This window comes from Stutzerimonas stutzeri (assembly GCF_024448895.1).
GTDB lineage: Bacteria > Pseudomonadota > Gammaproteobacteria > Pseudomonadales > Pseudomonadaceae > Stutzerimonas > Stutzerimonas stutzeri_Q.
Genome location: NZ_JAMOIC010000006.1, coordinates 115,344 through 230,686 on the forward strand (window position 1 = coordinate 115,344; position 115,343 = coordinate 230,686).

Annotated in this window: 100 protein-coding genes (2 of these 100 cut by a window edge); 54 read left to right on the plus strand and 46 right to left on the minus strand. The window is 58.7% G+C overall.

The annotated features are described in order from the left end of the window. On the plus strand, positions 1–329 hold the 3' end of the coding sequence (gene lpxH, locus NA619_RS09350) for a UDP-2,3-diacylglucosamine diphosphatase (RefSeq protein WP_255961583.1). The gene continues 394 nt to the left of window position 1, outside the view; the window shows 329 of its 723 coding nt (coding positions 395–723); its start codon lies beyond the left edge, outside the window; it ends in the stop codon at positions 327–329. A gap of 4 nt (positions 330–333) precedes the next feature. Here the strand turns inward: lpxH and NA619_RS09355 are convergent, their stop codons facing one another. Beyond that, positions 334–939 (minus strand): tRNA-(ms[2]io[6]A)-hydroxylase, encoded by a 606-nt coding sequence (locus NA619_RS09355; RefSeq protein WP_255961584.1) that lies wholly within the window; start codon positions 937–939, stop codon positions 334–336. A gap of 174 nt (positions 940–1,113) precedes the next feature. Here NA619_RS09355 and NA619_RS09360 point away from each other — a divergent pair, with 174 nt between their 5' ends. After that, the gene (locus tag NA619_RS09360) at positions 1,114–1,977 is read left to right on the plus strand and encodes a universal stress protein (RefSeq protein ID WP_255961585.1); all 864 of its coding nucleotides are present in this window, start codon (positions 1,114–1,116) and stop codon (positions 1,975–1,977) included. A 37-nt stretch (positions 1,978–2,014) separates the two neighbouring features. Here NA619_RS09360 and NA619_RS09365 read toward each other — a convergent pair whose 3' ends face one another. Next, positions 2,015–2,482 carry a DUF1289 domain-containing protein gene (locus tag NA619_RS09365; protein WP_255961586.1) on the minus strand — a complete coding sequence of 156 codons (468 nt, stop codon included), beginning with the start codon at positions 2,480–2,482 and terminating at the stop codon, positions 2,015–2,017. A 400-nt stretch (positions 2,483–2,882) separates the two neighbouring features. On the opposite strand from NA619_RS09365, the gene acnB reads away from it, so the two are divergent. Then, positions 2,883–5,492, plus strand: a complete 2,610-nt coding sequence (gene acnB, locus NA619_RS09370) for a bifunctional aconitate hydratase 2/2-methylisocitrate dehydratase (protein WP_255961587.1) — start codon at positions 2,883–2,885, stop codon at positions 5,490–5,492. 313 nt (positions 5,493–5,805) lie between these two features. Then, positions 5,806–7,392 carry an ABC-F family ATPase gene (locus tag NA619_RS09375; RefSeq protein WP_255961588.1) on the plus strand — a complete coding sequence of 529 codons (1,587 nt, stop codon included), beginning with the start codon at positions 5,806–5,808 and terminating at the stop codon, positions 7,390–7,392. 71 nt (positions 7,393–7,463) lie between these two features. On the opposite strand, the gene NA619_RS09380 is transcribed toward NA619_RS09375, so the two are convergent. From NA619_RS09380 to NA619_RS09390, 3 genes are read right to left on the minus strand one after another with little or no spacing between them, the layout of a single operon-like run. After that, positions 7,464–8,165 (minus strand): DUF1294 domain-containing protein, encoded by a 702-nt coding sequence (locus tag NA619_RS09380; RefSeq protein ID WP_255961759.1) that lies wholly within the window; start codon positions 8,163–8,165, stop codon positions 7,464–7,466. A gap of 42 nt (positions 8,166–8,207) precedes the next feature. Next, a complete protein-coding gene (locus NA619_RS09385) occupies positions 8,208–9,215 on the minus strand; it encodes an alpha/beta fold hydrolase (protein ID WP_255961589.1) in 1,008 nt (335 codons plus the stop codon). A 32-nt stretch (positions 9,216–9,247) separates the two neighbouring features. Further along, positions 9,248–10,078 carry an undecaprenyl-diphosphate phosphatase gene (locus NA619_RS09390; RefSeq protein ID WP_255961590.1) on the minus strand — a complete coding sequence of 277 codons (831 nt, stop codon included), beginning with the start codon at positions 10,076–10,078 and terminating at the stop codon, positions 9,248–9,250. A gap of 278 nt (positions 10,079–10,356) precedes the next feature. On the opposite strand from NA619_RS09390, the gene NA619_RS09395 reads away from it, so the two are divergent. From NA619_RS09395 to NA619_RS09425, 7 genes are all read left to right on the plus strand, one after another. Beyond that, a complete protein-coding gene (locus NA619_RS09395; protein ID WP_255961591.1) occupies positions 10,357–11,991 on the plus strand; it encodes a methyl-accepting chemotaxis protein in 1,635 nt (544 codons plus the stop codon). Between the two features lie 365 nt (positions 11,992–12,356). Beyond that, positions 12,357–12,626: a hypothetical protein gene (locus NA619_RS09400; RefSeq protein WP_122167460.1), complete on the plus strand. Its 270-nt coding sequence runs from the start codon at positions 12,357–12,359 to the stop codon at positions 12,624–12,626. A 272-nt stretch (positions 12,627–12,898) separates the two neighbouring features. Continuing rightward, a complete protein-coding gene (locus NA619_RS09405) occupies positions 12,899–13,180 on the plus strand; it encodes a hypothetical protein (RefSeq protein ID WP_255961592.1) in 282 nt (93 codons plus the stop codon). Between the two features lie 40 nt (positions 13,181–13,220). Further along, complete coding sequence (locus NA619_RS09410) at positions 13,221–13,505, plus strand: DUF1652 domain-containing protein (protein WP_255961593.1); 285 nt, start codon at positions 13,221–13,223, stop codon at positions 13,503–13,505. 20 nt (positions 13,506–13,525) lie between these two features. Beyond that, positions 13,526–14,218: a DUF421 domain-containing protein gene (locus NA619_RS09415; RefSeq protein WP_255961594.1), complete on the plus strand. Its 693-nt coding sequence runs from the start codon at positions 13,526–13,528 to the stop codon at positions 14,216–14,218. Positions 14,219–14,314: 96 nt separating this feature from the next. After that, a complete protein-coding gene (locus NA619_RS09420; RefSeq protein ID WP_255961595.1) occupies positions 14,315–14,479 on the plus strand; it encodes a hypothetical protein in 165 nt (54 codons plus the stop codon). Between the two features lie 64 nt (positions 14,480–14,543). Then, positions 14,544–15,659 (plus strand): DNA topoisomerase IB, encoded by a 1,116-nt coding sequence (locus tag NA619_RS09425; protein ID WP_255961596.1) that lies wholly within the window; start codon positions 14,544–14,546, stop codon positions 15,657–15,659. On the opposite strand, the gene NA619_RS09430 is transcribed toward NA619_RS09425, so the two are convergent. From NA619_RS09430 to nfuA, 3 genes are all read right to left on the minus strand, one after another. Then, positions 15,656–16,609: a sensor domain-containing diguanylate cyclase gene (locus NA619_RS09430; protein WP_255961597.1), complete on the minus strand. Its 954-nt coding sequence runs from the start codon at positions 16,607–16,609 to the stop codon at positions 15,656–15,658. The genes NA619_RS09425 and NA619_RS09430 overlap by 4 nt on opposite strands. A 2-nt stretch (positions 16,610–16,611) precedes the next feature. Beyond that, a complete protein-coding gene (locus NA619_RS09435) occupies positions 16,612–17,595 on the minus strand; it encodes a response regulator (RefSeq protein WP_255961598.1) in 984 nt (327 codons plus the stop codon). A gap of 139 nt (positions 17,596–17,734) precedes the next feature. Beyond that, positions 17,735–18,319 (minus strand): Fe-S biogenesis protein NfuA, encoded by a 585-nt coding sequence (gene nfuA, locus NA619_RS09440; protein ID WP_122167472.1) that lies wholly within the window; start codon positions 18,317–18,319, stop codon positions 17,735–17,737. Positions 18,320–18,613: 294 nt separating this feature from the next. On the opposite strand from nfuA, the gene metH reads away from it, so the two are divergent. Further along, positions 18,614–22,306 (plus strand): methionine synthase, encoded by a 3,693-nt coding sequence (gene metH / locus NA619_RS09445; protein WP_255961599.1) that lies wholly within the window; start codon positions 18,614–18,616, stop codon positions 22,304–22,306. Positions 22,307–22,438: 132 nt separating this feature from the next. Here the strand turns inward: metH and NA619_RS09450 are convergent, their stop codons facing one another. Then, positions 22,439–24,187 carry a sensor domain-containing phosphodiesterase gene (locus tag NA619_RS09450; protein WP_255961600.1) on the minus strand — a complete coding sequence of 583 codons (1,749 nt, stop codon included), beginning with the start codon at positions 24,185–24,187 and terminating at the stop codon, positions 22,439–22,441. Between the two features lie 332 nt (positions 24,188–24,519). Here NA619_RS09450 and NA619_RS09455 point away from each other — a divergent pair, with 332 nt between their 5' ends. Continuing rightward, positions 24,520–24,846 (plus strand): DUF5629 family protein, encoded by a 327-nt coding sequence (locus NA619_RS09455; RefSeq protein ID WP_255961601.1) that lies wholly within the window; start codon positions 24,520–24,522, stop codon positions 24,844–24,846. A gap of 40 nt (positions 24,847–24,886) precedes the next feature. On the opposite strand, the gene NA619_RS09460 is transcribed toward NA619_RS09455, so the two are convergent. The 5 genes from NA619_RS09460 to NA619_RS09480 all read right to left on the minus strand — a co-directional run bounded on the left by NA619_RS09460 (position 24,887) and on the right by NA619_RS09480 (position 28,036). Further along, complete coding sequence (locus NA619_RS09460) at positions 24,887–25,606, minus strand: acyltransferase family protein (protein WP_336605454.1); 720 nt, start codon at positions 25,604–25,606, stop codon at positions 24,887–24,889. 187 nt (positions 25,607–25,793) lie between these two features. After that, positions 25,794–26,051 (minus strand): hypothetical protein, encoded by a 258-nt coding sequence (locus NA619_RS09465; RefSeq protein WP_255961603.1) that lies wholly within the window; start codon positions 26,049–26,051, stop codon positions 25,794–25,796. Between the two features lie 150 nt (positions 26,052–26,201). Continuing rightward, positions 26,202–27,113, minus strand: a complete 912-nt coding sequence (locus NA619_RS09470) for a DMT family transporter (RefSeq protein WP_255961604.1) — start codon at positions 27,111–27,113, stop codon at positions 26,202–26,204. Further along, positions 27,106–27,621 (minus strand): MarR family winged helix-turn-helix transcriptional regulator, encoded by a 516-nt coding sequence (locus NA619_RS09475; protein WP_255961605.1) that lies wholly within the window; start codon positions 27,619–27,621, stop codon positions 27,106–27,108. The genes NA619_RS09470 and NA619_RS09475 overlap by 8 nt, the downstream gene beginning before the upstream one ends. A gap of 112 nt (positions 27,622–27,733) precedes the next feature. After that, positions 27,734–28,036 (minus strand): DUF1883 domain-containing protein, encoded by a 303-nt coding sequence (locus NA619_RS09480; RefSeq protein WP_255961606.1) that lies wholly within the window; start codon positions 28,034–28,036, stop codon positions 27,734–27,736. A gap of 186 nt (positions 28,037–28,222) precedes the next feature. On the opposite strand from NA619_RS09480, the gene NA619_RS09485 reads away from it, so the two are divergent. The 7 genes from NA619_RS09485 (at position 28,223) to NA619_RS09515 (ending at position 35,420) form a co-directional block, all read left to right on the plus strand. Next, entirely contained in the window at positions 28,223–29,371 is a 1,149-nt protein-coding gene (locus NA619_RS09485; protein ID WP_255961607.1) for an MFS transporter, read from the plus strand. Positions 29,372–29,423: 52 nt separating this feature from the next. Next, positions 29,424–30,482 (plus strand): RNA methyltransferase, encoded by a 1,059-nt coding sequence (locus NA619_RS09490; RefSeq protein WP_255961608.1) that lies wholly within the window; start codon positions 29,424–29,426, stop codon positions 30,480–30,482. A 118-nt stretch (positions 30,483–30,600) separates the two neighbouring features. Then, positions 30,601–31,926 carry a leucine-rich repeat-containing protein kinase family protein gene (locus NA619_RS09495; RefSeq protein ID WP_255961609.1) on the plus strand — a complete coding sequence of 442 codons (1,326 nt, stop codon included), beginning with the start codon at positions 30,601–30,603 and terminating at the stop codon, positions 31,924–31,926. Positions 31,927–31,992: 66 nt separating this feature from the next. Beyond that, a complete protein-coding gene (locus tag NA619_RS09500) occupies positions 31,993–32,445 on the plus strand; it encodes a 3-phosphoshikimate 1-carboxyvinyltransferase (protein WP_423836817.1) in 453 nt (150 codons plus the stop codon). A 245-nt stretch (positions 32,446–32,690) separates the two neighbouring features. Continuing rightward, the gene (locus NA619_RS09505) at positions 32,691–32,909 is read left to right on the plus strand and encodes a DUF2970 domain-containing protein (RefSeq protein WP_255961610.1); all 219 of its coding nucleotides are present in this window, start codon (positions 32,691–32,693) and stop codon (positions 32,907–32,909) included. 368 nt (positions 32,910–33,277) lie between these two features. Further along, positions 33,278–34,936 carry a nitrite/sulfite reductase gene (locus NA619_RS09510; RefSeq protein WP_255961611.1) on the plus strand — a complete coding sequence of 553 codons (1,659 nt, stop codon included), beginning with the start codon at positions 33,278–33,280 and terminating at the stop codon, positions 34,934–34,936. Further along, positions 34,920–35,420, plus strand: coding sequence for a DUF934 domain-containing protein (locus NA619_RS09515; protein WP_255961612.1), 501 nt, complete (start codon positions 34,920–34,922; stop codon positions 35,418–35,420). Before NA619_RS09510 ends, NA619_RS09515 begins: the two co-directional genes overlap by 17 nt. A gap of 258 nt (positions 35,421–35,678) precedes the next feature. Here NA619_RS09515 and NA619_RS09520 read toward each other — a convergent pair whose 3' ends face one another. Both NA619_RS09520 and sohB read right to left on the minus strand, forming a co-directional pair. Further along, positions 35,679–36,671 (minus strand): YhdH/YhfP family quinone oxidoreductase, encoded by a 993-nt coding sequence (locus tag NA619_RS09520; protein WP_255961613.1) that lies wholly within the window; start codon positions 36,669–36,671, stop codon positions 35,679–35,681. A gap of 11 nt (positions 36,672–36,682) precedes the next feature. Further along, complete coding sequence (sohB, locus tag NA619_RS09525; protein WP_255961614.1) at positions 36,683–37,708, minus strand: protease SohB; 1,026 nt, start codon at positions 37,706–37,708, stop codon at positions 36,683–36,685. A 181-nt stretch (positions 37,709–37,889) separates the two neighbouring features. Between sohB and NA619_RS09530 the strand changes: the two genes are divergently transcribed. The 4 genes from NA619_RS09530 (at position 37,890) to NA619_RS09545 (ending at position 41,085) form a co-directional block, all read left to right on the plus strand. Beyond that, positions 37,890–38,603: a histidine phosphatase family protein gene (locus tag NA619_RS09530; RefSeq protein ID WP_255961615.1), complete on the plus strand. Its 714-nt coding sequence runs from the start codon at positions 37,890–37,892 to the stop codon at positions 38,601–38,603. A gap of 64 nt (positions 38,604–38,667) precedes the next feature. Further along, on the plus strand, positions 38,668–38,982 hold the full coding sequence (locus NA619_RS09535; RefSeq protein WP_045427587.1) for an SCP2 sterol-binding domain-containing protein: 315 nt from the start codon (positions 38,668–38,670) through the stop codon (positions 38,980–38,982). A 241-nt stretch (positions 38,983–39,223) separates the two neighbouring features. Further along, positions 39,224–40,291: a phosphotransferase family protein gene (locus NA619_RS09540; protein ID WP_255961616.1), complete on the plus strand. Its 1,068-nt coding sequence runs from the start codon at positions 39,224–39,226 to the stop codon at positions 40,289–40,291. A 26-nt stretch (positions 40,292–40,317) separates the two neighbouring features. Further along, complete coding sequence (locus NA619_RS09545) at positions 40,318–41,085, plus strand: SDR family oxidoreductase (RefSeq protein WP_255961617.1); 768 nt, start codon at positions 40,318–40,320, stop codon at positions 41,083–41,085. A gap of 78 nt (positions 41,086–41,163) precedes the next feature. Here the strand turns inward: NA619_RS09545 and NA619_RS09550 are convergent, their stop codons facing one another. Next, entirely contained in the window at positions 41,164–41,811 is a 648-nt protein-coding gene (locus NA619_RS09550; RefSeq protein WP_255961618.1) for a hypothetical protein, read from the minus strand. A gap of 212 nt (positions 41,812–42,023) precedes the next feature. On the opposite strand from NA619_RS09550, the gene NA619_RS09555 reads away from it, so the two are divergent. Next, a complete protein-coding gene (locus NA619_RS09555) occupies positions 42,024–42,806 on the plus strand; it encodes a TSUP family transporter (RefSeq protein ID WP_255961619.1) in 783 nt (260 codons plus the stop codon). Here NA619_RS09555 and nudC read toward each other — a convergent pair. From nudC to NA619_RS09590, 7 genes are all read right to left on the minus strand, one after another. Further along, positions 42,774–43,607, minus strand: coding sequence for an NAD(+) diphosphatase (nudC, locus tag NA619_RS09560; RefSeq protein WP_255961620.1), 834 nt, complete (start codon positions 43,605–43,607; stop codon positions 42,774–42,776). The genes NA619_RS09555 and nudC overlap by 33 nt on opposite strands. Next, on the minus strand, positions 43,607–45,289 hold the full coding sequence (locus NA619_RS09565; RefSeq protein ID WP_255961621.1) for a ferrous iron transporter B: 1,683 nt from the start codon (positions 45,287–45,289) through the stop codon (positions 43,607–43,609). The genes nudC and NA619_RS09565 overlap by 1 nt, the downstream gene beginning before the upstream one ends. A gap of 37 nt (positions 45,290–45,326) precedes the next feature. After that, on the minus strand, positions 45,327–46,139 hold the full coding sequence (locus tag NA619_RS09570) for a crotonase/enoyl-CoA hydratase family protein (RefSeq protein ID WP_255961622.1): 813 nt from the start codon (positions 46,137–46,139) through the stop codon (positions 45,327–45,329). 194 nt (positions 46,140–46,333) lie between these two features. Next, entirely contained in the window at positions 46,334–48,586 is a 2,253-nt protein-coding gene (locus NA619_RS09575; RefSeq protein WP_255961623.1) for an Orn/Lys/Arg decarboxylase N-terminal domain-containing protein, read from the minus strand. Between the two features lie 113 nt (positions 48,587–48,699). After that, positions 48,700–49,461, minus strand: a complete 762-nt coding sequence (gene dnaQ, locus NA619_RS09580; protein ID WP_255961624.1) for a DNA polymerase III subunit epsilon — start codon at positions 49,459–49,461, stop codon at positions 48,700–48,702. A 12-nt stretch (positions 49,462–49,473) separates the two neighbouring features. Continuing rightward, a complete protein-coding gene (gene rnhA, locus NA619_RS09585; RefSeq protein WP_255961625.1) occupies positions 49,474–49,926 on the minus strand; it encodes a ribonuclease HI in 453 nt (150 codons plus the stop codon). Between the two features lie 14 nt (positions 49,927–49,940). After that, the gene (locus NA619_RS09590) at positions 49,941–50,699 is read right to left on the minus strand and encodes a class I SAM-dependent methyltransferase (RefSeq protein WP_255961626.1); all 759 of its coding nucleotides are present in this window, start codon (positions 50,697–50,699) and stop codon (positions 49,941–49,943) included. Positions 50,700–50,811: 112 nt separating this feature from the next. Here NA619_RS09590 and gloB point away from each other — a divergent pair, with 112 nt between their 5' ends. Next, positions 50,812–51,591 (plus strand): hydroxyacylglutathione hydrolase, encoded by a 780-nt coding sequence (gene gloB / locus NA619_RS09595; protein ID WP_255961627.1) that lies wholly within the window; start codon positions 50,812–50,814, stop codon positions 51,589–51,591. A 100-nt stretch (positions 51,592–51,691) separates the two neighbouring features. Continuing rightward, positions 51,692–53,242 carry a LysM peptidoglycan-binding domain-containing protein gene (locus tag NA619_RS09600; RefSeq protein ID WP_255961628.1) on the plus strand — a complete coding sequence of 517 codons (1,551 nt, stop codon included), beginning with the start codon at positions 51,692–51,694 and terminating at the stop codon, positions 53,240–53,242. A 24-nt stretch (positions 53,243–53,266) separates the two neighbouring features. Here NA619_RS09600 and NA619_RS09605 read toward each other — a convergent pair whose 3' ends face one another. Continuing rightward, positions 53,267–54,712, minus strand: coding sequence for an HDOD domain-containing protein (locus NA619_RS09605; RefSeq protein WP_423836818.1), 1,446 nt, complete (start codon positions 54,710–54,712; stop codon positions 53,267–53,269). 143 nt (positions 54,713–54,855) lie between these two features. Here NA619_RS09605 and NA619_RS09610 point away from each other — a divergent pair, with 143 nt between their 5' ends. Genes NA619_RS09610 through fabI form a run of 6 tightly spaced genes read left to right on the plus strand, consistent with a single transcriptional unit; the run spans position 54,856 to position 63,085 of the window. After that, a complete protein-coding gene (locus tag NA619_RS09610; RefSeq protein ID WP_255961762.1) occupies positions 54,856–56,685 on the plus strand; it encodes an extracellular solute-binding protein in 1,830 nt (609 codons plus the stop codon). Then, positions 56,682–58,562, plus strand: coding sequence for an extracellular solute-binding protein (locus tag NA619_RS09615; RefSeq protein WP_255961629.1), 1,881 nt, complete (start codon positions 56,682–56,684; stop codon positions 58,560–58,562). The genes NA619_RS09610 and NA619_RS09615 overlap by 4 nt, the downstream gene beginning before the upstream one ends. Positions 58,563–58,564: 2 nt before the next feature. Continuing rightward, positions 58,565–59,638 carry a microcin C ABC transporter permease YejB gene (locus tag NA619_RS09620; RefSeq protein ID WP_255961630.1) on the plus strand — a complete coding sequence of 358 codons (1,074 nt, stop codon included), beginning with the start codon at positions 58,565–58,567 and terminating at the stop codon, positions 59,636–59,638. Position 59,639: 1 nt separating this feature from the next. After that, positions 59,640–60,659 (plus strand): ABC transporter permease, encoded by a 1,020-nt coding sequence (locus NA619_RS09625; RefSeq protein WP_255961631.1) that lies wholly within the window; start codon positions 59,640–59,642, stop codon positions 60,657–60,659. 1 nt (position 60,660) lies between these two features. After that, complete coding sequence (locus NA619_RS09630) at positions 60,661–62,310, plus strand: ABC transporter ATP-binding protein (RefSeq protein ID WP_255961632.1); 1,650 nt, start codon at positions 60,661–60,663, stop codon at positions 62,308–62,310. Continuing rightward, positions 62,291–63,085 (plus strand): enoyl-ACP reductase FabI, encoded by a 795-nt coding sequence (gene fabI / locus NA619_RS09635; protein WP_255961633.1) that lies wholly within the window; start codon positions 62,291–62,293, stop codon positions 63,083–63,085. The genes NA619_RS09630 and fabI overlap by 20 nt, the downstream gene beginning before the upstream one ends. Before the next feature lie 64 nt (positions 63,086–63,149). Here the strand turns inward: fabI and NA619_RS09640 are convergent, their stop codons facing one another. The 6 genes from NA619_RS09640 to tig form a co-directional block, all read right to left on the minus strand. Then, positions 63,150–65,003, minus strand: coding sequence for a SurA N-terminal domain-containing protein (locus tag NA619_RS09640; protein WP_255961634.1), 1,854 nt, complete (start codon positions 65,001–65,003; stop codon positions 63,150–63,152). Between the two features lie 207 nt (positions 65,004–65,210). Continuing rightward, a complete protein-coding gene (gene hupB / locus NA619_RS09645; RefSeq protein ID WP_019339231.1) occupies positions 65,211–65,483 on the minus strand; it encodes a nucleoid-associated protein HU-beta in 273 nt (90 codons plus the stop codon). A gap of 132 nt (positions 65,484–65,615) precedes the next feature. Beyond that, positions 65,616–68,012, minus strand: a complete 2,397-nt coding sequence (lon, locus tag NA619_RS09650) for an endopeptidase La (RefSeq protein WP_255961635.1) — start codon at positions 68,010–68,012, stop codon at positions 65,616–65,618. Positions 68,013–68,141: 129 nt separating this feature from the next. Further along, positions 68,142–69,422, minus strand: coding sequence for an ATP-dependent Clp protease ATP-binding subunit ClpX (clpX, locus tag NA619_RS09655; RefSeq protein ID WP_122167538.1), 1,281 nt, complete (start codon positions 69,420–69,422; stop codon positions 68,142–68,144). 119 nt (positions 69,423–69,541) lie between these two features. Continuing rightward, the gene (gene clpP, locus NA619_RS09660; protein ID WP_255961636.1) at positions 69,542–70,180 is read right to left on the minus strand and encodes an ATP-dependent Clp endopeptidase proteolytic subunit ClpP; all 639 of its coding nucleotides are present in this window, start codon (positions 70,178–70,180) and stop codon (positions 69,542–69,544) included. A gap of 87 nt (positions 70,181–70,267) precedes the next feature. After that, positions 70,268–71,578 (minus strand): trigger factor, encoded by a 1,311-nt coding sequence (gene tig, locus NA619_RS09665; RefSeq protein ID WP_255961637.1) that lies wholly within the window; start codon positions 71,576–71,578, stop codon positions 70,268–70,270. A gap of 235 nt (positions 71,579–71,813) precedes the next feature. Between tig and NA619_RS09670 the strand changes: the two genes are divergently transcribed. From NA619_RS09670 to NA619_RS09685, 4 genes are all read left to right on the plus strand, one after another. After that, positions 71,814–72,215: a hypothetical protein gene (locus tag NA619_RS09670; protein ID WP_255961638.1), complete on the plus strand. Its 402-nt coding sequence runs from the start codon at positions 71,814–71,816 to the stop codon at positions 72,213–72,215. A 283-nt stretch (positions 72,216–72,498) separates the two neighbouring features. Then, positions 72,499–73,494, plus strand: a complete 996-nt coding sequence (locus tag NA619_RS09675; RefSeq protein ID WP_255961639.1) for a DctP family TRAP transporter solute-binding subunit — start codon at positions 72,499–72,501, stop codon at positions 73,492–73,494. Between the two features lie 44 nt (positions 73,495–73,538). Beyond that, positions 73,539–74,015: a TRAP transporter small permease gene (locus NA619_RS09680; RefSeq protein WP_255961640.1), complete on the plus strand. Its 477-nt coding sequence runs from the start codon at positions 73,539–73,541 to the stop codon at positions 74,013–74,015. Beyond that, a complete protein-coding gene (locus NA619_RS09685; protein ID WP_255961641.1) occupies positions 74,005–75,300 on the plus strand; it encodes a TRAP transporter large permease in 1,296 nt (431 codons plus the stop codon). Before NA619_RS09680 ends, NA619_RS09685 begins: the two co-directional genes overlap by 11 nt. Before the next feature lie 124 nt (positions 75,301–75,424). Here NA619_RS09685 and NA619_RS09690 read toward each other — a convergent pair whose 3' ends face one another. The 6 genes from NA619_RS09690 to NA619_RS09715 form a co-directional block, all read right to left on the minus strand. After that, positions 75,425–76,600, minus strand: a complete 1,176-nt coding sequence (locus tag NA619_RS09690; protein ID WP_255961763.1) for an NAD(P)-dependent oxidoreductase — start codon at positions 76,598–76,600, stop codon at positions 75,425–75,427. 311 nt (positions 76,601–76,911) lie between these two features. After that, positions 76,912–77,412 carry a thiol peroxidase gene (gene tpx, locus NA619_RS09695; RefSeq protein ID WP_255961642.1) on the minus strand — a complete coding sequence of 167 codons (501 nt, stop codon included), beginning with the start codon at positions 77,410–77,412 and terminating at the stop codon, positions 76,912–76,914. Between the two features lie 51 nt (positions 77,413–77,463). After that, a complete protein-coding gene (locus tag NA619_RS09700) occupies positions 77,464–78,816 on the minus strand; it encodes an alanine/glycine:cation symporter family protein (protein WP_255961643.1) in 1,353 nt (450 codons plus the stop codon). Between the two features lie 423 nt (positions 78,817–79,239). Further along, positions 79,240–82,863: a translocation/assembly module TamB domain-containing protein gene (locus NA619_RS09705; protein ID WP_255961764.1), complete on the minus strand. Its 3,624-nt coding sequence runs from the start codon at positions 82,861–82,863 to the stop codon at positions 79,240–79,242. A 59-nt stretch (positions 82,864–82,922) separates the two neighbouring features. Continuing rightward, positions 82,923–84,650 carry an autotransporter assembly complex protein TamA gene (locus NA619_RS09710; protein ID WP_255961644.1) on the minus strand — a complete coding sequence of 576 codons (1,728 nt, stop codon included), beginning with the start codon at positions 84,648–84,650 and terminating at the stop codon, positions 82,923–82,925. 144 nt (positions 84,651–84,794) lie between these two features. Further along, positions 84,795–85,433 (minus strand): GNAT family N-acetyltransferase, encoded by a 639-nt coding sequence (locus NA619_RS09715; RefSeq protein WP_255961645.1) that lies wholly within the window; start codon positions 85,431–85,433, stop codon positions 84,795–84,797. A gap of 141 nt (positions 85,434–85,574) precedes the next feature. Between NA619_RS09715 and xthA the strand changes: the two genes are divergently transcribed. The 10 genes from xthA (at position 85,575) to xylB (ending at position 97,685) form a co-directional block, all read left to right on the plus strand. Further along, positions 85,575–86,387 (plus strand): exodeoxyribonuclease III, encoded by an 813-nt coding sequence (gene xthA, locus NA619_RS09720; protein ID WP_255961646.1) that lies wholly within the window; start codon positions 85,575–85,577, stop codon positions 86,385–86,387. A gap of 232 nt (positions 86,388–86,619) precedes the next feature. Beyond that, positions 86,620–87,930 (plus strand): substrate-binding domain-containing protein, encoded by a 1,311-nt coding sequence (locus NA619_RS09725; protein ID WP_255961647.1) that lies wholly within the window; start codon positions 86,620–86,622, stop codon positions 87,928–87,930. A gap of 99 nt (positions 87,931–88,029) precedes the next feature. Further along, entirely contained in the window at positions 88,030–88,965 is a 936-nt protein-coding gene (locus NA619_RS09730) for a carbohydrate kinase family protein (protein WP_255961648.1), read from the plus strand. A 66-nt stretch (positions 88,966–89,031) separates the two neighbouring features. Beyond that, positions 89,032–89,937, plus strand: a complete 906-nt coding sequence (locus tag NA619_RS09735) for an AraC family transcriptional regulator (protein ID WP_255961649.1) — start codon at positions 89,032–89,034, stop codon at positions 89,935–89,937. Positions 89,938–90,246: 309 nt separating this feature from the next. Next, positions 90,247–91,554, plus strand: a complete 1,308-nt coding sequence (locus NA619_RS09740) for an ABC transporter substrate-binding protein (RefSeq protein ID WP_255961650.1) — start codon at positions 90,247–90,249, stop codon at positions 91,552–91,554. Positions 91,555–91,634: 80 nt separating this feature from the next. Then, on the plus strand, positions 91,635–92,579 hold the full coding sequence (locus NA619_RS09745; protein WP_255961651.1) for a carbohydrate ABC transporter permease: 945 nt from the start codon (positions 91,635–91,637) through the stop codon (positions 92,577–92,579). Positions 92,580–92,589: 10 nt separating this feature from the next. Then, positions 92,590–93,423, plus strand: a complete 834-nt coding sequence (locus tag NA619_RS09750; RefSeq protein ID WP_255961652.1) for a carbohydrate ABC transporter permease — start codon at positions 92,590–92,592, stop codon at positions 93,421–93,423. A gap of 38 nt (positions 93,424–93,461) precedes the next feature. After that, on the plus strand, positions 93,462–94,565 hold the full coding sequence (locus NA619_RS09755) for an ABC transporter ATP-binding protein (RefSeq protein ID WP_255961653.1): 1,104 nt from the start codon (positions 93,462–93,464) through the stop codon (positions 94,563–94,565). 106 nt (positions 94,566–94,671) lie between these two features. Next, positions 94,672–96,150 carry a mannitol dehydrogenase family protein gene (locus NA619_RS09760; protein WP_255961654.1) on the plus strand — a complete coding sequence of 493 codons (1,479 nt, stop codon included), beginning with the start codon at positions 94,672–94,674 and terminating at the stop codon, positions 96,148–96,150. An 11-nt stretch (positions 96,151–96,161) separates the two neighbouring features. After that, positions 96,162–97,685, plus strand: a complete 1,524-nt coding sequence (xylB, locus tag NA619_RS09765; RefSeq protein ID WP_255961655.1) for a xylulokinase — start codon at positions 96,162–96,164, stop codon at positions 97,683–97,685. A 302-nt stretch (positions 97,686–97,987) separates the two neighbouring features. Here the strand turns inward: xylB and NA619_RS09770 are convergent, their stop codons facing one another. Next, positions 97,988–99,214, minus strand: a complete 1,227-nt coding sequence (locus NA619_RS09770) for an acyl-CoA dehydrogenase (RefSeq protein WP_255961656.1) — start codon at positions 99,212–99,214, stop codon at positions 97,988–97,990. Between the two features lie 146 nt (positions 99,215–99,360). Between NA619_RS09770 and NA619_RS09775 the strand changes: the two genes are divergently transcribed. Then, positions 99,361–100,275: a LysR family transcriptional regulator gene (locus NA619_RS09775; protein WP_255961657.1), complete on the plus strand. Its 915-nt coding sequence runs from the start codon at positions 99,361–99,363 to the stop codon at positions 100,273–100,275. Between the two features lie 54 nt (positions 100,276–100,329). Here NA619_RS09775 and NA619_RS09780 read toward each other — a convergent pair whose 3' ends face one another. The 4 genes from NA619_RS09780 to NA619_RS09795 form a co-directional block, all read right to left on the minus strand. Continuing rightward, complete coding sequence (locus tag NA619_RS09780; RefSeq protein WP_255961658.1) at positions 100,330–101,349, minus strand: LacI family DNA-binding transcriptional regulator; 1,020 nt, start codon at positions 101,347–101,349, stop codon at positions 100,330–100,332. Between the two features lie 69 nt (positions 101,350–101,418). Beyond that, positions 101,419–102,435: a TRAP transporter substrate-binding protein gene (locus tag NA619_RS09785; protein WP_255961659.1), complete on the minus strand. Its 1,017-nt coding sequence runs from the start codon at positions 102,433–102,435 to the stop codon at positions 101,419–101,421. A gap of 94 nt (positions 102,436–102,529) precedes the next feature. Then, positions 102,530–103,807, minus strand: coding sequence for a TRAP transporter large permease (locus NA619_RS09790; RefSeq protein WP_255961660.1), 1,278 nt, complete (start codon positions 103,805–103,807; stop codon positions 102,530–102,532). A 40-nt stretch (positions 103,808–103,847) separates the two neighbouring features. Continuing rightward, positions 103,848–104,936, minus strand: a complete 1,089-nt coding sequence (locus NA619_RS09795) for a gluconokinase, GntK/IdnK-type (RefSeq protein WP_255961765.1) — start codon at positions 104,934–104,936, stop codon at positions 103,848–103,850. Positions 104,937–105,177: 241 nt separating this feature from the next. Here NA619_RS09795 and NA619_RS09800 point away from each other — a divergent pair, with 241 nt between their 5' ends. Continuing rightward, positions 105,178–105,456, plus strand: coding sequence for a peptidylprolyl isomerase (locus NA619_RS09800; RefSeq protein WP_255961661.1), 279 nt, complete (start codon positions 105,178–105,180; stop codon positions 105,454–105,456). 33 nt (positions 105,457–105,489) lie between these two features. Here the strand turns inward: NA619_RS09800 and zapE are convergent, their stop codons facing one another. Together zapE and NA619_RS09810 are read right to left on the minus strand one after the other, a co-directional pair. Continuing rightward, positions 105,490–106,623 carry a cell division protein ZapE gene (gene zapE / locus NA619_RS09805; RefSeq protein ID WP_255961662.1) on the minus strand — a complete coding sequence of 378 codons (1,134 nt, stop codon included), beginning with the start codon at positions 106,621–106,623 and terminating at the stop codon, positions 105,490–105,492. Between the two features lie 81 nt (positions 106,624–106,704). Continuing rightward, the gene (locus NA619_RS09810) at positions 106,705–107,610 is read right to left on the minus strand and encodes a LysR family transcriptional regulator (RefSeq protein ID WP_255961663.1); all 906 of its coding nucleotides are present in this window, start codon (positions 107,608–107,610) and stop codon (positions 106,705–106,707) included. On the opposite strand from NA619_RS09810, the gene NA619_RS09815 reads away from it, so the two are divergent. From NA619_RS09815 to NA619_RS09830, 4 genes are all read left to right on the plus strand, one after another. After that, positions 107,596–108,981 carry a D-amino acid dehydrogenase gene (locus tag NA619_RS09815; RefSeq protein ID WP_336605452.1) on the plus strand — a complete coding sequence of 462 codons (1,386 nt, stop codon included), beginning with the start codon at positions 107,596–107,598 and terminating at the stop codon, positions 108,979–108,981. The two genes, NA619_RS09810 and NA619_RS09815, sit on opposite strands and share 15 nt — an antisense overlap. 24 nt (positions 108,982–109,005) lie before the next feature. After that, entirely contained in the window at positions 109,006–109,359 is a 354-nt protein-coding gene (locus tag NA619_RS09820; RefSeq protein ID WP_255961665.1) for a RidA family protein, read from the plus strand. A gap of 66 nt (positions 109,360–109,425) precedes the next feature. After that, positions 109,426–110,397 (plus strand): TAXI family TRAP transporter solute-binding subunit, encoded by a 972-nt coding sequence (locus tag NA619_RS09825; RefSeq protein ID WP_255961666.1) that lies wholly within the window; start codon positions 109,426–109,428, stop codon positions 110,395–110,397. 196 nt (positions 110,398–110,593) lie between these two features. Then, positions 110,594–112,558, plus strand: a complete 1,965-nt coding sequence (locus NA619_RS09830; protein WP_272891725.1) for a PhoX family protein — start codon at positions 110,594–110,596, stop codon at positions 112,556–112,558. A 31-nt stretch (positions 112,559–112,589) separates the two neighbouring features. On the opposite strand, the gene NA619_RS09835 is transcribed toward NA619_RS09830, so the two are convergent. Both NA619_RS09835 and NA619_RS09840 read right to left on the minus strand, forming a co-directional pair. Continuing rightward, positions 112,590–113,702, minus strand: a complete 1,113-nt coding sequence (locus tag NA619_RS09835) for an AI-2E family transporter (protein WP_255961766.1) — start codon at positions 113,700–113,702, stop codon at positions 112,590–112,592. 143 nt (positions 113,703–113,845) lie between these two features. Further along, entirely contained in the window at positions 113,846–115,162 is a 1,317-nt protein-coding gene (locus NA619_RS09840) for a Na+/H+ antiporter family protein (RefSeq protein ID WP_255961668.1), read from the minus strand. A 179-nt stretch (positions 115,163–115,341) separates the two neighbouring features. Between NA619_RS09840 and queD the strand changes: the two genes are divergently transcribed. Continuing rightward, on the plus strand, positions 115,342–115,343 hold a 2-nt sliver of the coding sequence (queD, locus tag NA619_RS09845) for a 6-carboxytetrahydropterin synthase QueD (RefSeq protein ID WP_255961669.1). It continues 355 nt past the right edge of the window; a 2-nt sliver of its 357-nt coding sequence is all that appears in the window; the start codon is cut by the window's right edge — 2 of its three bases fall inside, at positions 115,342–115,343; its stop codon lies beyond the right edge, outside the window.

The window sequence follows — 115,343 nt, forward strand, 5'->3', positions numbered from 1 at the left end:
GCAATCCGGTCAGCCTGTTCATCCTGCACAACTTGTCATTGGCCAAGCGTCAAAAACTCGCGCAGAAGCTCAGATCCAGCAGCAAGGAAGAAACCCGCATGAAGGCCAGCGACATCGTCGACGTCACGCCTGACGAAGTCGTCCGAGTCATGCGGCGCCACAAAGTGGCGACCCTGATCCACGGCCACACCCACCGACCCGCCACACACGCGCTGGATATCGATGGACAGGCCGCGCGGCGAATGGTGCTGGGCGACTGGGACAGGCAGGGATGGGCACTGCAAATCGATCACTCAGGCTTTCATCAGGCACCGTTCGAACTGACCTGATGCCTCAGACAGCGCTCGGTACGCCACTGTGGAAACGGAACTCGCGGTCCGGGCTTTCGATCAGTTCGCGCTCGCGTTCTCGCACGCGAATGATGGTCGCATCGATGTCCGCAGCGTCCCCGTAAAGATAGGCAAGCTTCAGATAATCCTGGAAATGCCTCGCTTCGGATTTCAGCAGTCCGTGATAGAACTTGCCTAGTTCATCGTCCAGATGCGGGACCAGCATGGCAAAGCGCTCGCAGGATCGGGCCTCGATAAAAGCCCCGATCACCAGGGTGTCAGTGAGCCGATAAGGCTCGTGGTTTCGAACCAGTTCGCGCAATCCCGCGGCATAGCGGGAAGATCCAATGTTACGCAGGCTGATCTCACGTTTGCGGATGATCGAAAGCACCTGCTCGAAGTGCCGCAACTCCTCACGGGCCAGACGCGACATCTTGTTCTGAAGGTCGGGTTTGTCGACATACCTGAACATCAGCTGGAAGGCGGCTCCGGCAGCCTTTTTTTCACAGTTGCCGTGATCGATAAGCATCACGTCCTGATTTTGCAGTGCAGCGTCGACCCATGCCGGGGGCGTCGTGCAGCCAAGGAAGTCATTCAGTTCGGGAAGCATGAGGTCCGGACATTCGTAAAGGTGATTTGGCTAGCGATGCGCTCGATGACGAGCGACGGGCATGCATTATACGAGTGCTTTCTGGCACAGCCAGCGTTGCTTGATATAGATCAGTGGCCCCTGCGGCGCCCTTGTCTATAGTCAGTCCATCCGATCATCGAAACGGAGCCGATCATGCAAGCGATACGCTGTATTCTCGTGATAATTGACCCGAAGCTTTCAGAAAATCTCGCACTCAAACGTGCACGTCTGATTTCCAGCGTCAGCCAATCCAGACTTCATTTGCTGATCTGTGAGGCCAAACAGGATCACCACGATTATCTCGATGGCTTGCGATCTGAACTGGAAAATCAGGGCCACGTCGTGACCGCTCAGCAGGCATGGCATGACAACCTGCATCAGACCATCATCGCGGTCCAGCAAGCCGAAGGATGCGGCCTGGTCATCAAACAGCATGTCGCCGACAACCCTCTCAAGCGCGCCTTGCTGACGCCTGATGACTGGAAGCTGTTGCGCTATTGTCCTTGCCCGGTGCTGATGGTTAAAACCGAAGCACCCTGGACAGGGGGCAACATCTTGGCCGCGGTGGATGTGGGTAATGCCGATATCGAGCACCGCACGCTCCACGCCAGCATCGTCAATCATGGCTATGAAATCGCCTCTCTTGCCGAAGGCACACTTCATGTAATCAGCGCGCATCCGTCGGCGATGCTCTCGGCCGCCGATCCGGCATTCCAGTTGAAGGAAACGATCGAGGCACGCTACCGCACCGCCTGCCGAAGATTTCAGGATGAGTACGATATTCCCGACGGCCAGCTGCACATCGAAGAAGGTCCTGCAGACGCCTTGATTCCGCGTGTCTGCCATCAGCTTCAGGCGGTCGTCACGGTGATCGGTACCGTGGCGCGAACCGGGTTCTCTGGCGTATTGATGGGCAACACCGCGGAAGTGGTGCTCGACGCGCTGGAAAGTGACGTGCTGGTACTGAAACCCGATGACATCATCGACCATCTGGAGGAGTTGGTCGCACAGCGCTGAGGGCTTGGCCGCGGGAGCGACCGCCCTCACCTTCCGGTTATGGCGCCGTATCGTCAAGAAACCGCGGCGCTATGTAGCGATGGTAGTGGGCTTCGGAAAGGAGAAAGAACTCCCGGTCGATGGCGTCACGAAGCTCCGGCAAGGACCAGTCGCGAAACTCCGGCATGAGAACCACGCCATAGGCGTCAAGCTGCTGAATGACCCGCGCGCCGCGCGCGATGAGGTGATAAGCCCAACAGTAGGGAGACTGATCGGCGACGAAGCGAATTTGCCTGCTCTCCAGCTGACTGCGCAGCAACATCGGATCGAATACCTCAAGCTTGGCGGCCATTACCTGCGCCAGCAAAACTTCAAGGCGGTGCCATACCGAGCGCTTGCCTTCCTCGCTGTAGCCGTTCCAGTTCACCACTTCGTGGTGAAAACGCTTGCAACCTCGGCAGACGAGATCGCCATAAACGGTCGAGCAAAGACCTACGCAGGGAGTTTTGATTCGCTGATTTGACATGGCAGACGATGGATCCGAGGACAGCGGCGCATCTTAGACTTTTGTCCTAGCCGGGTCACTGAACAATGACAGCCACGCCCGCCAAAAACGCGGCAAACCCCGCGGATAGTGGCGCTCAGCACCTCACTGCATCCGGCCCGGAGCAAGGCCGCAAATAGAGGCCACTGGGCTTTCGCTTAACTTTGTGGGCCCGTTCCAGTAGAATCGGCCCGCCGTTTTAGGCGACACAATCCGTAAGAAGCTGTTTTCAAAGCGTCACGAGCACAGTTAACCGGCCATCGTCGGATGCGCAGATCCCTCTCTCCTGCGCATCCGCTCTCCGCCGGCGTAAAACTTTGAAAACAGCTTCCGGATGCGCGTCCCGAAACACCCAAGGGACCAATGATGAGGGTATATAACTGTGCTTGAAGCCTATCGCAAACACGTAGAAGAGCGTGCCGCCCAGGGCGTCGTGCCCCAGCCGCTCAACGCCGAACAGACCGCTGGCCTGGTCGACCTCCTGAAGAACCCGCCAGCCGGCGAAGAACAATTCCTCCTCGATCTGATCACCAACCGCGTTCCCGCTGGCGTGGACGAGGCTGCCTATGTCAAGGCCGGCTTCCTCGCCGCCGTCGCCAAGGGCGAAGCCACTTCGCCGCTGATCAGCAAGCAGCACGCTGTAGAATTGCTGGGCACCATGCAGGGCGGTTACAACATCGTCACGCTGGTTGACCTTCTGGACGACGCGGAGCTCTCTGATACCACCGCCAAGCAACTGAAGCACACCCTGCTGATGTTCGATGCGTTTCACGACGTCGCGGAAAAAGCCAAGGCGGGCAATGCCAACGCCAAAGCCGTTCTGCAGTCCTGGGCCGAAGGCGAGTGGTTCAAGAATCGCGCACCGGTTGCTGAAAAAGTCACCCTGACCGTATTCAAGGTCACTGGCGAAACCAACACCGACGACCTGTCCCCGGCACCTGACGCCTGGTCGCGCCCGGACATCCCGCTGCACGCCCTGGCCATGCTCAAGATGGCTCGCGACGGTATCACCCCTGACGCCCCTGGCTCAGTCGGCCCGCTCAAGCAGATGGAAGAACTGGCCACCAAAGGCTTCCCGGTCGCCTATGTCGGTGACGTGGTCGGTACCGGTTCCTCGCGCAAGTCCGCTACCAACTCGGTGCTGTGGTTCTTTGGTGATGACATCCCCAATGTGCCGAACAAGCGTGCCGGCGGTTTCTGCTTTGGCACCAAGATTGCCCCGATCTTCTACAACACCATGGAAGACGCCGGCGCACTGCCAATCGAGTTCGATTGCTCCGATCTGGCTATGGGCGACATCATCGACGTCTACCCGTACAAGGGCGAAGTCCGCCGTCACGGCAGCGATGAACTGGTCACTACATTCCAGCTCAAGACCGACGTCCTGCTCGACGAAGTTCGCGCTGGCGGCCGTATCCCGCTGATCATCGGCCGCGGCCTGACCGAGAAAGCACGTGCCGAACTGGGCATGGGCCCAACTGACCTGTTCAAGAAGCCCGAAGCCCCTGCCGAGAGCAACAAGGGCTTTACCCTCGCACAGAAGATGGTCGGTCGCGCCTGCGGCCTGCCAGAAGGCAAAGGCGTCCGTCCGGGCACCTACTGCGAACCAAAGATGACCACCGTCGGCTCCCAGGACACTACCGGCCCAATGACCCGCGACGAGCTGAAGGACCTGGCTTGCCTGGGCTTCTCGGCTGATCTGGTCATGCAGTCCTTTTGCCATACCGCGGCTTATCCGAAGCCGATCGACGTCACTACTCACCACACCCTGCCCGACTTCATCATGACTCGCGGTGGTGTGTCCCTGCGTCCGGGTGACGGCATCATCCACAGCTGGCTGAACCGCATGCTGCTGCCGGACACCGTCGGTACCGGTGGCGACTCGCACACCCGCTTCCCGATGGGCATTTCCTTCCCGGCTGGTTCTGGCCTGGTGGCCTTCGCAGCTGCCACAGGCGTCATGCCGCTGGACATGCCAGAGTCGGTACTGGTTCGCTTCAAGGGCAAGATGCAGCCCGGCATCACCTTGCGCGACCTGGTTCATGCGATCCCCTACTACGCCATCCAGAAAGGTCTGCTGACTGTCGAGAAGAAGGGCAAGAAGAACATCTTCTCTGGCCGTATTCTCGAGATAGAAGGCCTGAACGACCTAACCGTAGAGCAAGCGTTCGAGCTGTCTGATGCCTCTGCTGAGCGCTCTGCTGCAGGTTGCACTATCAAGCTGCCGGAAGATGCAATCGCTGAGTACCTGAAGTCGAACATCACCCTGCTGCGCTGGATGATCAGTGAAGGCTACGGCGATGCTCGCACCCTGGAGCGTCGCGCGCAGGCCATGGAGGCCTGGTTGGCCAACCCAGAACTGCTGGCTGCCGATGCCGACGCCGAATACGCAGAGATCATCGAGATCGACCTGTCCGAAGTCAACGAGCCTGTGCTCTGTGCACCGAACGACCCGGACGACGCTCGCCTGCTCTCGACTGTTCAGGGCGAGAAGATCGACGAAGTGTTCATTGGCTCGTGCATGACCAACATTGGTCACTTCCGCGCTGCCGGCAAGCTGCTGGACAAGGTTGAAGGTGCTCTGCCGACTCGCCTGTGGCTTTCTCCGCCGACGAAGATGGACCAGCATCAGCTGACTGAAGAAGGCTACTACGGTATCTACGGCCGCGCTGGTGCGCGCTTGGAAATGCCAGGCTGCTCGCTGTGCATGGGCAACCAGGCGCGGGTTGAGACCGGCTCGACGGTCGTCTCTACGTCGACTCGTAACTTCCCGAACCGCCTTGGCGACGCAACCAACGTGTACCTCGCTTCTGCCGAGCTGGCAGCAGTCGCGTCGATCCTGGGGCGCCTGCCGACAGTCGAGGAGTACATGGTTTATGCCGCTCAGATCGACACCATGGCGGCTGACGTCTACCGCTACCTGAGCTTCGATCAGATCGCCGAGTTCCGCGAGTCTGCGGCCAAGGCCAAGATCGACGTGGTAGCTGTTTAAGGCTGAAGCGTCAGTGAACATGTCGGCGTCGCCAGTTACTTGAAAACGACTGGACGACGTATCGACAGATGAAACAAACGCCCCGACTGGTTCGGGGCGTTTGCTTTCATGGTCCGTCATACAACTGCAGACACAGCTATGCGACAATACCGGCCAATGTCTGGCATGAACCCCCGCATTTTCCCCAACAGCTCGCCCTAGCGCGTTATTGCTGCGCCAACTTCTGCCTGCGGACCAGTTCCTCCCCGAAGGAATCCGAATCCGTATGCCATTTGGCCTCCAGCAAGCCCTAAGTTATTGATAGGTAAACCCTTTGATTTCAACCGCCAATATCACGATGCAGTTCGGTGCCAAGCCGCTGTTCGAAAACGTTTCCGTCAAATTCGGCAACGGCAACCGCTACGGTCTTATCGGTGCCAACGGCTGCGGCAAGTCGACGTTCATGAAGATCCTCGGTGGCGATCTTGAACCTTCGGCTGGCCAGGTGATGCTTGAGCCCAATGTGCGGCTGGGCAAGCTCCGCCAGGACCAGTTCGCTTACGAAGATTTCAACGTCATCGATACGGTGATCATGGGCCACGAGGAACTCTGGAAGGTCAAGGCTGAGCGCGAGCGCATCTATTCCTTGCCGGAAATGAGCGAAGAAGATGGCATGGCGGTAGCCGAGCTGGAAACCGAGTTTGCCGAGATGGACGGCTACACGGCCGAATCTCGCGCCGGTGAGCTGCTGCTTGGCCTGGGCATACCACTTGATCAGCACTTTGGCCCCATGAGCGAGGTCGCGCCGGGTTGGAAGCTCCGCGTGCTGCTGGCTCAGGCACTGTTTTCCGATCCGGAAGTATTGCTACTCGACGAGCCAACCAACCACCTGGACATCAACACGATCCGCTGGCTGGAAAATATTCTGACGGTGCGCAACAGCACCATGATCATCATTTCCCACGACCGTCACTTCCTCAACAGTGTCTGCACGCACATGGCGGACCTGGATTACGGTGAGCTCCGCCTGTTCCCTGGCAACTACGACGAATACATGACTGCGGCAACCCAGTCGCGTGAGCAACTTCTGTCCGATAACGCGAAGAAGAAGGCGCAGATTGCCGAACTGCAAACCTTCGTTAGCCGCTTCTCGGCCAACGCTTCGAAGGCCAAGCAGGCCACGTCTCGTGCGAAGCAGATCGACAAGATCCAGCTGGCCGAGGTCAAACCCTCCAGCCGCGTCAGCCCATTCATCCGCTTCGAGCAGACCAAGAAGCTGCATCGCCAGGCTGTGACCGTCGAGCACATGGCCAAAGGGTTCGACGGCAAGACTCTATTCAAAAACTTCAGCTTCACCGTCGAAGCCGGCGAACGTGTCGCCATCATCGGCCCCAACGGTATCGGCAAGACTACTTTGCTGCGTACCCTGGTTGGCGAGCTTCAGCCAGATGCCGGTTCGGTGAAATGGACCGAAAGCGCCGAACTTGGCTATTACGCACAAGACCATGCTGATGATTTCGAAGACGACGTTACGCTGTTCGACTGGATGGGCCAGTGGACGCAAGGCGGCGAACAGGTCGTTCGTGGCACCCTTGGTCGCATGCTGTTCTCCAACGACGAGATCCTCAAATCCGTTCGCGTGATTTCAGGCGGTGAACAGGGCCGCATGCTGTTCGGCAAGCTGATCCTGAAAAAGCCTAACGTGCTGGTAATGGACGAACCCACCAACCACCTGGACATGGAATCGATCGAAGCGCTCAACCTAGCGCTGGAGAACTATCCAGGCACACTGATCTTCGTCAGCCATGACCGTGAATTCGTCGGCTCGCTGGCGACACGGATCATCGAACTGTCCGACACGGGTGTCACTGATTTCAGCGGCACTTACGACGATTACCTGCGCAGCCTCGGCGTAATCTGAAGACAGTCGCCTCATCGAACGCCCCGCCTATGCGGGGCGTTTTTGATTGCGGCTTAGGGAAATCACCGCGCTCAAAGCTGTAATAGAAACCGCTGAAGCCGTTGGAGATAGAGGTAGTCGAGCCACACCACTTGATGAGCAACGACGATCAGCCAGAAAAGCACTTGAAAAGACAACTTCCGGGTCTTGTGCCGCAATAGCTGCTGCGCCACGTAAGCGCCAGGCCAACCTCCAAGCGCCTCGATCAAATGCAGTCGCGCCTCTGGCGTTCGCCAGCCGCTTCGCAACGCGCTTCGCAACGCGCTTCGCTTGTCATGCAGATAAAACGCGAACGCGACCAGGCTTCCAAGCCCGTAGGTAAGCAGCGGCCAGTGGATGCCCTGCCCTGCCAACCGGGTACTGCCGAGGGCCGGAAGGAGACAGAGCAGGAGAAACCACAGCGACTTCAAAAGCGGCTGTCGGATCACCTGGCTGCGACGCTCACGGGCGACGGGCCGAACAGGTTCGCCGCTCCGCCCCGTTGCTTTGAGCGGCTTGCGCCTGATAGCAGGTTCGTCGATCGAAAGCCCTGCATCCAGGCGAATGTGAGTAGCGCGCAGACGGCCATCCTTGGCTCGCTCGCACAGATACAGAACTCGGTCACCCTGCACGGGGCGTCGCGCACCGCGCATTGCCGAGATATGGGCGAAGACTTCTTCGCGATCCTGCTCCGGCCTTATGAAGCCAAAACCTTTCTGGTCATTCCAGCTCTTCAGTTGGCCGCGTAGCTCCATGAGCACAGGTGATCCGGTAACGAAATCGAAAATACTACCGCTTCACTGCATTGCCGGCGAGCTGTCGGAAGCGCTTAGCTTGGTGTCCGTATAGCGCCGCTTCAGGAAACCAAGTAACAGGCTGCTGACCTGCTCAGGCTGTTCACTCTGCACCCAGTGGCCGCAATGCTCGAGCATGTGCTGCTCGAGGTCAGGTACCCATTTAGGCATCTTCTTTAGTGTGTGGGCTTCGAGCGTACCGACTGGGTCTTTGTCACCGAGCAGAAATAATGCAGGCTGCATGATCTTGCGGCCAGCCAGAGGTGCCGTCCGTTCCCAGGTGCGCTCGAAATTCCGGTACCAGTTGAGCGCGCCACCAAAACCACGCCCCTCGAACGTGCGAACGTAAACGGCGAACGCATCCTGATCACACCAGTCAGGGGGTGAACCCGGGTCCTGCATGCCTTCGTGTAGCAGGCTGCCGGCTGGCTTCTCCTGCAGAAAAAAGTCCTTTGGTACTGCGGCCGATGTGTTGTGCATCATCATTCGCAACGTCCGTGGGATGTCCTGATTCAGCTCGGCTTCGGCAACCCCCGGCTGCTGAAAATAGAGGATGTAGTTGAAGCGATCCGCAAACTGGCTGCGGATCATTTCGATGGCGGGCTTTTTCGGGCGCCCGCCGTAGGGGACGGCCATGGCACCAACGACTTGTACCCGCTCCGGCTCCAGCAGCGCCAGATGCCATGCAACCGGTGCGCCCCAGTCGTGCCCTACCACCGCTACCCTGTGCTGCCCGAGCAGGTCCATCGCCGCCTGGATATCGCTACAAACCGTAATGAGGTCATACGCGGCGATGTCATCCGGCGCGCTGGTTTGCCCATAGCCGCGCATCTCCGGCACCAAGACCCGAAAGCCTGCTTCTACCAGCGCCTGAATCTGGTGACGCCACGAAAACCAGCTTTCTGGAAAACCGTGCAGCAACCAGACGACGGGTCCATCTGCAGGGCCGGCGCTATAAAGGCTGAGTGTGATGTCGTTGACCGGCAAAAGCTGATGTTCGTATGTCTGCACGGGCGCTCCTTGAGCAATCTTCTGCGGGCGCATCAGCCTGCCGCGGTACTCCAGTCGATCAGGCTGAACTGCCAGGTGGCCAGGATGATGATGCCGAAGATGATTCGATACCAGGCAAATGCCGCGTAGCTATGGTTACCTATAAATTTCAGCAACGCTCGTACCGCCAGCATCGCGAATATGAACGAGGTAACGAAGCCAATCGCAAATACCGGAAAATCCCCCGGCGTAAACAGTTCGCGGTATTTGTAGCCCGAATAGACCGCTGCACCGACCATGGTGGGCATTGCCAGAAAGAAAGAAAACTCAGTTGCGGCCTTGCGCGATAACCCGAACAGCAGCCCACCAATGATGGTCGCGCCCGAGCGAGACGTGCCCGGAATGAGTGCCAGGCACTGAGCAAACCCGACCTTCAGGGCGTGGGTCCAGTGCATATCGTCAACAGTCTCGGCCTGTACTTCATGTTGACGCTTTTCGGCCCATAGCATCACCACCCCGCCCACTACCAACGCGGCGGCAACCGTGATCGGGTTGAACAGGTATTCGTGAATCAGGTCAGCAAAAGTCACTCCCAGAACGACCGCCGGAAAGAACGCAACGAGCAGGTTCGCTGTGAACTTCTGCGCCTGTTTCTCTTTAGGCAGCCCGATCACTACATCAACGATCTTGCGACGGTACTCCCAAACGACTGCCAGGATCGCACCAAGCTGGATGATGATGTTGAAGGCCAACGCGCGCTCCCCACCAAAGCCGATGAGGTCGGCGACGATGATCTGATGCCCGGTGCTGGAAATGGGCAAAAACTCCGTAATGCCCTCTACCACGCCTAGAAGCAATGCCTGAAAGGCAATCCAAAGATCCATCTACTCCTCGATAACGGTGCCAATCACCGCGCATGAATATGCAACTAAGGTATATGTCAGATAGCCATCTGAGCGCTGTTCTGACTCGCTTGGAGCACGTAAATTCAGTGCCTCATCGTTGCAACCCTCATCTTTTCCCTCCAACTGCCGAAACACTATTCGATGGGCCATATCAAATTGCCGCTTCCGTAGCCGGTGTTGCGAAGCAGACCGTTCCGCCGCGCTCATAACTATTCGAATAATAAAGACGATCTGCTTTAACAGGAGCTTACAAACCAATGAATATCCTACGAAATTTTCCGATCAGCAGGCGTCTGTGGCTCATACCTCTGGTAGCTGTCGCCATGTTATTCATTCTTGGTTTGTTGATGATTCAACAGGTGCGTGTCGATCTCTACAAAGGCAAGGAGGTCATGACGCAGAACATCGTCGAGACCGCGCGCGGCGTGCTCGACTATTACCAGAAGCTCGAAGCCAGTGGCAGCATGAGCACTGCCGATGCGCAGAAGGCGGCGAAGGACCAGATCCGGATGATCCGTTATGGTCATAACGACTACTTCTGGATCAATGACATGCAGCCGGTCATGGTGATGCATCCGATCAAACCAGAGCTCGAGGGTCAGGACCTTTCCAAAACCAAGGACCCGACCGGTAAAGCGCTCTTCAATGAAATGGTCAAGGTCGCGCAACTCCAGGGTGCTGGACTGGTGGACTACCAATGGGCAAAGCCAGGTGAGAAGGACCCGGTCCCGAAGATCTCCTATGTCGAGCTGTTCAAGCCTTGGGGCTGGATCATCGGGTCTGGCATCTATGTGGATGACGTAGAGGCAGAGTTCCGTAACTATCTCGTGCGCTTCTCGCTCATAGGTCTGGCTATCGCAGCGCTGATGGCCGTTCTCGTCGCAATCCTGATTCGCAGCATTACCCAACCATTGCGCCATTCGATGCAGGCCATGGCCAACATCGCCAGTGGCGAGGCTGACCTCACTCGTAACCTCGATGTCTCCGGTAATGACGAGCTGACCACGTTGAGCCGCGACTTCAACACCTTTACCCAGAAGCTGCGCACGGTAGTCGCTCAGCTGTTCGAGACTTCAAGTTCCCTGGAGCTGTCGTCCAGCGCCCTAGGCGGACTGGCGGGACAGGCACATCAACAGAGCCAGCAGCAATCCCAACAGATGGAACTCGTCGCGACCGCAGTGAACGAAGTGACCTACGCCGTTCAGGAAGTTGCCAAGAACGCCGAGCACGCTTCAAGTGAAGTGGGCGAGGCGGAGAAGCAAGCCGGTCAGGGCCAGCGGAACATCGAGGCCAGCCTCCTGCAGATTGATCAGCTTTCAACCACCATCAATGAGGCGGTTGGTGTGATCCAGTCGCTGGCGGATGAAACTACTCAGATCGGCTCGGTGCTTGAAGTGATCGGGTCCATTGCGGACCAGACCAACCTCCTCGCCCTGAACGCGGCAATCGAGGCCGCACGCGCCGGTGAGCAGGGTCGGGGCTTCGCTGTCGTGGCTGACGAGGTTCGCCTGCTGGCTCAGCGCACTCAGACCTCGACCGCCGAGATCCATACCATGATCGAGCGGCTGCAGAAGAACTCCAGCGCAGCTGTCACCGTCATCACGAAAAGCAGCCGCGCCTCCCAGGCAACGGTTGAACAAGCCAGTCAGGCTGGCGAGAGCCTAGGACAGATCGCTCAAGCCCTGCGCAACCTGTCGGGATTGAACGCCTCAATTGCGAGCGCAACGCTGCAGCAGACCCACGTAGTGGAGGACATCAACCAGAACGTTACTCAAGCAGCCGGATTGGCGCAGCAAAGTACTCTTGCTGCTGAGCAATCCAGCGCAGCCGGCAAGCAGCTTGGAGAGTTGGCCGAGCGCCTGAACCGCCTGCTCAGGCAATTCAAGGTCTGATCGCCTGAGACCCGCTAGCTACGTAAAGGCCAGGTTTGAAACTCAAACCTGGCCTTTTTTATTCGGATAGTTGCGTCATTTCGCCACATATTTCCCAAGGCGCATGCGCGCGAATTCGACCTGTATTAGCGATGCGGCTGTTATAGCACCAATAAAATCAGATGCTTACAGTGTTTCAAACGCAGGTTTTTCAACTTTCGTCCAACTTATACTTTTGGCTAATTGCAATGAACCTCAAAAATTACGAAACCACTGTGTGACTTATCAGTCCTCTGTGAACATCAATGGATATGTAAAGCCAACGCCGGCAGCCTGGCGGCAGGCTCAAATCCGTATTTTGGTTATCACACAGAGAGACATGCCCGATGAACAGCCCGCTTCGTTTCAACGACGCCCTTCTCATTACTGATCGCGCTTTCAAGCCGTTCCAGTGCGTCGCCTGGACGCTGCTCGAAGGCAACGGCGAACTCAGCATCACGGTCCTGGATGGCAGCGAATCTCGCGCCGTCGGCCACTGCAAACTCTCCAGCAGCGTTTATTCTGATCCGGTCAAACTCGGCGAGTCGCTAAAGCAGGCCCGTGCAGACCTGAGCCGTCAGGGCGTAACCCTCGCCCCTTGGCAAATGCCAGCCTGAGACCGGTCGACGTACGCCGTGGTCTGCCGTGCCGTCCACCATTTCTTCGCGCACTGCGACCTCAGCGCGTCGAGCTGATGTAGGGCGCTGCTCAGTCAGGCCAGTCAGTACGTTCAGCTTTTAGATGCCGTTCATCACAACGAGGCCCGTCAGCGCAAGCGCCGGGCCTTGTCTGTATCCGCCGCCCGCCCTCCGCGCCCCAGCTTCGCCTCTCACTGACCCATTCGCTTGTTTCACGGTCCCAGAAGTATGTGAATCAACTGGAGAACGTCATGAAAGGTGCACAGGCTTACGTCAACGATCAATTGCATAGCAGTGGGCTGGCCCATCTGCCCGAAGGGCCCGAAGGCCATTGCGTGACGTTGAAGTACGTCATTCCGCGAGACACTCAAACCACAGGCCTGATCACCCATATTCGGGATGTCGCGCAGCAGAAACTCAGCGAGTTCTACAAGGGTCGTGAGGTTTCACCAAGGCCCGTGGAGGGTTCAGTCGTGGGTGACGGCAGCGGCGACGGGATCGAGCTCGTATTCGATGTACAGCCAGCTGACTGATTGCCGCCCATAAATTCCTGACAAGCGGAGCAGGCAAGCCATGCACACTCATCTATCGCTTGAGGAAGCCGTCAGCATAAGTCAGATGGCTTTTCTGCCTTGTCGGGCTACAGCCCACGTTGATCAGGGCGATGCCAGCTTTTCGCTGCGCGTGCATGGCTCGAGTGGTGACGAAATTCTGTCCATCGCCCACATCGCACGAACCCAGTATGCGTCCCCGGCTCATCTAGCGGCGTTGCTGGAAAACGCGAGATTGGAGTTAAGCAAGGACGGTATCACGCTGAGCGCTTGGTCATTGCCGGCGCAACCGGGCAACCCTACCTGAAGTTTTCTGCCGAGAATGGGATGACGCCTTTCGATTTGCAGCGAATGCTGCTGGATGACTTTCCTGCGCTGTTCATTGGCGAAGTCGCGCTACGTGCAACCTTCGCCTTCGTCGCAGTATTTCTGTTCCTGAAAATCAGTGGCCGACGGGGCATACGGCAGCTTTCACTGTTCGAGCTCGTTGTGATCCTCACGCTCGGTTCTGCAGCGGGTGACGTGTCGTTTTATGAGGACGTGCCTCTTCTGCCGATCTTCACCGTATTCATCACACTGCTCCTCCTATATCGGCTGACGCTCTGGTTCATGGCCCGCAACGAGCGCTTCTCAAGCTGGATGGAAGGCAAGCCCGTGACCATCATCAAGGATGGGCTGTACGACCTGCACAGCTTGGAGCAGCTGAATATTTCCTCCGACGAGTTCTTCATGGAGCTGCGTCAGCAAGGGGTCGAGCACCTCGGCCAGGTTCGTCTGGGCATCCTGGAGACTGATGGCGACGTCAGCCTGTTCTTCAATGACGAAGATTCCGTGCTGCCGGGTCTGTCAGTGCTCCCGCCAGAGCACAGGCCCACCTTCCAACGCGCACCGGCAAGCGGTCTTTATGCGTGCACTCGCTGCGGCTATCCGCAGATCGTTGAAGAGCATCAGGGTGCAGTCTGCCCCCGCTGCGAGAACACGCAATGGGCAGTGGCACTGAAAACTCCGCGCTCGCGCTGATGCACGGCGCGAACCCCCAGGCCTGGACTCGGTCATTTATTAGGGGCAAGCGCCACGCTGCGCAGCCTCTGAACTCACCAATCCGGGAGCGTAATTATGATCGGCGACTATTCCTCAATAAATGACCATCTCGAAACCGCACGTAAGCTTGCCGACACTGCGGAGACCAAAGCTGACCCTGCTATCTACCGTGAAGCGATCGATGAGTTGGTCGCTGCCATACGCCTATTGATGCGTAATTCCCAGGAAAGCGAAAACTGATCCAAAGCTGCGTCACCTGCTGACGGTGACTCACAGCGATATCGGGTAATAGATTGGGTTTCTTATGCTGACTGATCAGGGTACAGAGTCATCGCTGCTGCTGGCCGAAGGCATCCGCCCCGTGCCGGCGGATGAATATCCGGACACCGGGACGGCTTTGTGCCCAGATCTGCCCGAGGACCTTCATTACGTAGACGACAGCGGACCGGGCATCAGCCGCAGGAAGCTCCGCGGCAAGTTTGCCTACTTCCTTCCATCGGGCGAGCGGATCAAAGACCAGGCGGATATATCACGCATCAACAAGCTGGCCATTCCGCCCGCCTACTCTGATGTGTGGATTTGCCCCGATCCGCAGGGCCATATGCAGGCAACGGGGCGAGACGCACGCGGCCGCAAGCAATACCGGTATCACCCACGATGGCGAGAAATCCGCGACTGCAACAAATATGATCGGGTCATCGCATTCGGCGCTGCGCTGCCGAAAATGCGTGAGGGACTCGAACAGCATCTGGCGGTGCGAGGGATGCCGCGAGATAAGGTAATGGCTTTATTGGTCCAGTTGCTCGAATCGACGTTGATACGCGTCGGCAACTCGCGCTATGCGAAGCAGAACCGCTCTTACGGCCTGACCACCCTGCGCACGCGGCATGTCGATGTACGAGGCTCAGCAATCCGTTTCCATTTTCGTGGCAAAAGTGGCGTGGAGCATCGCGTGACGCTTAAGAACCAGCGCCTTGCCCGCATGGTGCGCCGCTGTATGGATATTCCCGGCCAGCACCTGTTCCAGTACCTCGACGAGGACGGCACGCGCCACCCGGTGAGCTCCAGTGACGTCAATCAGTTCATCCAGGAAACCACGGGCGGAGACTTCACTGCCAAGGACTATCGCACTTGGGCTGGCAGTGCATTGGCACTCGATTATCTGCGCAAGCGCGAATGGCAGCCGGAAAGCGTGGGCCGGCGCAATCTGGTCGAAACGGTGAAGGAAGTGTCCCAGCAACTGGGCAACACCCCGGCAGTCTGCCGTCAGTGCTATATCCACCCAGAGGTGCTCGAGGCCTTCGTCTCTGGCGACCTGGCGCGACTGCCAAAGGCACGTAAACGTAAATGGATGAGCAGCGAGGAAGTCACGTTGCTGAACTTCCTCAAGGCCCGGTGCACGACCAACAGCGATGGCTAGCCGTAGACGGTGAGGCGGTTGCGCCCTGCCGACTTCGATCCATACAAGGCATTGTCAGCGCGCTCGATCAGCTGCGCATAGCCACTGGTAGGCTGGCTTAGATCGGTGATCCCTAGGCTGACAGTGAATCGGATGCTATGGCCTTCGTAAACCACCTCATGCGCCTCTATCGACTGGCGAAGCCGCTCGGCAAAGGTTACTGCGCCCTCACAGTCAGTATCAGGCAACAGCACCACGAACTCTTCACCGCCATAGCGCCCGGAAATGTCGGCGTCCCGGGTGCACTGACGTATGAGCTCGGCTGTCTGCTGGATCACCGCGTCACCCGCCTGATGACCATAGGTATCGTTGATCTTTTTAAAATGATCGATATCGAACATCACTAATGCAGCGTTGCGCTCATAGCGGCAGTGCCGCGCGTAATCCTGCCGCAGCATCTCTTCCCAATGGCCCCGGTTGAACAAACCTGTCAGGCGATCCGTGCTGGACAGGCGTTGCAGCTCCTGGTTGGCTGCCTGCAGCTGACGACGGTTGGTCGCCACATCGGTCACATCGTAGATGATCAGACAGATCTGCTCGATTCGACCGCTAAGCCCCTTCAGCGGCATGAGAGTTGTGTTCTGATACATGAAATCTTCCAGCCCGGTGATCGGCTGGTAATTTTTGAATCGCAGCAGGTAGGGGCGCTGCTCCCAGATGGTGAACGATGGGGTACCGAGCGTAGCGACGTTCTCAACCTTGCGCCTAAACCACTGTTCATCAACCTCGGGAAACAACTCGAAGAACGACTTCTTCCGCGCCTCTTCGGGGAGTCTGCCGGAGCGGTTTTCCATGAAGGTGTTCCAGACATCTATACGGTACTCGCGGTCCAGCACCACAACGCCCACATCAATGCTCTGCACGATAGCCAGCAACCAGTGAAGCCCGCTCAGATCGTTGGAATTGGACATGGTTAATTCATCAGGTAGGCGAGTTTGCGGTTCAACAGCTCAACCGAATCTTCGGTGAACAGCAACAATAGATCGAAATGGATATCGTGGCCTTCCAGGCTATAGCTGATTTCTACCGCAAGCGTGTTTTTCCAGCGCTGGCGGTTGACCAGAATCAGCTCATCGATCGAAGCATGCTGCCCCAATACCTGGGGATGCCCCTGAGAGAACACCACATCGATCTGGTCAGCGATGCCGCTCAGGCAGGCGCTTATCAGCAAGCTCGAAAGATCGAGCAGCATTTCCAGCTCAAGGTATTCATCGGCCCGCATCAGGCGAGCCATGTCGGCGATTTCCGAGTCGTGGAAGATCAGCAACGCCTCGCCAGCGATGCCACCGCCGATATAGCCCTGGCACACGGCGGAAAGCTTGTCGCCCTGAGCCGCATCGGCAAGCGCCATGTGCAGCTCACCGACTTCAAGGATGTTCACATTGGGAATGGGAAGCTGGACGAAGACGCCAAGAACTTTCGCAAGCAGCGCCGCGGCGCGCCCCATTGCGACGTTTACCACTTCTCGAAAAGCGTCACGGAACGCGATGGGCCCGGTGCCCCGCTCGCCCAGCACCGGCACTTCGCCGCCCGCAATACCGAGTCCAGCGAGCGCCTGCTGCAGATATGCCGGATCGGCGGGTTTGCGAATGAAGGCCAAGGCGCCCAGCTCGAGAACGCGGCGTACCGCCTCGTCCTGCACGTCAGCCGATATCACGACAACCTGACAGCCAAGCTTCTCTGCACGAAGCGCAGCAAGCACCTCGTATCCATCCATATCCGGCATCGTAAGATCGAGCAGCAACACATCTATGTTGCCTTCGCGAATTTTCTCCAGCGCCTCGCGACCACTGGTCGCCTGGCTGATCTCCAGTGGCCACGCGGCCGGCAGCGCACGCAACAATTGCTTGCGCGCAAGGTTTGAATCATCACAGATCAACAGGGAAACGGCAGACATTCAGCGCTCGCTCAGGTAGCCAGGACTCTGGAACCGGGACAGCTTATCTCAGCAAACAAGCGCCGTGGAGGCGACGCTAACCAATAGTGGCATTTTGCCAAGAAGTGGCCGAATCAGCCACCGTTTGGGCTGTTACAGCTTAGTAGTACGCATTGTCCCGATTGGTATGGTCGGTCACATCGCGCACACCCTTAAGCTCAGGGATCCTTTCCAGCAGCGTTTTTTCGATGCCTTCCTTGAGGGTCACATCTGCCTGGCCGCAGCCTTGGCATCCGCCACCGAATTGCAGAACCGCAACGCCTTCGTCCACAACGTCGATCAAGGTGACCTGACCGCCATGGCTGGCAAGCCCCGGATTGATCTCGGTCTGCAGGTAATAGTTGATGCGTTCGTTCAGCGGGCTGTCCTCGTTGACCATCGGAACCTTGGCATTCGGCGCCTTGATAGTCAGCTGGCCGCCCATGCGGTCGGTGGCATAGTCAACCAGTGCATCTTCCAGAAATGGCTCGCTGACGCTGTCGATCCAGGCGGTAAAGCGTTGCAGGGCGATGGCCACGTCGTCTGGCTTTTCCTCACCCGGCTTGCAGTAAGCGATGCAGGTTTCAGCGTAGGGGGTTCCGGGCTGAGTGATGAAGACCCGGATACCGATTCCTGTCGTGTTCTGCTTCTCGAGCAGATCGGCCAGGTAGTCGTGTGCAGCTTCGGTGATGGTAATGGCGCTCATGGGAACTCCTCTCAGACATGCCCGGGAGTGTACGCCAACCGCTGCGGAGGATAAAGTCCTAGTGTTTTAGTAGGAGATATCCATTCACCCGTTTGGCTTGTCAATTGCAGCACCGTGAGCCTGCGGGTGCACTACATATCAATCAGTGTCATCTACGACTGGGCAAGGAAGCTGATCAGGCACTAAAAGCACTAGCCGGCAACATGAGCGACTTTCATGCAAAGTCTCAAGTGATCAAAAAGCGTGCAGCTTTGCTATTATGCGCGGCTCTTGCCACCGTTTCAGGTAGTCCCCATGCTCGACCGTAACGCCCGTCTCCAGGCACTCCAGCAGGCCCTCAAGGATCGCATCCTTATCCTCGACGGCGGCATGGGCACGATGATCCAGAGCTACAAGCTGGACGAGGCTGACTACCGTGGCGACCGATTCGCCGACTGGCCGCAGGATTTGAAAGGCAATAACGACTTGCTGATCCTCACTCGACCGGATGCCATCAGCGCCATCGAGAAAGCCTACTTCGACGCCGGCGCGGACATCGTTGAGACCAACACCTTCAACGCCACTCGTGTTTCTCAGGCCGACTACGGCATGGAAGAACTGGTGTACGAGCTCAACGTCGAAGGTGCCCGCCTCGCCCGTCAGGCGGCAGATGCCAAGACGGCCGAAACGCCGGACCGTCCGCGCTTCGTCGCTGGTGTACTCGGCCCGACCAGCCGTACCTGCTCGTTGTCACCGGACGTGAACAACCCTGGCTATCGCAATGTCACGTTCGATGAGCTGGTTGAAAACTACACCGAAGCGACTCGTGGCTTGATCGAAGGTGGCTCGGACCTGATTCTGATCGAGACTATCTTCGATACGCTCAATGCCAAGGCGGCGATCTTCGCCGTGCAGGAAGTATTCGAGGAGATCGGATTCGAGCTGCCGATCATGATCTCCGGCACCATTACCGACGCCTCCGGGCGAACCCTGTCCGGCCAGACGACCGAAGCTTTCTGGAACTCAGTGCGCCACGCCAATCCGATCTCGGTCGGGCTCAATTGCGCGCTGGGTGCCAAGGAACTGCGGCCGTACCTGGAAGAATTGTCGAACAAAGCCGAAACCCACGTCTCCGCTCACCCCAACGCTGGATTGCCGAATGCGTTCGGTGAGTACGATGAGAGCCCCGCGGAAATGGCGCGGGTGGTCGAGGAGTTCGCTTCCAGCGGCTTTCTCAACATTGTCGGAGGTTGCTGCGGCACGACACCGGCGCATATCGAGGCCATTGCCAACGCCGTTGCGAAGTACTCGCCGCGCGCCATTCCCGATATTCCGAAAGCCTGCCGCCTGTCAGGCCTGGAGCCTTTCACAATTGATCGCAGCTCGCTGTTCGTAAACGTCGGAGAGCGGACCAATATCACCGGTTCGGCCCGCTTTGCACGGCTGATTCGCGAAGACAACTACACCGAGGCCCTGGAAGTCGCCCTGCAGCAGGTAGAAGCCGGCGCGCAGGTGATCGACATCAACATGGACGAGGGCATGCTGGATTCAGAGAAGGCCATGGTGACCTTCCTCAATCTGATCGCTGGCGAGCCAGACATCTCCCGCGTCCCGATCATGATCGACTCCTCCAAGTGGGAAGTGATCGAGGCTGGCCTCAAGTGCATCCAGGGCAAGGGCATCGTCAACTCGATCTCCATGAAGGAAGGCGTCGACGCGTTCAAACACCATGCCCGCCTGTGCAAACGCTACGGTGCCGCCGTGGTAGTCATGGCGTTCGACGAAGCTGGTCAGGCGGACACGGCCGACCGCAAGCGCGAGATCTGCAAACGTTCATACGACATTCTTGTAAATGAAGTGGGCTTCCCGCCGGAAGACATCATCTTCGACCCAAATATCTTCGCGGTCGCCACCGGCATCGAAGAGCACAACAACTATGCTGTGGACTTCATCGAAGCCTGTGCCTACATCCGTGAAAACCTCCCCTATGCGCTAACCTCGGGCGGTGTGTCGAACGTGTCCTTCTCGTTCCGCGGCAACAACCCGGTGCGCGAGGCCATTCATTCGGTCTTCCTGTACTACGCCATCCAGAACGGCCTGACGATGGGCATCGTCAACGCTGGCCAGCTGGAAATCTACGACGAGATCCCCAAGAAGCTGCGTGACGCCGTCGAGGACGTGGTGCTCAACCGCACGCCCAACGGCACCGAAGCGCTGCTTGCCATCGCCGACGAGTTCAAAGGCGACGGCAGCGTCAAGGAGGCGGAAACCGAAGAGTGGCGCGGCTACACCGTTCAGAAGCGGCTGGAGCATGCGCTGGTCAAGGGCATCACGACCCACATCGTTCAGGACACCGAGGAGTTCCGCCAGCAGTGCGCGCGCCCGATTGAGGTCATTGAAGGCCCGCTGATGTCCGGCATGAACGTGGTGGGCGACCTGTTCGGCTCGGGCAAGATGTTCCTGCCGCAGGTGGTCAAGTCGGCGCGGGTGATGAAGCAGGCGGTGGCACACCTGATCCCCTTCATCGAAGCCGAGAAAGGCGATAAGCCCGAAGCCAAGGGCAAGATTCTGATGGCGACGGTCAAGGGCGACGTGCATGACATCGGCAAGAACATCGTCGGCGTGGTGCTCGGCTGCAACGGTTACGACGTGGTGGACATGGGTGTCATGGTCCCTGCCGAGAAGATCCTGCAAACCGCGATTGCCGAGAAGTGCGACATCATCGGCTTGTCCGGCCTGATCACCCCGTCGCTGGACGAAATGGTCCACGTGGCCCGTGAGATGCAGCGACAGGACTTCCACTTGCCGTTGATGATTGGCGGGGCCACCACTTCCAAGGCCCACACCGCGGTGAAGATCGATCCGCATTACAAGAACGATGCGGTGGTCTACGTGACCGACGCCTCACGCGCGGTCGGCGTGGCAACTACATTGCTGTCGAAAGAGCTCAAGCCGGTGTTTGTGCAGAAGACCCGTGAAGAGTACGCGATGATCCGAGAGCGCACAGCCAACCGCAGCGCTCGCACCGAACGACTGAGCTACGCCGAAGCCATTGCCGTCAAACCGAAATTCGACTGGACTGAGTATTCGCCCGTACAGCCGACCTTCACCGGTCGCAAGGTGCTGGAAGACATCGACCTACGCACCCTGGTCGATTACATCGACTGGACGCCTTTCTTCATCTCCTGGGACTTGGCAGGCAAGTACCCGCGCATTCTCGAAGACGAGATCGTCGGCGAAGCAGCTACCTCGCTGTTCAACGACGCGCAGGCAATGCTTAACAAGCTGGTCGACGAGAAGTTGATAAAAGCCCGCGCCGTCTTTGGCTTCTGGCCCGCCAATCAGGTCGACGAAGACGACATTCAGGTATACGGCGACAACGGCGAATCATTGGCCACCCTGCATCATCTGCGTCAGCAGACGATCAAGACCGATGGCAAGCCGAACTTCTCGCTCGCCGACTTCGTCGCACCGAAGGCCAGCGGCGTGACTGACTACGTGGGCGGCTTCATCACCACCGCCGGAATCGGCGCCGAGGAAGTGGCCAAGGCCTATCAGGACGCCGGGGACGACTACAACTCGATCATGGTCAAAGCGCTCGCCGACCGCCTGGCTGAAGCCTGCGCTGAATGGTTGCACCAGCAGGTTCGGAAGAACTGGTGGGGTTACGAGCCGGAGGAGCAGTTGAGCAATGACGAGCTGATCAAGGAGCAGTACAAGGGCATCCGCCCTGCCCCGGGCTACCCTGCCTGCCCTGATCACACCGAGAAAGCCACGCTGTTCCAGCTTCTCGATGCCGACGGGATCAGCCAGGTAACCCTTACCGAACACTTCGCCATGTACCCGACAGCTGCAGTCAGCGGCTGGTATTTCGCCCATCCCCAAGCTCAGTACTTTGCCGTTGGCAAGATCGACAAGGACCAGGCCGAGCGCTACAGCACACGCAAAGGCCAGGGCATGGCAGTCACCGAGCGCTGGTTGATGCCGAACCTTGGCTACGACGCCTGATGTCGGGCACAGCGCCGCCCCGGCTGGCGCACGGCCATAACGGTAACGGCCTGAGGTTTCATCGGCCCGTCAGATCGGTCACACTTGCCGTTGGAGCGACTGAGTCTTCAGCCGAAGCCGCGGGCTAGGCGTCTAGCGATCAGCGAGCCAATGCTCGAAAGCTTCGACGCGCAGGGGTTTCGAGAGCAGATATCCCTGAGCCTCATCACAGCCGAGAGCCTTCAGCAATTCATAGACTTCAGGCTCCTCGATACCCTCGGCCACCACGCTGTAACCGAGATCATGCGCCATATTCACCATTGATTTGACCAGCGTCTGACTGCGCACGCGATGGTCGAGCGCTGTGATGAAAGAGCGGTCGATCTTCACCACCTGGGCCGAAATCTTCTGCAGATAGGACAGGCTGCTGTAACCGGTTCCGAAGTCATCGATGGCGATACTGATGCCCGCCTGCTGCAATGCCGACAACTGGCTGGACGCCGCTGGACTGTTGCTGATCAGGGCGCTTTCCGTCAGTTCCAGCTCGATAGCTGACGGGGCCAGGTCATGTTCGAGCAGCGCAGCAATCAACGTGTCTGCGAAATCCGTTTCCTCAAGGTTCAAAGCGGTGACGTTAATCGAGATGCAGAGTTGCAAGCCCATGCGCTGCCATTGCGCAGCTTGATCGACTGCGGTGGCGACCACCCATGCCGTCAGCGGACGCGCCAGACGCGTCTGCTCGACCAGCGGGATGAATTCCACAGGTGAGATGTTGCCCAGCAACGGATGCTCCCACCGAATCAGTGCTTCGGCGCCTACACATGCGCCGGTCTTCATATCGACACGCGGCTGATAGTCGAGCCGCAGCTGGCCAGCGTGGGTCAATGCGGTACGGAAATCTGCAAGCAGCAGGAAGCGACGCTGATGACGCGCATCGATTTCGCTGGAGTAGAGCCCGACGCCCATCTCCTCCTGCCGGGCATCCTGACAGGCGCAGTGAGCGATGCGCAGCGCATCCTCGGCAAGGCGCTCACCCAACCGGAACGGTGCAACACCTATGGCAGGACGCATCATCATTGAAGCGGAATCATCCGGCGCCAGGGCCGCGAGTTCAGCGTGCAAGGCGGCTGCCAAGCGAACCGCTTCCCCATCGCCACTGGCCTCGACCACATGCACGAATTGGCAAGGGCTCACGCTGTAAAGACGGACGCCTTCGGGCAATAAGCGCTGTAAATGCGACGCGGCAGACCTGACGAGCTTGTCAAGGAACGCAGGGCCCATGACTCGCTGGATGGATATCATCTGCGACATGTCCACCAGGTCAGTGAAGAATGCATAAAGCGTCTTGCCCGGCTGGTCGCGACCAAGATCATCGAGGTCCTCGAGAAACTGGCTGCGGTTGGCCAGGCCGGTCAGCGGATCAACGCGGCCATAGGCATGCTGCATCTCGATCTGGCCCATGACCATGGAGGCCAGGTCACGCAGGACCGCTTGCTCCTGCTCGGAGATGCAGCGAGGCTCAGTCCCCAGCACGCACATGGCGCCCAGGGTGTAGCCGTCGCGCGTCACCAGTGGAGCACCTCCGTAGAAGCGAATCCCTGAATGCGCGAGCGTGCTGTCGCTGTAATACGGCGACGCGAGCAGATCATTGATCACGAGCATCCCGGACGTATCAGCGACTTCGCCGCAGCACGCCTTGAATCGGGGGATTTCGCTATGCTCCACCCCGACGCGTGACTTGAACCATTGACGGTCGCTGTCGGTGAGGGAGACCGCTGCAATCGGCAAGTCAAATAGCTGGCTAGCCATTCGCGTGATTCGGTCGAAGCTCTCGCTGGGCGGGGTATCCAAGAGATTCAACTGCCTTAGGGCGAACAGCCGCTCTTGCTCGTACGATGTCATGGACAGCATCAACTCCGAACTACATTTTTCTGGAAAGCGCAGCAGCAAGGTCACGGCAGATCACCTTTAGTAGTGCAGCAACCATGGCCAGGGCCTGTGTCTCAGCCGAAGCGACTCTGTTGCGATTGGCTGGGATTGCGATGCGTTTTCGGTATGCGATCTGTATAACGGCCGCTGCCCGCTTCTCCTTTACGACCACTGGTCGACGCCCGCCCGTGGCCGAGGCACGTCACGGCGCAGCGATACTGGCTCGTGTCACTGGCACAGGGTTAAATAGCGACTCAGCCAATCGATCGGGTAAGCCGGTCGCATTTCCAAATGGACGAAAATCAATGCACACCGAGACGCCGTATCTGCTGGATCAACTGGAAGCCGCCGACATGCTGGAGATCGACGCCCTCCACGCCTGGCAGTTCGAACTCGATGAGGCCCTGCTCGACGAAGCCGACGCAGCGGCCGAGGCGGAACTGCCATTCGCCAGCGAGCAAATCGTGTTGACCATCGAGGGCGTTGACGGGCGCGAGCGACGCGTCTGGCGTTTCAGCTATAACCAGGTGATGGAGGCCGAGCACCTGGTTGATGATGACGTCTGGTTACTCGACGGCGGCAAGCATCGCCTGCGCTGTCTGGGTGCAATCTCGGTCGATGACGAGGCCTGACGCCCGGCAACTGGTAATTGAAAGCTGCGGACCGGCCATATCAGCGCTGGTAAGCCATCTCAGATTGCGGCTGTTCAGCTTCCGGCTTGGCTGCGTTCGTCATCAGCGGTTTCTCGATATGCCTGAAGCTGAGAAACGCCGCGATCAGGGACAGCGTCACACACGTCGTCAATCGCGGCAGGATGGGGATACCCGCGAGCCAGTGCATGGTAAACAGCCAGACCGGGATGTGGCACAGATATAAAGAGAACGACAGGCTGCCGATTGCTTCGATAGGCCGCGAGAGCACACCAAATACGACGTCGCTGGAAAAGGCGTTGAGCACGAAGCAAACGCCAAGCACCAGGGTTGCGGCAGTCCAGCGAAATGAGGCCAGATCTGCCAGCGCACCGGCGATCAGCGCCGCGCACACCACGGCACCGATTGAAACCGCGGCCTTGATGCCAGACCTCAGCTGGTTGATTTCATGCTCTACCAGCTTGAATGGTTCAAGCGTGGAAAGCTTCCAGACCAGCAGCCCGGCGAACAGCGCATTGGCGCGGTACAACCATTCGGGGCTGAATGGGCTGGCGAAGCTCAACCAGAGCAGAATGCCTATCACCGCCCACCAGAAGTACTGACGAAGCAGCAAGAGCAGCGGAAAGAACAGGTAAAACTGAACTTCGAGAGCGATCGACCAGAAATAGCCGAAGTCGGTTTCGTGAATAGAGTTGTAGACATTGGCCAGAAAGAATGCCGCGCTGCTCGTAATGCCAAGAATCGGCTACAGCTCGTAAACAGGCTGATCGCGTTGCATGTCCAGCAAACCAGCACAACGACCACCGATGCCCAGAACCAGGTCGGTATGAGTACCCGCTTGATCCGCTTTTTATAGAAGGAATAAACAGCAGCAAGCTCGAAAGTCCGTTGCTTGCGCAGAAAGGTTGCGCCCATCAGTTAGCCGGAAATCAGGAAAACAAATCGACGCCCGCGCCTGGGAGAATCTTCAGCAGCACACCATCCCAGTAGGCCGCCTCCTCCCCGACCAACATCACCGATGCGTGCGCAAATAGCACCATTGTGACCGCAAGCCCCCGTAAAAACTGAATGTTGCGATTATTGCCCTGCTGACTGCCTACCTCACCCATAAAACAACCAAATCCTTCTTTTGCCCGCCTGCCGCCCGTGCTGCTACCGAAATCAATCCTTGAGGGTGGTCGGCTCATCGATTCCGTCCGGCCGCCTCGTTCGCGCCGCACGGTGCAGACTCACCCTCACTATCCTGAGACTGCTGACAGACCGCAGTCGCGGTCGCGGTCGTTCGGTCAGGTGTCATGGACCAAGATGCGAATCGGCGCTCCGACGCTGCTCGGCATTCAGCGTTCCGCGCTGCTGCGGCGCAATAGCAAGCCGATCGCCAACAGCACCAGCACGCTGCCTGGCAGCCAGTGCCAGCCCATCCGCTGCGGCTGGTAAGCGAGCAACAGCAGCATCGATACGAACGGCACCAGATAGCTGTAAGCCGTGACGGCACCAGGCGTGAGCACCGAGGTGGCTCGCTGCTGCAGGAAAAAGGTCATGCCACTGGAAAACACGCCGAGATAGGCCACCAGCGCCACATCCGAAAGCGTCATTCCCAGCAGGGCTCCTGCATCCTCGCTGAACAGGCCAAGGGTGCCGATCAGTAAGGCGCCGACCAGCAGGCTCCAGAACGTGCGTAATCCCGCCTGAGGCGCTAGCCAGCCGCGCTGCAAACCCCACTTGCTCAAGACCGGATACAGAGCAGATGCCACACAACCGAAAAAGAATCCCAGCTCGCCGAACCCCAGTTGTAGACCGTTGAAATCGCCACCGTTCTCCGCCCATGCCAGCCCCAAGGCGCCAATCGCGCCCAATGCGAGGATCGCCAGGAGCCGCCCGGCGGGCTGCTCCACCCCCAGCCCCCGCCCGATGCAGTAGGCCAGCAGCGGCACACTGACGAACAAGGTCGCCATCGATAATGCACTCACGCGATGGGCCGCCCAGAACATGGTGCCGAAGAACCCGGCCAGGCTCAGGCCCATCAGCGCATAAAGCACCAGCCCCAGACGGCTCGGCCAGCGTTCAGCATGCCGAAACAGCAACGGCGATAGCGCCAGCGCGGCGATGCTGAACCGCATCGCGGTTAATAAAAGCGGCGGCAGTCCTTCACTCATCAAACCCACGGCGGGAAATGAGAGCCCGACGAACAGCGCCCAGAGCAACATGCCAAGGTGCGCGCGGCTGGTACGGCGTTTCGAATCAGACATCGTCGTGCTCCTCCAGCGGCGCCAACAAGGTCCGCAATGCCTGGGCCAGCTGCAGGCGCTGATCCTCATCCAGAGGCGCCTGTAGCTGGTGCAGCGCCGCCAGATATTCGTCCAGGCAGCCAAGCAGCAAGGTCTGCCCTTTATCGCTAAGACGGATAAGTAGGCTGCGTCGGTCGTGCGGGTTGGCCACGCGCTGGATCAGCCCGGCAGACTCCAGACGATCCAACCGATTGGTCATGGCGCCTGAGCTGAGAACCGCAGCCCGACGGAGGGCATTGGGTGTCAGCCCCTCGGCTTGGCCGCTGCGATAGAGGGTGGCGAGTAGATCGAATTCACCGTCATGCAATCCATGCCGACGAAACACGGCAGCGACCCGACGATTCAAGTATTTGGACAGCCGATAGAGACGGGTGAACACCGCCATCGGAGACACGTCTCGATTCGGCGTAACGCTGTGCCATTGTTCGAGAACCAAGTCGACATGATCTGGGTGGCTGGGCGTGCCCATATTTAGCTCCAGCAAAAGAATCTTTACGTGAAGCTAAATGTCGGAGATCAATCTAGCAAGGCTGGACGATGAGAATGCCGGGCAGTCTGACGGATGGCAGCTGCTGGATGACTTACTTCAGCTCGGAAGGAGAATTGCGAACGATCTTGATCTTGTGAGTCAGCGTCGGCTTGCGCGTGACGCTGATGGCTTTACGGGTGATGGTATCGATAGTGATGTTCCAGAAGCCGGTGCCGGGCACCTTGATCTTCGCCGGAAACTCATCGAATGCGCCGCCGTGATAGGCGTGTCGGCCACCATTACGGAAGCTGCGAAAATTCTTGTCGTTCATCAATCGGATGTTGCAGGGTTGCGAGCACTCGATGATCACGAAGTCGTCTTCGTTGAGGTGTTCGCGCTGGTGAATGAACTTCATGTACCGCTCCGGGCCGCAGTGTCTGTCAAGGCGCGCAGATTAACATGGCCGGCCCGGACGGCGTTCGCTGCGCGTCAATCAGCCATCCAGTGCGGGCTGATCAGCGTCCGGCCTGATTGTTTGCGACAATGCACAGCGACGCCGGCGCACCGGCGTCTCCTTTCATTCCTGCTCCGGAAACCGCTCATGTTCGCGGCGAATCACCCTGTCGATGCTGCATCCCCCATCGCCATACGCGCCACCCGGGTAGGGTTCTTCATGGCCGGCTTCGGCCTCTCCATCTGGGCGCCACTGGTACCCTACGTTCGAGCCCGCATCGAGATGAGTGATGCCCTGTTCGGCACCCTATTGCTGTGCATCGGTATTGGTTCGCTGACCTGGATGCCACTGTCCGGCTTGCTCGTGGCCCGTCGCGGTATCCGCCCCGTCATCCTGTTCAGCATAGCCTTGCTCGCCTTGGCGTTGGCCGGTATGGCGCTGACGGAATCGCTGTGGCTTCTCGCACTTGCCCTCTTCTGTTTTGGCGGCAGCCTCGGCGTGATCGATGTGGTCTTCAATATCCAGGGTGTGATGATTGAGCGCGATACCGGCAAGCGTCATATGTCCAACTTCCACGGCATGTTCAGCCTCGGATCGATATGCGGAGCGCTGGCTTTGACCGCCGCGCTCACGCTGGGCCTGCCCCCGGCAATCGGCACCCTGCTAATGATCGGGCTGATCGTGCTCGCCAATTTGGCAGTTTCGTCTGGATTTCTACGCGAGCGAGCGCCGACCGGCGGGGTCGCGTTCGTCCGTCCGAGCGCAGCGGTCATGCTGGTCGGCGGGCTGTGTTTCGTCGTCTATCTGGCCGAAGGCGCGGTGCTGGACTGGAGTGCGCTCTATCTCACCGAAAAAAAGGCACTGGAAACCGCCAAAGGCGGCCTCGGCTACGCGAGCTTTGCGCTGATGGTGACGGTGGGACGTTTCGCCGGCGCACCGGTGGTCAACGCACTCGGTACCGCACGGACGATCGCGTGCGGAGGGATGCTTGCGGCCGTCGGGATTGCACTGACCCTGATCACAAACCACTGGGGATTGGCATTACTGGGTTACGGGTTGTGCGGCCTGGGTTGCGCCAATGTCTCCCCCGTACTGATTTCTTCGCTCAGCAGACAGCAGGACATGCCGGTGAATCAGGCAATCACCGCGGCTACGACCATCGGGTTTGCGGGCGTACTGGCCGGCCCGGCGCTGATCGGTGTGATCGCTCACTACGCATCGCTAACCCTGGCGTTCGCCCTGCTGGCGTTGCTCCTTCTAGGGTTGGTACTGGGCAGCCGCCGTTTCAGCGAATGACCGCCATGCTGCTACAGACCGCAACCTGGCGTTTGGCTAGAATGCGCGCCCTATGCGTATCCATGACATCCATCAACAGCTCACCGAACTCGGTGCCAAGCCTGTCCATATCGGGCGGGTGACCCGTGCCTGGCTGCAAGGCAAGCCGCTGGACGCAGGCACTCGCCATCAACCCACCGAGGATTTCCTGCCGCTATCGGTACGCAACGGCCTGTCGCGCGTCAGCGACACGATTGCCGGCCTGGTGCGCTTGCGTTCCGAGCACCCGGGTACGGATGGCTCGGCGAGGCTGCTCGTCGAGCTTGGCGATGGGCAGATGGTCGAGAGCGTGTTGTTGCCACGCGATGGTCTATGCGTGTCGAGCCAGGTGGGCTGCGCGGTGGGCTGCGTATTCTGCATGACGGGGAAGAGTGGCCTGCTACGCCAGCTCGGAAGTGCCGAGATCGTTGCGCAGGTTGCCCTGGCGCGACGCTTCCGGCCGGTGAGGAAGGTTGTCTTCATGGGCATGGGCGAGCCTGCGCACAATCTGGACAACGTGCTGGAGGCCATTGACCTGTTGGGAACCGACGGCGGTATCGGCCACAAGAATCTAGTGTTCTCCACTGTAGGAGATCCGCGAGTATTCGAGCGGCTGCCGCATCAAGCCGTGAAGCCCGCCCTGGCACTCTCGCTTCACACCACCGACGCAGAGCTGCGCAGGGTCCTGTTGCCACGAGCGCCCGCCTTTGATCCCGCCGAACTGGTGGAGTTGGGCGAGCGTTACGCGCGGCTGGTGGGTTATCCGATCCAGTACCAATGGACATTATTGAAGGGCATCAACGACAGCCAAGATGAGATGGACGGCATCATCCGGCTGCTGCGTGGCAAGTTCGCGATCATGAATGTGATCCCCTATAACAGCCTCGACGACGATGAATTCCAGCGCCCTGATGCCGAGCGTATTCACCAGATCATGCGCTACCTCCACGATAACGGCGTTCTGACCAAGGTGCGCAACTCAGCAGGTCAGGACATCGACGGCGGCTGTGGTCAGCTACGTGCCCGTGCCGAGCGGGTGGTTCGTGAACGACGGCAGCCTGCTCCAGACGCCGTGATAGCGCCGTTGCGCTGAACAAGCGCTGCCCTCCACTGTCCTAGCGCACGCATCCAATCCGAACACCGTCGAGCGTAGCCGTCTTCATCAGAGGGCGGATGACGCGAACACAGCGACCCGGCCAGACGAGAACAGCATGCACACACTGGAACAACTCAAAAGCGGCGAACTGGCCGGCGCAACGCGCCTTGATCTGTCCGAGAATCTGCAGCACTTTCCCCGCGAGATCTTCGATCTGGCCGACTCCCTTGAAGTGCTTAACCTCTCCGGTAATCAGCTCTCCAGCTTGCCGGACGACCTGCCGCGCCTGCATCGGCTGCGCATACTGTTCTGCTCGGACAATGCGTTCACTGAGGTACCGGCCGTGGTTGGCCGATGTGACAGCTTGGAGATGGTCGGCTTCAAGGCCAATCGCATCCGCACGGTAGCGGCCGAAGCGCTGCCGCCCCTGCTGCGATGGCTGATCCTCACCGACAACCAGCTCGAAAAGCTGCCAGCCGAAATCGGGCAATGCACGCGCCTGCAGAAGCTGATGCTCGCCGGTAACAAGCTGCAGGCTCTGCCGGAGACGCTAGCCAACTGCCGTCGTCTCGAATTGCTGCGAATCGCCGCAAATCAGCTGCCCGCCCTGCCCGCCTGGCTGCTCGATATGCCACGGTTGAGCTGGCTGGCTTTTGCCGGCAATCCGTTCAGCGATGCAATGGAGGCCGAGATACTGGCGCAGCATCCCTTGCCGCCGGTGGATCGCGCTCAGATCGCCTTGGGCGAGGTGCTGGGCCAAGGCGCATCCGGCGTCATCCATCGTGCTGAGTGGAATCAGCCGGGCCAATCTGCCAAGCCCATGGCGGCCAAACTGTTCAAAGGCAGCCTGACCAGTGACGGGCTGCCCCATAGCGAGATGGCCGCCTGTATTGCGGCCGGTGCTCACGCCAACCTTATCCCGGTCACCGGTCCCCTGGCTGAATGCGCCGATACCCTGCCTGGCCTGCTCATGGCGCTGATCGATCCGTCCTACCAGACCCTCGCGGGCCCACCGTCGCTCGCCAGCTGCACGCGCGACTGTTACACGGAGGAACGCCGCTTCAGCGCTGATGAGGCGCTGCGCATAGCAAGCAATGTGGCGTCCGTAACGGCCCACCTCCATGAGCGCGGGATTCTGCACGGCGATCTTTACGCCCATAACCTGCTGGTGAATCCGCAAGGCCATGCGCTGCTTAGCGATTTTGGTGCCGCTTCGTTCTTCGACTCGACTACCGATCAGGGCAGGGCCCTCCAGCGCATCGAGGCCCGCGCGTTTGGTTGTTTGCTCGAAGAGGTGCTGCAGCGTAGCGATCACAGGGACACCAATCCTCGCCTTTTGAACATGGCGGAGCTGATGCGGCAATGCATGGATGAAAACACGCAGGCGCGTCCGGACTTTGTTGCACTGGCCCAGCGATTCGAACAAATAACGGTCAGCTGAGCTGATCCGGCGAGCTAGTTGCATACAGGAGTCGTCTTCCACCAGTTCTGACGGCTTCCTGACACCATGGCTCTTTCCGAAACAAGCGATACCGTCCCCTCCGCGCCCTATCCAGCTGCCGGCGACATGGCATTGGATCGCGACCCTTTCATCATCGGACTGAAGCAGCGGCTTCCTGAGGATCTTCGCGAAAGCTTTACCGATCAACAGCTGGAAGGCTTGCGTAGCGCTTTTGCAACGCGCTCATGGGGTCGGCATCAGGTTGACTGGCGCGGCACCTTCAGCCTATGGAGCAATCAGTACTATTTCGTGCTTGTAGGGGGGCGCAACAAACGCAACCTGTCGCGGGCCCAGCGCAACCTCTCGCTTGCGGCAAAGGCAGGAGCCATCACCCTGTTCCTGTTCTTCTCCGTTCTGGTCGGTCTCGTGGCGCTTTATCTGCTCAAGTCGGCCCTCGGCATCAACCTATTCCCTAATTTTTCGCTGGGCCTTTGGGACTGGTTCAAAGGCGGGCGCTAAGCCCTGGATTGCGGATCGCCCCGTATTGATTGCCAGCTCCGCGCAGGGTGATCAACACGGCCCCGCACTTGCAGGCGTTTGGCTCGCGGCGGCCCAGCAGATCGGAAAAAATAGCGACGGTCGCCGGTCAGAGGCTACCGACTGCCGTCATGGCTATAGTGGTGGTCGTGGCCGCCGACCACCAACACCAGCTCCATCTCGATTGCCGTCTAGACTTCACCACAATCGAACTCGTGGAGACAGGCATGGATGACGATCAACAACCCAAGTCACTTACGTTCCGGCAGATGCTGCAGAGCGTTCTCGCCGGTGCCTTAGGCGTTCAGAGCGGGAAGAATAGAGAGCGGGACTTCAGTCATGGCAAACCCAGCCACTTCATCTTCTTAGGGGTTGGGTTTACCGTGATCTTCGTATTGGTGATTCTGGGCGTGGTGAAGCTGGTGCTCTACCTTGTCGGGCTTTGACCTAATCAGGCGAGTCTTTATTGATGGCTGACCCAGAATACAGCGGTCGCTACCACCAGCATGATGATCAGAAAGATTGCGGTGGCGTCTGCGCGACTATCGCTTCCACGAGGGTTCGAATGTTCGGACATTGGCTGTCTCCTTGTTATTAACGGGATTACAGGCCCGGTTGTTAGGCAGTTAAGACCACAGCGGCATTCGCCTCAAGGTGCGCTCGGTAAATGCCCAAAATCGGCAGTTTCGTTCTAAACATATTCCCAAACATCACTTTTACGCATAACTGCTAGCTGGTATCTTGCCCGCCTCCCTGAACGGGTGCGCGGCCGTGCGCGCAAAAAGCTGTAAACAGCCTGCAAACAGGACATTTCATGTACGTATACGACCAGTATGACCAACACATCATCGAGGATCGCGTGCGTCAGTTCCGTGACCAGATTCGCCGCTATCTGGCTGGCGAACTGACTGACGCTGAACTGCTGCCCCTTCGCCTGCAAAACGGTCTGTATATCCAGCGCTACGCGCCCATGCTGCGCATTGCCGTGCCCTACGGGCTGATGTCTTCCACTCAGATTCGTAAACTTGCGGATATCACCCGCAAGTACGACAAGGGCTATGCCCACATCAGCACCCGAACCAATGTGCAGCTCAACTGGCCCGAACTTGAGGATGTACCTGACATCCTTGCTGAACTGGCGACGGTGCAGATGCATGCCATCCAGACCAGCGGCAACTGTATTCGCAACACCACCACCGATCAGTTCGCAGGTGTAGCCAAAGACGAGCTCGTCGACCCCCGTCCCTGGTGCGAAATCATTCGCCAGTGGTCGACCTTCCATCCCGAATTCGCATTCCTGCCGCGCAAGTTCAAGATTGCGGTAAACGGCGCCGTTAGCGACCGTGCAGCAATCGAGGTTCATGACATTGGCCTTGAGGCAGTAAAAAATGATGCAGGTGAGCTAGGCTTCCGTGTTTCCGTTGGTGGCGGCCTCGGGCGCACGCCGATCGTGGGGAGCTTCATTAACGAGTTTCTGCCCTGGCAGCACCTGCTGACCTACCTTGACGCCATCTTGCGTGTGTACAACCGCTACGGGCGTCGCGACAACAAGTTCAAGGCGCGCATCAAGATCCTGGTCAAGGCACTTACGCCGGAAGTCTTCGCTGAACGTGTTGAAGCCGAATGGTCCTACCTGAAGGACGGCCTCAATACCCTGACTGAAGATGAAGTCGAGCGTGTGAGCAAGTTCTTCATCGATCCGGCCTATAAGGCTCTGGATGATCAGGACGCCGTACTTGCTCAGCTGGACGCTGAACACCCCGGATTTGCGCGCTGGCGCCAACGCAACGTGGTTGCACACAAGAAGCCCGGCTACGCGGCCGTGACCCTGTCTTTGAAGAGCACCGGCGTGGCTCCCGGCGATGTGACCGACAGGCAGCTCGATACCATCGCCGAGCTGGCTGATCGTTACAGTTTTGGCGAAGTGCGTAACTCGCACGAGCAGAACATGATCCTGGCGGACGTAGAGCAGTCGCGACTGTTCGAACTGTGGCACGAATTGCGCGACCTCGGCGTTGCCACGCCCAACATCGGATTGCTGACCGACATCATCTGCTGCCCTGGCGGTGATTTCTGCTCGCTCGCCAATGCCAAGTCGATCCCGATTGCCGAAGCCATCCAACGCCGCTTCGACGACATGGACTACCTGTTCGACATCGGTGACATCGACCTGAACATTTCGGGATGCATGAACGCATGTGGCCACCACCATGTGGGCCACATCGGCATCCTCGGCGTCGACAAGAAAGGCGCAGAGTTCTATCAGGTATCACTCGGCGGCAGCTCCGGCCGCAAAGCAACCCTTGGCCAGATACTCGGCCCGTCCTTTGCGCAGGACGTGATGCCCGATGTGATTGAAAAGGTCATCGGCGTCTATGTGGAGCACCGTACTGAAGATGAACAGTTTCTCGACACTTTCCGCCGAATTGGCATCGACCCCTTCAAGGAGCGCGTCTATGCAGCGAATCATTAAGGACGGCCAGGTCATCGACGAGACCTGGCATTTGCTGCCAAAGGACGTAACGCTTGACGGCCTTTCCAATTGTGACGACCTGATCGTGCCATTTCAGTTGTGGCTTGATCATGCCCATGCCTTGAAAGCGCGCGATGGCGGCCTGGGTATCTGGTTGGACTCTGACGAAGCCGTTGAGGAAATCGCCGATGACCTGGAGCATTTCCAGGTCGTCGCCTTGAACTTCCCCGCCTTCACAGATGGCCGCCATTACTCCAGCGCACGCCTGCTGCGAGACCGCTACGGTTATAAAGGCGAAGTCCGTGCTATCGGTGATGTGCTTCGTGATCAGCTGTTCTATATGCGCCGTTGCGGCTTCGATGCTTTTGCCGTGCGACCGGATCGGGATCCATACGATGCGCTGGAAGGCCTGAAGGATTTTTCCGTCACTTACCAGCCAGCCGCGGACGAACCGCTCCCACTCTTCCGTCGTAGACAGGGCTGACTTGATCCGATGACAAAAAAACCCGCCTTTCGGCGGGTTTCTTTTATCTCAGCAATACATCCAGAAGTTCGGATGATCGGTTTGGACGTCGTCCACTGGTAGTTTTTTGCCGAGAGTTTCTTTGATTTTCTCTGCCAAAGCTTTCATGAGGTTTCTCTGCTGCGTTTGAGTGACGTTAGCTTCACTCAATCGATCGCAAACCCAAATCGCTTTTAGCTATCTTTGTAATAGGTGACAAAGCTGCACCAGTTAAACCTGTTAATCGAGTCGGACCAGCATCCGTCCGGTTTGCTGGCCAGCCAGGATTCGCTCGATCGCAACGGGGAGCTCCTCTAGCGGAATCTCTTGCACCAGGTCATTGAGATTCGGCAGCTTCCATTGCACTGAAAGCTTGTCCCACATCGATGCCTTCACGACTAATGGAATCTCCACTGAGTCGACACCCAGGAGGTTCACGCCGCGCAGGATGAACGGAAGCACGCTGCCTTGAAAGCCAGTACCGGCAGTCAACCCGCAACACGACACACTCGCGCCGCGCCGCAAGGACTTCACCACATTGAAGAGAATATCACCGCCTACCGTATCGACAGCTCCTGCCCACTGCTCTTTCAACAATGGCTTCTCGGTACCGGCCTGAAGCGCACTTCGCTCAACGATCTGCTTCGCGCCCAGCCGGGTTAGAAATTCTGCCTGATCTGCTTTGCCCGTCACGGCCGCCACGTTGTAGCCGAGCTGAGATAAAAGCGCGACTGCGACGCTGCCGACTCCACCAGTCGCCCCGGTAACCAGTATCTCGCCTTCGCCTGGCTCCAGGCCGGCCTGTTCAAGCTTGTCGATGCAGAGGGCTGCCGTCAGCCCGGCAGTACCGAGCGCCATCGCTTCGCGCAACGAAAGACCCGCGGGACGCTTGATGACCCATGCAGCCGGCACCCTGATGTATTGGCCAAAACCTCCAGCGGTGTTCATACCGAGGTCATACCCGGTGACGATGACCTCATCTCCATTGCCAAATTCGGCAACGCTTGATTCGGCCACTGTGCCTGCCGCATCAATGCCAGGCGTATGAGGGAAGTTGCGAGTCACTCCACGATTGCCGCTCGCTGAAAGCGCGTCCTTGTAGTTGAGCGATGAATAGCTGACGCGAATCAGTACCTCGCCAGCCGGCAGATCGTTGATGTCTCGCTCGATGATCCGCGTCTCGAAACGCCCTTCTTCTTTTTCACTGGTCTGCAGGGCCTTGAAGCTAGTCATCAGTAATCCTCTTATTGCCAGAATCGTTGTTCGTTTAGCCGCGTCCAGCCTTTCAGAACCGTGCTCTCCAGTGCGGTGCTCGCGGCCATGCCGAAGCGCTCGGGAAGGCTTTTCTTCTCCGCAAAATGCAGCTGAAAAAGATCTGCTTCACGAGCGCGGGCAGCCAGGTATTCGTCACTGGTCATCAATTCGTCGACCAGCTGTTTACCAAGTGCTGCTATACCAAGCCAGACTTCTCCGGTGGCGACATCATCAATGGACAGCTGCTGGCGGTAACGTGCAACGAAGTTCTTGAACAGTTCGTGAGTGGTTTCGAGATCGTCCTGGAATTTCTCCCGCCCCTTTTCAGTGTTTTCTCCGAAAATGGTCAGGGTCCGCTTGTACTCGCCCGCGGTCAGCACCTCGACATCGACATCGTGTTTTTTGAGCAGACGGTGCACGTTAGGGAGCTGCGCAACGACGCCAATGGAACCAAGAATCGCAAAAGGCGCGCTCAGTATCTTCTGCCCAATGCAGGCCATCATATAACCGCCACTGGCAGCCACTTTGTCGACACATACCGTCAGGGGCACGCCTGCATCCCGGATACGGACCAATTGCGAAGCTGCAAGCCCGTATCCGTGGACCATGCCGCCGCCACTTTCCAGGCGCAGCACAACCTCGTCCTGCGGTGTCGCCAGCGTAAGCAGCGCAGTGATTTCATGACGCAGGTTCTCTACCGCCGAAGCCTTGATGTCACCATCGAAATCCAGTACGAAAACACGTGGACGGTTTTCGGGACTTTTCTTCGCCAGCTTGGCCGCCTTGGCTTCCCGCTTGCGCTGCAGCTTGAGCTGGTCTTTTTCGATCAGTGACTGCTCGAGACGCTCACGCATGGATTTATAGAAGTCGTTCAGCTTGTGGACTTCCAGATGGCCGCCACCTTGCTTGCCTCGTCCACGTCTCAGAGAAGCAATTGCGATGAGTACTATCAGTACCGCTGCTACCAGCGTAACGGTCTTGGCCAAAAAGCTTGCATAGTCAGCAAGAAATTCCACGGATCCCCCTTGGGTTAACTACTGCGCCAGCGGAACAGTTCGCATTGGCTCGATTGGGCAAGCATACCGATTGCATGACCGACTGAGCCAGCGATGGCAATTCAAACGAACGTATGATTTATCGTTGACACTCCGTGGTGATCCCCCTACCCTCGCGAAAACTGGGGTCCCGGAGCAGAACATGGGCAGTATCTACCTGATCAGACACGGTCAGGCCTCATTTGGCGCCGAAAATTATGACGTTCTGTCACCGCTCGGTTTTCGGCAGGCCGCCGCTCTAGGTGATCATCTCGACCAGCTGGGCATACGTTTCGACCGCTGTTTCAGCGGAGAGTTGAACCGTCAACAGGACACCGCGCGGGCGACACTCGAGCGAATGGCTTCGACTGACCACAGCCTGCAGCCAAACCTGGAAATCGACTCGGCATTCAACGAATTTCATGCTGATGAAGTTATTCGCGCTCACATCGAGGATCTGTTGGCGGTCGAGCCTGACGCCATGCAGATATTTCGCAACGCTGCCAGCCACAGAGCAGAATTTCAGCGACTGTTCCGATACATCATCCAGCGTTGGGTTTCGGGTGACCACGAAAAGGAAGGCCTTGAAAGTTGGCAAAGCTTTCTTGATCGCGTGCAAGCCGGCCTGAAGCGCTTGATCGACCAGGCGGAGAAGAAGGATCAAATCGCTGTGTTCACCTCAGGCGGAACCATCACTGCTCTGCTGCAACTGATCGTCGGTGTGCCCGCCATAAACGCATTCGAACTCAACTGGCAGATCGTGAACACATCGGTCAGCCGCCTGAAGTTTCGTGATCAGGAGGTGACGTTGGCTTCATTCAACAGTCACACCCATCTCGAGCTGCTGAAAAATCCGGAGCTGGTCACGTACCGATGAGCTCCAGCCAAACGCGGCCAAGGGCTGCATGTTTTTCCACGACAACAAACAAAGGGACAATCCGATGAGCAACGTCGACGAAACCATCCAGGGTATGAAGGCCAAGTTCAATCCAAGTGCTGCGGCCGGCCTGGACCTGGTTTTCCAGTTCAACATCACCGATGCCGAAAATTACTATCTGGTCGTTAAGGACGGCACCTGCGATTTCCATAAAGGCGAGTCCGCCGATGCCAACGTTACACTGATCATGGACAGCGAAACCATGCAAGGCGTCATCAGCGGCGAGACTGACGGTATGCAGGCATTCATGGCCGGAAAGCTGCGCGCTGAAGGTGACATGATGCTCGCGTTGAAATTGAGCGAACTGTTTCCAGCCTGATTGTCAGGTGCTAAAGAAAGACCGAAGTCCTGCGACTTCGGTTTTTTTATGCGCTTTTTTAATGATTTTCGAGCATCAAGCAGCTTGATCACCCGGCAACACCCTGACCAATAACAGCCAAGTTTGCTTGGTCTGTCGTGGGCACACGATTAGATTTACCAGCGCCGTATGGTTCGTCGGCGCTTCGCGCGATAACAGCGACACCGGCTAACCAAAGCACCGATTATAAGAAGGGATAAGCATGGCGCTAACAGATCAGACCAGCCACGTACGGGCCGGTGAAGAGCTGCCTACCGAGGTCATCGACCAGTATTTGAAAGCCCATATCTCAAGGCTAAGCGGCAGTCCGAATATTTCTCAGTTCCCGGGTGGCGCATCGAATCTGACCTATTTGCTGGAGTACCCGAGCCAGGAGCTGGTACTTCGGCGGCCTCCTTTTGGCCACAAAGCAAAATCCGCCCATGATATGGGCCGCGAATATCGAATTCTCAATCAGCTAAATGCAGGCTTCCCGTATTGCCCGAAGGCCTACGTGCATTGCACCGACGAGGCGCTGATCGGAGCGGAGTTCTATGTCATGGAGCGCGTCAAGGGCATCATTCTTCGAGAAGACATGCCTGCAGAGCTTGGCTTCAGCGCCGGCCAGACCACCGCGCTATGCAAGAGCTTCATCGACAAGTTCGTGGAACTGCACAACGTTGACTACAAGGCCTGCGGTCTTGGCGATCTGGGCAAGCCCGAGGGCTACGTACAGCGCCAGATAGAAGGCTGGATAGATCGCTACGAGCGCGCAGCGACCTCCGATGCGCCCGGCTGGGCACCGGTCAAAGAGTGGCTACGGGACAAGATGCCCGAGGATCACCCCAAGCCCGGTATCGTCCATAACGACTACCGTCTCGACAACGTCATTCTCAACCCGGATAACCCGATGGAAATCATCGGCGTGCTGGATTGGGAGATGACTACGATCGGTGATCCCCTGATGGATCTCGGTAATACGCTCGCCTACTGGATCGAAGCGACTGATCCCGCCCCGATGCAACTGATCCGCAGGCAGCCCAGTAACGCGCCAGGCATGCTTACGCGTCAGCAGTTCGTCGAGTACTACGCCGAGCAGGCAGGTATCCGTATCGACAACTTCGACTACTACTACACCTATGGCCTGTTTCGGCTGGCGGCAATTGTTCAGCAGATCTATTACCGGTATTTCCACGGCCAGACCCAGGACAAACGATTCGCTAAATTCGTGCAAATGAATGCCCTGCTTGAGCAGGTAAGCCTGCACGTCATCAACAATTCGAAGCTGTAAGACAGCTCACCATAAGGAATCGCCCCATGAGCAAGACCAATCTATTCGATCTCGACGGCAAGATCGCCTTCGTCTCCGGAGCCAGCCGTGGTATTGGAGAAGCGATCGCCAAGCTTCTGGCCCAGCAAGGCGCGCACGTAATCGTCTCCAGCCGCAAAATCGATGGCTGTCAGGCTGTTGCGGATGCAATCGTCGCAGCGGGTGGAAAGGCCACTGCGGTGGCCTGTCATATTGGCGAGCTGGAGCAAATCCAGGCGGTCTTTGCCCAGATCCGTGAGCAGTTCGGCCGACTGGATATCCTGGTCAACAACGCAGCTACCAACCCACAGTTCTGCCATATCCTGGATACCGATGCTTCTGCATTTCAGAAGACTGTCGACGTGAACATCCGTGGCTACTTCTTCATGTCGGTCGAAGCGGGCAAGCTGATGCGTGAGCACGGCGGCGGCAGCATCATCAACGTTGCATCCATCAACGGTGTAACGCCGGGCAATTTCCAGGGTATCTATTCGGTCACCAAGGCAGCAGTCATCAACATGACTAAGGCGTTCGCCAAGGAATGCGCTGCTCAAGGCATTCGATGCAATGCGCTGTTACCGGGCTTGACGGATACCAAGTTCGCTTCGGCGCTGGTCAAGAACGACTCTATTCGCGAAGAAGCTCTGCGCCATATCCCACTGCACCGGGTCGCCGATCCAAGCGAAATGGCCGGAGCTGTGCTCTATCTCGCCAGCGACGCATCGAGCTACACCACTGGGTTGTCGCTCAATGTGGATGGCGGCTATCTCGCCTGAGTAGTCCATACGAAGAAAGGGAACCCTCGGGTTCCCTTTCTTGTTTCAGCGCTTCTTGTTTCAGCACCAAGGGCCATGTTACCAGTCCTTCAACGCTCGCTCGGCTGCAGCGTTTGCCGGCTTGGCCAGCAGTCCCGTCGGCGCCATCTCGACCTTGTATTCGGCACCATCGGCAATCGGCAGAAAACTGACGCGTCGCGGCTGCGCCTCGATCAGCAGTGGTGTGCACTGACAACTCTGCAACCAACGCCAGAAGTCGACTCCCGCTCGACTGTTCGCCAGTGCTACGTTGGGATGCCGCAGATGATCTTGTTGCTCGACAGCGAGGTAGCGACCAGAGAGTTTCTCCAACCGATAGCCGGGCTCGAGCCCTATCAAGGTTGCGATGCCTTTCCAATGCAGCGCGCGTAGATCGAGCTGCCACAGATCGCCTTCCAGCGTAACGAAGCGAACCTTCTGCCCCTCCTCCATCCTCACCTGATACCGCTGCTGCCCATCGGCTTTGAAGGACAGCGAGACCAGCGGCGTGCCGATCTTGAGAGGCTGGTAGGTTGTAAGGTCCCAGGCGATCAGCCCGACCAGAGCGGCTAACCCCAGGACCAGCATTCCAAAGGTGCCGCGCAACCAGCCGAGCAGCCAGTGCCCACCAGCCAGCATACGCACCGCGATCAACGCAGTGAGCAGCGCAACTAGCGCGACAACCACCGCAAGCCCCAGATATTGCATTGACCGCCTTCCCAATTAATACGACGGCCCATTATCGGTAGCGTATCGGAGCCCAGCCACAGCAAGTTCAGAACACTGGAGACGAGTCGACATTCTGCTTTCGCAACGTATGTCCGACGTTGATTGATGCAAATCACGCTACGGCGATTGGCTTGTGGGTGCGCCACCGGCATTATGCTTCGCTGTTCTGCCCTCTCGTCTTGAGTCGCTGTATGCCGATCTTTGAAGTTACCGCCGATCCGCTGGTTCTGATTGTGCTGATGCTCGTTGCCTTTCTGGCGGGCTTTATTGATGCAATTGCGGGTGGAGGCGGCCTCTTGACCCTGCCGGCATTGCTCACGGCTGGCCTGCCGCCTCACCTGGTCCTCGGCACAAACAAGCTGTGCGCAACCTTTGGTTCGGCCACGGCGAGTTTTACGTTCTACCGCAGAAAATTGTTCGATCCCAGGCAATGGCGATTCGCGTTGTTAGCTACGGCTATAGGTGCAGCGCTAGGCGCTGGACTTGCGCACTGGATCCCAGCTCACTGGCTTAATCAGATGCTGCCTCTGATCGTTTTCGGCTGTGGGCTTTATCTGCTGTTCAGTCGGACGCCGACCGCACCGAGAGGCGTAGGAGCGACGATTGGCCAGCGTCGGCAGTGGCCTCAGGGATTGGCGCTGGGTTTCTACGATGGCGTCGCGGGACCTGGCACTGGCGCGTTCTGGACGGTCAGCAACATGCTGCTTTATCCGGTGGATCTGCTTAGGGCCAGCGGCGTGGCGCGCAGTATGAACTTCGTCAGCAACGCCATGGCACTCACTGTATTCATCATCAGTGGGCAGGTTGCATGGGCATTGGGTATCGGAATGGGCCTCGCCTTGATGGCAGGCGCCTATCTTGGTGCGCGCACGGCGATACAGGGAGGCTCTAAGTTCATCCGGCCGATATTCATATCGGTGGTGTTGGTGCTTAGTTTGAGGCTAGCCTGGCAACACTGGTTCGGCACGGCCTAAACGCCTCGCCAGATACAGCTCGATCAGGTAGCGCGCGATGGATTTAGCAGCTGGCAATTGGGGTAGATCGTGAATCGAGAACCAGCCAGCGTCCTCAATCTCTTCAGGCTGCATGACGATTTCACCCGACGCATATTCGGCATGGAATCCAAGCATAAGGGAATGGGGAAATGGCCAACCCTGACTGCAGATATATTGCGGCTCATGGATCGACACTCCAACCTCTTCATTCACCTCACGGCGAACGCACTGTTCGACCGACTCTCCAGGCTCAACGAAGCCCGCCAACGTGCTGTAAACACCTGAGGCGAATCGAGGGGATCGAGCCAATAGCAACTCATCACCTCGGGTAACCAGAACGATCATGCTGGGTGATATACGGGGGTAATGATGAATGCCGCAACTGTCGCACTGCATCGCCCGCTCTGTTAGATGCTGCCGCATCCGATGCCCGCAGCTGCCGCAGAAACGATGGTGGTTGGCCCAGGTACCAATCTGAGCAGCAAACCCGAGCATTCGAAATCTGTCGGAATCCTCGTCCTGCATCATGAACTGCCGCAGACCTTGCCACGCTGCGCCAGGCACTTCGACTGGGTGCGCAAGCTCAAGCAGGAATATCTGGTCACCGTCGAAGTAACCCAGCCCTTGTTCGCTCAACAGCGGTAGTTCGAGACGCTTCAGCCATGCCCTTGGAAAGAGCACTCCGCTCTCGTCGAACAGAAAGCCTTGCTGGCAATGCACTACCGCCCACCCACCCTCACCGGCGGGATCAAGCAATGCAGGTTGCCAGCGAAGACTCATTAGGCCGCCACCGGAAGCCCCAGGGCTCGAACACTTTCAGTTGCGATGTCGAGGACGCTGATGCGCGAATCGTCGCGCCGCAATATCGCGCCGCCGTCTAGGTAGTACTCAAGACTGGTCAAGGCATCGGCCAGGGTTTCGAGCAATTGCTCCGGAGGCATCTGCACGCCTTCGAGCATCTGTTTCTGGATGAACTCCGCACAAGCGCCTATCAGTTCGGCAGCACGGTCTTGCTCAAGAAAACGGAGCCCGCCACGGACAGCCATCAGGCTGAAGGGGACGTTAGCCAGGTGCAGTTTTTCCCCATTGGATTCCAGATAAGCCGTGATAGCGCGCTTGGCGAGTGCGAGGCCGGCAGTCGCCTCACCGATAACCACGATGCAGGCTTCCGCAAGCTGATGGTTGGCAAAGGCTTCGGCTTCATGGCCGGGCTGTACAACCTGTGGCCGTGTTTCACGGCGCTCGCCGCGCTCCAGACTGGCCACCATGCTTTCGACGTAGAGGACAGCGTCAGCCAGCTTGAGCAGCGCCTGCGAGTCTGGGAGCTGCTCGAGACTCCAGCCTGAAACCACCGGGAGCTGCGCTTGCAAGTTGCTGGAAGCGGATGACAGTCCCACCATGCCCAGTGTCTTGGCAAGCTTGCCAAGAAGGCTATGCAGAGTCCCATACGACTCAGCCGGCGCCGTCTGACGCTCTATGAGATCAAGCAGATCCTTGAGGCTGGCCAGCTCTTCGCGGATGGCAGAGGACAGCGAACGCATGACGGCTTGGCCAGGACCGGCCAGACGCTGCGATTCGTCCTCGAGCAGATGGTCGGTGAAAGGTAGCGAACCAAGCGAGAAGGTTTCCCGAACCTGTGTAGCCAGAGGGCCATTGCTTTCTGCAAGCGCAACCAGATAAAGCAACTCTTTCAGCAGCACCCGCGGCGGTTCATAGGCGGTGTTGCTGTAAAGCTGACGCAGCTCGCGATCCAGTCTTGAGAACAACTGTTTGCGAGACTGGCGCGGCAACAGCTGTCCATCCAACTGGGCTTCCAACGCTGCACTGCCCAGCCAGCACAGTCGTCCACCAGGGGTATTGGCAAACAGCAGATCAAGACGACTGAGCGCTCTGCCCATGAGCTTGAGACTTGCCTGAGCGTTATCCTCCCGAATGAATCCCAGCAAGCCGACCTGATACATCTGACGCAACCGGCGCGCTTCACTTGCGCGCACAGAAGGTTCGCGCACCGCTGCGGCAATCGGCGGGCGCAAATGATCTAGCCTGACGCTGAAGAAAAAGCTTTCGGGCAATGCCGACTGAGCACTGACACGCCGCAGGGCATTGATTGGCGGCAAAAGCAGCTCGGGCATTTCCTGGCGACTGGCGTCAACACTTTCCAGGTAGCGCCCGAGCACATAAAGCGCATTGCTCAGCGCTGCCAGCTGGCTGTCTCGCTCTTCGCCTGCACCGACGGGGATATCTGTCGCCAGTTGTAAAATTTCCTGCGCGAGCAGTTCTGCACCAGTCAACTCTATGAGTCGCAAGGTGCCGCGAACCTGCTTGAGGTTTTCAACGGCCTGCTGCAACAGGCTGCCGTTGTTTCGGTCGATGATGAAATGCTCGAGACTCTGCTCGGCTTCCTCCATGGTTGCGAAAAGCTCATCGCGGACCAGGCTCAGTGAAGTAGCTCCAGTAACCATGCCTAGCGCGCCTCCCGCGCAACGTTCAAATAATGCATCAGTCAGCGAAGTCCGGTTTCTGTTTGCTCATATGGGCAGCCATGGCGACCTTGAGGTCTGCTGACTGAAGCATTGCCGCATTCCAGGTAGCGATGTACTCCAATCCATCGTCCACTCTGTGATCGCGCATGTAACGGATCATCTCCTTGGTACCGCGAATTGCCACGGGTGACTTCGCTGCGATGTCTGCGGCCAGCGCGGAAACAGCAGCCGTAAGCGCTGCCTGATCGGCATAGGCCCGGTTGACCAGCCCGATGGCCTGCGCTTCCTGCCCTTCGACGGTACGGCCGGTATAGGCCAGTTCACGCATCATTCCATCACCGATGATTCTCGGTAAGCGCTGCAGCGTTCCAACGTCCGCCGCCATGCCCATGTCGATTTCCTTGATGGAAAACTGAGCATCAAGGGTGCAGTAACGCATGTCGCATGCTGCGATCAAGTCGATCGCACCACCAATGCAATATCCCTGGATTGCAGCGATAACCGGCTTGCGACAGTTATCGACAGCATTGAACGAGGCTTGGAGCTTGAGAATCTGGCGGCGCAATCGTTCGGCGTTACGTCCGACGTCAGGTCCCATCTGGGTAGCAGCTTGAGCCAGCAACTGCAGGTCGATACCTGCGGAGAAATGCTTGCCCTCGCCGGTTAACAGCACGACCCGAATCTCATCGGTATCGTCGATCCATTGGAAGATCTCGACGATCTCGCTCCAGAACGCGGCGTTCATGGCATTGACCTTGTCGGGCCGATTGATCGCCACATGGGCGACCTTATCCTTCAGCTCCACTCGGAATGCTTGGTATTCAGTCACGCTATCATCCTCGACAGCCGAGGCACCAAAGTGCCAGAAACAAGATGGACAGGCCCCGCAAGGGGGACTGCTCTCAGCCGAGCAACTATAGCAACAGCCTGATGAAAGTCGATGCGGGACGTTGTGATGCAGCCCACGACCTCGCGCATCATCGGCTTTGACAACCGCATTAACGGCCCCCGCCAGTCGCTGGCTTAGCTTTCAAGGATGCAATCGACGGTATACCTGGCCCCGTCGGGGTGATCCTCATGCTGCAAACCATGAACATCGGCATCGAAACCCGGGAACTGCTCGGCGAAACGCTGTGCGAAGGCAAGGTAATCGAGGATGGACCGGGTCTCAGGCGTGAATCGTTCGCCGGGCATGATCAGTGGAATACCAGGCGGATACGGCACAAGCATGACCGCAGCAATACGGCCTTCGAGCGCCTCGATCGGGACCGCCTCCACTTCACCCCTGACCAATTTGTCGTATGCATCAGCCGGCTTCAAGGCCAGCGCCGGTAACGCTGTGTACATCCGACGCATGGCTTTTGCCGTCGCGTTCTCTCGATAGCAATCGTGTAAGGAATCACACAGATCTTTCAGTCCCATGCTGACGTATCGATTTCCTCCCGCCTGAACGACGGTAGGCAGTGCATCGCATAAGGGCACGTTACTGTCGTAATGCCTTTTGAATTCCAGCAACTCAGTGAGCAACGTGCTCCATTTTCCTTTGGTGATCCCCATGGAGAACAGCACCAGGATCGAGTACAGCCCTGTCTTTTCGACAACAAGCCCCCGCTCCCAGAGAAACTTGCTGACGACCGCGGCAGGGATGCCCCGCTCACCCAGTTTCCCCCCGGCAGTGAGCCCCGGCGTGACCAGCGTGACCTTGATCGGATCGAGCAGTACATAGTCGTCCGCGACGTCACCGAAACCATGCCAGTCCGCTTCCGGCTCTAGCAGCCAATCGTTCGTGATCAGTTCATCAGTACCTTCCGCCGCGGGCGGCTGCCAGATGCTAAACCACCAGTCATCCGGCGCCAGATGCTGCCGCAGGTTGGCCAGAGCACGGCGAAAGCTCAAGGCTTCATCGAACGTTTCCTGGATCAACGAGCGGCCTGCCGGCCCTTCCATCATGGCTGACGCAACGTCCAGCGAAGCCAGAATGCCGTACTGTGGTGAGGTCGAGATATGCATCATGAACGCCTCATTGAAGCGATCACGATCGAGCTGCCGCTGTTCACTGTCGAGCACATGGATCATGGAAGCCTGGCTGAAAGCGGCGAGAACCTTGTGCGTCGAATGGGTTGTGAAGACCAGCGGACCCTGCTCACGGGTATCCATCCCATAGCGCCCGTCGTAGAACTCGTGAAAGGCAGCGTAGGCATACCAGGCCTCATCGAAATGCAGCACATCGACACTGTTTCCAAGGGTCCGCTTGATCAGATTGGCGTTGTAGCAAAGGCCGTCATAAGTGGAATTGGTGACCACGGCGAGCCTGACCCGCGACGTCCTGCCCCGCGCCAGGGGATTAGCGTCGATCTTGGCCTGGATTGATTCCGGTGAGAATTCCTCAAGCGGAATTGGCCCGATGATTCCGAGCTCGTTACGCGACGGCGTCAGATATAGCGGGATCGCGCCGGTCATGATGATGGAGTGCAATATCGACTTGTGGCAGTTGCGGTCCACCAGTACCAAGTCGTCCCGCGCGACCATCGAATGCCAGACGATCTTGTTGGCCGTGGAGGTGCCATTGATCACGAAGAACGTATGGTCTGCACCAAAATTGCGAGCAGCGCGCGCTTCGGCCGCGGCCAGCGGGCCGGTGTGGTCGAGCAGTGAGCCAAGCTCCGGCACCGACACAGACAGATCCGAACGAAGGGTATTTTCGCCAAAGAACTGGTGGAAGGCTTGGCCAACCGGGCTTTTTCGAAAGGCCACGCCACCGCCGTGGCCGGGAGTGTGCCAGGAATAGTTCGAGTCGCCAGTGTGCTGCACCAGCGCACGAAAGAACGGCGGAAGCAGACCATCAAGATAGCTGCGCGCCGCCCTGGCTACCTGCCGCGCCAGGAAGGGCACGGTGTCTTCGAACAGATAAAGCAGCCCGCGCAGCTCGTTCAGATCAGCCATCGCCTCGGCAGGAGCATTCTCGATGGTGATCTGTTCGCCTAACGCGAAGATAGGCAGCTGAGGAGCGCGTCGACGTGCGACCCGGATCAGCCCTACGACGTCCTGCAACAACCGTTGATTTTCACCAGCGCCTTCGGCGGCAACCAGAATGCAAGCCAGCCCGTGATGGGTAGAAGCAACGATACGTCCTTCGGCGGCACTGCCAGTGGGGAGGATATGAAAGCCATCCCGCTCGAGCTCGGCAGCAATTTCACGCACTCGCTCACCGGCGACGGTGTCGGCCTTGATGTCGCGATGAACGATGAGGATGGGGAATTTGAGGTCTTTGTACATGGGCGCTTCCTGGAGGCGTTCCACCCCAGCGTAGAACCTCCGCCCTCAAGCTCCAAGCGCGAAATATGATTTGCGCCTTGCTGATGCGGGGCATGCAGCCCCGCAATGAGAATCTACGCGGGCAATGCTTCACCCTGAATCTCGGCGGGTTGCTCCAGCTGAACCCAGAGTGGCGCCGCTCCAGCCGCCTTTTCGATTGCCTGCATGCGCGCTGCATGAGCCGCTATTTCATCTGCACTGGCGCGGATCACCAAGGTGCCTGGCCGATCGGCCGGCAGACGTCGGATCGGGGTGGCCTGTTGGCGGCCGCCGTTTTCGGAATCCGCACCTTCGCCAGCAAGGGACAGATTGGTCTGCCCGCCAGTCATGGTCAGGTATACGTCTGCAAGAATCTCGGCATCCAGCAGAGCGCCGTGCAGGTCGCGTCCGGAATTGTCCACGCCGTATCGTTTGCACAACGCATCGAGACTGTTGCGCTGTCCCGGATGGCGTTCGCGGGCCATCAACAGGGTGTCCAGAATGCCGCAATGGTCGCTGAGCTCTGCGCGATCCTGCTGGCCGAGCAGCGCAAATTCGTTGTTGATGAAGCCCACGTCAAACGCGGCGTTATGAATGATCAGCTGCGCGCCCTTGATGAATTCAAAGAACTCATCAGCCACTTCCTTGAACCTTGGTTTGTCGGTTAGGAACTCGTTGGTGATGCCGTGGACGGCGATAGCGCCTTCGTCAACCTCACGATCCGGCTGCAGGTATACGTGGTAATGCCGGCCCGTCAGGCGTCGACCTATGACTTCGACACAACCGATCTCGATGATCCGGTGGCCATCAGTCACCGGCATGCCAGTGGTTTCGGTGTCCAGTACTACGCTACGCATATCTCAACTCACTCACGCTGTTTGTCGTTTGGCCTGCACCACGCCGCGGTTGGCGAGAACATCGGCGCGCTCATTACCAGGATGGCCGGTATGTCCGCGAACCCACTGCCAGCTCACCTGATGGCGATTGACCTGCTCATCCAGTTGCCGCCACAGATCGGCATTCTTGACCGGCTGCTTGGCAGCTGTTTTCCAGCCACGCTTCTTCCAATTGGGCATCCAGTCGTTGATGCCCTGCATGACATACTGAGAGTCGGTCACCAGTTTCACCTGGCAAGGTCTTTTCAGTTCTTCCAGCGCGCGGATCGCGGCCATCAACTCCATGCGGTTGTTGGTGGTGTCCGCTTCGCCGCCCCAGAGTTCGCGCTCGACTCCTTTGTAGACGAGCAGCGCACCCCAGCCACCCGGCCCGGGATTGCCTTTGCAGGCCCCGTCCGTGTACACCTCAACCGTTTCTTCACTCATGAATGATCATTTGCCTATTGCTGTTCGGCGTCGCGGCGGCTGACTTTGGCAACCGGCATCGGCAGCAGCTGGCCCATGCGCTCACGACGACTCTGTCGCAGCGGTCGTAGACCGACCATGAGCTTGCGCGCTACCAAAAGATAAAAGCCACCAGTCGGCATCTGCAACCGGTCGCCAGCGACCTCGAGGCCGGAAAGACGCGCCCGCCACTGAGCCGAAGAAAGCGGCGGACAATAGCACCCGTAACGGCGTTTCTCCAGCGCGAATCCGAGCAGATTCAGCCAGTCTCCGACCCGTGAAGGACGAATGCAGCGCGCATGGCGAAGGGCCTTGCGGGACAGCAGACGGCTCGCGCCCCAGGGGCTCCAAGGATTGACGCCGACTATCACCAGATGCCCGCCCGGCCTGACACTGCGAGCGGCTTCGCGCAACAACGCGTGTGGCGAAAGACTGAAATCCAGACCGTGCTGCACCACTACGACATCGGCAGCATGCTCGCCGATCGGCCAGGACTGCTCTTCGCAGACGATCTCGACACCGGCGAGCGGCGGCCCCAGACGTACGCTGCGCTTGATCTTCTGTGGCTCGATAGCGCTGTTGGCAAAGGGGCCGTAATGCACCAGATAACTACCAAAGCAGCGCGACAGTTCCTGACTGATTACGCGCTGCTCCTGCTCCAGTAGCTGCCGTCCCGCTGGGCTGTCGAACCACGCACTGGCATCATTCATCAGCGACAGCCAACGCTCATCCGACTTGCTACAAGACTCACTCATGGCTTGCCTCCGGTCATCGGTTCGGCCGTATCCACGGGCCTTCTCGGTCGGTTCAACTTTTGGATTCGGCTGTTAGGATGCGCCTTTGCTAATGACTTGGCGACCCGTACCTATGATGCAGATAGAAGCTCTCCCCGCCTTTACCGACAATTACATATGGATGCTCCTGGATGTCGAGCGCCGTCTCTGCGTAGCAGTCGATCCGGGCGATGCAGGCCCCGTTCAGGCATGGATGGATGAGCACCCAGACTGGCGCCTGACCGACATCCTGACCACCCACCATCATCACGATCATGTGGGTGGCGTCGAACAGCTCAAAGGCCGATATGGCGCGACGGTTTACGGCCCGGCATCCGAGCGCATCCCCGGTCGAGACAATGCGCTAGTGGACGGACAGAACATTCGCATATTGGACCACGAGCTGCAGGTGATCGAGGTCCCCGGCCATACCAGCGGGCACATCGCTTACTTCCATTGCAACGCTGACGAGCCCTGGTTACTGAGCGGCGACACGCTCTTTGCAGCGGGTTGCGGGCGGCTTTTCGAAGGTACGCCGGAACAGATGTTCACCTCATTGCAAAGGCTGGCAGCTTTACCACCTTCCACCAAGGTGTATTGCGCCCACGAGTACACCTTGAGCAATCTGCGCTTCGCCCGAGCGGTCGAGCCGGACAACCAGGCCATTGCAAAACGTTTCGAAGATGTCACCCAATTGCGTGCCGTGGGGCGCATCACACTGCCCTCAGATCTGCATACCGAAAGGGCTACTAATCCCTTCTTGCGAAGCGGAGAAGCCACCGTAGCCGCTGCGGCAACCAGACACACGAGCCGTCAGCTCGATACGCCACAGGCCGTTTTCACGGCGTTGCGTGCATGGAAGGACAGCTTTTAACGAAGTTCGACCAGTACCCAAAAACCCTGAAGTCGGGTTGACCCACCGGAACGGCATTCCTACACTCCCCCGAATTTGCGCCATGGGAGCCCACCAGCCAATGCCGTCTGACTCTTCGAACAGCCCACATCCGGACGCCTTGGCAGCCTCCGGCAGGGCCCTGGCGCTGGCCATCTGTCTTGTAATCACAGGCTGCCAAACGACCGGTTCTCAAACGCCGGCTCAAACCGCCGTGCCGAAGCGACCTGCGCCACAGGTGCAGGAAACGCTTTGGCTGACAGCCAGCGAACCGACCCCTGCTACACACACCAACATATGGGACAGGGTCAGACAGGGATTCAAGCTGCAGGACCACCTCGACAGCAATCCTCGCATCGAGCAGCAACGGCTGCTGTTTGCGGCCCGATCGAATTCGATCGAAATCGCAAGTGAGCGCGGCGGCCCTTACATTCATTACATCGTCGAGCAACTCGAAGAGCGCGACATGCCGCTCGAGCTGGCACTACTGCCAATCATCGAAAGCGCCTACAACCCCTTCGCCTACTCTCCAGCTCAAGCGGTCGGGCTCTGGCAATTCATTCCTTCGACGGGCCGGCACTTCAATCTGCAGCAGACCAGCTGGTACGACGGGCGCCGCGATATCACCGCATCCACTGCCGCCGCCTTGCGCTACCTGACCTACCTGCACGGCCTGTTCAACGACGATTGGCTGCTCGCGCTAGCTGCCTATAACTCAGGCGAAGGCACTGTCAGCCGTGCCATAGAGCGAAATCAGAAGCTCGGCCTGCCTACTGATTACTGGAACCTGCCACTTCCGCGAGAGACTCAGGACTACGTACCAAAGCTCCTCGCCCTGTCGCAGATGGTGCAGACGCCTGAAGCATACGGCTTGGACCTGACTCCGATTGCCAATGAACCCTACTTTGAGGTGGTCGCGCTAAAGCAGCGGATGGACCTCGCCAGAGTCGCCGAGATGGCGGAGCTCGATGAAGACGAGATCTACCAGCTGAACCCGGCTTTTACCCGTCGCATAACCCTTGATGGACCTCAGCATCTCCTGGTCCCGAGCGCCAAAGCCGAGATGTTCGCCGCGAACCTGGCCCTGATGAAGCCGCAGGATCTGGTTGACTGGCAGCAGTATAAGGTACGCCCCGGCGATACTCTTGGTGCGATCGCCAACAGGCACAACCTGTCAGTCAACATCATCCGGGATCTCAACCGCCTGCGCAGCGACAGCCTGCAGATAGGACAGGTCTTGAGCCTTCCACAACCAGCCGGCACGAAGCAGTCCGCCGAGCTTCTTCATGCCGTGGCAAGAAGCCAACCGGCGCCACGCAGCTATCGGGTCCGCAAGGGAGACAGCCTTTGGGACATTGCCAAGAGCCAGAAAGTCTCGGTGCATGATCTACAGCAATGGAACAACCTGTCCGGCAGCACCCTGAAGGTAGGCCAGGCGCTGTTTCTTCAGGCAGCCGGCAGCAATCAAAAGGCCAAACCTGCTCCAACCTATTACAAGGTGAAGAAAGGCGACTCGCTTTACGAGATAGCCAAGCGCTTCAACGTTCAGATCAACAACCTTAAAACATGGAATCCGAGAGACAGCCAGAAGCTCAAACCGGGCCAAACGCTTACGCTCTATATTCCGCGTTAATCCAACCCGAATTGGTTGAGGCGATCAGCTGCGTTTACTCAATGCTTCGAGGCAACGACCTGCCAGCTGCGTGAACCGCTGGAAGGCTATGAACTGCTCATGCTTCAACGCGCGATCGGAAATGCGGTTGTCCGCATAGAGCACACCGATTTCCCGCGTGCCGGCCATGAGCGGTGCAATGAAGAACATCCCCTTCCCCAGCTGCTGGCGAAGCGGCAAGGTTACGAGGTCATCGAGGTTGTAGCTTGCTGGCACCCCCATCCAGAGGGGCTGACGCTGTCTTAGCACGTAGCTGAAGATATGCGCCTGCCCCGACGAATCACCCGGCAGAACGAAGCTCTCGAGCCACGGTTGAGTTTGCTCACCAGCGACACGCTTGGCGCGAAACGCAGTTTGCTGCTCAGCGAGAACCGCGAGCATCACGCGTTCGAGCCCTGCCCCTTCATGCAGACCTTTGAGCAAAGCGTTCAGAATCAGTGCGACATCGCCTCGACTGGACGTCATCATCCCCAGATCCTGCATCGATTGCTGCATCAAAAGCAGGTTAGGCTGCAGAAGACTGGCCGCGCGCTGGGCCTGTTGCAGCTTGACCTGCTCCGGGTCTGTTGACGGAATCAGCTTCCCCAAGCGGCTCGCGCCGAATGTCGTTGCGACATTGACTGCCTCGTCTGCGCTGGCGAGGATCTGCTGCATTGCATCTTCTTCGGATATCCCGCTGAACTCCGCCAGCTCCTTTACCAACGCGTCCATCTCGGGACATCCCCAGCCGTTCAGCGCGGCTACGCCAATACGAGCACCAAGACTCACTGAGCGCACTGCGGGATCGCGCAGGTTCGCCGAGCTGTGAGCGAAGCTGGCCAGTTCTCCGATGTTCCAGCTCTTAATGAGCCCAAGATTCAACTGACGAAAACTCGTGCCGATGATCCTCTCGACAGCTTGATCGTGGTCCACTTCGCTTACGGTCAAGGCAGCTGCAAGCTCATCTGCCTGCGCACCGCCACAGCCCCAGAAGGCAAGCTCACCAACCTCGTGTAGCAAGGTCGCGATGAAAACCTCTTCTTCGTGCTTGGTCAGTACATAGCCCGCGATATTTCGGGCCTGAACAGCTGCGTGGAACGACCTGGCCAGCAGTTCCTGTAGCTGTTGACGTGGCGCTTGATCCAGAAGGCCATCGATCAGGCTGACTGAAAGGCTGATCAATCGAACATTGTCGAAGCCGATCATCACGATGGCGCGGGATATGGTCTTGATAGTTTCCTGCGACGGATTGTAATAGCTGCTATTCCCGACCCTAAGGACCTTGGACGTCAGCGACGCGTCGCGTAGCAGCACGTCCGCTAGTTGCTGAACGGAGGCATTCTCCTGCTGCGTTAGCCGCTGCAGATCCTGCACGACCGCCGCCAAGGCAGGCAGCTCGGACTGATTCAAGCGGTCTATCCATGACTGCAGCCCATAGGTAGTTTCACTCAAGATCTGCGACCTCACCCAGGCATTGGGCGGCTAAAAAAGGAAAGGCAGTTTGCCCAGATGGCTGGCCTTTTTCCAGCCGATACAAGCTGTTACTGTACTCGGCCGAAAAGACCGAAAGCGCCATGGATCGGATTCACCGTTTGATGCGACCCATCCTAATACTATTGAGCTGCCTGGGACTGAGCTTTCCGTCTTTCGCCACCATCAGCGAAAGCCACGGTTATGCGCAGTTCGGCACGCTTAAATATGCAGAAAACTTTGCCCATTTCGATTGGGTCAACCCCGACGCGCCAAAGGGCGGGATTGTCCGCTTGATGGCATCAGGCACCTTCGACACGCTCAATCCCTATACCTTCAAGGGCACCAGCCCGACCGCGACACCCGGTTTCTTTCAGTACGGCATCAGCGAGATGAACGAACCGCTGATGGTCGGCACCGGCGTTTATGACCCCTCGGGTGATGAGCCCGCTTCTGCTTACGGGTTGATCGCAGAAACCATCGAATACAGCGACAACCATAGCTGGGTGGTTTTCAATCTGCGCGAATCTGCGCGCTTCCATGACGGTCGCCCGATCACCGCCTACGACGTTGCCTTCTCCTACCGACTTCTGATCAAGGACGGTCATCCCCGTTTTCGCACCGATCTGCAAGGGGTCGAGCGAGTTGACATACTCAACCGGCACCGCATCCGCTTCGTGTTCGACAAGCCCGAACAGCCCCTGCTTATCATGAGGCTCGGTGAGCTGCCGGTCCTACCTCAGCATTACTGGAAAGACCGGGATTTTCGAGCCACCACGTTCGAGCCGCCGCTCGGAAGTGGTCCATATCGAATCAGCGAGGTACAGCCAGGCCGCAGGGTAGCGTTCGAACGGGTCCAGAACTGGTGGGGCGCCGATCTCCCAGCCAACCGAGGGAAGTACAACTTCAACCGGGTCGAAGTGGAGTTCTATCGCGACACAACCGTCGCTTTCGAAGCATTCAAAGTCGGTGAATTCGATTTCTACATCGAGCATCAGGCGAAGAACTGGGCCAACGGTTATCAATTCCCGGCCGTCCTGCGCGGCGATGTCATTCGTGCCGAAATCCCACACCAGATTCCGACCCAGACGCAGGCGCTGTTCTTGAATGGTCGGCGGCCCACCTTTGCGGATATCAGGGTTCGTCAGGCATTGGGCATGCTGTTCGACTTTGAATGGACGAATCGCGCGCTGTTCTATGGGGCCTACAAGCGGAGCGAAAGCTACTACCCGAACAGCGACTTCGCAGCGACCGGATTACCGGAAGGCGGAGAATGGCTGCTGCTGTCACCCTTCCGCGATCAGCTGCCAGCGCAGTTATTCACTGAGCCATTCGAACTGCCGGAAACGGACGGCCGCGGGATTCCGCGTGACACCTTACGCAAAGCTCTGGCCCTACTCCAGGAAGCCGGCTGGAAGCTGACCCCGGATGGCCTTCGCGACAAAGCTGGTCGCGCTTTTCGCTTCGAGATCCTGCTCGTCAACCCACGTCTCGAGCGCATCCTGCAACCCTATACGGAGAACCTGGCGCGAATCGGTATTCAGGCGAATCTGCGCAGCGTCGATGGAGCGCAGTACAAGCAACGCCTGGATCAGTACGACTACGACGTGATACTGACGACTCTGGGCCAGAGTCTGAGTCCAGGACTCGAGCAGTGGCTGTATTTCCATTCCAGCCAGGTCAGCGTCAAGGGCGGGCGAAACTACGCCGGCATTGCCAATCCGATAGTCGACGAGCTACTGACGAAGCTGCTTGCAGCCAAATCCCGGGACGAGCAGATCGCTGCGGCGCGCGCCATCGACCGTGTCTTGCTGTGGAATCACTACACCATTCCAAACTGGTACATCAGCTACCACCGACTGGCTTATCGCAACCGGTTCGCCCACGTCACCACCCCGCCTTATACACTCGGGGTACGTGCATGGTGGTTAAAGGACCTGGAGAAGGCTCAATGACAAGAAATGCACGACTGTCTTTCCTGCGAGCGGGCGCCCTGGCTCTCCTGTGTGTCAGCGGGATGCTCAAAGCCGCACCCCAACATGCGCTGACCCTGTACGGCGAAAAGCCCAAGTATCCAGCGGAATTTGCTCATTTCGATTACGCCAACCCGGACGCGCCGAAGGGCGGTCTGCTCCGCCAGGCGGGCTTCGGCAGTTTCGATACCCTGAACCCCTTCATTAACAAGGGCGTTTCAGCTGACGACATCGGTCTCGTTTACGACACGCTGACGACCAGCAGCCTGGACGAGCCTTTCACCGTTTACGGGCTGCTGGCAGAAAAGATCGAGAAAGGCCCGAACAACGAGTGGGTGCGCTTCTATCTGAGACCCGAAGCGCGCTTCCATGATGGCGAGCCCGTAGAAGCCGAGGACGTTGTTTTCAGCTTCGAGACCCTCGTCAGCAAAGGCGCTCCGCATTACCGTGGCTATTATGCAGACGTCGAAAAGGCCGTGGCTGAAGGCCCTCGGCGCGTTCGTTTCGATTTCAAACATGCTGGTAACCGAGAGCTGCCATTGATTCTTGGCCAGCTTCAGATCTTGCCGAAACACTGGTGGGCTGACCGAGACTTCACTTCAGGCAGCATGGAAATACCCCTCGGCAGCGGTCCTTATCGCGTCGAAAAGGTCGAGGCTGGTCGATCCGTTCGATATGCCCGGGTCGAAGACTATTGGGGTAAGGATCTGGCGGTAAATAGAGGTTTCTACAACTTCGACCACGTGCATTTCGATTACTACCGGGACAACACGGTTGCACTTCAAGCATTCAAAGCCGGCCATTTTGATTACTGGCTGGAAACCAGCGCGAAGAACTGGGCGACCGCCTATGACATCCCGGCCGTCAAGAACGGGCGAATAGTCAAAGAAGAAATCGAAAACCATAATCCGCAAGGTATGCAGGGTTTCATTTTCAATACTCGTCGCGCTCGGCTGCAGGACATCAAAGTACGAGAAGCCCTGGCTTTGCTTTTTGATTTTGAATGGACGAATCGTCAGCTGTTCAACGGCGCCTACACGCGCACCACCAGTTACTTCGACAACTCTGAACTCGCATCTTCGGGATTGCCGAGCGAGAAGGAACTGAGTGTGTTGGAGCCACTGCGTGGCAAAGTACCCGATGCTGTGTTCGACAAGGCTTTCGAACTGCCCCAGACCAAAGCCGACGGCATGATTCGCGAACAGCAGCGACGCGCCTATGAGCTGTTGACTGCCGCTGGCTGGAAGATCGAAAACGACCGCATGGTCGATGCCAACGGCAAGCCGGTAAAGCTGGAGTTCCTGCTGGTTCAGGCTGACTTCGAGCGTGTGCTGCTGCCATACAAGCGCAACCTTGCGGGCTTGGGCATCGACCTGGAAATCCGCCGAGTCGATGTCTCGCAGTACATCAATCGGCTCCGCTCCCGTGACTACGACATGATCGTCAGCGGCTTCGCCCAATCAAGCTCCCCAGGTAACGAGCAGCGCGAATATTGGCACTCGGCCAGCGCGGACAATCCGGGAAGTCGCAACTTCATTGGATTGAAGGATCCGGCAATCGACACCTTGGTAGAAAAGCTGATCAACGCCGACTCGCGCGAAGAGCTGATCACTCGCACTCGCGCCTTGGATCGTACCCTGCTGTGGGGCCACTACGTGATCCCCAACTGGCACATCAAGACCTGGAGGGTTGCTTACTGGAATCATCTTGCTCATCCGTCAATCACCCCCGACTCGAATGTGGGCCTGATGACCTGGTGGCATAAGCCCGATATCGATATGCCCAAGCCGAAGCCAATCGAAGATGGGGACACGGACGGATCAAACCCCGCCGGCGCTAATCCTGCGGCGGAGAGATAAGCATGCTTGCTTATGTTTTCCGGCGGTTGTTGCTGATCATTCCAACCCTGTTCGGCATCTTGCTCATCAACTTCATCATTATTCAGGCTGCCCCTGGTGGGCCGGTCGAGCAGGCTATTGCCAAGCTGGAAGGGTTTGAAGGCGCGACCAGTCGGATAGCCGGCGGCGGTTCCGAAGTGGCCACCGGTAGCAACAACTATCGAGGCGGGCAAGGCCTTGATCCCGACCTTATTGCTGAGATCGAGCGGCTCTATGGGTTTGACAAACCGGCTCCTGAGCGCTTCTGGATCATGCTGAGCAACTACCTGCGCCTCGACTTCGGGGAGAGCTTCTTCCGAGACGCCAAGGTGACCGACCTGATCATCGAGAAGATGCCAGTCTCTATCTCCTTGGGGTTATGGAGCACGCTGATCATGTACATGGCCTCGATACCGCTGGGAATCGCCAAGGCGACTCGCCATGGCACGGCGTTCGACGTCTGGACCAGTTCGGCAATCATCGTGGGCTACGCAATACCAGCGTTCCTGTTTGCCATTCTGCTCATCGTGTTGTTTGCCGGCGGCAGTTATTGGAACTGGTTTCCGTTGAGAGGACTCACGTCGGGCAACTTCGACGAACTGACGCTTGGTGGGAAAATCATCGACTACTTCTGGCATCTGGCGCTTCCGGTGACGGCATTGGTCATTGGGAATTTCGCGACCCTGACCCTGCTGACGAAAAACAGCTTCCTCGACGAAATCAACAAACAGTACGTCATCACAGCGCGCGCAAAGGGCCTCAGCAAGAATCGCGTGCTCTATGGCCATGTCTTTCGCAATGCCATGTTGATCATCATTGCCGGCTTCCCCTCCGCATTCATCGGCATGTTCTTCACTGGCTCGCTGTTGATCGAAGTGATTTTTTCGCTGGACGGGCTGGGACTGCTCAGCTTCGAAGCCGCCATCAACCGCGACTATCCAGTGGTATTTGGCACGCTCTTCCTGTTCACCCTGCTCGGCCTCGTCGTAAAGCTGATTGGCGACCTGACCTACACGCTCGTTGATCCACGAATCGACTTCGAAAGCAGGGAGGCCTGAAATGACGCTGTCGCCGTTGAATCAGCGTCGTTTTGCCCTGTTCAAAGCGCACAAGCGGGGCTGGTGGTCGCTCTGGATATTTCTCACGCTGTTCATCCTGAGTCTCGGGGCGGAGATGATCGCCAACGACAAGCCCATCGTCGTGCGTTTTGACGGCGGGTGGTATTTCCCCGTCGCCAAGCGCTACCCCGAGACAGTATTCGGTGGGGAGTTTCCCTTGCAGGCCAACTACAAAGGCCCTTACATCCAGGAGCTGATCGAGAAAAAAGACGGCTGGATGATCTGGCCACCGATTCCGTTCCATCACTCCAGCATCAATTACGATCTTCAGGTTCCAGCACCTGCCCCACCATCCCTAGATAACTGGCTGGGGACCGACGACCAGGGCCGCGATGTCCTTGCCAGAGTCATCTACGGCTTTCGAATCTCCGTTCTGTTTGCACTGACGCTCACCCTGATCAGCTCGGTGATCGGTGTAATTGCTGGCGCCTTGCAAGGGTTCTATGGGGGCTGGGTGGATCTCGTGGGTCAGCGCGTCCTGGAGATCTGGTCGGGGTTGCCAGTGCTCTACCTGCTGATCATCCTCGCGAGCTTCGTGCAGCCCAACTTATGGTGGCTGCTCGGAATCATGCTGCTTTTCTCGTGGATGAGTCTGGTTGATGTTGTCCGTGCAGAGTTCCTGCGAGGTCGAAATCTCGAATATGTACGCGCAGCAAGGGCATTGGGGATGCGTAACGGAGCCATCATGTTTCGTCACATTCTCCCTAACGCGATGGTCTCAACCATGACCTTCATGCCGTTCATCCTCACCGGCGCGATAGGTACCTTGACTGCATTGGACTTCCTTGGCTTCGGTCTGCCGCCTGGGGCGCCGTCTCTCGGCGAACTGGTCGCACAGGGCAAGTCGAATCTGCAGGCGCCCTGGCTGGGCATCAGTGCCTTCATGGTGCTTGCCGTCATGCTGACGCTGCTGGTGTTTATCGGCGAGGCCGCGCGTGATGCCTTCGACCCAAGGAAATAGCATGACCGAGAATCTGATTGAGATCCGCGATCTGGCCGTCGAGTTTGTCACAGGTGGCAAAGCTCACCGCGTAGTCGAGGGCGTGAGCTTCGATATTCGCAAGGGCGAGACGCTGGCGCTGGTGGGTGAAAGCGGTTCCGGCAAGTCCGTCACTGCGCATTCCATACTGCGGCTCCTGCCCTACCCGCTGGCCCAGCACCCCGCAGGCGAAATCCGTTATGCCGGGGAAGACCTGCTCAAAGCCTCTGAAAAACGCATGCGGGGCGTTCGCGGTAATCGCATCGCAATGGTATTTCAGGAGCCGATGACTTCGCTCAACCCCCTTCACACCATCGGCAAGCAGATCAACGAGGTACTGCAAATCCACAAGGGGCTCAATGGCAAGGCCGCCACGGCACGTACCTTGGAGCTTCTCGAACTGGTGGGAATTCCGGAACCTGCAAAGCGGATCCGTGCGTATCCCCATGAGCTATCAGGCGGACAACGTCAGCGCGTGGTGATTGCCATGGCGTTGGCAAACGAACCTGAACTACTGATCGCCGACGAGCCCACCACCGCGCTGGACGTTACGGTGCAACTGAAGATCCTGGAGCTGCTCAAGGATCTGCAGGCGCGCCTGGGAATGGCGCTTCTGCTGATCAGCCACGATCTGAATCTCGTTCGACGCATCGCTCATCGAGTATGTGTCATGCAGAGCGGTCGCGTCGTCGAACAGGCAGCTTGCGAAAAACTGTTCAGATCGCCAGAGCATCCTTATACCCAGGAACTGCTTGCGGCCGAACCCAGCGGAGACCCGGTGGCAGTTGTGGAAGCCGCCCCAGCATTATTGGAAGTCAAAGACCTGCGAGTCTGGTTTCCTATCAAGAAGGGACTCTTTCGGCGCACCGTTGACCACATCAAGGCGGTCGACGGCGTCACGTTCAGTTTGCCCCAAGGGCAGACGCTGGGGATCGTAGGTGAAAGTGGATCGGGAAAGTCCACACTAGGGTTAGCGATACTTCGACTGATCTCCAGCACCGGTGAGATTCGTTTTCGGGACCAGGCGCTGGAGAAAATGTCGCAAGGGGCAGTACGCCCGCTTAGACGTCAGATGCAGGTGGTGTTTCAGGATCCTTTTGGCAGTCTCAGCCCGCGCATGTCTGTAGGCCAGATCGTCGGAGAGGGCCTCAGCATTCACGGGATGGGCTCCGCTACGGAGCAAGCGCGAGCAATCATCGATGCGCTGGTCGAAGTCGGACTCGACCCGGAAAGTCGACACCGTTACCCCCACGAGTTTTCCGGTGGGCAGCGGCAGCGGATCGCCATTGCCAGGGCACTGGTTCTCAAGCCTGATCTGATCCTGCTTGATGAACCTACCTCGGCGCTGGATCGAACCGTGCAGCGGCAGGTAGTGGAGCTACTACGCTCGCTACAGGCCAAGTACAACCTGACCTACCTGTTCATCAGCCACGACCTGGCGGTGGTAAGGGCGCTAAGTCACCAGATGATGGTGGTCAAGCAAGGCAGGGTCATTGAACAGGGAGCAGCAAAGGCCATCTTTGCCGCCCCCCAACATCCGTATACACAGCAGTTGCTGGAATCGGCCTTCATGGCGCCGGCTACTGATGAACAACCAGAAGAGGGACAAGCACATGGGTTTTCTTACCGGTAAGCGCGTACTGATCGTCGGCGTCGCCAGCAAACTGTCGATTGCCTCCGGCATCGCCGCGGCCATGCACCGTGAGGGCGCCGAACTGGCTTTCACCTATCAGAACGAAAAGCTCAAGGGCCGCGTCGAAGAGTTCGCTGCCAGCTGGGGCTCGAGTCCGGATCTGTGTTTCCCTTGCGACGTTGCAAGCGACGACGAAATCGTCAAGGTATTCGAAGAACTGGGCAAAAAGTGGGATAGCCTTGATGGCATCGTCCATTCCGTCGGTTTCGCACCTGGCGATCAGCTAGATGGTGATTTCACCGATGTCACCACGCGCGACGGCTTCCGCATCGCACACGACATCAGCGCCTACAGTCTCGTTGCGCTGGCCAAGGCTGGCCGTCCTCTGATGAAAGGACGTAACGGCAGCATCCTTACCTTGTCCTACCTCGGCGCTGAGCGCACCATGCCCAACTACAACGTCATGGGCATGGCCAAGGCCAGCCTCGAAGCGGGTGTACGTTATCTGGCTGGCAGCCTTGGCCCTGAAGGTACGCGGGTTAACGCAGTTTCAGCGGGCCCTATCCGGACCCTCGCCGCTTCAGGCATCAAGAGTTTCCGTAAGATGCTGGCCGCCAATGAGAAACAGACGCCCCTGCGCCGCAACGTAACCATCGATGAAGTCGGCAATGCCGGCGCATTCCTCTGCTCCGACCTCGCATCTGGGATCAGCGGTGAAATCCTCTATGTCGATGGTGGTTTCAACACTACCGCCATGGGTGCAATCGAGGATTGATAAGTCCGAGCGAAACAAAAAAACCCGCATTGGATGCGGGTTTTTTTTTGCCTGTTAATGCCTGTCAGAAAGTTTCGATCTTGGCATCACTGTGCAGCATTTGCCGATACGCAGCGAAATCCTGCTGCCCGCTACGTGAGGCAAGGAAGCGACGATAGTTTTGCTTGTCTTCTTCCGATAGCGCGGATTCAGGCTCGCTAACACCGCTTAACCGAACGACCACATAGTCACCATTAGTGAGCCTAACCATGCCATAGCTAGGCTTTTCGTTGGCTTCAGGCTTCGGCATGCGGAACACTTGCTGCAGCACCTCAGGTTCAACACCCTCCTGGCTGCGAGAAGCGGCTTCTACGGGCTGCCACTGGCCGCTCGCGTCACCACCGTCACGCAAGGTGGCGATCAGTTCCTCACTCGCCTGCTTCGCCTGATCAGTGGCCTTGCTGCGCTGAAGCTGCGCGACGATATCGTCCTTGACCTCATCGAATGGCAACGCTTCAGGTTGCAAGTGCTGCTTCACGCGGACTGCAATGGCGGTATCTGGGTCCAGTTCTATGACACCACTGTTCGCGCCATCAACTAGAACTTCTTCGCTGAACGCGGCCTGGATGACCTGCCGATTCGCTGCCACACCTGCCCCACCCTCACGTCCAAAGGCTTGAGTTGTCTGGACGGAAAGGCCCAACTCCTGAGCCGGTTGGGCAAGGTCGGAGGATTCAAACGCGGTGTCTTCAAGCTGCTTGCTAGCTTCGACAAAGCGTTGTTCTACTTGCTGAGCCTTGATCTCACGAACCAGCTCGGGCCTGAGGCTATCGAGAGTCGGAACCTCCGGTGACTGAACGCCGAGCAGCTTGATCAGATGCCAGCCGAACTCTGAACGAATCGGCTCAGAAACCTGGCCATCCTTTAGTGCGTACAGAGCCTCTTCAAAGGCCGGGTCGTAGACACCTGGGCCTGCGAAGCCGAGATCTCCACCTTCATTAGCAGAGCCGGGATCCTCTGAAAGCTCCTTGGCCAAAGCGGCGAAGTCCTCGCCTTCACTCAGGCGTTTGGCAACTTCGTCAATTTTGACTCTCGCATCGCCATCGCCCGCGTCATCAGCCTCGATCAGGATATGTGCGGCACGACGTTGTTCTGCCAGATTAGCGATGCGTTGCTGATACAGATCATTTACGTCGTCGTCTGAAGCCTCAACCTGATCAAAGAAGGACTCCTTCTTCAACTCGACGTACTCAACCACCACCTGCTCTGGCGAGCGATAGCGGTCAGTGTTCTGCTCGTAGTGCTGGCGCGCTTCGTCGTCGCTTACCTCCACGCTAGCTGTGTCTGCAGGAATGGAAATAGTGGCGAAATCACGAGTTTGCTGTTCGAGACGAGCAAACGCCTCGATCTGCTCGTCCGTCACGAAGCCAGAACCGGATATCCCGGCCCGAAGCTGACCTATGAGCATTTCCTGCTTCATGAGCTCACGAAATTGAAACCTCGTGTAGCCCATCTGCTGAATGACCTGGTCGAAGCGCGCCGCGCTGAATGCACCATCAACGGTGAACTCGGGCGTTTGCAGAATCAACTGGTCGAGCGCCGTCTCGGAAAAAGCGAAATCCGCGTCGCGGGCACCTTGAAGCAACAGTGCACGGTCGATCAAAGCGCGCAAGGAAGACTCGCGTACGAGCTTGTCATCAAGCATCGAAGGATCGAAATTACCACCAAGTTGCTGGGCGAGCTGACGTCGCTGCATGTTCATTGCTTGGTTGAGCTCATCCAGCGAGATTTCCTCACCGTTGACCTCAGCGGCGTTTCGGCTGTTGCTGGCAGCGTTGAAGATGGCGTCGAAGCCCGTCAGCGCCAGCAACATGATAATGATGCCGATGATCGTTTTGGCAATCCAGCCTTGTGAATTGTCCCTGATGTTCTGAAGCATGCATCCCCCAGGAGTCAGCTGCGCAATGTTCACTGCAGCAAGGGTGGAATCCGGATAAAAGAAAGGCGCATCCAGGGATGCGCCTTCTCGGAGCTTTTGGAGCAGTTGGGCTTATCCCCCAAGCCCGAACACAACAGGCAATGCCTGTTTGAATAACCGCTCCAGGCCAGAGTCAGCATTAGCGACTACTGGCCGGATCGAAAACGCTTAGTTGACAGCGTCTTTCAGTGCTTTACCAGCCTTGAAACCCGGAATCTTAGCAGCAGCGATGTCGATCGGCTTACCAGTCTGAGGGTTGCGGCCGGTACGAGCAGCACGCTCCTTGACAGCGAAAGTACCGAAACCAACCAGTACCACGGAATCACCAGCCTTCAGAGCGCCTGTGACGGATTCAATTACTGCATCCAGCGCGCGGCCAGCAACAGCTTTCGGGATATCAGCAGATGCAGCAATGGCATCGATCAGTTCCGACTTGTTCACTCTAAGTCCCCTTATTTCTGTTGAGTCGTATCTTTAATTTTGGGTGTAAGCAAAGCGGCGCCGAAATAGCAACGACACGAAGGGCCGGCTTATATCAAGGCTACCGAAAATGTGTCAATGAAGCCTTGCAGACTAATGCGTGCTGATTCGCTCCTTGGAATCAGGCTCGCGCTTGTCGTCCTTTGCAACGATATCAGGAGCCGCATCGGGCAAGGGCTCCGGCGCGTATTGCAGCGCAATTTGGAGGACTTCGTCAATCCACTTGACCGGTTTAATCTGCAGGTCCTGCTTAATATTCTCCGGAATCTCTTTCAGATCACGCTGATTCTCTTCTGGAATGATCACAGTCTTGATGCCACCCCTATGTGCGGCGAGCAACTTTTCCTTCAAACCACCAATAGCCAGAACCTGACCACGCAGAGTGATTTCACCGGTCATGGCAACTTCGGCACGCACCGGTATTTGCGTCAGCGCTGATACGAGCGCTGTGCACATGCCGATACCTGCGCTCGGGCCGTCCTTAGGCGTAGCGCCCTCCGGAACGTGGATATGGATGTCCTGCTTCTCGTGGAAGTCAACGGGAAGGCCAAGACTTGCCGCCCTACTACGAACCACGGTCAGCGCAGCAGTAATGGATTCTCCCATCACGTCGCCGAGCGAACCTGTTTTGGTCAGCCTGCCTTTTCCAGGGACCACAGCCGCCTCGATGGTCAGCAGTTCGCCGCCAACCTGTGTCCATGCAAGGCCCGTCACCTGCCCAACCTGATCCTGCTGTTCAGCGAGGCCGTAACGGAACTTACGCACGCCGAGGAAATGCTCGAGCGAATCGGCAGTGACTTTCACTTCAAAGCGCTTTTCCGCTGCGTGCTCCTTCACGACCTTGCGGCATACCTTCGCCACCTGACGCTCCAAGCCACGTACGCCCGCTTCGCGCGTGTAGAAACGGATGATGTCGCGGATGGCCTCCTCTTCGAACAGCAACTCGGTTTTTTTCAGCCCATTGGCCTCAACCTGCTTCGGGACCAGGTAGCGCGTGGCGATATTGATCTTCTCGTCTTCGGTGTAGCCAGGCAGACGAATGATCTCCATCCGATCCAGCAGCGGTGCCGGGATGTTCATGGAGTTAGCAGTGCAGAGGAACATTACGTCGGAAAGGTCGTAGTCCACCTCGAGGTAATGGTCGTTGAAATTATGGTTCTGCTCGGGGTCCAGTACCTCCAGCAGCGCGGACGCAGGATCACCGCGCATGTCGTTCCCCATCTTGTCGATCTCGTCGAGCAGGAACAGCGGGTTGCGAACACCCACTTTGGTCATCTTCTGGATCAGACGGCCCGGCATCGAACCGATATAGGTGCGCCGATGGCCACGAATCTCAGCCTCATCACGCACGCCGCCCAGCGCCATTCTCACGAACTTGCGGTTAGTCGAGCGCGCAATGGATTCGGCAAGTGACGTTTTACCCACACCTGGGGGACCTACCAGGCACAGCACTGGCCCCTTGAGCTTCTTAACGCGCTTCTGCACGGCGAGGTATTCAAGGATACGGTCTTTGACTTCCTCAAGGCCGTAGTGATCAGTATCGAGCACCTCTTCCGCCTTGGTCAGGTCGAGGCGAACCTTGCTCGCTGCCTTCCAAGGCACATTGACCAACCAATCAATGTAGGTCCGGACTACTGTCGCTTCGGCGGACATCGGCGACATCTGCTTGAGCTTGTTCAGCTCGGTCGTGGCCTTCGTATACGCGTCTTTGCTCAATCCGGCGTTTTCAATGCGCTTTTTCAGGTCATCGATTTCGTTGTGACCTTCATCAATGTCCCCCAGCTCCTTCTGAATGGCCTTCATCTGCTCATTCAGGTAATACTCGCGCTGGCTTCGCTCCATCTGTTTCTTGACACGACCCCGGATGCGCTTCTCGACCTGTAGGAGGTCTATTTCAGCGTCCAGCAGCGCCAGAACGTGCTCGACTCTTTCAGGCAGGTCGGTGATTTCGAGTATGGCTTGCTTTTGCTCAATCTTGAGCGCCATGTGAGCAGCCATGGTATCGACCAGACGTGCCGGCTCGTCAATGCTGGCGAGAGATGAAAGCACCTCGGAAGGCACCTTCTTCCCGAGCTGAACGTACTGCTCGAATTGGCTCAAAAGACTGCGGGTGAAGACTTCAGCTTCACGCTCTTCGATTTCCGTTTCATCGATCAGCGATACTTCAGCGCGGCAATGGTCGTCCACATCGAAAAAGCGATCAATCACACCACGCTGTTCACCCTCGACCAGCACTTTGACTGTGCCGTCTGGCAGCTTCAACAGTTGCAGAACCGTCGCGACCGTACCCACCCGGTACAGGCCTTCTTCGTTCGGATCATCGTCAGCCGGGTTCTTCTGGGCCAAGAGCAGTATCTGCTTGTCGCCGGACATCGCCGCTTCCAGCGCCTCGATAGATTTTTCCCGCCCGACGAACAGCGGAATCACCATATGCGGGTAAACCACTACGTCGCGCAGCGGTAAAAGGGGCAGTTCGATGGTTGTCTTCATAAATTCAGCTCTACGACGGCCATACGGCGATAAACGGAGAAAACATGCTTGGCATCAAGATGAGGGCGCCAGGGGCAAAAAACAAGGATGCTGTAGAAAAGCAAAGGGGCCCGGAGGCCCCTTGTTGTATTACGCGTCCGGCGCAGCCTTCGCAGGCGGCTCGCTGTTCTCGTAGATAAGCAGCGGCTGTGAAGTACCTTCGATCACGCTTTCGTCGATCACGACCTTGCTGACATCCTTCTGAGACGGGATCTCATACATGGTATCCAGCAGAACGCCTTCAAGGATCGAACGCAGACCACGCGCCCCGGTCTTGCGCTCCAGTGCCCTGGAAGCAACCGCCTTGAGGGCATCGGTACGGAATTCGAGATCTACGCCTTCCAGTTCGAAAAGCTTGGCGTACTGTTTCGTCAAAGCGTTCTTGGGCTCGGTAAGGATCTGAATGAGCGCCGCTTCATCCAGCTCGTCAAGCGTAGCAATGACCGGCAAGCGACCTACGAACTCGGGGATCAGACCAAACTTAACCAGATCGTCCGGCTCAACCGCTCGTAGAGATTCACCTATCTTCTTACCAGGGTCTTTACTACGGACTTCGGCATTGAAACCAATCCCGCCCTGCGTCGAGCGACCTTGAATAACCTTTTCCAGCCCGGCAAATGCGCCACCGCAAATAAACAGGATGTTACGAGTGTCGACTTGCAGGAATTCCTGCTGGGGATGCTTACGGCCACCCTGAGGCGGCACCGAGGCAACAGTACCCTCGATCAATTTAAGCAGCGCTTGCTGAACACCCTCACCAGATACGTCACGGGTAATGGAAGGGTTATCCGACTTGCGAGATATCTTGTCGATTTCGTCGATGTAGACGATGCCCATCTGGGCTTTCTCTACGTCGTAATCGCACTTCTGTAGCAGTTTCTGAATGATGTTCTCGACATCCTCGCCAACGTAACCAGCCTCAGTAAGCGTTGTGGCGTCAGCGATGGTAAACGGTACGTTCAGCAGCCGTGCGAGTGTTTCGGCGAGCAGTGTCTTGCCTGAACCGGTCGGCCCTATGAGCAGGATGTTGCTTTTGCCCAGCTCGACTTCTTCTTTCTTGTCGCGCTGATTGAGTCGCTTGTAATGGTTGTAAACAGCCACTGCGAGGATTTTCTTGGCGCGCTCCTGACCAATTACGTACTGGTCGAGAATGCCGCTGATCTCCTTGGGCGCAGGCAGTTTTTGCGCGCTGCTTTCGGCCTGTGCTTCTTGCACCTCCTCACGGATGATGTCATTGCACAGGTCTACGCACTCGTCGCAGATAAAGACAGAGGGGCCGGCAATCAACTTGCGTACTTCATGCTGGCTTTTGCCGCAGAAAGAGCAATAGAGCAGCTTGCCGGAATCCTCGCCGTTGCGGGTGTCAGTCATTCGATCGATCCAATCGGGGAAGGCTTGAAATACAAGATGAAGGCAAATGCGGGCATTTTCAAGGGTGCAAAAAGCGCACGTGACGGATGCCCGCTCTCTACACCCTCCAAGACCAGTGTTTAGACTGGCAGTTGCCGTTTTTCGTGGACAGCGTCGACAACACCGTACTCGAGCGCTCGAGAAGCACTCATGAAGTAGTCGCGATTGGTATCACGCTCAATTGTCTCCAGATCCTGCCCTGTGTGGTGGGCAAGCAACTGGTTCAGCCGCTCACGAATGAAAAGAATCTCACGCGCATGGATATCGATATCCGAAGCCTGACCCTGGAAGCCACCCAAAGGCTGGTGAATCATTACTCGAGCATTCGGCAGACAGAAGCGCTTACCCTTTGCACCACCGGCAAGCAGGAACGCGCCCATGCTGCAGGCCTGACCGATACAGGTGGTCGAGACATCCGCCTTGATGAACTGCATGGTGTCGTAGATGGCCATACCTGCGGTTACCGACCCACCAGGAGAGTTGATGTACAGATGAATATCCTTCTCGGGGTTTTCTGCCTCGAGGAACAGCATCTGCGCCACGATAAGGTTAGCCATGTAGTCTTCCACTTGGCCAACCACGAAAATCACCCGCTCCTTCAGGAGGCGGGAGTAGATGTCATACGCACGCTCGCCACGAGCGGACTGCTCGATGACCATCGGCACCAGTCCACCAGCGGCCTGGATATCTGGTGCTTGCATAAACGAATTGCCGGACATTTCCAACGATACTCCCTATGTCACGCCGCAAATACATAAGCCAGCACTAGGCTGGCTTATGAATGTGCATTAAACGATTGAAGAGGTTCAGGCAGCTTGCGGAGCTTCCGCAGGCTTCACTGCTTCTTCGTAGGAGACCGATTTGTCGGTCACTTTAGCCTGCTGCAGGACAGTATCTACAACTTGTTCTTCGAGCACAACAGAACGGACTTCGTTCAATTGCTCGTCATTTTTGTAGTACCAGGAGACGACCTGCTCAGGCTCTTGATAAGCCGAAGCCATTTCTTCGATCAGCTCGCGGACGCGCGCGTCATCAGGCTTCAGCTCGTACTGCTTGACCACTTCAGCAACGATCAGGCCCAGCACTACACGGCGCTTGGCCTGCTCTTCAAACAGCTCGGCCGGCAGTTGATCGGGCTTGATGTTGCCACCGAACTGCTGAACGGCCTGAACTCGCAGACGGTTCACTTCGTTGTCGATGAGTGCTTTTGGAACTTCGATCGGATTCGCGCTTACAAGCCCTTCCATGACCTGGTTCTTGACCTTGGTCTTGATGGCCTGACGCAGTTCTCGCTCCATGTTCTTCTTCACTTCAGCACGGAAGCCTTCGAGGCCACCTTCCTGAACGCCGAATTGTGAAAAGAATTCCTCATTCAGCTCTGGCAGCTTAGGAGCTTCAACGCTGTTCACAGTGACTGTAAATTCGGCAGTTTTGCCAGCCAGATCGAGGTTCTGGTAATCCTCGGGGAAAGCCGGGTTGATCACTCGCTCTTCACCAGCCGTTGCACCAACCAAGGCCGATTCGAAGCCTGGGATCATGCGGCCGGAGCCAAGTACAAGCTGAGTACCTTGTGCCGAGCCACCTGCAAAGGCCTCACCGTCGATCTTGCCGACGAAGTCGATGTTCAGCTGATCGCCGTCTTCAGCCGCGCGATCGGCTTTCTCGTAACGAGTGTTCTGCTTGCGCAGGATTTCGAGCATGTTATCTACGTCGGAGTCCGCCACTTCGGCCTCCAGACGCTCGACTTCAATGGCGTCAAGACCAGCAACTTTGAACTCAGGGAATACTTCGAAAGTGGCAATGTATTCGAGGTCCTTGCCCTTCTCGAACACTTTAGGCTCGACTGCTGGCGCGCCAGCCGGATTCAGCTTTTCGGCAACTACTGCTTCGTAGAAGGTAGCCTGGATCAGATCGCCCAACGCTTCCTGGCGTGCAGCCGCTTCGTAGCGCTGGCGGATTACGCTCATCGGCACCTTGCCGGGACGGAAGCCTGGGATCTTTGCACGACTGGCGGTCTGTTGCAGACGCTTGTTGACTTCGGTCTCGATGCGCTCGACCGGCACGCCAATGGTCATGCGGCGCTCAAGAGCGGAGGTGCTTTCAACAGAAACTTGCATGGATTTTCCTCGTTGCACAGACATAAGCCGGCGTTCCGGCCCCAGAATGGGCAAGCATTCTAGTGGCTCGTACCAGAGAAGTCACCCTGCCTCTAAGGCCGGTTCGCTCTGGCACCGCCGATTCTTAGTTGTGTGATGCCAACGAAAGGCAAGACGCCGAAGACCTGGACTATTCTTGAACACAGCCTTGGCATGCCATGTCAACTACCCCGCACTGTTCGCTATGATCAGCTCCATGACTGCATCGGTACAAATTCGCCAGCCCTGCCCTCCTGCCGCTTGTATCTGTGGCCGCGCGGAGCTTTCGGATATCGCTGAAAGCGATCTAAGAATTCTTCGCCTGACGCGGCATGAGGAAGGACGCTTGATCGAGCGGTTGGAAAATCTGGCTAGCCTCGAAGACCTCGAGCACATGCAGCTGCAGCTCTATCAAAAGCTGGGCATCCGGCTCGCAGTGTCGCCGGGCTCGACCGAAGTGCGCAGCATGCGAGGGATCCGTATCGAACTGGCCGAACTTCCAGGGCTGTGCAGAAAAACCCGCCAAGCCATTCCCGCTGCTATCAGGCGGGCCATGGAGAGACGCCCGGAGATTGCCTACAACCTGCTGAATGCGCATGACCTGCTGCGTGATGCCTGACCGTTATCGATCTAGCGATCAATACTCCGGCAATAGCGCTCGCCAATGCCTTCTGCGATAGTTGGCCGACCAGTCTCTTCCGACTGACACGCTGTTCACCCATAAGGTCTTCAGCGCCTTGGACGCCTCCTCGCTCGCCGCCTCCACCAGGTGCAGCCAGCTGCGTCGTATTCCGCGCTACCCGCGCGTCCCGATGGCTTACCCGCCCTCGCCGCCAGTCGTTGCGTACCATCGCCTGGCCGTTCGCCAATAAAACCAAGACTAATCCGAACAAGGACGCCTCATGAAACTGACTCGCTGCCTAACCGCGTTGGCCGCTGCTGCCGCCCTGTCTGCAACATTCTCGGCTGCCGCTCGCGAATACTCCGTTTCCACCGTGCTTTCCGACGCCTTTCCATGGGGTCAAGCAGCGCAGAAATGGGCTGATCTCGTAGAGGAGCGCTCGAAAGGAGAAATCACTCTGCGCGTTTACCCAAACGCTCAGCTGGTCGCAGGCGACCAGACCAAAGAGTTTTCGGCCATGCGCTCCGGATTGATCGACATGGCAGTCGGGTCGACCATCAACTGGTCGCCGCAGGTTCCGGAACTCAACCTGTTCTCCCTGCCCTTTCTGATGGCTGATAGCGCCGACCTCGACGCCATAACTCAGGGCGAAGCCGGTAAGCAGGCATTTGCTGCCATCGAGAAGCGTGGAATCGTTCCGTTGGCATGGGGTGAGAACGGGTTTCGCGAGATATCCAATTCCTCCAAGCCGGTGAAGATGCCTGCCGATCTGGCCGGCCTCAAAATCCGAGTAGTGGGTTCGCCACTGTTCCAGGACACCTTTACAGCATTGGGCGCAAACCCGACTCAGATGAGCTGGGCGGATGCCAAGCCAGCCCTGACCACCGGCGCGGTCGACGGCCAGGAAAACCCGCTATCGGTCTTCGACGTAGCGCGCGTCGATCAGGTCGGCCAGAAGTACCTGACGCTCTGGCACTACATGGCTGACCCATTGGTTTTCGCGGTCAACCAGCGTGTCTGGAAAGAACTACCCGAAGGCGATAGAGAGATCCTCCGCCAGGCAGCCATCGATGCCGGTAAATGGGAAATCGAACTATCGCGGAACGCTGAGGCAAAGCGCCTGGAGGACATCCGCTCGCGTGGCGTGGAGGTGACCGAGTTGAACGATGAACAGCACGCGGCATTCGTCGAGGCAACACGCGTGGTGCATGAGAAATGGGCATCCAAGATCGGCACTGAACTGCTCGAGGCCGCTCGCGCAGCGATCGCAGAGTAAACCGTGGCCCGGCGGCGCCACGTCGCCGGGATTCGAGGACATACATGAACAATCGACAGGACGCGCGCCTTGAGCGCGTACTGGCCACCGTGGCGCTGGTAATCATCGGACTGATCAGCCTTGCCAATGTGGTGGTTCGCTATTTCACCAACGCTTCGTTTGCCTTCACAGAAGAAATTTCCGTTTTTCTGTTGGTCATCCTGACCTTCGCAGGCGCCTCTGTAGCGATGCGCAGCAACAGGCATATCCGGATAGCGTTTCTTGAAAGGCTGTTTCCACGGCTTCGCACACCGCTGATCCTGTTGCAATGGCTCGCCAGCGTTCTGGTGCTGGGCCTGGTGCTCTGGTATGGCGGGCATTTCGCGTTTGAAGAATATCAATGGGAATCCGAATCACCGGGACTTGGCCTGCCTAACTGGTGGTATGTGGTCTGGCTGCCATTTCTGGCGCTTTTAATGTTGGTGCGTTTGACGCAAATGACAGTGGACCGGCTCCGCGGGAGGCTGTCAGATGAGCCCTGATTTCTGGATGCTCGCCAGCTTCCTGGCTCTGTTGGTCATTGGCGTACCGGTTGCTTTTTCCCTCGCACTTTCGGGCGCCGTCGGCATTCTTGCGGGGCTTTCACCGGACATGCTTGCCACCCTTGGCACCAATACCTACAACGGAGTCGCCAAATACCCACTCATCGCCATCCCGCTCTTCATTCTTACCGGGCTGGTATTCGAGAAATCCGGGGTCGCACTGCGGCTGGTGCGCTTTGCCCAGGCGTTGATAGGGCCGCGACATGGCGGCTTGGCGATGGTCGCGATTCTGGTATGCCTGATCATGGGCGGAATGAGTGGGTCGGGACCGGCGGATGCCGCAGCGGTTGCCATGGTGATGCTTCCAAGCATGACCAAGGCCGGCTACCCCAAGCCATTCTCGGCGACCCTTATTGCCGCATCGGCTTCTACCGCCATCCTTATCCCACCGTCGATTGCGCTGATTCTCTACTCCATCGTCGTGCCCGGTGTCGATCTGCGCGCCTTGTTCGCAGCGGGCTTGTTCCCAGGCATCATCGCCGGCATGGTCCTGCTGCTGCCAGCCTGGCTACTGGCGCGCCGCTACGGCTGGGAGAACCCGGAAGGCGCTGAACGGCCACCGCTTAGCGAAAGCTTTCGTCAGGCGCTTCCAGCGCTTTTCGCTCCAGTTCTAATTCTCGGCGGCCTGCGCAGCGGCCTGTTCACGCCCACCGAAGCGGCCGTAGCTGGCGTTACCTACGGTGTAGTCATCGGGCTGTTCGTGACCCGTGAACTGGACTGGCGCAACCTCTGGAGGCTTTGCGGCGAGGCAGCAGTAATTTCCGGCGTGGTCATGCTGATCATTGCATTGGCCGGGATCTTTGCCTGGGCTGGCACGATGCTGGGAACCTTCCGTCATTTGGCCGAATGGCTGATTTCCCTCTCTGACAACGGGGCAGTGCTCCTGATATTGGTGATGGTCGCCGTGCTACTCGCCGGAATGCTGCTGGATGCGATCTCCATCTACCTGATCCTGATGCCGATCCTTATTCCTGTCATGCAGCATTTTGGATGGAATCCGGTCTGGTTCGGCATTCTGCTGGCTATGAACATCGCAATCGGCCAGTTCACACCGCCGGTGGCGATAAACCTGATGGTCACCGCCGAAGTTGCCAAGATCCGCCTGGAACAGACGGTGGGCTGGGCACTGCTATTCGTGGTGGTGATGGGGAGCGCGCTGGTGCTCGTCGCCGTATTCCCAGAGATCGCGCTTTGGTTGCCACGAGTTCTGGGATACGCCGTGTAGGGGTTCCAATATCGCGAACACAGTTGAGCTGTCAACTGAGCCTGATGAGTGTGGCAGACGATCCCGTATGGAGTTCGCCTGCCACGGGCCTTGAATCAACAGCCATCCGATGACGTCAAACCGTTCAGCTACCGATGGCCGCCAGCCCGACGGACTCATAGCCGACCCCGGGAGTCGACGCCACTTTCGCCGCACGTTCTGCGCGTTGTTGCATGACGATATCCAGCGCGCGGCTCGGAAGAATGTCGATATCGTCAAACGTAATTAGTTGACCAGGCTCGACCGCTCTCTTTAGCGCAGTCTTCCTCAACAGGCCGATCGGAACATGATTCAGGTGTTGATCAAGCTTGAGCGCTTCGCCACGGAACTGGAAACCGCCTATCCCGCGCTCGATCAGCTCCCCTGCGCGCATGGCCCGCTTTGCGATGGCACCCACACCTAGAGTAGGAGCTGTGGAGTTGTTCAAGAGCACGCCTCCACCACCGAGCACTCGGCGCACAGTCTTGCCGACTTCAAGGGAGCAAAGGTGGAATGGCCGAACCAGCGTGTAATAAGGGCCGGGGCCAAGCTTGAAGTACTCGATGGCCGCGCGCTGATCATCGTCATGACGACAGACGAGGAATACACCGCCTGCAGGGTAGCCAGCAGGTATCACGTAATCCACGAACGGCTGGCCCAGCCTGTCCGCCATCATTCCGAGCAGGTTGCCTGTTTCGGTCAAGTTGGTAGACGCCAACCCTTGAAGGCCCTGCTGAGTAATGCTCGCACCCAGGCCATTCCCGACGATGACCTGCTCGATCTGCACCTTGGTGCCATCGGTGAACGACGTGGTTTGATCAACACTGATGCCCTGACGCTTCGCCCAATAAGCCATGTCCGCGGGCGAAGGATCATGATTCAGATAACCTTTCATGTTGCCGTAAACCAGTGGCTTGAAACCCATCATCAACGCTTCTTCATGCAGCGCTGCCAGGGATCCGGGCTGATCGCCCTCGGCCTCGGTGATAAATCCTTTTCCAGCCAGATAGGATCCGGTGGTGACCTGCAATTCGGCGTTAACGGTGACGACCTGCAAACCAGCCTCGAAGGCTCGCTCTATCACATCGGTCCCGTGGAAAACGTCCCCGCTGCATTCGACGATCACATCAGCATCAGCGACCAGTTGATCGATGGAGTTCGTGAGTCGATCCGCCAGAGGAAAATCGCTGAAGGAATTGAGTGGGCGACGAGTCAGGACGTGACTTATTTCCATGTCCGGATAGTGGCCTTGGATCAACCGAATGAAGCAACGCGCGATCATTCCAGTGCCGGATACACCGATCTTCTTCTTGGCATGCAAGGTAGACATAAACGAATCCATTCAATGGGCAACGAGTGCTCTGACCGCCACGACAGGAAAAGATTTAGCAGGAAAGCGAAAAAGTCTGGCATTAAGCCATCTAACCGGACGCAGTCGACTATTCGGCGGGCAATAGATAGCCAATAGCTAAGTGCCTGCTGGAAATAACTGCCAATTGAAAGTTTGTGCGAAGAGCAGCGAGCGACCGCGAACTCCGCCGTCAAGGATGCAGTGATGCAGGAAGCGGCATTGCACCGCTTCCTATAACGGCTCTATTTAAGGGTCGAAAGAGCACTGTCGTAATCAGGCTCGGAACCTATCTCGGCTACCAGCTCGCTATGGAGCACCTGATCCTGCTCGTCCAAAACCACGACGGCGCGAGCGGACACACCTGCAAGCGGTCCGGTTGCGATCAGCACGCCATAATCGTCCAGAAACTCCCGGCCGCGCATGGTCGACAAGTTGATCACGTTCTCCAGACCCTCTGCTCCGCAGAAGCGCTTCTGCGCAAACGGCAGGTCAGCCGATACGCATAGCACAACGGTATTGGCCAGGTCGTTTGCCTGAGCGTTGAACTTGCGAACCGACGTTGCGCAAGTCGGCGTGTCGATACTGGGGAAAATGTTCAAGATCTTGCGCTTGCCGGCATAACTGCTCAGCGAAACGTCGGCCAGGTCGCCGCCAACGAGGGTGAACGGCTTGGCTTTTTCTCCAGGCCGCGGAAAGTTGCCGGCGACCTTGATAGGGCTGCCCTTCAACGTAACTTCAGTCATGCGAACTCCTATGAATCAGAGGGCCGCGAGAAAAGCTCGCGGCCCTGTTGCTTATGCGACTTGCTTGCGTGCGAAATATTCTTTGGTCAACTTCACCACCACCGGACTCAACAGTAATAGCGAGATGAGGTTCGGAATCGCCATCAGCCCGTTGAGCGTATCGGCTAGCAGCCACGCGAAATCGAGCTGCGCAATGGCGCCAAACGGCACAGCCAGCACCCAGATAATACGGAATGGCCAGATGGCCTTGGTGCCGACCATGAACTCCCAGCACTTCTCGCCGAAGTAGCTCCAGCCAAGAATGGTGGTGAACGCGAAGACCACCAGCGCGATGGTCAGGAGCGCGCCACCAATTCCCGGCATGGCTTGCTCGAAGGCCGCGGCCGACAGAGCCGCCCCGCTCTCCCCACTGGTCCATACGCCGGAACAGATGATCGCTAGTCCGGTAATTGAGCAGATGATGATGGTATCGATGAATGTACCCATCATCCCGATCAGACCCGAGCGAACGGAGCTTTGAGTCGTACCGGCCGCCTGAGCGATACCCGCGGTACCAAGGCCCGCCTCGTTGGAGAATATGCCGCGCGCGACACCGAAGCGTATCGCTGCCATGACCGCTGCGCCGGCAAAGCCGCCTGTGGCTGCGATCGGTGTAAAGGCATGGGTGAAGATCAGATCGAAGGCCGCGGGGATTTCCGATGCATTCACCACCAGCACCACAATGCCCGCGATGATGTAAGCCACGCACATGAACGGAACCAGTGCCGCGGCTACCTTGCCGATGCGCTTGATGCCGCCAAGGATGACAAGCCCGACGAACACCATGCTGACGATGCCGGTGAGCCAGAGCGGAACCGAAAAGGTAGCCTGCAGGGCAAGGGCCATACTGTTGACCTGAACCATATTGCCGATGCCGAATCCTGCGAAACCGCCGAAGATCGCGAATGCACCGCCAAGCCACAGCCAGCGCTTGTGCAGGCCGTTCTTGATGGCATACATCGGGCCGCCCACATGCTCCCCGCGATCGTCTTTCTCGCGGTAATGAACCGCCAGGACGACCTCGCAATACTTCGTGGCCATGCCGACCAGCGCCGTACACCACATCCAGAACAGCGCACCGGGACCGCCAAGGAAGATCGCGGTGGCAACACCGGCAATATTACCGGTACCTACTGTTGCAGCCAGGCAGGTCATCAATGCCTGGAACGGACTGATTTCTCCCGTTGCCTCGTCACCCTTGGTGCGACCGCGCCAAATCAGTGCGAAACCGGTGCCGATACGCACCAGCGGCATGAACTTGAGCATGACCATCAGGAAAAGGCCGGTACCGAGAATCAGCACCAGCATTGGAGGGCCCCAGACGAGACCGTTGACGCTATTTACCAGGTTTTGCAGGAATTCCATTCAAGGCACCCTTATTCATTATGTTAGACATCCTTGTCCGTGCGGGTCGCACGCCTTCCGCGCAGATCAGACTGGTACTGCACTGAACCCGCTTGCTTCTGACGACGACCCAGTAATACCCAGAACTTCACTGTGACGGGCACTACCGGCAACCTGCAAGACCCATGCTAGAGCCATGCAAAGACCGCTTTGCAAGGAGCGACCGGGCGATCCTACCACCACCTTGCATGCTTGGCGCCAGCCCTGCAGACATCAAATTCGACACACCGCCAAAGCCGAAAAACGACTTGCCAGTCAGCAGTTGGTGCCTTAACGAGTTGCCGGTTACGTAAGCTGCTCAGCGTAGCCGACCGGCGCCAGCCCGCCAGGGTGATATGGAAATTTTCCAGAGCGTGGTCAAAGCGTTAACTGATGGCCTGATCATCAGAAATTTCGCCGATAGAAAATATCGAGCGAGCTGGCCAGCCCACTGGCTGCTTCGAGGAAGATCCGCTTGGTCAGCTGATACCTCAGCGCAACCGTATTGGCAGGCTCAAACACGCCGACCCCATAGCGAAGAGTCAGGCGCTCTGTCAGCCGGCCGCTGGCAACGACGCTCGTATCGGTACCGCTGCCCTCCGTATCAAGCTGGAAGTCCTGGATGCCAAGCCGTTGCGCCACATTGCCGGTAACCGACGCGCTGCCAGCAAGCCCAAGACCCAATGCGGCTTGGGCAAGCATATTGTTGTCGCCGGAGTCCGCCCCCAGCGGCCGGCCCAGGACCAGATAGGACAGTGCCTGCTCCTGACTCATGGCCGGCTCCGAAAACACGTCAACCCGCGGCTGTTCCGCGCTGCCGGTGATGCGCAGACCGGCAATGACGTTGTCTGCTTCTATCCGGCGAACCGCTTCGATATCGAGAAACGGCTGGGAAAGCACCCCGGTAAACAGCAGTTGGGCTTTGCGAATGGTCAGGCGCTGACCATAGGCCCGGTACCGACCATTGTTCAGAGTCAGCTCGCCGCGGGTATCCAGGTCGTCACCGATGTGCAGGTAACCTGCAAGATCTGCCGTCAGGCCGAACCCTGAAAAACGCAGACGGTCCTGGCCGACCTCGACCCGAACGTCCATGCGCATGGCGAGTGGCGCCCTGGCTTCTTCCGCTTCCTCGCCAATGATCACGACGTCTTTCGAAACGGTAACCGTCGATGGCGGCAGCTCTCTGACCGTGATATCTCCACGGGGCACACCAACCTTGCCAACAATGGCGAGCTGGTCGTCGGCCAACTGCAGGCGAAGATCCGGCTCTATCTCAAGCTCGGCGTAAGGCTCAACGATCACCGGCAAGCGGCTACCGCTGACCCGGATGTCCAGGTCCAGCGCGTTGCGCCAGTCCACCGTACCGCCTATCTGACCAAGCCCTTGATCACCGCTTCGCCAATCTCCGTCCAATCGCAGCTGCTCGCCATCTACAAGCGCGCGGACCTGCAACTGCTCGAAACTAACGGGCAGTTCGCTGCCAGCAATCTCGCCAGCGCTGAGGTTCAGCTCGCCATTGATCTGCGGTTCGGCCAACGTACCGGACAACCGTCCATTGCCATTTAGCTGCCCTTCCAGGCGATCTACCTGAGTCACGAAAGGCCTGGCAACCGACAGGTCGACGTTGCTCAGCCTGAAGTCCCCCGATATGGCTTTTGCTTCAGTGCTGGGATCGATCTGGAAACGTAAGTCAAGTTCACCGAGTTCGCCGCCCTCGAAGCGCAAACGACTGTCGACCTGCTGCGGCGCGAGGTCGCTGGTCAGCGCCAGCGTCGCGTAGGGGAAGGCCAGCCATTGCTCACCGTCGCGGATACGCAGCGTGCCCGGCCCGGCATCGACTCGTACCGTTCCGCTCGGGCCTGCACTTGGGATGTCCACAGCGAGATCGGCATTGATCTCTCCATCCCAACGCAGGTTGTCTGGGAGATATTCAGCAAGCGATTGGATCGGGAAGTCTCTGAGCCGATAGCGCAGCCGCGGGTCAGGCGCCAGCTGCTGATTCTCAGCACAAAGGGTTGCCTGGCCGGAACCCCAGCAGTGCGCGCCGAAGTTGATGCGTCCGCTAGCAAGCCGCTCGAGCGTCGCCGGTCTTTGAAGGGCCCACTGCTGACCTTTGGCATCCAGCTCGGCTCGCACGAATCGGCCCCGCCAATCCTCGCCTCGCAAGCCGCCATCCAAGGCCAGCTCAAGATTTAGCAAAGGCCCTTGCAGATCGAGCGCTGCTACATGATTCTCGAGTGTGCCGCTGGCATCCAGGCGCAGCTCGCCGATGTCGGTCTCACCCGCCCGGAGGCCGTCCGCGCTCAGTCGCAGCTTACCGCGCGCGCCTTCCGCAAGGTCTGCCGACAGCTGCAAGCGTTCCACCTGATTGTCCTGATAAGCAATCGCGCTGCCTTCTAGCGTCAGATCACCCTGTGGGTCCGTGGGCGTGCCTGAAAGATTCAGCTTTCCAGCCAGGCGTCCCCCGAGGTCCGGCCATAGCTGCGCAAGGCGAGGCATGTCCAGATTCAGATTTGCCTGCAGGACTTCTGCCCAGCGGCCGCTGCCCTGGATGCGGTTATCGCCCAGCCGCAGATCCACGCGTGGCAAATCCCAGATCGCATCCTCTCCATTCGCTTCCAGCTTGAGCAGCAGCGGTTGTCGACGCAGTGTGCCCTCGAGGTCGAGCTGCGCCTGCGCTTGCAGCTTGTCGCGCATGCTGCCGCGGCTGGTAAGGGTTCCGCGCAGCTGCCCAGGCAGCTCGGCAACCCAGTAAGACGGATCGAGCTGGCTCAGATTTAGCGAGGTGTCCCAGTCGACGCCGTCAGCGAATCCAACGCTCAGATTACCTTCGGCGCGCCCCTGCCCCGCCTGCAATTGAAGTTGCGGCAGATGGACGACCTCCAGATCACCGCTGATGGGGCTGCGCAGGGTGAATTCACCGGACGGCCCACTAAGCCCGGCGTCGAAATTACCCAGATAGTTGCCATCGTCGTATTGCAGCTGAGCATTGAGCGTTCGAAGTGCAACCGGCGGCTCGTCGACGTCGGGATAGAGTCGCCGCCACGGGAAATCCCGCCAGGCGAGCTCCGCATCGGCGCGTATCGCCTCCTCCCAGCCAACCTGCCCTTTGACCGTGATGCGCTGATCGTTGCCGGCGTCGAGCTGGAGTTGATCAAGCTCTGCTCCTGCTGCATCGACCAGCCCGTTCAACACGATACCGACTGCACCGCCCTCGCCTTGCAGACTGCCAGTGCCGGTCAGTTGATAGCCCTTATCCAAATCGCCCTCGGCTGACAACTCAAGTCTGTCCAGGCGCAACGCGTCAGGCAGCCCGGGGTTGGCCTTGAACCCTTCCACTAGCAGCACCAGATTGGCAGGCAGCTCCTGTTCCAGGGGCCGGACACGGCCGCTGAGCCTGGCATTGATATAGCCCTGGCTCTCTATATTCAGCATAAGGTGTTCACGCAACTCACCTGCGGCCCGCAACGCCAACGCCCATGGCTGCTCATCCGGCGAGCGAATCGCGGTGGTGCCACTCAATTCAAGCGGCCACTGGCCGCTCGGCTCCAGGCGACCCGTCAAGTCCAGTGACAAATCATCACGGCGCACCTGCAGTACGTCGATCTCCAACCCATCGCGGCGCCAATCAGCACGCAGCTGCAGGCTCTGCAACTGCGTGGCATCGTTAATTCGCATCTGTCCGACTTGCAATCGTTCGATACGCAACGCCAGCGGCAACTTCACGTCAGGCAGATCGAAAGGCTCGCTGCTCGGTTCATCAGGGCCTGGCGGGATAGTCACGTCAACATCGCCAGCTACCAGCTCCTCGATACAGAGCGTCCGCCGTAAGAGGCAGGATGGCGACCAGGCCATGCGTGGTTCGGCAACGATTACTTGTGTGCCGTCCTGTTCCCAGATCAGCTGCTGCGCCTGCCAGCGCCCGCCCAGCCGGCCCTCAAACGCTTCGATCTGAAGCCCGGGAACCTTGCCGAGCACCCAACGGCTACCGGCGGACGTACCAAGCACAGCGCCTACGCTGAGTACCATCAACAGGACCAATGCCAACAATCCGCCCAGCGTCCAACTGATGACTTTTACGCTGCGCCTCACAGCTCGGGCCCCATGGAGAAATGCAGGCGAACACCGCCTTCGCTATCGAGCGGATGAGCCAGATCGACCCGGATCGGTCCCACTGGCGAGACCCAGCGCACGCCCAGCCCCACGCTGCTCTTTAGCGTGGGGAAATCCAGTGAATTGAATGCGTTGCCCTGGTCGACGAAGGACGCGACCCGCCACTTCTCGGCAACCTGATACTGATACTCGGCGCTCAGGGCCAGCTGGTAACGACCACCAATGCGATCACCTTTGGAATTGGTGGGCGACAGGCTCTGGTAGTCATAACCGCGCACACTCTGATCGCCACCGGCAAAGTAGCGCAACGATGGCGGTACGTTGGTGTATTCGTCCGTCCAGTTGCCTCCAACCTGTACACGACCAAGGAAGCGATGCCGCCCCGCTGGCGTGGTCAGCCCTTTGAGCGTGGCATTGGCGTGAACAAGATCGGCGTCAGAGAGTAACCCGGACTTGGCGGCCGCCAGTTCGAACTCAAGCCGATAGCCCTTGCTGGGGTCGATGCGGTTATCGCTGCGTAGAAAACTGTAGGCAACACCGGGCATGAGCAAGGTACTAGTGCCCGAATCGTCACCCAGCTCGTATTGTTCGTGCCGCCACTTGAGCGACCACACTCGCTGCCACCCGCTGGGTAACTTGCGGTGCCACTCGGGCCCAACCGTCAGCAACTTGCTGACGCTGTCACTGTCGGCGATCTCTTCGTACTGATAGCCCGCGGCGTAGCGCATCTTGTCGGTCAGCGGCGGATCGAGCGGTACGTCATACCAAAGCCCTACGTTCTGTCGCGGCGCAGAAAGCTCGGTCTCGATCCCGTAACTGTGGCCTTGCGGGTTGACCCAGTGGCGGCGAAAGTCGAAGCGCATCCGCGGACCGACATCGGTAGAAAAGCCCAGACCAAACCCCAGCGTGCGCGGGTCACGGGTGGCAAGTTGCACCGCAACCGGGATGCGCTGCTGTTCGGCATTGGCGGGATTGGCGTCCACTCGCACGCCTTCGAAATAACCGCTCGATTGCATCGCCTGGTTAAGGTCGGCGATCAGTTCCGAATCGTATGGCGTGCCTGACTCGAACGGCACCATTCGAGCGAGAAGGTCGGGGTCGAACGGCGAATCGCCTTCGAAACTGACGTCACCCAACAAGTAACGCGGACCACTCTCGAATACCAGCTCCACATCTGCGGCGCTCTCGGCAGGGTCTACCGCGAGCCGCTGATTGACGAAGCGCCCGTCGAAGAAGCCGTAGCGCGATGCCTGATTGAGGATTTGCTGTTTGGCGCTCTCGTAATCGCCGTGATTGAGGACCGCGCCGGCCTTCAACCGGTTACGCGGTACGCGAAAGGCCTGCATCTGCGCTGCCGGGCCATCGACTCGCACAGTGATATTGCGCAGCCTTACCGGCTCGCCGGGCTCGATACGCACACGAAGGCGCGGCGTTTCGCCAGCGACGACCTCCGTCTCTATCGTGCTGTTGTAGTAGCCCAACGCCTGAAGAGCCTTTTCCGCCTGGGTCTGCGCAATACGGCTGTAGCGCAGCAGCTCCTGCTCGCTACGGTCACCGAGTTCGCCGATGTAGTTTTCGACGTTTTCGCGCAGCGCAGCGTTGGATGGCCGGATCGTGACGTCGAGGTCTGCAGCAGAAACCGAGGTTGCGACAAGGAATACGAGTCCGACCGGAACGGCACGGCGGCGGAGGAAGATAGACATGGCGAGCGATGCTAGCACGGCAGCCAACGGCGCTTTGCGCGGAAAAGACGCGCGTTGCGCGGCAGGGACAGCTTTACCCAATGCATATGAATACTTCATCGATCACCCGGCGTTTCGACTACCGAGACTCCGCAAAATTCGGCATCAGCCGCTGTTCGCTTCTACCGCCCTCGGAGCGGGATGGAAAAAAACATGCTCGACCACCGGCCCGATAGCGATTTGACCAATATCCTGATAGCCCTGCCGCTCGTAGAAATTCAGGTATCGAGGGTTCCCGGTATCGATAACCAGCCCCTCCGAAGCTGAGTCAGCCGCGCACCAATTGTGCAGCGCTTCGAGTAGCTGCTCGCCGTAATGCTGGCCCTGGAACTGTGGGTGAATAGCCATCAGCGGCAAGACGTGAAAATTGCCTGGAGGCAAGCACCCGAGCACTGTGGCGTGGTAATCCAGATAGCGTCGTGTGCAACGAAATCCTGCAGTCAGCAGCATTCGCATGCGCCATGCCCAGCTTTCGGTGATGTCGAGGCGTCGTTGCGGCGGTGCGATCAGGGCGGCGCCGATCAGTCTGTCGTCTATGACGAGGCCCAACGCGGGCTGATCCTGAAGAAGATGTTGATTGACCAGCTCACGCACCGTGGCCCGAACACGCTGGTCGTAACCGGGCCGATCGGACTCGAAAAGATAGGCGAAGGTCGGCTCGTGTCGATAAGCGTTATAGAGCAGCGAGCGGGCTTCTCTGGCGTATCCACTATCCAGCATTCGTACTTCGGCAGGCTTCGGCATTGCAACTCTCTTATTGGCATCAGGGCTGATCTCACGTTAGCACTCACAGCGCTGCCGCGCCTTGCCAAGCGACGGCGCGCCACGGCTCGCACCCGGTCATGCAGACCGACTACAATCGCGCTTTTGTTGGAGCCCGGCCGGATGAAACTTGTTTCCTTTAATATCAATGGATTACGCGCACGACCTCATCAGCTTTCTGCAATCATCGAAAAGCACCAACCCGATGTGATCGGGCTTCAGGAAACCAAAGTCTCTGACGAGCAATTCCCTCAGGACGAGATTGAGGCCCTCGGCTATCACGTCCATTACCACGGACAGAAGGGCCATTACGGCGTTGCGCTTCTGTCACGGCAGGCACCGCTCGAGATCCACAAGGGCTTTCCGGGTGACGGCGAAGAGTCACAGAAGCGCTTCATATGGGGCCGTTTTGCCGATGCCGCAGGCCATGAAGTGACAGTGATGAATGGCTACTTCCCACAGGGTGAAAGCCGGATTCATCCGACCAAATTTCCTGCTAAAACCAAGTTCTATGCTGACCTGCAGGCATTGCTCGAAGGGCGATTTACGCCGGAGCAGCCGGTGGCGGTCATGGGCGACTTCAATATCTCGCCTGAAGATTGCGACATCGGCATCGGCGAAGTGAATGCCAAGCGCTGGCTGCGCACTGGCAAATGCAGTTTTCTGCCTGAAGAGCGTGAATGGTTGGCGCGACTGAAAAGCTGGGGCCTGCAGGATAGCTTTCGGACTCTAAACCCAGAGGTGGTGGATCGCTTCAGCTGGTTCGATTACCGCAGCCGCGGATTCGAAGACGAGCCGCGCCGCGGACTGCGCATCGACCTCATCCTGACCACTGCTGGCCTGCACAACCGCGTTGTCGACTGTGGTGTGGATTACGACATTCGAGCAATGGAAAAGCCATCCGACCATTGCCCGGTGTGGATCGAGCTGCGCTGAGCAGATGTAGGCAATGCCGCGAAATACTCGTCATCAACTGCGAGTCGCGATGTCAGGATGCGATGCAGCCCACACGGATGCATCGCTCTTCGCGGCTGTCACAAAACCGTAAGCAATCCTTCTTAATCTCTCCTGCTTCTTTGATAGGGAGATTGAACAAATGGGCTTTCGAGCGTCCGCTGGCAGTTTGGGTATCCGGGCGCTTTGTCTGGCTTCGCTAGGCCTGCTTCTAATGGCGTCGGCCTCCTACGGGGCAACGACGCAGGTCGTTAAACGAGCCGCACCGCAGGGCGCCACCGTACTGAAGATTCAGGGTTCCAATACCGTTGGCGCGAAACTGGCGCCCATGCTGGTCGCAGGTCTGTTCGAGTCGAAAGGCTTTCACTCGGTACGAATAGCACCGGCCGCACGTGAGAACGAGCAGCGCATAACCGCAATCGACAGCTTGGGCACGCCCGTGCAGGCCTTGGTCGCCGCTCACGGGACGGGCACCGGCTTCGCCGGCCTGAAGGACAGCTCCGCCGATCTCGCCGCCGCCTCGCGCCCGATAAAACACGCCGAAGCCGAAAGCCTGGCGGCGCTGGGCAATCTGCGCAGTGCTAGCGCAGAACAGGTCATTGCCATCGACGGACTGGCGGTGATTGTCCACCCCGGCAACAGGGTCGGAGCGCTCAGCGTCGAACAGGTTGCGCGCCTGTTCGCTGGGGAAATTGCCAACTGGCGGGAACTGGGCGGAGACGACCGGGCGGTGGAGCTGCACGCTCGTGATGATCAATCCGGCACCTATGACACCTTCAAGGAGCTTGTGCTGGCCGGCCAGGGCAAAGTGCTGGCTGCCACCGCAAGCCGCTACGAATCCAACGACTTGCTTTCGCAAACGGTCAGCAATCGCCCCGGCGCCATCGGTTTCGTTGGCCTGGCCTCGGTCGGTACATCCAAGCCGCTCTCGATCACCGATGGCGATTCCCAGCCAATGCCGCCAAGCACTGCTCTGGTCGCGACGGAAGACTATCCCCTGTCACGGCGACTGTTCCTGTATGCCAACCCGAATGGCCAGTCGCAGTGGACGCGCGACTTTCTGACCTTCGTGCATAGCGCAGACGGGCAAGCCATCGTCGAGGAATCCGGCTATGTGGCGCAGGCCATCTCTCCGATCACCCTTCCCGTTCAGAGCAGCACACCTGAGCCCTACCAGCGGCTCGCCAGTGAGGCGCAGCGGCTAACGGTCAACTTCCGCTTTGAAGAAGGCAGCGCGCAACTGGACAACAAAGCCCAACGAGACGTAGCCCGTCTTATCGAATACCTGAACGCACACGACAAACGCATGAATGCCGCCGTCCTTGTCGGCTTTGGCGATGCTGGAAATGACGTCGCCCGGACGGCTCTGCTGTCCAAGCTACGTGCAATGGCCGTCCGCCGTGAACTTGCCAAGGGAGGAATACTTGTTCGTGAAATCAATGGCTTGGGTGGTGATCTTCCAGTGGCTTCTAACAGCCCAGCAGGTCGTATCAAGAACCGGCGGGTTGAAGTGTGGCTGTATTGAGTGCTGTGCAAAATCGTATCGGAGACTAGCCCAAGGTGTACTGTCTTGGCACCTGCCGCCCGACTAAGCTCGGGTGATGTCAAACGGCAGGAATAGCTCATGTACCTCGTCTGTGGCGAAGCGCTTTTCGATGTATTCACGGCCCCTTCGGACACTCGCAGCAACCGTCTCGATCTGGAAGCGGTTGCGGGCGGATCGCCATTCAATGTCGCCGTCGGGCTGGCGCGACTCGGTGCACCGGTGGCGCTGCTAGCCGGTATTTCAACCGACCCTCTTGGCCAGCGCCTGCGACAGGTGCTGGAGGGTGAAGGCGTCGACTCCAGCCATCTGGTCGATTTCGACGCACCTACAACGTTGGCGATGGTTGCGCTGGGGGCAGATGGCGCGCCCGTCTACAGCTTTCGAGGCAAGGGCTGCGCGGACAGGCTGCTGGAGCAATCGCACCTTCGCCCGCTGGGCGATTCCGTTCGAGGCATTCACTTTGGTTCCTACTCGCTGGTAACGCAGCCAATTGCTGACACCCTGCTCTCGCTCCTGCAGAACGAACAATCACGGCGCATTATTTCGTTGGATCCAAACATTCGCCTCAATGTCGAGCCCGATCTGCAACGCTGGCGAGACCGAGTTGAAACCTTTGCAGCACAGGCTCATGTCATCAAGGTCAGCGACGAGGACCTCGCCCTCCTGTATCCAGGCATAGCACCGGAAGGCGTCGCAAAACGCTGGCTTGCAGAGCAAGCAGAGATCGTCGTTCTGACCCGCGGCAGCCAGGGCGCGCAACTGTTCAGCAGGCAACACGGGCAGCTCCATGCCACGGCACAGGCGGTGACGGTCCGCGACACCGTTGGCGCTGGCGACACCTTTCAGGCAGCGCTTCTGACCTACCTGCACGAGCACGAGCTGGACACGCCACAAGCGCTTGCCGCGGTCAGCCCCGCCCAGCTGGAGCAAATGCTCAGGTTCGCTATCGCAGCCGCGGCGATCACCTGTTCGCGACGCGGCCCGGACCTGCCTTACCGATACGAAATCGACTGACGTGTTTGGCCATTACTCCCTCAGCAGCTATAACCCTTCGTGGCGTTTCACGACAACGGACCCTGTATGAGAGCGTTAAAGATTTCCGACCCGTCCTACGAGCTAATGGACGATCACCACGGCAATTCGCTGATCTACCGCGAACATGGTTTCCCCTGTCCGCTGGTGCGCTGGCACAACCACAAGGAATACGAGCTGCACCTGATTGTCGCCAGTGCGGGCAAGGTGTTCGTTGGCGACTACGTAGGTAATTTCGGTCCGGACAGCCTGTTTCTAACCGGGCCACATCTCCCTCACAACTGGATCAGTCAGATAGACGAAGGTGAAGTGGTGGCCAAGCGGGACATGCTGGTCAATTTTACAGACGAGTTGCTCGAGGCAGGTCACTCGGTCTTTTCAGAGCTTCGCGGCTTTACGCCAATGCTTGAGCGTTCGCGCTACGGCATCGAATTTCGCTGCGCCTCCACGATCGCGCAGGCGCGCCAGCTGATGCAACAGATAGCCGACAGCCGCGGTGCAACCCGTCTTGGCTATTTTCTGATCATGCTCGAGCTGCTGGCCAACTGCGAAGACTACCAATTGCTCTCCGGCGCCACATCAGCCCAACTCGGTGATGAGAACCATGCCGACCGGACCAACATGGCGGTCAACTACATCTTCGACAACTACATGCGTGAGCTGCCGCTGGAAGAGGTGGCCGGCCACCTCGGCATGAAACCCACTTACTTCTCGCGTTTTTTCAAACGAGCCACTGGCCGCTGCTACGTGGAGTTCGTCAACAGCCTGCGCATCAGCAAATCCTGCGAGCTGCTGCTGGATCAGAACAAACCCGTTACGGACGTCTGTTTCGAATCGGGCTTCAACAACCTCTCCAATTTCAATCGGCGTTTTCAGCAACTCAAGGGCATGACGCCATCGTGCTATCGCCGCCTCGTCGAGCAGCGTCTAACCGAGCAGAACCTGGTCGGCTGATACGCTTCCCAGCAGGCTAGGCCTGACGTCAAATTGCTCACTTGCCTACCGCCATTTGAGCCGCGTCGGGGCGAAAGCCTCGTCCTTGAGCGGTAGCGCGTGCTTTTATACGGTTTTTACCGTTCAGCACAGGTGGAAGCAAGCCGTCGACTGGAGTGCAAAAAAGTACCTAAACGAGTGCAGTCAGGGCTTTGTGACCCTGCCACCCCCAGCGTTGTAATGCTCGCGAGACGCTCGTAGCGCAGTACGCGGGCAACAACAAAAACAATAAGCGCTTCCACGGCCCTGCTGTGGAAGAGGAGTCCAGGAATGAAAACACGCAACTTGCTGCTTGCCACTGCCTGCATCGCCGCTACTGGTATCTCGCAGGCCGCCGAAACCATCACCGTCGCCACCGTTAATAACGCTGACATGATCCGCATGCAGCGCCTCTCCAAGACCTTCGAGCAGCAGAATCCCGATATCAAGCTCAACTGGGTGGTGCTCGAAGAGAACGTGCTGCGCCAACGCCTGACCACTGACATCGCAACTGACGGCGGCCAGTTCGACGTGCTGACGATCGGCATGTACGAAGCCTCGCTCTGGGGCGACAAGGGCTGGCTGGCGCCGATGAAGGATCTGCCAGAAGGCTACGATCTGGACGACGTATTTCCTTCGGTCCGCGAAGGCCTGTCGGTAGACGGGACGCTGTTCGCCCTGCCGTTCTATGCCGAAAGCTCCATGACCTATTACCGCACCGACCTGTTCGAGCAGGCCGGTCTGGACATGCCCGAACATCCCACCTGGACGCAAATGGCCGGGTTCGCTGAAAAGCTGCACAAGCCCGGCGAAGACCAATACGGTATGTGCCTGCGCGGCAAGGCCGGTTGGGGCGAGAACATGGCGCTGGTCACGACGGTCGCCAACTCATTCGGTGCGCGCTGGTTCGATGAGAAGTGGCAACCGGAGTTCGATGGGCCTGAATGGACCAATGCCGCCAACTTCTATGTGGATCTGTTGAGCAAGTACGGCCCACCGGGCGCCTCAAGCAACGGCTTCAACGAAAACCTGGCCCTGTTCAACAGCGGCAAGTGCGCCATGTGGGTCGATGCAACGGTCGCCGGTTCCTTCGTGACTGACGAATCGCAAAGCAAGGTCGCCGACAAGGTGGGCTTCACCTTTGCTCCGCAGGAAGACACCGACAAGGGTTCCGCCTGGCTGTACTCCTGGGCGCTGGCAATCCCGACCAGCTCGCAACAAAAGGACGCAGCCAAGCAGTTCACCGCCTGGGCAACCTCCAAGGACTACGCCAAGCTCGTCGCCGAAACCGATGGCGTCACCAACGTGCCGCCGGGTACGCGCGAATCAACCTACAACGACGAGTACATGGCCGCAGCGCCGTTCGCCAAGATCACCCTGGAGTCGTTGAAGCAGGCTGATCCCGCCTCTCCATCGGCCAAGCCGGTTCCCTATGTCGGCATCCAGCTGGTGACCATCCCGGAATTCCAGGCCATCGGTACCCAAGTCGGCAAAATGTTTGCAGCCGCCCTCACCGGACAGATGCCGGTCGAGCAGATGCTGGCCGCGGTGCAGCAATCCACGACGCGGGAAATGAAGCGCGCCGGTTATCCCAAGTAGGTAACCCCTTCTAACCGAAGGTGAACACCGGACAGGGCTCGCCCGAGCCCTTAAGGCCTTCTTACAGCCGGAGCACCCCCATGGCCACCTCATCCGCAGCCTTGCCCAAGGCACCTGTCACCGAAACGGCAAGCGAGCCGAGCGAGCGTAAGCCACGCCGCTTCGGCCCCAGCTGGTTCCTCGTCAGCCCGTCCGTTGCACTATTACTGCTGTGGATGCTGGTTCCGCTGTCGATGACCGTCTACTTCTCGGTGATCCGCTACAACCTGCTGTATCCCGGCGAAAACGATTTCGTCGGACTGGAGAACTTTCATTACTTTCTGACCGATGCCGGCTTCATGCCCGGCATGACCAACACGATGATCTTGGTTGGCAGCGTGTTGCTGATCAGCGTTGTGCTCGGTGTTTTGATCTCGGCTTTGTTGGAGGCGGCGGACTTCACCGGGCGCGGGATCGTTCGCGTGATGCTGATCTCGCCGTTCTTCATCATGCCGACGGTCAGCGCGCTGGTCTGGAAGAACCTGATCTATCACCCCGTATCCGGCATTCTCGCCGCGGTCTGGAAATTCTTCGGTGCCCAGCCGATCGACTGGCTTGCCCAGCACCCGCTCGCCTCGATCGTGATCATCGTGTCCTGGCAATGGTTGCCCTTCGCGATCCTGATCCTGATGACCGCCATGCAGTCCCTCGACCAGGAACAGAAAGAAGCCGCCCGCCTCGATGGCGCTGGCCCCATCGCGATCTTCTGGCACCTGACCCTGCCGCATCTGGCACGCCCGATCGCCGTGGTGGTGATGATCGAAACCATCTTCCTGCTATCGGTCTTCGCCGAGATCTTCACCACTACCAGCGGTGGTCCCGGCTATGCCTCAACCAACCTTGCCTATCTGATCTACACCCAGGCACTGCTCCAATTCGACGTCGGCATGGCATCGGCCGGCGGGTTGATCGCGGTGGTCATCGCCAATATCGCGGCGATCATCCTGGTGCGGATGCTCGGCAAGAATCTCACCGAAAAATACTGAGGACAGACCGATGCTGACGCTCAAACAAAGTCGCCGCCTCAATACCCTTGTGGTCGGGGTGTTCGCCTGGGCCGTGGCGCTGCTGCTGTTCTTCCCGATCTTCTGGATGCTGATGACCAGCCTGAAGACCGAGATCGACGCTTTCGCCACGCCGCCGCAGTTCATCTTCACGCCGACGCTGGAAAACTACCTGCAGATCCAGGACCGCAGCGGCTACTTCAAGTACGCATGGAACTCGGTGACCATCTCCTTCGGTGCCACAGCCCTGGGCATGCTGATTGCTATACCTGCGGCCTACTCGATGGCCTTCTACGAGACGAAGCGCACCAAGGGCACGCTGTTGTGGATGCTCTCGACCAAGATGCTGCCGCCGGTGGGCGTACTGGTGCCGATCTACCTGCTGGCCAAGCAGTTCGGCATGCTGGACAGCCGCGCAGTGCTGATCATCATTTACACGCTGATCAACCTGCCGATTCTGGTGTGGATGATCTACACCTACTTCAAGGACATCCCGCGCGACATCCTCGAAGCGGCGCGTATGGACGGCGCCACGCTGATGCAGGAAATGATTCGCGTGCTGCTGCCGATCAGCAAGGGCGGGCTGGCCTCGACCATGCTGCTGTCGCTGATCCTGTGCTGGAACGAGGCATTCTGGTCGCTGAACCTGACGTCCTCCAATGCTGCCCCGCTGACCGCCTTGATCGCGTCCTACTCCAGCCCTGAAGGGCTGTTCTGGGCGAAGCTTTCGGCCGTATCCACCCTCGCCTGCGCCCCCATTCTGATATTCGGCTGGATCAGCCAGAAGCAGCTGGTCCGCGGCCTGTCGTTCGGCGCTGTGAAATAACGCCGCCGAGCTGAGAAGAACAATAGAGGATTCCGAACATGGCAGACCTGAAAGTCCACAACCTGAAGAAAAGCTTCGACGGCAACGACATCATCAAGGGCATCGATCTGGACATTCGTGATCGCGAATTCGTGGTCTTCGTCGGCCCATCCGGCTGCGGCAAGTCCACCCTGCTGCGCCTGATCGCCGGCCTCGAGGAAGTGAGCAGCGGCCGGATCGAACTGGATGGACGCGACATCACCGATGTCAGCCCAGCCAAGCGCGACCTGGCCATGGTGTTTCAGACCTATGCGCTGTACCCGCACATGACGGTGCGCAAGAACATGTCCTTCGCTCTGGACCTGGCCGGTGCGGACAAGCAGGAAGTGGCCCGCAAGATCGAGGCAGCCGCCCGCACCCTGGAACTGGAGCCGCTGCTCGAGCGCAAGCCACGCCAGCTCTCCGGTGGTCAGCGCCAGCGTGTCGCCATTGGCCGCGCTATTGTGCGTAACCCCAAGGTCTTCCTGTTCGACGAGCCCCTGTCCAACCTCGATGCTGCCTTGCGCGTGCAGATGCGCCTGGAGCTCTCGCGCCTGCACCAGGAGCTGCAGGCGACCATGATCTACGTGACTCACGATCAGGTCGAAGCCATGACCCTTGCGGACAAGGTAGTCGTACTCAACGGCGGACGCATCGAGCAGGTCGGCTCACCCATGGAGCTCTACCACAACCCCGCCAACCTGTTTGTAGCCGGCTTTCTCGGCACGCCCAAGATGGGCTTTCTACAAGGCCGCATCAGTCGGGTCGAGGCCACCGGCTGCGAAGTGGAACTGGACGCTGGTTGCCGGCTGTACCTTCCGCGCAGCGGCCCCTCCCTAGCCGTGGGAGACGCCGTCACCCTGGGCATTCGTCCGGAGCATCTCAACCGCAGCACCGACGGCAACTGCCAGCTGGAAGTCAAAGCCGACGTCAGCGAACGACTGGGCAGCGACACCTATTGCCATGTCATCACCCAGGCAAACGAGCCGCTGACCATGCGTATCCGGGGCGACTTCACCCCCCGCTACGGCGAATCGCTGAAGCTGAGCCTGGACGCTGACCATTGCCATCTGTTCGACGGCAACGGTCTTGCGGTCGGCCAATCCCTGCAACAGGTGGCCTGACCCGCCCTCGGAAATCCAGCCCTCCAATTACCGCCAGATCGCCGCGCCCGCAATGGCAGCGATCCGGCCCTCGGCTTTTCTATTCTCACGCCCAGCGAGGCCTGACATGAAGTTGAAACGACAGAATCTGCCACAGCTGCCGGCGCATATCGCACGTCCTGCCTACGCCCTGGACGACGTCACCGCGGGGATCGCGCACATCGGCGTAGGTGGCTTCCATCGCGCCCACCAGGCGGCGTACACCGATGCGTTGATGAACACGGGCGAAGGGCTCGACTGGGGCATATGCGGCATTGGCACGCGCGCCGACGAATCGTCCATGCGCGACGCACTTGCCTCGCAGGATTACCTCTACACCCTGGTTGAACTCGACGACCGGCCCGATACCGAGGTCCGCGTGATCGGCAGCATTCGCGAGATGCTGCTAGTGGCCGAAGACGGTTCCGAGGCCGTGGTTGCCCGACTCGCCGATCCGGCGATCCGAATCGTTTCGCTGACCATCACCGAAGGCGGCTATTGCATGGATGACAGCACGGGCGAATTCAACGCCAAGCTGCCGCATATCCAGCACGACGTAGAGAATCCTCGAACCCCGATCAGCGTATTCGGCCTGCTGTGCGCAGCATTGGCCAAACGTCGCGGACAGGGGCTGCCGGCATTCACCGTGATGTCTTGCGATAACCTGCCGCACAACGGCGACGTCACGCGCAAGGCGACGCTTGCCTTCGCCGGCCTGGTCGATACCGAACTGGCGACCTGGATCGAGCGCAATGTCAGCTTTCCAAACGCCATGGTTGATCGCATCACGCCGATGACCAGCCTGGCCCATCGCAAGGATCTGAAGCAGCAACACGGCATTGACGATGCCTGGCCGGTGGTCTGCGAGCCTTTCGTCCAGTGGGTGCTCGAAGACAAGTTCGTGTCCGGCCGACCGGCCTGGGAGAACGTCGGCGTGCAGTTCACCGACGACGTCACGCCCTACGAAGAAATGAAGATCAAGCTGCTCAACGGCAGCCACCTTGCCCTGACCTACCTGGGATTCCTGCGCGGTTATCGCTTCGTCCATGAAACCATGACCGACCCCCTGTTCGTCGAGTACATCCGCCAGTACATGGACGAGGACGTCACCCCGCAGCTGGCGCCCGTGCCAGGGATCGACCTTACCCAGTACAAGCAGACGCTGATCGAACGCTTCTCCAATTGCGCCATCGCCGACCAGCTGGAACGCGTCTGTTCCGACGGCTCGTCGAAGTTCCCCAAGTTCAGCGTACCGACCATCGACCGCCTGATCGCTGACGGCGCCAATCTTGATCGCGCAGCACTGGTCGTGGCGGCCTGGGCGCTGTATCTACGCGGCGTCGACGAGAACGGTGACCGCTACCGGATCCCAGATCCACGGGCGGAGTTCTGCCAGTCGCTGGTGGAAGAGGATGAAGGGCTTGCCGAGCGCCTGCTCGGGCGGGAAGAGATCTTCGGCAATCACATAGGCCGCTCGCCGGCGTTCCGCGAGGCGTTCGAGCGCAACCTGCTGCGTCTGACCACATTAGGCGTGAGCGGTACCCTCGATCTGTTGCTGACCCGCTGACGGAGCAGACCATGTTTCTCGGTATCGATTGCGGCACCCAGGGCACCAAGGCATTGCTGCTCGATGCAGTCAGCGGAAAGGTGCTCGGCCAGGGTTCGGCCGGTCACGAGTTGATCAGCGGCGCGAACGGCCGCCGCGAACAGCACGTCGAGCAATGGACGGCTGCATTCGAAGCGGCAACCGCGGCGGCGCTCTCCGACGCCGGGGTGACGGGCGATCAGGTGCACGGGATCGGTGTCTCTGGTCAGCAACACGGATTGGTCACACTTGATCGCGATGGCCAGGTTCTTAGGCCCGCCAAGCTCTGGTGCGATACCGAGTCCGCCGAGGAAAACCAGCGGCTATTGCAGTGGCTGGCCGGTGAACGCGGTTCGCTTGAGCGGCTGGGTGTGGTCATCGCACCGGGGTACACGGTATCGAAGCTGTTGTGGATGAAAGAACAACATTCACAGCTGTTCGAGCGTATCGCTCATATTCTTCTGCCCCACGACTACCTTAATTACTGGCTGACCGGCCGCTGCTGCAGCGAGTACGGCGATGCATCCGGCACCGGTTACTTCGACGTCCGAAGCCGGCGTTGGGACATGGAAATACTGCGGCATATCGATGCCAGTGGGCGACTCGAAGCCGCGCTGCCGGAGCTGATCGCCCCTGATGAAGCTGTCGGCAGGCTCCGTCCGGAACTGGCGCATCGCCTGGGCCTGAACCCGGACGCCATCGTGTCGAGCGGGGGTGGCGACAACATGATGGGCGCCATCGGTACGGGGAATATCAGCCCCGGCGCCATCACCATGAGCCTCGGCACGTCCGGCACCTTGTACGCCTTTGCTGTAGAACCACGAATCAGCCCGCAGCCAGCGGTCGCCACGTTCTGCTCGTCCAGCGGTGGTTGGCTGCCGCTGATCTGCACCATGAACCTGACTAACGCCAACGCGGCGATTCGCAACCTGCTGGAGCTCGATCTACACCAGTTCAACGACCTCGTGGTGCAGTCGCCCATCGGCGCAGAAGGCGTAACCCTCCTGCCCTTCCTCAACGGCGAGCGCGTCCCCGCACTGCCCCAGGCCACCGCCAGCCTGCACGGCCTGACAACCGACAATCTGACCCGCGCCAACCTCTGCCGCGCTGTGCTTGAGGGCGTGACGTTCGGCCTGCGCTACGGGCTGGATCTGCTTCGCGAAAGCGGCATTCGCAGCGAACGTATTCAGCTGATCGGCGGCGGCGCGAAGAACCCGCAATGGCGCCAGATCGTCGCCGATATGATGGCCACGCCGGTGGTCTGCACGTCCCATAGTGAGGCTGCGGCGCTGGGTGGTGCGATACAGGCCGCATGGTGTCACGCCAGACAAAGCGATCCTCAAGCCAGCCTTATCGAGCTTTGCGACCGTTGCGTAAGTCTTGACGAAAAAACCGCGGTCGAGCCTGAACCCGAAGCCGTTCACGCCTATGAACAGGCCTACCGGCGTTATCGGGATCTGGTCAGCGCCACCTATGGTCAACGCACGCCGCCGGATCTGACGACAGTCACGCCGTGATGAACCGGCTCTGCTCTCGAGCCGGGCGTCGAGCGAGCCCGGGCTCGGAATCATTCGTGCTGAAGGCCCAGCTCGCACCTACGGGCAGCGCGCCGGTCGCAGGGCGGGCTTCAGCCCACCAAGCACCTCGCCGGTGGGCCGAAGCCCACCCTGCGGTCACTCTGAGCACAGTGTCGCCTTTAAGGGACTTGGTGCAGTCACTTGCAAAAGCTCGCACCTCGTAGCTCAACTGTCGGTGCATAAAAAAAGCAAAGCCACTTGAGTGGCTTTGCTTTTACTTTTTGCTCGGACCTACCGATGGCTTAGCGGCTGCGCAGCATTTCCCGCGAAATGTATTTGCCCAGCTCGTGCTTGGCGATCGATGCGCGGTGCACCTCGTCCGGGCCGTCCGCCAGGCGCAGGGTGCGCTGCATGGCCCACCAGTGTGCCAACGGGAAGTCTTCGGAAACTCCAGCGCCGCCGTGAATCTGGATGGCGCGATCGATCACCTTCAAAGCCACGTTCGGTGCCACGACTTTGATCTGCGCGATCTCGCTCGCTGCGATCTTGTTGCCGACGGTATCCATCATGTAGGCGGCGTTTAGCGTCAGCAGACGCGCCATGTTGATCTCGATCCGGCACTCGGCAATGTGGTCGAAGTTTGCGCCCAGGCGCGCCAGCGGTTTGCCAAACGCCGTGCGGTCGACCGAGCGTTGGCACATCAGTTTAAGCGCGCGTTCGGCGACACCTACCGAGCGCATGCAGTGGTGAATACGGCCTGGACCAAGGCGGCCCTGGGCGATCTCGAAGCCGCGGCCTTCGCCGAGCAGGACGTTCTCGTATGGCACGCGCACGTTTTCAAGCAGCACTTCGGCGTGGCCGTGTGGTGCGTCGTCATAACCGAACACCGGCAACGGACGCAGCACTTTGAGACCTGGTGCGTCCATTGGCACCAGAATCATCGAGTGTTGCTGATGGCGCGGCCCATCCGGATTGGTCAGGCCCATGAAGATCATCACCTTGCAGCGCGGGTCGCAGGCGCCAGAGGTCCACCATTTACGACCGTTGATGACCCACTCGTCACCCTCGCGAACGGCACGAGCCTGCATATTGGTGGCATCCGACGACGCCACGCCCGGCTCGGTCATGCCGAACGCCGAACGGATCTCACCGCGCAGCAGTGGCTCTAACCATTGCTTCTTCTGTTCTTCGTTCCCGTAGCGCACCAGCACTTCCATGTTGCCGGTATCAGGCGCCGAGCAGTTGAACGCCTCAGGGCCGAGGCCTGAGCTGCCCATGATTTCCGCCAGCGGCGCGTATTCGGTGTTAGTCAGGCCGGCACCCAGTTCCGACTCCGGCAGGAACAGATTCCACAGCCCTTCTGCCTTGGCCTTGGCCTTGAGCTCCTCGACGATGGCGGTCGGCTGCCAGCGATCGCCCTCTGCAACCTGCTGGTAAAAGACTTTTTCCGCGGGATAGACGTGAGCATCCATGAACGCTTGCACGCGCTCTCTCAGCTCTTGAACCTTCGGTGAGTAGGCGAAATCCATGGGCGACAACCTTCTGGCAGGTAATGTTTTGTAGTTTTGAATGCTAGAGGAGGCCTGGCGATTTATCTAAGCTATTTTCCTCGTGTATAAACATTCATCACCGATATATGATCGGCGAATTCCGATACACGCCGGAGAGCACAACAATGAACCTGAACAAGGTCGATCTGAATCTTTTCATCGTCTTCGACGCCATCTACACCGAAGCGAACCTGACCCGTGCCGGACAGATCGTCGGCATCACCCAGCCGGCCGTTTCCAACGCCCTCGCCCGCCTGCGCGAAACCTTCAACGACCCGCTTTTCGTGCGCACCGCACAGGGCATGGTGCCGACGCCCATGGCGCAGAACATCATTGGCCCGGTGCGCAATGCATTGCAGTTGCTGCGCGTGTCAGTGCAGGAAAGCCGGACGTTCAACCCGGCCCAGGCAAACAAGACTTTCCGCATCAGCATGACCGACCTCACTGAAGCCGTCGTATTGCCGCCGCTGTTCCAGCGTCTGCGTCGTCTGGCACCGAACGTGAAGATCGAAAGCATGCTCGCCAAGCGCCGTGAGACAACCAAGGAGCTGGCAGCCGGGCGCCTGGATTTCGCCATGGATGCTCCGCTCAACACCGACCCGCAGGTGCGTCACGTCAAGCTGCTGGAAGACCGCTACGTCTGCGCCATGCGCCGTGGTCACCCGCTGGCCAAGGAGAAGCTGAGCGTCGAGGAATACCTGTCGCTATCTCACATCCATATTTCCAGTCGCCGCAGCGGCCTGGGGATGGTCGATCTGGCGCTCGGGAAGATGGGACAGCAGCGCAAGATCGGTCTGCGCTCGCAGCATTACATGATGGCGACTCAGGTCATCCAGCACACCGACATGGCCGTAACCGTGCCGGAGCGTTTTGCCCGTCGCCACGATCTGCATCAGATCCCACTGCCCGTCGAGATTCCGCCGTTGGAGACGCACATCTATTGGCACGAAAGCACGGATCAGGATCCGGCCAACCGCTGGATGCGCGAACAGATGATCGAGATCGCCCAGCAGGTCACCGCAGCGCAGCAGGCAGACTGATCGCCAAAGTCGATGCAGCAAACACCGGCAGGCGCAACGCTTGCCGGTTGCGTGTCACGCGCTTTCGCGCATCACCACTTCGAAACCCACATCGATGCGTCGTTGCGAAGGCGATTCGCCCCGCATCAGACTGAGCAACATCTGCCCCGCCAATTTACCGATCTCACCACGGATGGTGCGCACCGTCGTCAGTGCCGGATGCATCCACGCCGCGGCAGGCAAGTCGTTGAAACCCGCGATCGCCAGCCGCTCTGGCACCGCCAACTGCAGCTGGCGCGCACGGAACAGTGCGCCAAGTGCGAGATCGTCGTTGTTGAAGAAGATCGCATCGATCTCTGGGTGTTGCGCGAGTAACCGGTCCAGCAACTCGGCGCCGAGCCCGATCGATGACACCTGCGGCGTCAGCAGTTCAAGTGCGGCATCGTAGCGGGACGCATCGCGCATCACCTGGCGGTAACCCTCGGCACGCTGGAGCGTCCGCGGGTCTAGCTGCGCAGCGGCGAACGCGATGTTGCGATAGCCGCGTTCGAGTAGCTTACGGGTCATGGCCGCACCCGCCTCGTACTGCGAAAAACCCACGCAGTACTCCTCCTCCGCATCGCTGAGCTCCATCAACGTGACGATGGGGCTGGTGTAGCTGCCGAGGACTTCACGCGCGGCGTCGCTGCGTTCGAAGCCGGTTACCAATAGCCCCGCCGGCTGGTGCGCCAGATAGGCGCGCAGCAGGCGCTCGTCTTCTTCTGGGTGATAGTGACTGACGCCGATCATTAGCTCGTAACCGGCAGGCATCAGCACCCGCTGAATGGCCTCGACGGTATCGACGAAGACGGCGTTAGAAAGGGACGGAATGATCACCGCAACCAGATTGGAGCGCGCGCTGGCAAGATTGCGCGCCGCAGTGTGCGGTACATAGCCCAGGGTCTTGACTGCCGTCATCACCCGTTCGCGCAGCGCATCGGATACCCGTTCGGGTTGCGACAGCGCACGCGAGGCGGACATCAGCGAGCAACCGGCGCTGCGGGCCACATCGGAAAGCGTGGCCCGTTCCAGGGAACGACGGCGGCGAGAACTCATAGCAACATCCAGCGACCAGGGGCAGAAATTCTAAATAACGGGACTGCGCCCCCGCAGGGGCGCGCCAGTTTACTTCGGGGCTTTTTCGATTTCTGCCTGGACTTCCTTGAACAGCGGCTCGCCGACCGTATCGACTACGGTCTGAATGGCCGGTTTGGCCTGATCGCGCATGCGCTGGATCTCATCCGGGCTGACCTTGTTGACCGCCATGCCCTGTTTTTCGATCTGAGCCAGGGCTTCACGGGCTTCGGCGCGGGTGTCTTCTCGTTCCGAATCACGCGACTTTTTCGCCGCATCCATGATGATCCCCTGCTCGGTCTCGGAAAGACCGTCCCACCAACGCTTGGACGCCGTGACGATCCAGGGGCTGTAGACGTGGTTGGTCACGCTCAGGTACTTCTGCACTTCGTAGAATTTCGAGGACAGAATGGTGTTGTAGGGGTTTTCCTGACCGTCAACCGCTTTGGTTTCCAGCGCAGTGAACAGCTCGGAGAACGGCAGCGGGACGGCATTGGCGCCCATCTGCTTGAAGGTGTCGATGAACACCGGGTTCGGCATAACGCGCAACTTGATGCCGTTGAAATCTTCCATCTTCTCGACCGGGCGAACGTTGTTGGTCAGGTTACGGAAACCATTTTCCCAGTAGACCAAGCCAACCAGCCCTTTGGCCTCGAGCGCATCCATGACTTTCTGGCCAACCGGGCCATCGAGCACGTAGTCGGCCTGCTTTTCACTTTCGAACAGGAATGGCGTATCCCAAACGGCCATTTCTTTTGCGATGCCGACCAGGGTTGCGGTCGAGCCGACCATCATTTCCTGTGCGCCACCCATCAGCGCGTTCTGCATCTGGTCATCAGAACCAAGGCTGGCCGAGGCGAAGGTACGGACCTTCAGCTTGCCATCGGAGGCCTTGGCGATTTCCTCGGCAAGCACTTTGGCGGCGCGACCCTGGTTGCTGTCCTCGTTGAGGCCATAACCGAAGCGGATCATCCGCGAGCGAACGTCATCGGCTGCCTGCGCCGACACGGCAGTGATAGCGCTGCCAAGGGTGGTGGCAGCCAACGCCGCTATGAGAAATCGTTTCATGCTGTCGTACCTTTTGTTGTTGTGGGTCGGATGAAGCTTCTTTGTCAGATGAGTTCAGGCGTCAGCGACGGCTCACCGTCGCTAACGCCTGCGTTTAACGCAGCCACTGCAGCGGCACTGTGATGATCGAGGGCACCGCAATCAGCAGCGCGACGATGACCAGATAGATGCCGAAGAACGGTGTCACGCCGCGCACCAGCGTTTCCATGCGCAGCCGCCCTATTCCGCCGACGACGTTCAACACCGTACCGACTGGCGGCGTGATCAGCCCGATCGAGCCAATCAGCACGAACATCACACCGAAGTACACGGGGTCGATACCGGCCTTCACGGCAATCGGCGCCAGCACCGGCCCGAGAATCAGGATGGTCGGCGTAAGGTCGAGCACCATGCCGACCGCGATCATCAGCACCATGATGGCGACCATGAGCAACTTCGGATCCTGCGCCAACGGGCCAAGCATGGTGGCGATTTCATCGGGCAGCTGAGCCAGGGTGATCATGTAAGCCGAAACGATCGCAGCGGCGCAGAGGAACATTACCGAGGCGGTGGTACGGCTCGCGCGGGTGAGCACTTCGACCACGCCGCTCCAGCTCAACTCGCGGTACAACAGTGTCGAAACGGCCAGCGCGTATACAGCAGCCACCACGGCGGCCTCCGTCGGTGTAAACAGCCCGCCGCGCAGGCCTCCGACGATGATCACCGGCAGCATCAATGCCGCCGCGCCATCGACAAGGGCCTTGCGACGCTCTGCGGCGGTTGCCTTTTCCTGCGGTGGTTCATCGATTCTGCGGGCAATAATCGTCCACGCGACGATGAGGCCCATCCCCATGATCAGGCCCGGCACCATGCCGGCTAGAAACAACTGGCTGATCGAGGTATTGGTGACCACACCATAAATGACGAAGGGCATCGAAGGCGGAATGATCGGCGCGATGATGCCGCCGGCGGCCACCAGGCCGGATGACGAACTCAACGGGTAGCCACGCTCGCGCATCATTGGCAGCAACAGCGTCGCCAGTGCGGCGGTGTCTGCCAGCGCCGAACCGGACATGCTCGCCAACAGCACCGAAGCAGCAATCGCGACGTAACCCAGCCCGCCACGCTTGTGACCGAAATAGGCCTGCGCCATGTTGATGATGCGGCGGGAAATGCCGCCGGCGTTCATCAGCTCACCCGCCAGAATGAAGAACGGCACAGCGAGCAACGGAAAGCTGTCGGCACCGGCCTGAAGGTTCTGTGCAATCAGCTGCACATCCCAGAAATCCAGGTACCACATCAACACCGCGCCGGTGAGGATCAGCGCGAAAGCGATCGGCATGCCGAATGCCATGAAGCCAAACAGTGAAGAAAGGAAAACGACGACAGTCATTCAGGAACCTCGGCGGGCGTTGCCCTGTTGTTATCGGGAGTCAGTCAGCCGTTACGTTGGCGTCGGCAGCATGCGGCTGTGGCTGTCCGCGCCAGACGTTAACGAGCTGCACCAGGGCCAAGACTGCGAGCGCGATCATGCTGACCATGACCGGCAACATTGCAACGGCTAGCGGGTAACCCACTACAGGACTGTTGATCGTCCAGCCGAACTGCATCTGGTTCCATCCACCCATGGCCGCCATCCCGCTGGCACCTGCCACCAGCAGCCAGCTGATCGAATCGACCACACGACGGAACAGGATCGGGAACCGATCACGAACCATGCTGAACGCCATCAACTCGCCGCGTCGCATGCTGGATGCAACACCGACAAAGACAAGCCAGACAAAGGCCAGTCGCGATAGCTCTTCGGCGCCGGTCCAGCCGGTGCCGAAGGCATAGCGAAGCACCACGCTGCTGAACACGACAACCACCATGAACGCCAGTAACGCTGCCATCAGCCAATCGGTAATGCGGTCGAAACCCAGGGCGAGCTTGCCGCTGTAGATAGGCGGGCTGGTCAGCTCGGCGCCCTTTCCAGCGTCACTGTTAGCGCTATCAAGCGGAGCCGCGGAATGGCCTTCGGCATCACTGATCTCAAGACCCGGCGCGCGCTGCATCCATTCAACGATCTCCGCCAGCACCTGCTCGCGCGGTTGGCTGGCATCGACCACCAGAACGCCGGGCTCGCCTTCTGGCGATTCAAGCGTGGCGAACTGGCTGTCCACCAGGGAAATCGGCATGAAATGCCCGGCACGCCCGCCGACTCTTTGCACTGCCGTGTCGTAATCGATGGACAGGTGAGCAAACCGCAACTCGGCAACCGCATCGCGCAACAGATCGCGATAGCGACGTTTGAGCGCCGAACAGGCCAGCACGAAGCCGACGCCATCATCAATGGCGCGCTGCATTTCGACGACCAGTTTCTGCAGCCAAACGACGCGGTCAGCGTCGGACAACGGCGTACCGGCGCGCATGCGAGCAACGTTTTCTTCAGGGTGGAAATGGTCGGCTTCGATGTGGCGAAAGCCCAGTGCGTCCGCGACGGCGTGGCTGGTTTCGGTCTTGCCCGAACCGCTGACGCCCATCACGACCAAGGCTCGGCCAGTAGCGGAAAAATCGCTGGGGGAGTGGGAATCCACTGTGGTCTCCGGCAGCATCGATGTGCTGCATTATGTTTGTTGGGCGAGATGGTAGCGCTAACATACAAATGCTTTAACTACCGTTCGTCGGGTCGTATAGGTAAAGCCGCGGAGGGTTAATTCGACTTGGCGTTTCGGTTTTCCGCCATGCTGACTACAATCGCCGCCGCCATTTAGGAGACGCGAAATGCCCAAAGCCATGGCCCGCCATATTCTGGTCAAGACCGAAGCCGAAGCCGCACAGCTGAAAAAGCGCATCGCCAATGGCGAAGCATTCGATGTGCTGGCAAAGAAGTATTCGACCTGCCCGTCCGGCAAGAAAGGCGGCGACCTGGGCGAGGTTCGCCCCGGACAGATGGTGCGCAGCATTGATCAGGTGATCTTCAAGAAACCGCTGCGTGACGTGCACGGCCCCATCAAAAGCCAGTTCGGCTATCACCTGGTACAGGTGTTCTACCGCGACTGATGCGCTTGTCTTACAGGCCGCGTGCCCTCTTCGTCAGAGAACCTCGTCCTTTCCGAAACGCTGGAGCTGCATTTCGCGCAGCCTGCTCAGGGTTCTGCGAAAGGCAAACGACAGATAGCCCTGAGTGTAGAGCTCATCCAGCGGGACCCTGGCTTCCAGGTACAACGGCACACGCCGGTCGTAGCATTCATCCACCAAGGCAATGAACCGTCGGACGCTGTCGTCATGCGCTGCAAGTCTGGGCAGTTCGCGGTCGCCTGCTGCTATCCGCGTCGCGCCGTCTTCGGTCCCTCGCGCAATGCGTCCGTCGCGTTGTTCACTGCCAAGCCTGGGCACGTCGCTGAGCAGAATCGTTGAATAGCCATCGCAGAGTTCGATGAAATCCAGTGCCGAGAAGGCCTGGCCACACAGTTCGGCGAAGCGGCACCAGATCACCGCTTCACTGCGCCTGACAACCTGCAGAAGCCGCCGCCCGAGCATCGCCGGCTCGGCGGTAGTCGCGCCCCGTGCAACCAGTTCGTCGAATACAGACCTCAGCGCACCATCGGCATCAGGCTCGCAGACCCAATAGCGTTGCTTGCCCGCACCGGACCGCAGGCGGTGGTCAGCACCACCATCCACGTCCGTCACCTCCATGTTTTGCTCGATCGCCTTGATGGCCGGCATGAAGCGTTCGCGATTGAAGCCGTCGGCATACAGCTGATCCGGCGGCTGATTCGAAGTAGCGACAATCACCACCCCCTCCTCGAACATCACCTGAAACAGACGGCCGAGAATGATCGCGTCGCCGATATCACCGACGAACAGCTCGTCAAAACAAAGCACCCGCACATCGGCGCTTAGCTCCTGTGCCAGAGCATGCAGCGGATCGGCTGTCCCGTTGAGCTGGAACAACCGAATGTGCACCCAGCGCATGAAGTGGTGAAAGTGCTGCCGCCGCGACGGAACCTGCAGGCTGCGATGGAACAGATCCATCAGCCAGGTCTTGCCTCGCCCCACGGGGCCCCAGAGGTAGACACCCTGCTGCGGGCTGCGAGGCGCGCGTTCATGCAAGGCTTCATGGCAGCGCTGCAGGCGCTCGACAGCCCGCAGCTGTGCCGCATCACTGACGAAGCCATGACGGGTGACGGCCTGTTGGTAGAGCGCAAGGGGCGCGTTTTCTTGCATTGGAATCCGCAATTGAAGATGAAGGTCGCGATGGTATCGCAGACGATTGGACAGGGAGACGATGCCTGCCAGCGCGGGCAATCAAGCGTGGTCCATCATCACCATCAGGGCTTGTCGCCGAATCTCATTCAATAGCTCGGTTTGAGCGAGGCACGCCACTTCCTGGGCTCTCACCAATGCGTAGAGCGGTACGGGAATCGAAGGATCGAGAACACGTGCCTGCACAGGCGGCCCGCTATCGGCCCTGGCGGTCAGCGGATCGACCAGCGCCAACCCCTGCCCCGCTGCAACCAGGCTTCGAGCCAGTTGGTAGGTCTGCACCCAGGTTTCGATGCGCGGTGGCGAATCAAGCGCTTCGAGATGATGGCGCAGCAGTCCTCCAAGCGCGTCCCTGGTATCGAGGCCGATCAGCGGAGCATCCGATAACTGTTCCAGGCCCACGGCTTGAGACAACTCGTCGTCCGACCACCAGCCCGCCGGTGCGATCACCATCATCTGCCCTTGCGCGAGGACTTCACTGCGAAGCCCCGGGTGTTCCACCGCTTGCAGGGTCAAACCCATATCGGCTTCCCGCAGCAGCAAGGCCTCGACTATCTCCGCGGTGTGCTGGGTCGCCAGATGGCACGGCGTGCGGGCGAAGCGAGCGCGCCAGTGTCGTAACGCCTCGGGCACCAGCGCCTGCCCCAGCGCGGGTGTACAGATCAGCCGCAGTGCGCGCTCCTCACCCCGCCCAAGACTGCCTGCCAGGCGCCGCAGATGCTGCAAATCCGCAGCAAGGCGCTCGGTTTCCTGCTGCAGGACGCGCGCCTCGGCAGTTGGCTGCAGCTTCCCGCGTACTCGACTGAACAGCGCGAAACCCAATTGCTGCTCTGCATGCTTGAGAATCTTGCTCGCTGCAGGCTGGGAGATATGCAACAGCTGCGCGGCGGCCGTCAGGCTACCGGTCTGCAAGATGGCCTGGAACAGTTCGATATGGCGAAGGCGCATGGGACATTCCTCTGCTCAAAGCAGCCGGAGCATAACCTTTGGTTATGGAATGGCTCCATCCTTTCATTGGCCGCTTCGTTCATCGTCGATCAGGCTTCAGGTTCGATATACCTATGGAGACGCCTGATGCGAATTGCGGTGATTGGCGCCGGTGTGGTCGGTCTGACTACAGCTCATGCACTGCTGCGCCGCGGCCATCAGGTCGATCTCATCGAAAGGCGCGACCAGGTTGCACTGGAGACGAGTTTCGCCAACGGCGGTCAGCTCAGTTACCGCTATGTATCGCCCCTTGCCGATGCAGGCGTTCCGGTGCAGGCCCTCGGCTGGATGCTGCGCGGAGAGGATGCCCCGCTACGCTTCCGACCCAGGATGAGCCTGCAGCAGTGGCGCTGGTGCCTGCGCTTTCTGATGGCCTGCAACCGCTCGACCAATCGGCGCAACGGCGCGCATTTGCTGCGCCTGGCGTTGCACAGCCAGCAGGTACTGCGCCGCTGGCGTGAAGAAGACGGCCTCACCGGCTTTGGTTGGCGGGCAAACGGCAAGCTGGTGATTTATCGGCATGGAGCCAGTCTGGCAAAAGCCACCGCGGGCCTCGATGCCAGCGCAGGTCAACAGCGCCTCGATCCTGAACAATGCGTCGAAATCGAGCCTGCACTGCAGCCCCTTAAAAATGAACTGCAGGGCGGAATCTACTCCCCTGGCGACGAAGTCGCTGACTGCCATCTGTTCTGCAAGCAACTGCTTGAACGCCTCAGCCAATCACCGGAGTTCCACTTGCGTTGCGGCCAGCCGATGGGCGAACTGGAGCGAGACGGCCTGCGGCTCCGGGCACTGAGGATTGGAAATCAGCAACTGGAAGTCGACCACCTGATTATTGCGGCAGGCGCAGCCAGCGTAGAGCTGTTGAAACCGCTAGGCATCGAGCTGCCGATTTACCCACTCAAGGGCTATAGCCTCACCGTTCCATTGAGCCCCGGCGCCCAAGTACCGCAAACGAACGTGACCGACTATGACAACAAGGTGGTCTACGCTCGCCTGGGTGATCAATTGAGGATAGCTGCGATGGTCGATATCGGTGGCTGGGACCTGGACATCGACAGCCGGCGAATCGCCATGCTGCAGCGGCTCGCCACTGAAACCTTCCCTGAGGCTGGCGACTATCACAATGCCAAGCAATGGGCGGGACTCAGACCGGCGACGCCGGAAGGCACGCCGCTGCTCGGCGCGACGGAACTCGAAAACCTATGGCTCAACGTGGGTCACGGCAGTCTCGGCTTTACCCTTGCATGCGGCAGCGCCGATGTACTCGGTGACCTCATCGATCAGCGTCCGGCCGCCGTGGCGCTGGATGGGCTGACGCTCAATCCCTGAATCATTCCCTTTAAGGAGAGCCCCATGACCCTGCAACGACTCAGAAGCAACGAACGCATGTCCGCCGCGGTTTCCTACGCAAATCTGGTCTTTCTCGCGGGCCAGGTACCAGATGACCGCGGCGAAGACGCAGCCGGGCAGACCCGTCAGGTGCTGGCCAAGATCGACGCCTTGCTCGCCGAAGCCGGTTCCGATCGATCACGGCTACTCAGTGCACAGATATGGCTCAAGGATATCGATAGCGACTTCGCAGCAATGAATTCGGTCTGGTGCGAGTGGCTGCCCGAGGGCTGCGCGCCGGCTCGAGCGACGGTGGAAGCACGCCTGGCCTCACCCAATGTGCTGGTCGAGATCATGGTGATCGCGGCAGCCGCCTGACCAGGCTTGAAACCGCCGCCGTAGGCAGTCAGTGCAATCAAAAACAACGACAAGAAAGGATTGACCATGAACCAGAAGATTCGCGTGTCCTTGCTGAGCTGCGCCCTGGCGGGCGTCCTGAACATCACGGCTGCATCCGCCCAGGAGCGCTTCGTTACCATCGGTACGGGCGGCCAGACAGGGGTGTATTACACCGCAGGTCAGTCGGTGTGCCGCTTCCTCAACCGCGCCGAGGCGCAGCCGCCGATCAAGTGCAACGCGCCCTCTACAGCCGGCAGCGTGACCAACATCGTGTCGCTGCAAAAGGGCGAATACGAATTCGGCTTTATCCAGTCTGACCACCAGCACAAGGCGCTCGAAGGTCTCGCCCCGTTCGATAAGGATGGTCCGATCGAGGAACTCAGGGCCGTTTTCTCCTTGCAAACCGAAATTCTGACAGTGGTGGCCCGCGAGGACAGCGGCATCAAGTCCTTCGATGATCTGAAGGGTAAACGCGTAAACATCGGCGTGCCGGGCTCAGGTAGCCGCGACACGTTCGATGAGGTGATGAAGGCCCGGGGTTGGTCCAACGCCGACTTTGCCCTTGCCGGTGAGCTCAAGCCGGCGGAGATGGCATCGGCCCTCGGCGACAACAACCTCGATGTCATCACTTACGTGGTCGGACACCCCAGCGGCGCCATCCAAGAAGCGCTGACCAACGTAAAAGCCCAGTTGATCCCTGTGCAAGGGCCGGAGATCGAGAAGTTCCTGCAAGGCGCCGACTACTACACCGCCGCCGAAATCCCTGCCGGACTCTACCCTGGCGTAGACGAGCCCGTGCCCTCCATCGGCGGCAAAGCAGTGCTCGCCGCCACCACTGAGACCGATCCGGATGTCGTGTACCAGCTTGTAAAAGCCGTCTTCGACAACCTGGAACGCTTCAAGCGTCTGCACCCGGCTTTTGCCGATCTCCAGGCAAAGGACATGATCCGTGTCGGCCTGACTGCACCACTGCATGAAGGCGCGCAGCGGTTCTACAAGGAAAAAGGCTGGCTCTGATATCACAGCGGTGATGCCGGGTGACGGGAATGACCCCACACCCGGACCCATAGCCGCTGGCAATGCTCTAAAAACAAGCGAAGCCGTCTGTCCAGCACTCGCTCTTTGTCATTAAGTTGTCGCACACACAGCCTAGCGTCACAGTTCCGTCGATTACCCTTGGAGCTGCGTCGTGACTGACGATAATCAAAACATAATGTTCGGCAACGGCGATGAACTGCCGAGTAACCGTTCCGGCAATCCTCACATTCAGGATGTCATCAATCTAGGCCGCCGCAAGGTTGTGGCAGGCGGCGCTGCATTCGGCGCCCTCGCCTTTCTCGGCGGACTGCCTTCGATCGCGGGCGCAGCCGAGCCGGCTAAGCTCGGGGGAGGAATGCCCTTTAAGCGTCGTACCCGCTTGCCCTTCGGTGCGGTAGGTGTGACTCGCGCCGACACCATCACCGTGCCCGCCGGTTTTTCCGCGAAGACGTTCATTCCGTGGGGCACACCGATCTGCGGCAGCTATCCCGCATTTCTGGAAGACGCCAGCAACAGCGCGGAAGACCAGGCCCAGCAGACCGGCATGCATCACGACGGCATGCATTTCTTCCCTATGGATGCGAGATTCAAGGGACGCAAAAGCGACCACGGCCTGCTCGTGCTGAATCACGAGTACATCGATGCCCCGCTGCTGCATCCCAACGGCCCGACCGTGGTCGACCGCAAACGCGTCGATGCCGATGAAGTGCGCAAGGAAATCAATGCACACGGCGTTTCGGTCGTCGAGGTGCGTCGTGGCCCGCAGGGGGATTGGTCGGTACTGCCATCGGCACGTAACCGCCGCATAACCGGCGCGACGCCGATGCGCATCGAAGGCCCGGCGCGCGGTCACGAACTGATGAAGACGCGCTACAGCCCGAGCGGTACATCCACCCGCGGCACGTTGAATAACTGCTCAAATGGTTACACCCCGTGGGGCACCTACCTGACCTGCGAAGAGAACTGGGCTGGCTACTTTGCGACCCGCGATGCCGAACTGCCGCGCCATCTGGAACGCTACGGCCTTCGTTCGAGCGGGCGCTACGGCTGGGAGACCCTTCGTGGTGACGAGTTCGAGCGTTTCGATGCCACCACCACAGCCGCAGACCCGCGCGCTGACTATCGCAACGAGCCCAATACGTTTGGCTGGATTGTCGAAATCGACCCCTTCGATCCGGACGCCACACCAATCAAACACACTGCACTGGGCCGCTTTGGTCACGAAGGCATCGTATTCGCGCCGACCAAACCGGGCTGGCCGCTCGTCTGCTACTCCGGCGACGATTCGCAGAACGAATACATCTACAAGTACATCAGTCGTGACAAGTACCGCCCGCAGCGCAGCGACGGCCGGCTACTCGACGACGGCACTCTCTACGTCGCGCGCTTCAACCCGGACGGCAGCGGCGACTGGCTAGCGCTGGATATCGAAGACGCGGCCTTCCAACAGGCTTGCGCTGCAGCAAACGTCACCTTCGCCGATCAGGGCGAAGTGCTGATCAATACTCGTCTGGCAGCGGACATCGTTGGCGCAACAAAAATGGACCGCCCGGAATGGGGTGCCGTACATCCCGACACCGGCGAGGTGTACTTCACGCTGACCAACAACAGCTCGCGGCAGGAAGCCAACGCAGCCAACCCACGCACGCCAAACCCAACCGGACACATCATTCGCTGGCGTGAACTTGGCAAGAATCAGACTGGCACAGCCTTTCAATGGGACCTGTATCTGCTCGCCGGACCGCAGAGCGATAGCCGCGATCCACGCGGTCGGCCGCTGACTGACGAAAACATCATGGCGAGCCCGGACGGACTCTGGTTCGATGACGAAGGTCGCCTCTGGATTCAGACCGACATGAGCGGCAGCCAGCTGAGCAGCGGCCCATTCGGCAACAACCAGATGCTGGTATCCGACCCGAAGACCGGTGAGACCAAGCGCTTCCTGGTTGGCCCCAAGGGCGCCGAAGTGACGGGCATCACCGCGACGCCGGACTTCCGTACGCTGTTCGTGAACATCCAGCATCCGGGCGAAGGCTCCAGTTCGACCGAGTACACCAGCACCTGGCCGGACGGCCCAGGCCGCAGGCCACGCTCGGCTACCGTGATCATCACGCGGGACGATGGCGGACGGGTGCTGTAACGCACCGCTCTCCCTATCAGAGCAGCCGCCGTTAACCCGGCGGCTCGCTCTCCGGTGGTGAGACCAGCCGCTTCTTTTCTGGGGAAGTAATCGGAAGCCTGCTTTCAGGTGAAGTAAACAGTCCCCACGAAGACATGAACAGCGCCGCGATGAGCGGGCCGATGACGAAGCCGTTCAGCCCGAACAGAGCAAGACCACCCAGCGTCGAGATCAACACCAGGTAGTCCGGCATCTTGGTGTCCTTCCCCACCAGAATCGGGCGCAGTATGTTGTCCACCAGCCCGATTACCAGCACGCCGTAAAGCGTCAGAATCACGCTTTGGACCACCATCCCCTTCATCAGAAAGTAGATGGCCACAGGCGTCCAGATCAGCCCCGCGCCCACTGCCGGCAGCAGCGACAGAAACGCCATCAGCACGCCCCAGAGCAACGCACCGGGGATGCCCAGGATCGCGAATATCACCCCCCCGAGAAAACCCTGTGTTACGGCAACGACGATATTGCCTTTGACCGTCGCGCGGACTACACGCGTGAACTTGCTGAACAGTCGGCGCTTCTGATTCTCGCTCAACGGCATCGCACGCTTGACCTTCGCGACCAGCTCCCGCCCGTCTCGAATGAGAAAGAACAACAGATAGATCATCACGAAGAAGCTGACCAGAAACTGGAAAGTCCCCTGCCCGAAGCTGAACGCCTTGGTCGCCAAGAACTGGCTGCCTTCCAAGGCTCCATTCGCCAGGCGATCACGCATCTGATCGACACTGCCAAGACCAAACCGTTGCAGCTGGTACTGCAGCGAATCGGGCAGCATTTCCTTGGCGGAGCCAACGAATGCTCGAACATCCAGCTCACCACTCTCGATCTGTTCATAAAGGGAGGAGCCCTCCTGAACCAGCAGACCGGTGATCAGAATGACCGGCAACACCGCAACCAACAGGCATACCAGCAGCGTGATGAGCGCAGTCAGATTTCGTTTGTCACCGAGACGGCGCTGCAGGTATCGCTGCAGCGGCGCGAAAATGATGGCGAGAATGACGGCCCAGAACACAGCCCCATAGAACGGAAAGAGTATCCAGCCGAACGCAATGCTCACGATGAGCAACAGAGCCAGAAAGACTTTCTGCTCGAGGGTTGAATTCACGATTGCATCCTATCGCTGCGGTTGTATCCCTTAGTCAGCGATTGCCGCCAGTAGTGCTGAGACGCAGATAAGTACCACTGGCGGGAGGTCGTGCGCGCCGACCTTGCGACGGCGCGTGGAACAGACTCAGCCTGGATGCTGCTCTGTCAGAGTGTCATCGCCGCAAACCAGCCGAATGCCAGCAGCGGCAGGTTGTAGTGCAGGAAAGTCGGGACCACGGTGTCCCAGATGTGGTTGTGCTGACCGTCCGCATTCAATCCAGCTGTCGGGCCAAGGGTTGAGTCCGACGCCGGCGAGCCCGCATCACCCAACGCGCCGGCTGTGCCCACCAGGCTGACGATGGCCAATGGGCTGAAGCCAAGCTCCAGGCCGAGCGGTACGAAGATCGCTGCGATGATCGGCACGGTAGAGAACGACGAGCCGATACCGATGGTGACCAGCAGGCCAACCAGCAACATCATCAGAGCACCGACGGCCTTGCTGTTGCCGATCCACTGTGTGGACGCGTCGACCAGGGTTTTCACCTCGCCCGTTTCGCGCATCACTTCAGCAAAACCCGCCGCGGCGATCATGATGAAGCCGATCATCGCCATCATCTTCATGCCTTCGGTGAACAAGTCGTCAGCCTCCTTCCAGCGCACGACGCCCGAGACGGAAAAGATCACGAAACCGACCAGCGCACCGAGGATCATCGAGTCCAGCCAGAGCTGAACGACGAAGGCCGCGGCGACGGCCAATGCGGCAACCAGCAACGTGAGCGGGCTGTAGCTGACACTGACGACCTTCGACTGATCGACCTTGGTCAGGTCATAGGTGCGCGGCTTGCGGTAGCTGAACATGGCAATCAGCAGACCGGTAAGCATGCCGATGGCGGGGATCAGCATTGCGTGGCTGACGTTGATGCCCTCGATATCGGCACCGCTCTTGGCCACGTTCGCCAGCAGGATTTCGTTCAGAAAGATGCTGCCGAAACCCACGGGCAGAAACATATACGGCGTCACCAGACCAAACGCGAGCACGCAGGCAATCAGGCGTCTGTCGATCTGCAGTTTGCTCAATACATAGAGCAGTGGCGGAACCAGAAGAGGAATGAAGGCGATGTGGATCGGAAGGATGTTCTGCGATGACACGGCCACTGCGAGCAGCAAACCAATCATCATCCATTTCACCGCACCGCCGGCCTGGGATTCCTGACTGCCAACCATGGCCAGCGCGCGATCCGCCAGCGCATGGGCCAGCCCGCTCTTGCCGATGGCTACCGCAAAGGCCCCGAGCAATGCGTAGGAAAGTGCGACAGTCGCTCCTCCGCCCAGCCCCTTGTTGAATGCAGCCAGGCTGCCCTCCAGTCCCAGACCACCCAGAACACCACCTGCAATGGCGCCGGCGATCAACGCCACCACTACATGGACTCTGCACAGGCTGAGAATCAGCATGATGCCGACTGCCGCTACCACTGCGTTCATTTCAACTCCCCGATGCGCCGCACGTCGATAAAAAGCGGGGCACTTTGCCCCAAGCCCGCAGGAGTGTCAAAAGCCCCATCGGAACAAGCGCATACGGCGTATCACGCCTGCGGTCATTTAACGGCGACAGCCGAACGCAAACCGGTAAAATGCCGCCCTTTGCCTGTCCGGATGGTTCAGT

Bases quoted from the DNA above. Each gene is read 5' to 3' on its own strand.
- NA619_RS09355 (WP_255961584.1), bottom strand. From the start codon at position 939: ATGCTTCCCGAACTGAATGACTTCCTTGGCTGCACGACGCCCCCGGCA.
- NA619_RS09360 (WP_255961585.1), top strand. From the start codon at position 1,114: ATGCAAGCGATACGCTGTATTCTCGTGATAATTGACCCGAAGCTTTCA.
- NA619_RS09365 (WP_255961586.1), bottom strand. From the start codon at position 2,482: ATGTCAAATCAGCGAATCAAAACTCCCTGCGTAGGTCTTTGCTCGACC.
- NA619_RS09380 (WP_255961759.1), bottom strand. From the start codon at position 8,165: ATGGAGCTACGCGGCCAACTGAAGAGCTGGAATGACCAGAAAGGTTTT.
- NA619_RS09390 (WP_255961590.1), bottom strand. From the start codon at position 10,078: ATGGATCTTTGGATTGCCTTTCAGGCATTGCTTCTAGGCGTGGTAGAG.
- NA619_RS09395 (WP_255961591.1), top strand. From the start codon at position 10,357: ATGAATATCCTACGAAATTTTCCGATCAGCAGGCGTCTGTGGCTCATA.
- NA619_RS09400 (WP_122167460.1), top strand. From the start codon at position 12,357: ATGAACAGCCCGCTTCGTTTCAACGACGCCCTTCTCATTACTGATCGC.
- NA619_RS09405 (WP_255961592.1), top strand. From the start codon at position 12,899: ATGAAAGGTGCACAGGCTTACGTCAACGATCAATTGCATAGCAGTGGG.
- NA619_RS09410 (WP_255961593.1), top strand. From the start codon at position 13,221: ATGCACACTCATCTATCGCTTGAGGAAGCCGTCAGCATAAGTCAGATG.
- NA619_RS09415 (WP_255961594.1), top strand. From the start codon at position 13,526: ATGACGCCTTTCGATTTGCAGCGAATGCTGCTGGATGACTTTCCTGCG.
- NA619_RS09420 (WP_255961595.1), top strand. From the start codon at position 14,315: ATGATCGGCGACTATTCCTCAATAAATGACCATCTCGAAACCGCACGT.
- NA619_RS09425 (WP_255961596.1), top strand. From the start codon at position 14,544: ATGCTGACTGATCAGGGTACAGAGTCATCGCTGCTGCTGGCCGAAGGC.
- NA619_RS09430 (WP_255961597.1), bottom strand. From the start codon at position 16,609: ATGTCCAATTCCAACGATCTGAGCGGGCTTCACTGGTTGCTGGCTATC.
- NA619_RS09435 (WP_255961598.1), bottom strand. From the start codon at position 17,595: ATGTCTGCCGTTTCCCTGTTGATCTGTGATGATTCAAACCTTGCGCGC.
- nfuA (WP_122167472.1), bottom strand. From the start codon at position 18,319: ATGAGCGCCATTACCATCACCGAAGCTGCACACGACTACCTGGCCGAT.
- metH (WP_255961599.1), top strand. From the start codon at position 18,614: ATGCTCGACCGTAACGCCCGTCTCCAGGCACTCCAGCAGGCCCTCAAG.
- NA619_RS09450 (WP_255961600.1), bottom strand. From the start codon at position 24,187: ATGACATCGTACGAGCAAGAGCGGCTGTTCGCCCTAAGGCAGTTGAAT.
- NA619_RS09455 (WP_255961601.1), top strand. From the start codon at position 24,520: ATGCACACCGAGACGCCGTATCTGCTGGATCAACTGGAAGCCGCCGAC.
- NA619_RS09465 (WP_255961603.1), bottom strand. From the start codon at position 26,051: ATGAGCCGACCACCCTCAAGGATTGATTTCGGTAGCAGCACGGGCGGC.
- NA619_RS09470 (WP_255961604.1), bottom strand. From the start codon at position 27,113: ATGTCTGATTCGAAACGCCGTACCAGCCGCGCGCACCTTGGCATGTTG.
- NA619_RS09475 (WP_255961605.1), bottom strand. From the start codon at position 27,621: ATGGGCACGCCCAGCCACCCAGATCATGTCGACTTGGTTCTCGAACAA.
- NA619_RS09480 (WP_255961606.1), bottom strand. From the start codon at position 28,036: ATGAAGTTCATTCACCAGCGCGAACACCTCAACGAAGACGACTTCGTG.
- NA619_RS09485 (WP_255961607.1), top strand. From the start codon at position 28,223: ATGTTCGCGGCGAATCACCCTGTCGATGCTGCATCCCCCATCGCCATA.
- NA619_RS09490 (WP_255961608.1), top strand. From the start codon at position 29,424: ATGCGTATCCATGACATCCATCAACAGCTCACCGAACTCGGTGCCAAG.
- NA619_RS09495 (WP_255961609.1), top strand. From the start codon at position 30,601: ATGCACACACTGGAACAACTCAAAAGCGGCGAACTGGCCGGCGCAACG.
- NA619_RS09500 (WP_423836817.1), top strand. From the start codon at position 31,993: ATGGCTCTTTCCGAAACAAGCGATACCGTCCCCTCCGCGCCCTATCCA.
- NA619_RS09505 (WP_255961610.1), top strand. From the start codon at position 32,691: ATGGATGACGATCAACAACCCAAGTCACTTACGTTCCGGCAGATGCTG.
- NA619_RS09510 (WP_255961611.1), top strand. From the start codon at position 33,278: ATGTACGTATACGACCAGTATGACCAACACATCATCGAGGATCGCGTG.
- NA619_RS09515 (WP_255961612.1), top strand. From the start codon at position 34,920: ATGCAGCGAATCATTAAGGACGGCCAGGTCATCGACGAGACCTGGCAT.
- NA619_RS09520 (WP_255961613.1), bottom strand. From the start codon at position 36,671: ATGACTAGCTTCAAGGCCCTGCAGACCAGTGAAAAAGAAGAAGGGCGT.
- NA619_RS09530 (WP_255961615.1), top strand. From the start codon at position 37,890: ATGGGCAGTATCTACCTGATCAGACACGGTCAGGCCTCATTTGGCGCC.
- NA619_RS09535 (WP_045427587.1), top strand. From the start codon at position 38,668: ATGAGCAACGTCGACGAAACCATCCAGGGTATGAAGGCCAAGTTCAAT.
- NA619_RS09540 (WP_255961616.1), top strand. From the start codon at position 39,224: ATGGCGCTAACAGATCAGACCAGCCACGTACGGGCCGGTGAAGAGCTG.
- NA619_RS09545 (WP_255961617.1), top strand. From the start codon at position 40,318: ATGAGCAAGACCAATCTATTCGATCTCGACGGCAAGATCGCCTTCGTC.
- NA619_RS09550 (WP_255961618.1), bottom strand. From the start codon at position 41,811: ATGCAATATCTGGGGCTTGCGGTGGTTGTCGCGCTAGTTGCGCTGCTC.
- NA619_RS09555 (WP_255961619.1), top strand. From the start codon at position 42,024: ATGCCGATCTTTGAAGTTACCGCCGATCCGCTGGTTCTGATTGTGCTG.
- nudC (WP_255961620.1), bottom strand. From the start codon at position 43,607: ATGAGTCTTCGCTGGCAACCTGCATTGCTTGATCCCGCCGGTGAGGGT.
- NA619_RS09565 (WP_255961621.1), bottom strand. From the start codon at position 45,289: ATGGTTACTGGAGCTACTTCACTGAGCCTGGTCCGCGATGAGCTTTTC.
- NA619_RS09575 (WP_255961623.1), bottom strand. From the start codon at position 48,586: ATGTACAAAGACCTCAAATTCCCCATCCTCATCGTTCATCGCGACATC.
- dnaQ (WP_255961624.1), bottom strand. From the start codon at position 49,461: ATGCGTAGCGTAGTACTGGACACCGAAACCACTGGCATGCCGGTGACT.
- rnhA (WP_255961625.1), bottom strand. From the start codon at position 49,926: ATGAGTGAAGAAACGGTTGAGGTGTACACGGACGGGGCCTGCAAAGGC.
- NA619_RS09590 (WP_255961626.1), bottom strand. From the start codon at position 50,699: ATGAGTGAGTCTTGTAGCAAGTCGGATGAGCGTTGGCTGTCGCTGATG.
- gloB (WP_255961627.1), top strand. From the start codon at position 50,812: ATGATGCAGATAGAAGCTCTCCCCGCCTTTACCGACAATTACATATGG.
- NA619_RS09600 (WP_255961628.1), top strand. From the start codon at position 51,692: ATGCCGTCTGACTCTTCGAACAGCCCACATCCGGACGCCTTGGCAGCC.
- NA619_RS09610 (WP_255961762.1), top strand. From the start codon at position 54,856: ATGCGACCCATCCTAATACTATTGAGCTGCCTGGGACTGAGCTTTCCG.
- NA619_RS09615 (WP_255961629.1), top strand. From the start codon at position 56,682: ATGACAAGAAATGCACGACTGTCTTTCCTGCGAGCGGGCGCCCTGGCT.
- NA619_RS09620 (WP_255961630.1), top strand. From the start codon at position 58,565: ATGCTTGCTTATGTTTTCCGGCGGTTGTTGCTGATCATTCCAACCCTG.
- NA619_RS09625 (WP_255961631.1), top strand. From the start codon at position 59,640: ATGACGCTGTCGCCGTTGAATCAGCGTCGTTTTGCCCTGTTCAAAGCG.
- NA619_RS09630 (WP_255961632.1), top strand. From the start codon at position 60,661: ATGACCGAGAATCTGATTGAGATCCGCGATCTGGCCGTCGAGTTTGTC.
- fabI (WP_255961633.1), top strand. From the start codon at position 62,291: ATGGGTTTTCTTACCGGTAAGCGCGTACTGATCGTCGGCGTCGCCAGC.
- NA619_RS09640 (WP_255961634.1), bottom strand. From the start codon at position 65,003: ATGCTTCAGAACATCAGGGACAATTCACAAGGCTGGATTGCCAAAACG.
- lon (WP_255961635.1), bottom strand. From the start codon at position 68,012: ATGAAGACAACCATCGAACTGCCCCTTTTACCGCTGCGCGACGTAGTG.
- clpX (WP_122167538.1), bottom strand. From the start codon at position 69,422: ATGACTGACACCCGCAACGGCGAGGATTCCGGCAAGCTGCTCTATTGC.
- clpP (WP_255961636.1), bottom strand. From the start codon at position 70,180: ATGTCCGGCAATTCGTTTATGCAAGCACCAGATATCCAGGCCGCTGGT.
- tig (WP_255961637.1), bottom strand. From the start codon at position 71,578: ATGCAAGTTTCTGTTGAAAGCACCTCCGCTCTTGAGCGCCGCATGACC.
- NA619_RS09670 (WP_255961638.1), top strand. From the start codon at position 71,814: ATGACTGCATCGGTACAAATTCGCCAGCCCTGCCCTCCTGCCGCTTGT.
- NA619_RS09675 (WP_255961639.1), top strand. From the start codon at position 72,499: ATGAAACTGACTCGCTGCCTAACCGCGTTGGCCGCTGCTGCCGCCCTG.
- NA619_RS09680 (WP_255961640.1), top strand. From the start codon at position 73,539: ATGAACAATCGACAGGACGCGCGCCTTGAGCGCGTACTGGCCACCGTG.
- NA619_RS09685 (WP_255961641.1), top strand. From the start codon at position 74,005: ATGAGCCCTGATTTCTGGATGCTCGCCAGCTTCCTGGCTCTGTTGGTC.
- NA619_RS09690 (WP_255961763.1), bottom strand. From the start codon at position 76,600: ATGATCGCGCGTTGCTTCATTCGGTTGATCCAAGGCCACTATCCGGAC.
- tpx (WP_255961642.1), bottom strand. From the start codon at position 77,412: ATGACTGAAGTTACGTTGAAGGGCAGCCCTATCAAGGTCGCCGGCAAC.
- NA619_RS09700 (WP_255961643.1), bottom strand. From the start codon at position 78,816: ATGGAATTCCTGCAAAACCTGGTAAATAGCGTCAACGGTCTCGTCTGG.
- NA619_RS09705 (WP_255961764.1), bottom strand. From the start codon at position 82,863: ATGGTACTCAGCGTAGGCGCTGTGCTTGGTACGTCCGCCGGTAGCCGT.
- NA619_RS09710 (WP_255961644.1), bottom strand. From the start codon at position 84,650: ATGTCTATCTTCCTCCGCCGCCGTGCCGTTCCGGTCGGACTCGTATTC.
- NA619_RS09715 (WP_255961645.1), bottom strand. From the start codon at position 85,433: ATGCCGAAGCCTGCCGAAGTACGAATGCTGGATAGTGGATACGCCAGA.
- xthA (WP_255961646.1), top strand. From the start codon at position 85,575: ATGAAACTTGTTTCCTTTAATATCAATGGATTACGCGCACGACCTCAT.
- NA619_RS09725 (WP_255961647.1), top strand. From the start codon at position 86,620: ATGGCGTCGGCCTCCTACGGGGCAACGACGCAGGTCGTTAAACGAGCC.
- NA619_RS09730 (WP_255961648.1), top strand. From the start codon at position 88,030: ATGTACCTCGTCTGTGGCGAAGCGCTTTTCGATGTATTCACGGCCCCT.
- NA619_RS09735 (WP_255961649.1), top strand. From the start codon at position 89,032: ATGAGAGCGTTAAAGATTTCCGACCCGTCCTACGAGCTAATGGACGAT.
- NA619_RS09740 (WP_255961650.1), top strand. From the start codon at position 90,247: ATGAAAACACGCAACTTGCTGCTTGCCACTGCCTGCATCGCCGCTACT.
- NA619_RS09745 (WP_255961651.1), top strand. From the start codon at position 91,635: ATGGCCACCTCATCCGCAGCCTTGCCCAAGGCACCTGTCACCGAAACG.
- NA619_RS09750 (WP_255961652.1), top strand. From the start codon at position 92,590: ATGCTGACGCTCAAACAAAGTCGCCGCCTCAATACCCTTGTGGTCGGG.
- NA619_RS09755 (WP_255961653.1), top strand. From the start codon at position 93,462: ATGGCAGACCTGAAAGTCCACAACCTGAAGAAAAGCTTCGACGGCAAC.
- NA619_RS09760 (WP_255961654.1), top strand. From the start codon at position 94,672: ATGAAGTTGAAACGACAGAATCTGCCACAGCTGCCGGCGCATATCGCA.
- xylB (WP_255961655.1), top strand. From the start codon at position 96,162: ATGTTTCTCGGTATCGATTGCGGCACCCAGGGCACCAAGGCATTGCTG.
- NA619_RS09770 (WP_255961656.1), bottom strand. From the start codon at position 99,214: ATGGATTTCGCCTACTCACCGAAGGTTCAAGAGCTGAGAGAGCGCGTG.
- NA619_RS09775 (WP_255961657.1), top strand. From the start codon at position 99,361: ATGAACCTGAACAAGGTCGATCTGAATCTTTTCATCGTCTTCGACGCC.
- NA619_RS09780 (WP_255961658.1), bottom strand. From the start codon at position 101,349: ATGAGTTCTCGCCGCCGTCGTTCCCTGGAACGGGCCACGCTTTCCGAT.
- NA619_RS09785 (WP_255961659.1), bottom strand. From the start codon at position 102,435: ATGAAACGATTTCTCATAGCGGCGTTGGCTGCCACCACCCTTGGCAGC.
- NA619_RS09790 (WP_255961660.1), bottom strand. From the start codon at position 103,807: ATGACTGTCGTCGTTTTCCTTTCTTCACTGTTTGGCTTCATGGCATTC.
- NA619_RS09795 (WP_255961765.1), bottom strand. From the start codon at position 104,936: ATGGGCGTCAGCGGTTCGGGCAAGACCGAAACCAGCCACGCCGTCGCG.
- NA619_RS09800 (WP_255961661.1), top strand. From the start codon at position 105,178: ATGCCCAAAGCCATGGCCCGCCATATTCTGGTCAAGACCGAAGCCGAA.
- zapE (WP_255961662.1), bottom strand. From the start codon at position 106,623: ATGCAAGAAAACGCGCCCCTTGCGCTCTACCAACAGGCCGTCACCCGT.
- NA619_RS09815 (WP_336605452.1), top strand. From the start codon at position 107,596: ATGGCGAAGGCGCATGGGACATTCCTCTGCTCAAAGCAGCCGGAGCAT.
- NA619_RS09810 (WP_255961663.1), bottom strand. From the start codon at position 107,610: ATGCGCCTTCGCCATATCGAACTGTTCCAGGCCATCTTGCAGACCGGT.
- NA619_RS09820 (WP_255961665.1), top strand. From the start codon at position 109,006: ATGACCCTGCAACGACTCAGAAGCAACGAACGCATGTCCGCCGCGGTT.
- NA619_RS09825 (WP_255961666.1), top strand. From the start codon at position 109,426: ATGAACCAGAAGATTCGCGTGTCCTTGCTGAGCTGCGCCCTGGCGGGC.
- NA619_RS09830 (WP_272891725.1), top strand. From the start codon at position 110,594: ATGTTCGGCAACGGCGATGAACTGCCGAGTAACCGTTCCGGCAATCCT.
- NA619_RS09840 (WP_255961668.1), bottom strand. From the start codon at position 115,162: ATGAACGCAGTGGTAGCGGCAGTCGGCATCATGCTGATTCTCAGCCTG.